This is a genomic window from Pseudomonas sp. BAV 4579 (genome assembly GCF_009765395.1).
Lineage (GTDB): Bacteria > Pseudomonadota > Gammaproteobacteria > Pseudomonadales > Pseudomonadaceae > Chryseomonas > Chryseomonas aestiva.
Window position 1 is genome coordinate 1 of sequence record NZ_WHOV01000005.1, and the last position, 114,683, is coordinate 114,683.

General features: G+C 65.7%; 100 protein-coding genes and 1 pseudogene (1 of these 101 running past the window's edge). 58 read left to right on the top strand and 43 right to left on the bottom strand.

Annotation, left to right across the window (positions count from 1 at the left end):
- Positions 1–637 precede the first annotated feature (637 nt).
- Positions 638–2,866, bottom strand: a complete 2,229-nt coding sequence (ppk1, locus tag GSQ95_RS02040; protein ID WP_158889774.1) for a polyphosphate kinase 1 — start codon at positions 2,864–2,866, stop codon at positions 638–640.
- Between the two features lie 9 nt (positions 2,867–2,875).
- Entirely contained in the window at positions 2,876–3,898 is a 1,023-nt protein-coding gene (hemB, locus tag GSQ95_RS02045) for a porphobilinogen synthase (protein ID WP_158889772.1), read from the bottom strand.
- 263 nt (positions 3,899–4,161) lie between these two features.
- On the opposite strand from hemB, the gene GSQ95_RS02050 reads away from it, so the two are divergent.
- Both GSQ95_RS02050 and GSQ95_RS02055 read left to right on the top strand, forming a co-directional pair.
- Positions 4,162–4,716, top strand: coding sequence for a DedA family protein (locus tag GSQ95_RS02050; protein ID WP_027598182.1), 555 nt, complete (start codon positions 4,162–4,164; stop codon positions 4,714–4,716).
- Positions 4,717–4,832: 116 nt separating this feature from the next.
- The gene (locus GSQ95_RS02055) at positions 4,833–6,953 is read left to right on the top strand and encodes a bifunctional diguanylate cyclase/phosphodiesterase (RefSeq protein ID WP_158889770.1); all 2,121 of its coding nucleotides are present in this window, start codon (positions 4,833–4,835) and stop codon (positions 6,951–6,953) included.
- Here the strand turns inward: GSQ95_RS02055 and GSQ95_RS02060 are convergent.
- The gene (locus tag GSQ95_RS02060) at positions 6,950–7,411 is read right to left on the bottom strand and encodes a YaiI/YqxD family protein (RefSeq protein ID WP_158889768.1); all 462 of its coding nucleotides are present in this window, start codon (positions 7,409–7,411) and stop codon (positions 6,950–6,952) included. The two genes, GSQ95_RS02055 and GSQ95_RS02060, sit on opposite strands and share 4 nt — an antisense overlap.
- A 100-nt stretch (positions 7,412–7,511) precedes the next feature.
- Between GSQ95_RS02060 and GSQ95_RS02065 the strand changes: the two genes are divergently transcribed.
- The gene (locus GSQ95_RS02065; RefSeq protein ID WP_158889766.1) at positions 7,512–8,276 is read left to right on the top strand and encodes an SDR family NAD(P)-dependent oxidoreductase; all 765 of its coding nucleotides are present in this window, start codon (positions 7,512–7,514) and stop codon (positions 8,274–8,276) included.
- Between the two features lie 9 nt (positions 8,277–8,285).
- On the opposite strand, the gene GSQ95_RS02070 is transcribed toward GSQ95_RS02065, so the two are convergent.
- The 3 genes from GSQ95_RS02070 to GSQ95_RS02080 are packed head-to-tail and all read right to left on the bottom strand — an operon-like array spanning position 8,286 to position 11,411.
- Positions 8,286–8,921 carry a LysE family transporter gene (locus GSQ95_RS02070; RefSeq protein ID WP_158889764.1) on the bottom strand — a complete coding sequence of 212 codons (636 nt, stop codon included), beginning with the start codon at positions 8,919–8,921 and terminating at the stop codon, positions 8,286–8,288.
- A 4-nt stretch (positions 8,922–8,925) separates the two neighbouring features.
- Positions 8,926–9,504, bottom strand: coding sequence for a mechanosensitive ion channel family protein (locus GSQ95_RS02075; protein WP_133860455.1), 579 nt, complete (start codon positions 9,502–9,504; stop codon positions 8,926–8,928).
- A complete protein-coding gene (locus GSQ95_RS02080; RefSeq protein ID WP_158889762.1) occupies positions 9,504–11,411 on the bottom strand; it encodes an ATP-binding cassette domain-containing protein in 1,908 nt (635 codons plus the stop codon). Before GSQ95_RS02080 ends, GSQ95_RS02075 begins: the two co-directional genes overlap by 1 nt.
- 47 nt (positions 11,412–11,458) lie before the next feature.
- Here GSQ95_RS02080 and GSQ95_RS02085 point away from each other — a divergent pair, with 47 nt between their 5' ends.
- Positions 11,459–11,923: a TIGR02444 family protein gene (locus GSQ95_RS02085; RefSeq protein WP_158889760.1), complete on the top strand. Its 465-nt coding sequence runs from the start codon at positions 11,459–11,461 to the stop codon at positions 11,921–11,923.
- Here the strand turns inward: GSQ95_RS02085 and rsd are convergent.
- The 8 genes from rsd to GSQ95_RS02125 all read right to left on the bottom strand — a co-directional run bounded on the left by rsd (position 11,920) and on the right by GSQ95_RS02125 (position 19,091).
- Positions 11,920–12,396: a sigma D regulator gene (rsd, locus tag GSQ95_RS02090; RefSeq protein WP_133860452.1), complete on the bottom strand. Its 477-nt coding sequence runs from the start codon at positions 12,394–12,396 to the stop codon at positions 11,920–11,922. The genes GSQ95_RS02085 and rsd overlap by 4 nt on opposite strands.
- Positions 12,397–12,505: 109 nt before the next feature.
- Positions 12,506–12,991: a disulfide bond formation protein B gene (locus GSQ95_RS02095; protein ID WP_133860451.1), complete on the bottom strand. Its 486-nt coding sequence runs from the start codon at positions 12,989–12,991 to the stop codon at positions 12,506–12,508.
- Between the two features lie 88 nt (positions 12,992–13,079).
- Complete coding sequence (locus tag GSQ95_RS02100; RefSeq protein WP_158889758.1) at positions 13,080–14,288, bottom strand: heme biosynthesis HemY N-terminal domain-containing protein; 1,209 nt, start codon at positions 14,286–14,288, stop codon at positions 13,080–13,082.
- The gene (locus GSQ95_RS02105) at positions 14,285–15,358 is read right to left on the bottom strand and encodes a uroporphyrinogen-III C-methyltransferase (RefSeq protein WP_158889806.1); all 1,074 of its coding nucleotides are present in this window, start codon (positions 15,356–15,358) and stop codon (positions 14,285–14,287) included. The genes GSQ95_RS02100 and GSQ95_RS02105 overlap by 4 nt, the downstream gene beginning before the upstream one ends.
- A gap of 110 nt (positions 15,359–15,468) precedes the next feature.
- A complete protein-coding gene (locus GSQ95_RS02110) occupies positions 15,469–16,227 on the bottom strand; it encodes a uroporphyrinogen-III synthase (RefSeq protein ID WP_158889756.1) in 759 nt (252 codons plus the stop codon).
- Positions 16,224–17,162 carry a hydroxymethylbilane synthase gene (hemC, locus tag GSQ95_RS02115; RefSeq protein ID WP_158889754.1) on the bottom strand — a complete coding sequence of 313 codons (939 nt, stop codon included), beginning with the start codon at positions 17,160–17,162 and terminating at the stop codon, positions 16,224–16,226. Before hemC ends, GSQ95_RS02110 begins: the two co-directional genes overlap by 4 nt.
- 101 nt (positions 17,163–17,263) lie before the next feature.
- Entirely contained in the window at positions 17,264–18,010 is a 747-nt protein-coding gene (locus tag GSQ95_RS02120; protein ID WP_007161369.1) for a LytTR family DNA-binding domain-containing protein, read from the bottom strand.
- Positions 18,011–18,014: 4 nt separating this feature from the next.
- Positions 18,015–19,091 carry a sensor histidine kinase gene (locus tag GSQ95_RS02125; protein ID WP_133860446.1) on the bottom strand — a complete coding sequence of 359 codons (1,077 nt, stop codon included), beginning with the start codon at positions 19,089–19,091 and terminating at the stop codon, positions 18,015–18,017.
- A gap of 128 nt (positions 19,092–19,219) precedes the next feature.
- Here GSQ95_RS02125 and argH point away from each other — a divergent pair, with 128 nt between their 5' ends.
- Together argH and GSQ95_RS02135 are read left to right on the top strand one after the other, a co-directional pair.
- Complete coding sequence (gene argH / locus GSQ95_RS02130; RefSeq protein WP_158889752.1) at positions 19,220–20,614, top strand: argininosuccinate lyase; 1,395 nt, start codon at positions 19,220–19,222, stop codon at positions 20,612–20,614.
- 292 nt (positions 20,615–20,906) lie between these two features.
- Positions 20,907–21,671 (top strand): endo alpha-1,4 polygalactosaminidase, encoded by a 765-nt coding sequence (locus GSQ95_RS02135; RefSeq protein WP_256664451.1) that lies wholly within the window; start codon positions 20,907–20,909, stop codon positions 21,669–21,671.
- Between the two features lie 8 nt (positions 21,672–21,679).
- On the opposite strand, the gene GSQ95_RS02140 is transcribed toward GSQ95_RS02135, so the two are convergent.
- Positions 21,680–22,555 carry an NAD(P)-dependent oxidoreductase gene (locus tag GSQ95_RS02140; RefSeq protein WP_158889750.1) on the bottom strand — a complete coding sequence of 292 codons (876 nt, stop codon included), beginning with the start codon at positions 22,553–22,555 and terminating at the stop codon, positions 21,680–21,682.
- Positions 22,556–22,591: 36 nt separating this feature from the next.
- On the bottom strand, positions 22,592–23,575 hold the full coding sequence (locus GSQ95_RS02145; RefSeq protein ID WP_158889748.1) for a magnesium transporter CorA family protein: 984 nt from the start codon (positions 23,573–23,575) through the stop codon (positions 22,592–22,594).
- Positions 23,576–23,630: 55 nt separating this feature from the next.
- On the opposite strand from GSQ95_RS02145, the gene GSQ95_RS02150 reads away from it, so the two are divergent.
- Entirely contained in the window at positions 23,631–23,909 is a 279-nt protein-coding gene (locus tag GSQ95_RS02150; RefSeq protein ID WP_158889746.1) for a hypothetical protein, read from the top strand.
- Here the strand turns inward: GSQ95_RS02150 and rnk are convergent.
- Together rnk and cyaY are read right to left on the bottom strand one after the other, a co-directional pair.
- Positions 23,906–24,289 carry a nucleoside diphosphate kinase regulator gene (gene rnk, locus GSQ95_RS02155; RefSeq protein WP_007161376.1) on the bottom strand — a complete coding sequence of 128 codons (384 nt, stop codon included), beginning with the start codon at positions 24,287–24,289 and terminating at the stop codon, positions 23,906–23,908. The genes GSQ95_RS02150 and rnk overlap by 4 nt on opposite strands.
- Positions 24,290–24,481: 192 nt before the next feature.
- Complete coding sequence (gene cyaY, locus GSQ95_RS02160; protein WP_158889744.1) at positions 24,482–24,811, bottom strand: iron donor protein CyaY; 330 nt, start codon at positions 24,809–24,811, stop codon at positions 24,482–24,484.
- A 169-nt stretch (positions 24,812–24,980) separates the two neighbouring features.
- On the opposite strand from cyaY, the gene GSQ95_RS02165 reads away from it, so the two are divergent.
- From GSQ95_RS02165 to GSQ95_RS02240, 16 genes are all read left to right on the top strand, one after another.
- The gene (locus GSQ95_RS02165) at positions 24,981–25,106 is read left to right on the top strand and encodes a lipoprotein (protein ID WP_007161378.1); all 126 of its coding nucleotides are present in this window, start codon (positions 24,981–24,983) and stop codon (positions 25,104–25,106) included.
- A gap of 9 nt (positions 25,107–25,115) precedes the next feature.
- The gene (lysA, locus tag GSQ95_RS02170) at positions 25,116–26,363 is read left to right on the top strand and encodes a diaminopimelate decarboxylase (RefSeq protein WP_158889742.1); all 1,248 of its coding nucleotides are present in this window, start codon (positions 25,116–25,118) and stop codon (positions 26,361–26,363) included.
- A gap of 10 nt (positions 26,364–26,373) precedes the next feature.
- Positions 26,374–27,204 (top strand): diaminopimelate epimerase, encoded by an 831-nt coding sequence (gene dapF / locus GSQ95_RS02175; protein ID WP_158889740.1) that lies wholly within the window; start codon positions 26,374–26,376, stop codon positions 27,202–27,204.
- Positions 27,201–27,887 (top strand): DUF484 family protein, encoded by a 687-nt coding sequence (locus tag GSQ95_RS02180; protein WP_017639383.1) that lies wholly within the window; start codon positions 27,201–27,203, stop codon positions 27,885–27,887. Before dapF ends, GSQ95_RS02180 begins: the two co-directional genes overlap by 4 nt.
- Positions 27,888–27,902: 15 nt before the next feature.
- A complete protein-coding gene (xerC, locus tag GSQ95_RS02185) occupies positions 27,903–28,796 on the top strand; it encodes a tyrosine recombinase XerC (protein ID WP_133860439.1) in 894 nt (297 codons plus the stop codon).
- Positions 28,793–29,497: an HAD family hydrolase gene (locus GSQ95_RS02190; protein ID WP_158889738.1), complete on the top strand. Its 705-nt coding sequence runs from the start codon at positions 28,793–28,795 to the stop codon at positions 29,495–29,497. Before xerC ends, GSQ95_RS02190 begins: the two co-directional genes overlap by 4 nt.
- A gap of 964 nt (positions 29,498–30,461) precedes the next feature.
- Positions 30,462–31,841, top strand: a complete 1,380-nt coding sequence (locus tag GSQ95_RS02195) for a pyridine nucleotide-disulfide oxidoreductase (protein ID WP_158889736.1) — start codon at positions 30,462–30,464, stop codon at positions 31,839–31,841.
- Between the two features lie 44 nt (positions 31,842–31,885).
- A complete protein-coding gene (locus GSQ95_RS02200) occupies positions 31,886–33,058 on the top strand; it encodes a DegT/DnrJ/EryC1/StrS aminotransferase family protein (protein ID WP_158889734.1) in 1,173 nt (390 codons plus the stop codon).
- Positions 33,059–33,077: 19 nt separating this feature from the next.
- A complete protein-coding gene (locus GSQ95_RS02205; RefSeq protein WP_158889732.1) occupies positions 33,078–34,613 on the top strand; it encodes a lipopolysaccharide biosynthesis protein in 1,536 nt (511 codons plus the stop codon).
- A 1-nt stretch (position 34,614) separates the two neighbouring features.
- Positions 34,615–35,550, top strand: a complete 936-nt coding sequence (locus tag GSQ95_RS02210) for a glycosyltransferase (protein WP_158889730.1) — start codon at positions 34,615–34,617, stop codon at positions 35,548–35,550.
- Positions 35,551–35,607: 57 nt separating this feature from the next.
- Positions 35,608–37,821 carry a polysaccharide biosynthesis tyrosine autokinase gene (locus GSQ95_RS02215; protein WP_158889728.1) on the top strand — a complete coding sequence of 738 codons (2,214 nt, stop codon included), beginning with the start codon at positions 35,608–35,610 and terminating at the stop codon, positions 37,819–37,821.
- 47 nt (positions 37,822–37,868) lie between these two features.
- A complete protein-coding gene (rfaH, locus tag GSQ95_RS02220) occupies positions 37,869–38,399 on the top strand; it encodes a transcription/translation regulatory transformer protein RfaH (RefSeq protein ID WP_158889726.1) in 531 nt (176 codons plus the stop codon).
- 35 nt (positions 38,400–38,434) lie between these two features.
- Entirely contained in the window at positions 38,435–39,433 is a 999-nt protein-coding gene (locus GSQ95_RS02225; RefSeq protein WP_158889724.1) for a glycosyltransferase, read from the top strand.
- Positions 39,430–40,677: a glycosyltransferase family 4 protein gene (locus GSQ95_RS02230; protein WP_158889722.1), complete on the top strand. Its 1,248-nt coding sequence runs from the start codon at positions 39,430–39,432 to the stop codon at positions 40,675–40,677. Before GSQ95_RS02225 ends, GSQ95_RS02230 begins: the two co-directional genes overlap by 4 nt.
- A gap of 31 nt (positions 40,678–40,708) precedes the next feature.
- Positions 40,709–41,797, top strand: a complete 1,089-nt coding sequence (locus GSQ95_RS02235) for a glycosyltransferase family 1 protein (protein ID WP_158889720.1) — start codon at positions 40,709–40,711, stop codon at positions 41,795–41,797.
- 400 nt (positions 41,798–42,197) lie between these two features.
- On the top strand, positions 42,198–43,397 hold the full coding sequence (locus tag GSQ95_RS02240; protein WP_158889718.1) for a glycosyltransferase family 4 protein: 1,200 nt from the start codon (positions 42,198–42,200) through the stop codon (positions 43,395–43,397).
- A gap of 3 nt (positions 43,398–43,400) precedes the next feature.
- Here GSQ95_RS02240 and GSQ95_RS02245 read toward each other — a convergent pair whose 3' ends face one another.
- Entirely contained in the window at positions 43,401–44,264 is an 864-nt protein-coding gene (locus tag GSQ95_RS02245; RefSeq protein WP_158889716.1) for an oxaloacetate decarboxylase, read from the bottom strand.
- Positions 44,265–44,543: 279 nt separating this feature from the next.
- Here GSQ95_RS02245 and GSQ95_RS02250 point away from each other — a divergent pair, with 279 nt between their 5' ends.
- From GSQ95_RS02250 to GSQ95_RS02345, 20 genes are all read left to right on the top strand, one after another.
- Positions 44,544–45,752 (top strand): methyltransferase, encoded by a 1,209-nt coding sequence (locus GSQ95_RS02250; protein WP_158889714.1) that lies wholly within the window; start codon positions 44,544–44,546, stop codon positions 45,750–45,752.
- 138 nt (positions 45,753–45,890) lie between these two features.
- The gene (locus GSQ95_RS02255) at positions 45,891–46,103 is read left to right on the top strand and encodes a hypothetical protein (protein ID WP_133860424.1); all 213 of its coding nucleotides are present in this window, start codon (positions 45,891–45,893) and stop codon (positions 46,101–46,103) included.
- A gap of 469 nt (positions 46,104–46,572) precedes the next feature.
- Positions 46,573–47,982, top strand: coding sequence for an undecaprenyl-phosphate glucose phosphotransferase (locus tag GSQ95_RS02260; RefSeq protein WP_133860423.1), 1,410 nt, complete (start codon positions 46,573–46,575; stop codon positions 47,980–47,982).
- A 154-nt stretch (positions 47,983–48,136) separates the two neighbouring features.
- Complete coding sequence (locus tag GSQ95_RS02265; protein ID WP_133860422.1) at positions 48,137–48,577, top strand: low molecular weight protein-tyrosine-phosphatase; 441 nt, start codon at positions 48,137–48,139, stop codon at positions 48,575–48,577.
- A 15-nt stretch (positions 48,578–48,592) separates the two neighbouring features.
- Positions 48,593–50,809, top strand: coding sequence for a polysaccharide biosynthesis tyrosine autokinase (locus GSQ95_RS02270; protein WP_158889712.1), 2,217 nt, complete (start codon positions 48,593–48,595; stop codon positions 50,807–50,809).
- 201 nt (positions 50,810–51,010) lie between these two features.
- Positions 51,011–51,886, top strand: a complete 876-nt coding sequence (locus GSQ95_RS02275; RefSeq protein ID WP_133860420.1) for a glycosyltransferase family 2 protein — start codon at positions 51,011–51,013, stop codon at positions 51,884–51,886.
- Complete coding sequence (locus tag GSQ95_RS02280) at positions 51,879–52,619, top strand: WecB/TagA/CpsF family glycosyltransferase (RefSeq protein WP_158889710.1); 741 nt, start codon at positions 51,879–51,881, stop codon at positions 52,617–52,619. The genes GSQ95_RS02275 and GSQ95_RS02280 overlap by 8 nt, the downstream gene beginning before the upstream one ends.
- 84 nt (positions 52,620–52,703) lie before the next feature.
- Positions 52,704–53,981, top strand: a complete 1,278-nt coding sequence (locus tag GSQ95_RS02285) for a hypothetical protein (RefSeq protein ID WP_158889708.1) — start codon at positions 52,704–52,706, stop codon at positions 53,979–53,981.
- A 55-nt stretch (positions 53,982–54,036) separates the two neighbouring features.
- Entirely contained in the window at positions 54,037–55,308 is a 1,272-nt protein-coding gene (locus GSQ95_RS02290; RefSeq protein WP_256664452.1) for a flippase, read from the top strand.
- A 57-nt stretch (positions 55,309–55,365) separates the two neighbouring features.
- Positions 55,366–56,400, top strand: a complete 1,035-nt coding sequence (locus tag GSQ95_RS02295) for a glycoside hydrolase family 5 protein (protein ID WP_158889800.1) — start codon at positions 55,366–55,368, stop codon at positions 56,398–56,400.
- Positions 56,401–56,685: 285 nt separating this feature from the next.
- Complete coding sequence (locus tag GSQ95_RS02300) at positions 56,686–57,798, top strand: polysaccharide biosynthesis/export family protein (RefSeq protein WP_133860417.1); 1,113 nt, start codon at positions 56,686–56,688, stop codon at positions 57,796–57,798.
- Positions 57,799–58,128: 330 nt separating this feature from the next.
- Positions 58,129–60,885 (top strand): bifunctional glycoside hydrolase 114/ polysaccharide deacetylase family protein, encoded by a 2,757-nt coding sequence (locus GSQ95_RS02305; protein ID WP_256664457.1) that lies wholly within the window; start codon positions 58,129–58,131, stop codon positions 60,883–60,885.
- Positions 60,866–64,468 carry a tetratricopeptide repeat protein gene (locus GSQ95_RS02310; protein WP_178118357.1) on the top strand — a complete coding sequence of 1,201 codons (3,603 nt, stop codon included), beginning with the start codon at positions 60,866–60,868 and terminating at the stop codon, positions 64,466–64,468. The genes GSQ95_RS02305 and GSQ95_RS02310 overlap by 20 nt, the downstream gene beginning before the upstream one ends.
- Before the next feature lie 22 nt (positions 64,469–64,490).
- Entirely contained in the window at positions 64,491–65,006 is a 516-nt protein-coding gene (locus GSQ95_RS02315; protein ID WP_158889706.1) for a penicillin-binding protein activator LpoB, read from the top strand.
- Entirely contained in the window at positions 65,006–66,379 is a 1,374-nt protein-coding gene (locus GSQ95_RS02320) for a PelD GGDEF domain-containing protein (RefSeq protein WP_158889704.1), read from the top strand. Before GSQ95_RS02315 ends, GSQ95_RS02320 begins: the two co-directional genes overlap by 1 nt.
- Positions 66,357–67,346, top strand: coding sequence for a HEAT repeat domain-containing protein (locus GSQ95_RS02325; RefSeq protein ID WP_158889702.1), 990 nt, complete (start codon positions 66,357–66,359; stop codon positions 67,344–67,346). Before GSQ95_RS02320 ends, GSQ95_RS02325 begins: the two co-directional genes overlap by 23 nt.
- Positions 67,343–68,866: a GT4 family glycosyltransferase PelF gene (pelF, locus tag GSQ95_RS02330; RefSeq protein WP_158889700.1), complete on the top strand. Its 1,524-nt coding sequence runs from the start codon at positions 67,343–67,345 to the stop codon at positions 68,864–68,866. The genes GSQ95_RS02325 and pelF overlap by 4 nt, the downstream gene beginning before the upstream one ends.
- A 1-nt stretch (position 68,867) precedes the next feature.
- Positions 68,868–70,238: an exopolysaccharide Pel transporter PelG gene (gene pelG / locus GSQ95_RS02335; RefSeq protein WP_158889698.1), complete on the top strand. Its 1,371-nt coding sequence runs from the start codon at positions 68,868–68,870 to the stop codon at positions 70,236–70,238.
- Positions 70,239–70,318: 80 nt separating this feature from the next.
- Positions 70,319–70,930, top strand: a complete 612-nt coding sequence (locus tag GSQ95_RS02340) for a hypothetical protein (RefSeq protein ID WP_133860411.1) — start codon at positions 70,319–70,321, stop codon at positions 70,928–70,930.
- Between the two features lie 103 nt (positions 70,931–71,033).
- A complete protein-coding gene (locus tag GSQ95_RS02345) occupies positions 71,034–72,527 on the top strand; it encodes an aldehyde dehydrogenase (RefSeq protein ID WP_158889696.1) in 1,494 nt (497 codons plus the stop codon).
- Between the two features lie 48 nt (positions 72,528–72,575).
- Here the strand turns inward: GSQ95_RS02345 and GSQ95_RS02350 are convergent, their stop codons facing one another.
- The 4 genes from GSQ95_RS02350 to GSQ95_RS02365 all read right to left on the bottom strand — a co-directional run bounded on the left by GSQ95_RS02350 (position 72,576) and on the right by GSQ95_RS02365 (position 75,778).
- Positions 72,576–73,181 (bottom strand): hypothetical protein, encoded by a 606-nt coding sequence (locus tag GSQ95_RS02350; protein ID WP_158889694.1) that lies wholly within the window; start codon positions 73,179–73,181, stop codon positions 72,576–72,578.
- Between the two features lie 12 nt (positions 73,182–73,193).
- The gene (locus GSQ95_RS02355; RefSeq protein ID WP_158889692.1) at positions 73,194–73,688 is read right to left on the bottom strand and encodes a hypothetical protein; all 495 of its coding nucleotides are present in this window, start codon (positions 73,686–73,688) and stop codon (positions 73,194–73,196) included.
- A 598-nt stretch (positions 73,689–74,286) separates the two neighbouring features.
- Complete coding sequence (gmk, locus tag GSQ95_RS02360) at positions 74,287–74,907, bottom strand: guanylate kinase (RefSeq protein ID WP_133860406.1); 621 nt, start codon at positions 74,905–74,907, stop codon at positions 74,287–74,289.
- A 10-nt stretch (positions 74,908–74,917) separates the two neighbouring features.
- Positions 74,918–75,778 carry a YicC/YloC family endoribonuclease gene (locus tag GSQ95_RS02365; RefSeq protein ID WP_158889690.1) on the bottom strand — a complete coding sequence of 287 codons (861 nt, stop codon included), beginning with the start codon at positions 75,776–75,778 and terminating at the stop codon, positions 74,918–74,920.
- A gap of 172 nt (positions 75,779–75,950) precedes the next feature.
- Between GSQ95_RS02365 and rph the strand changes: the two genes are divergently transcribed.
- The 3 genes from rph (at position 75,951) to GSQ95_RS02380 (ending at position 78,623) form a co-directional block, all read left to right on the top strand.
- Entirely contained in the window at positions 75,951–76,673 is a 723-nt protein-coding gene (rph, locus tag GSQ95_RS02370; RefSeq protein WP_158889688.1) for a ribonuclease PH, read from the top strand.
- A 10-nt stretch (positions 76,674–76,683) separates the two neighbouring features.
- Positions 76,684–77,046, top strand: coding sequence for a DUF4870 domain-containing protein (locus GSQ95_RS02375; protein ID WP_017639343.1), 363 nt, complete (start codon positions 76,684–76,686; stop codon positions 77,044–77,046).
- A 284-nt stretch (positions 77,047–77,330) separates the two neighbouring features.
- Complete coding sequence (locus GSQ95_RS02380) at positions 77,331–78,623, top strand: hypothetical protein (RefSeq protein WP_158889686.1); 1,293 nt, start codon at positions 77,331–77,333, stop codon at positions 78,621–78,623.
- Between the two features lie 68 nt (positions 78,624–78,691).
- Here GSQ95_RS02380 and garD read toward each other — a convergent pair whose 3' ends face one another.
- The 10 genes from garD to GSQ95_RS02425 all read right to left on the bottom strand — a co-directional run bounded on the left by garD (position 78,692) and on the right by GSQ95_RS02425 (position 92,923).
- On the bottom strand, positions 78,692–80,248 hold the full coding sequence (gene garD, locus GSQ95_RS02385; RefSeq protein ID WP_158889684.1) for a galactarate dehydratase: 1,557 nt from the start codon (positions 80,246–80,248) through the stop codon (positions 78,692–78,694).
- Positions 80,249–80,269: 21 nt separating this feature from the next.
- Entirely contained in the window at positions 80,270–81,628 is a 1,359-nt protein-coding gene (locus tag GSQ95_RS02390; protein ID WP_158889682.1) for an MFS transporter, read from the bottom strand.
- A gap of 166 nt (positions 81,629–81,794) precedes the next feature.
- The gene (locus GSQ95_RS02395; RefSeq protein WP_158889680.1) at positions 81,795–82,832 is read right to left on the bottom strand and encodes a LacI family DNA-binding transcriptional regulator; all 1,038 of its coding nucleotides are present in this window, start codon (positions 82,830–82,832) and stop codon (positions 81,795–81,797) included.
- Between the two features lie 451 nt (positions 82,833–83,283).
- Positions 83,284–84,324, bottom strand: coding sequence for a low specificity L-threonine aldolase (locus GSQ95_RS02400; protein WP_158889678.1), 1,041 nt, complete (start codon positions 84,322–84,324; stop codon positions 83,284–83,286).
- Complete coding sequence (locus GSQ95_RS02405) at positions 84,321–86,132, bottom strand: aminopeptidase P family protein (RefSeq protein ID WP_158889676.1); 1,812 nt, start codon at positions 86,130–86,132, stop codon at positions 84,321–84,323. Before GSQ95_RS02405 ends, GSQ95_RS02400 begins: the two co-directional genes overlap by 4 nt.
- Before the next feature lie 120 nt (positions 86,133–86,252).
- Entirely contained in the window at positions 86,253–86,423 is a 171-nt protein-coding gene (locus GSQ95_RS26085; RefSeq protein WP_178118356.1) for a hypothetical protein, read from the bottom strand.
- Positions 86,424–86,541: 118 nt separating this feature from the next.
- Positions 86,542–87,483 (bottom strand): LysR family transcriptional regulator, encoded by a 942-nt coding sequence (locus GSQ95_RS02410; protein ID WP_218580185.1) that lies wholly within the window; start codon positions 87,481–87,483, stop codon positions 86,542–86,544.
- Positions 87,484–87,702: 219 nt separating this feature from the next.
- Positions 87,703–90,756, bottom strand: coding sequence for an efflux RND transporter permease subunit (locus GSQ95_RS02415; RefSeq protein WP_158889674.1), 3,054 nt, complete (start codon positions 90,754–90,756; stop codon positions 87,703–87,705).
- Positions 90,753–91,823, bottom strand: a complete 1,071-nt coding sequence (locus GSQ95_RS02420) for an efflux RND transporter periplasmic adaptor subunit (protein WP_158889672.1) — start codon at positions 91,821–91,823, stop codon at positions 90,753–90,755. The genes GSQ95_RS02415 and GSQ95_RS02420 overlap by 4 nt, the downstream gene beginning before the upstream one ends.
- The gene (locus tag GSQ95_RS02425) at positions 91,820–92,923 is read right to left on the bottom strand and encodes an efflux RND transporter periplasmic adaptor subunit (protein ID WP_158889670.1); all 1,104 of its coding nucleotides are present in this window, start codon (positions 92,921–92,923) and stop codon (positions 91,820–91,822) included. The genes GSQ95_RS02420 and GSQ95_RS02425 overlap by 4 nt, the downstream gene beginning before the upstream one ends.
- Before the next feature lie 307 nt (positions 92,924–93,230).
- Between GSQ95_RS02425 and GSQ95_RS02430 the strand changes: the two genes are divergently transcribed.
- Positions 93,231–93,458, top strand: coding sequence for a hypothetical protein (locus GSQ95_RS02430; RefSeq protein ID WP_158889668.1), 228 nt, complete (start codon positions 93,231–93,233; stop codon positions 93,456–93,458).
- Between the two features lie 125 nt (positions 93,459–93,583).
- On the opposite strand, the gene GSQ95_RS02435 is transcribed toward GSQ95_RS02430, so the two are convergent.
- On the bottom strand, positions 93,584–93,793 hold the full coding sequence (locus GSQ95_RS02435; protein WP_133860393.1) for a DUF1127 domain-containing protein: 210 nt from the start codon (positions 93,791–93,793) through the stop codon (positions 93,584–93,586).
- Positions 93,794–94,147: 354 nt separating this feature from the next.
- Positions 94,148–95,536, bottom strand: coding sequence for a GABA permease (gene gabP, locus GSQ95_RS02440; protein WP_158889666.1), 1,389 nt, complete (start codon positions 95,534–95,536; stop codon positions 94,148–94,150).
- A gap of 563 nt (positions 95,537–96,099) precedes the next feature.
- On the opposite strand from gabP, the gene GSQ95_RS02445 reads away from it, so the two are divergent.
- From GSQ95_RS02445 to GSQ95_RS02455, 3 genes are read left to right on the top strand one after another with little or no spacing between them, the layout of a single operon-like run.
- Positions 96,100–96,831, top strand: coding sequence for a gluconate 2-dehydrogenase subunit 3 family protein (locus GSQ95_RS02445; protein ID WP_158889664.1), 732 nt, complete (start codon positions 96,100–96,102; stop codon positions 96,829–96,831).
- Positions 96,831–98,618, top strand: coding sequence for a GMC family oxidoreductase (locus GSQ95_RS02450; RefSeq protein ID WP_158889662.1), 1,788 nt, complete (start codon positions 96,831–96,833; stop codon positions 98,616–98,618). Before GSQ95_RS02445 ends, GSQ95_RS02450 begins: the two co-directional genes overlap by 1 nt.
- Positions 98,619–98,629: 11 nt before the next feature.
- On the top strand, positions 98,630–99,973 hold the full coding sequence (locus GSQ95_RS02455; RefSeq protein ID WP_158889660.1) for a cytochrome c: 1,344 nt from the start codon (positions 98,630–98,632) through the stop codon (positions 99,971–99,973).
- A gap of 8 nt (positions 99,974–99,981) precedes the next feature.
- Here the strand turns inward: GSQ95_RS02455 and GSQ95_RS02460 are convergent, their stop codons facing one another.
- Positions 99,982–100,896: a LysR family transcriptional regulator gene (locus GSQ95_RS02460; RefSeq protein ID WP_178118355.1), complete on the bottom strand. Its 915-nt coding sequence runs from the start codon at positions 100,894–100,896 to the stop codon at positions 99,982–99,984.
- Between the two features lie 102 nt (positions 100,897–100,998).
- Here GSQ95_RS02460 and GSQ95_RS02465 point away from each other — a divergent pair, with 102 nt between their 5' ends.
- From GSQ95_RS02465 to gpmA, 3 genes are all read left to right on the top strand, one after another.
- Positions 100,999–101,988, top strand: a complete 990-nt coding sequence (locus GSQ95_RS02465; protein ID WP_158889656.1) for an aldo/keto reductase — start codon at positions 100,999–101,001, stop codon at positions 101,986–101,988.
- Positions 101,989–102,349: 361 nt separating this feature from the next.
- Positions 102,350–102,577 carry a hypothetical protein gene (locus GSQ95_RS02470; protein ID WP_059316634.1) on the top strand — a complete coding sequence of 76 codons (228 nt, stop codon included), beginning with the start codon at positions 102,350–102,352 and terminating at the stop codon, positions 102,575–102,577.
- A gap of 128 nt (positions 102,578–102,705) precedes the next feature.
- Positions 102,706–103,452 (top strand): 2,3-diphosphoglycerate-dependent phosphoglycerate mutase, encoded by a 747-nt coding sequence (gene gpmA / locus GSQ95_RS02475; protein WP_158889655.1) that lies wholly within the window; start codon positions 102,706–102,708, stop codon positions 103,450–103,452.
- Between the two features lie 327 nt (positions 103,453–103,779).
- Here gpmA and GSQ95_RS02480 read toward each other — a convergent pair whose 3' ends face one another.
- From GSQ95_RS02480 to GSQ95_RS02495, 4 genes are all read right to left on the bottom strand, one after another.
- The gene (locus tag GSQ95_RS02480; RefSeq protein WP_158889654.1) at positions 103,780–104,754 is read right to left on the bottom strand and encodes a YihY/virulence factor BrkB family protein; all 975 of its coding nucleotides are present in this window, start codon (positions 104,752–104,754) and stop codon (positions 103,780–103,782) included.
- Between the two features lie 126 nt (positions 104,755–104,880).
- Positions 104,881–105,723 (bottom strand): glycosyltransferase family 2 protein, encoded by an 843-nt coding sequence (locus tag GSQ95_RS02485; protein WP_158889653.1) that lies wholly within the window; start codon positions 105,721–105,723, stop codon positions 104,881–104,883.
- The gene (locus tag GSQ95_RS02490) at positions 105,720–106,757 is read right to left on the bottom strand and encodes a hypothetical protein (protein ID WP_256664453.1); all 1,038 of its coding nucleotides are present in this window, start codon (positions 106,755–106,757) and stop codon (positions 105,720–105,722) included. Before GSQ95_RS02490 ends, GSQ95_RS02485 begins: the two co-directional genes overlap by 4 nt.
- Entirely contained in the window at positions 106,750–107,826 is a 1,077-nt protein-coding gene (locus GSQ95_RS02495; protein ID WP_158889651.1) for a glycosyltransferase, read from the bottom strand. The genes GSQ95_RS02490 and GSQ95_RS02495 overlap by 8 nt, the downstream gene beginning before the upstream one ends.
- Positions 107,827–108,013: 187 nt before the next feature.
- Between GSQ95_RS02495 and GSQ95_RS02500 the strand changes: the two genes are divergently transcribed.
- The gene (locus GSQ95_RS02500; protein WP_158889650.1) at positions 108,014–108,745 is read left to right on the top strand and encodes a glutathione S-transferase; all 732 of its coding nucleotides are present in this window, start codon (positions 108,014–108,016) and stop codon (positions 108,743–108,745) included.
- A 51-nt stretch (positions 108,746–108,796) separates the two neighbouring features.
- On the opposite strand, the gene GSQ95_RS02505 is transcribed toward GSQ95_RS02500, so the two are convergent.
- Positions 108,797–108,988 (bottom strand): CsbD family protein, encoded by a 192-nt coding sequence (locus GSQ95_RS02505; protein ID WP_007161448.1) that lies wholly within the window; start codon positions 108,986–108,988, stop codon positions 108,797–108,799.
- Positions 108,989–109,223: 235 nt separating this feature from the next.
- On the opposite strand from GSQ95_RS02505, the gene gloA reads away from it, so the two are divergent.
- The 3 genes from gloA to GSQ95_RS26375 all read left to right on the top strand — a co-directional run bounded on the left by gloA (position 109,224) and on the right by GSQ95_RS26375 (position 111,853).
- Positions 109,224–109,748: a lactoylglutathione lyase gene (gene gloA / locus GSQ95_RS02510; protein WP_158889649.1), complete on the top strand. Its 525-nt coding sequence runs from the start codon at positions 109,224–109,226 to the stop codon at positions 109,746–109,748.
- A 197-nt stretch (positions 109,749–109,945) separates the two neighbouring features.
- Positions 109,946–111,574, top strand: a complete 1,629-nt coding sequence (locus GSQ95_RS02515; RefSeq protein ID WP_158889648.1) for a methyl-accepting chemotaxis protein — start codon at positions 109,946–109,948, stop codon at positions 111,572–111,574.
- Positions 111,575–111,730: 156 nt separating this feature from the next.
- Positions 111,731–111,853, top strand: coding sequence for a hypothetical protein (locus GSQ95_RS26375; protein WP_256664454.1), 123 nt, complete (start codon positions 111,731–111,733; stop codon positions 111,851–111,853).
- Between the two features lie 42 nt (positions 111,854–111,895).
- On the opposite strand, the gene GSQ95_RS26985 is transcribed toward GSQ95_RS26375, so the two are convergent.
- Positions 111,896–112,768 (bottom strand): methyl-accepting chemotaxis protein, encoded by an 873-nt coding sequence (locus GSQ95_RS26985; RefSeq protein WP_372241629.1) that lies wholly within the window; start codon positions 112,766–112,768, stop codon positions 111,896–111,898.
- Positions 112,751–113,776: pseudogene (locus GSQ95_RS26990) on the bottom strand (MCP four helix bundle domain-containing protein); the annotation flags it as partial. The gene GSQ95_RS26985 and the pseudogene GSQ95_RS26990, both read right to left, overlap by 18 nt.
- Positions 113,777–114,180: 404 nt before the next feature.
- Between GSQ95_RS26990 and GSQ95_RS02525 the strand changes: the two are divergent.
- A protein-coding gene (locus GSQ95_RS02525) for a carbonic anhydrase (protein WP_133860378.1) crosses the window boundary here: on the top strand, positions 114,181–114,683 show its 5' portion. The gene runs 205 nt beyond the window's last position; only the first 503 of its 708 coding nucleotides appear in the window; its start codon is at positions 114,181–114,183; its stop codon lies beyond the right edge, outside the window.

Consider the following 114,683-nt stretch of genomic DNA (forward strand, 5'->3'; position numbering starts at 1 on the left):
CATGCGGCTCGACCCACTCCACGACACTGGCGTTCGCCCTCCTGAACGGGGCGACTCACTAGCCTGAAAGTGTCGGTTGAATAGCCACAAAAAGCCGTAGCCCGTAGCCCGTAGCCCGTAGCCCGTAGCCCGTAGCCCGTAGCCCGTAGCGTGGACAACGGCGAAGCCTTGTCCACAGAGATCTGCGTCGCACGCCAGTGGAAAACGCTACGCGGTTTTCCACGCTACACCTGTGAACACCCAAGCCTCAGGCTTGCGCCTCCGTCCCCGTCAGTGAGGCCGAGTTCCGGTGTCGTAACGGGGGTTGCGAGGCAGGACGCCGAGCAAGGCGCGAGGGGCAGGACGCCCCTTCGCGCCGTGCCCCTGCCAGGGCGCCGGGACGAGAATACCCGGAGCGTAGCGGAGGGCCGAAACGTTGGAGTGCGCTTTCTTTTGCTTACTTTTCCTTGCGCAAACAAAGAAAAGTGAGTCGCCCGGGTGGGCGAAACAAGAGGTACCGGCAAAGCGCGATAAGTAGCTAAGGCACCGCAATACGCAAAGCGCAGAATTAAGCACCCCGCACCTTGGGGCTTCGCTCCCGCTCAACCCAACCTACGAAACCGGCCAGGGCCCACGGCGGCATGGGCCCGAAACTTCCTCAGTGTGTATTCACCACCGGGCTGGCCAACCGCTCCAGCAGCGTCGCCTGCACACTGCGGGCATTCTGGTTGCCGGTCGGCGATTGCCGCACGTAGCTGCCGTTTTCCTGCAGCACCCAGGCCTGGGTGTTGTCGGTGAGATAGCCTTCCAGCTCCTTCTTGACCCGGGTGATGAGTTTCTTGCCTTCCACCGGGAAGCAGGTCTCGACGCGCATGTCGAGGTTGCGCTCCATCCAGTCGGCGCTGGAGAGATAGAGCTTCTCGTCGCCACCGTTGAGGAAGTAGTAGATCCGGCTGTGCTCCAGGAAGCGGCCGATGATGGAGCGCACCTGGATGTTGTGGGACACGCCCGGTACACCGGGACGCAGGCAGCACATGCCGCGCACCACCAGGTCGATCTTCACCCCGGCCTGGCTGGCCTTGTAGAGGGCGCGGATGACCTTGGCATCGGTGAGACCGTTGACCTTGGCCATGATCTGCGCCGGCCGGCCTTCGCTGGCCGCCAACGCTTCGCGGTTGATCATCTCCAGCAGGTTCTTCTTCAGGGTGAAGGGCGCGTGCAACAGCTTCTTCATGCGCAGGGTCTTGCCCATGCCGATCAGCTGGTTGAACAGCTTGTGCACGTCCTCGGTGAGGGCCACATCGGCGGTCAGCAGGCTGTAGTCGGTGTACAGCTTGGCATTGCCGGCGTGGTAGTTGCCGGTACCCAGGTGGGCATAGCGGCGCAGCTCGCCGTTCTCGCGGCGCAGGATCAGCATCATCTTGGCGTGGGTCTTGAAGCCCACCACGCCGTAGATGACCACGGCGCCGGCCTGCTGCAGGCGGCTGGCCAGCTGCAGGTTGGACTCCTCGTCGAAGCGCGCGCGCAACTCGATCACCGCGGTCACTTCCTTGCCGCTGCGCGCCGCATCCACCAGGGCGTCGACGATCTCCGAATTGGCGCCGCTGCGGTAGAGCGTCTGCTTGATCGCCAGGACGTTGGGGTCCTTGGCGGCCTGGCGCATCAGGTCGATCACCGGGGTGAAGGACTCAAAGGGGTGCAGCAGCAGCACATCGAGCTTGCCCAGCACATTGAAGAGGTTGTCCTTCTTCTGCAGCAGCTTGGGAATGGTCGGGGTGAAGGGAGCGCTCTGCAATTCCGGATGGCTGTCCAGCCCGGTGATGGAGAACAACCGGGTCAGGTTGACCGGACCGTTGACCTTGTACAGCTCGCTCTCGCCCAGATTGAACTGCTTGAGCAGGTAGTCGGTGAGGTGTTTCGGGCAGATGTCCACCACCTCGACCCGCACCGCATCGCCGTAGCGACGGGAGAACAGCTCGCCGCGCAGGGCACGCGCCAGGTCTTCGACATCCTCGGTGTCCACCGAGAGATCGGCGTTGCGGGTCAGGCGGAACTGGAAGCAGCCCTTGACCTTCATGCCGGGGAACAGATCGTCGGCGTGGGCATGGATCATCGAGGACAGGAAGACGTAGTTGTCTCCGGGGCCGGCGACCTCCTCCGGCACCCGGATGATCCGCGGCAGCAGGCGTGGCGCCGGGATGATGGCCAGACCCGAGTCACGACCAAAGGCGTCCATGCCCTCCAGCTCGACGATGAAGTTGAGGCTCTTGTTCACCAGCAGCGGGAAGGGATGGGTCGGGTCCAGGCCGATGGGGGTGATGATGGGCGCGATCTCGTCGCGGAAGAACTTGCGCACCCAGGCCTTGATCTTGACGTCCCAGTAACGACGGCGGATGAAGCGAATCCGCTGCTCGGCCAGCGCCGGCAAGAGGACATCGTTGAGAATGCCGTACTGCCGTTCCACCTGGCCGTGGACGATGTCGCTGATGCGCGCCAGCGCCTGGTGCGGCAGCAGGCCATCGGCCCCCGCCTGCTCGCGGGCGAAGGCGATCTGCTTCTTCAAGCCCGCCACGCGGATCTCGAAGAACTCGTCCAGGTTGCTGGAAAAGATCAGCAGGAACTTGAGGCGCTCGAGTAGCGGATAGGATTCGTCGAGAGCCTGCTCCAGCACGCGGATGTTGAACTGCAGCTGCGACAGCTCGCGATGGATGTAGAGGCTACTGTCGTCCACGTTGGCCGCCGGCACGCTGGGCGTGGCAGGCACCTCGAGCACGGGCGCGGACGGCTGCGCCTCGACGCCTGTCGCGATCGCTTCCTCCGGCGTCTCCAGAGACTCGGCGGTGACGGGCTGTTGCAGATCGGTTTCGACGAAACCCTGGCTACTCATTGAAGCTCCTTAGGAACGCGAAGGCCCCTGGCGAAGTTGTTGGGCGGCGCGCTTGGCGAAATAGGTGAGGATGCCGTTGGCCCCGGCCCGCTTGAAGGCCAGGAGCGATTCGAGGATCACGGCGTCGGACAGCCAGCCGTTCTGGATCGCGGCCATGTGCATGGCGTACTCGCCGCTCACCTGGTACACGAAGGTCGGCACGCGGAATTCCTCGCGGACCCGGCGGACGATGTCCAGATAGGGCATGCCCGGCTTGACCATCACCGAGTCGGCGCCCTCGGCCAGGTCGCCGGCGATCTCGTGCAGGGCCTCGTCGCTGTTGCCCGGATCCATCTGGTAGGTGGCCTTGTTGCCCTTGCCCAGGTTGGCGGCCGAGCCGACGGCGTCACGGAAAGGCCCATAGTAGGCGCTGGCGTACTTGGCCGAGTAGGCCATGATCTGCACGTTGTGATAGCCGGCGTCTTCCAGGGCGGCGCGGATGGCGCCGATGCGACCGTCCATCATGTCCGACGGGGCGATCACCTGGGCCCCGGCGGCGGCATGGGACAGCGCCTGCTTGACCAGCACCTCGACCGAGATGTCGTTGAGCACGTAACCGCGCTCGTCGAGGATGCCGTCCTGGCCGTGGGTGGTGAAGGGATCCAGGGCCACGTCGGTGATCACTCCCAGTTCCGGGAAATGCTCGCGCAGGGCGCGGGTGGCGCGCTGGGCGATGCCGTCGGGGTTGTAGGCCTCGGCGCCGTCCAGCGACTTGCGCTCGGTGGGCGTGACCGGGAACAGCGCGACCGCGGGAATCCCCAGCGCCACCAGTTCGGCGGCCTCTTCCAGCAGCAGGTCGATGGACAGCCGCTCGACGCCGGGCATCGAGGGAATGGCCTCGCGGCGGCCTTCGCCATCGAGCACGAAGACCGGCAGGATCAGGTCATCCACCGTCAGCACATGCTCGCGCATCAGGCGACGGGAAAACTCGTCGCGGCGCTGACGGCGCATGCGAGTGGCAGGGTAGCTACGGTTGATGGGGGTAAAACTCACGATCGACTCCCAGACCCGGATCACGGGTCAGTGTGATGGGTTATAGGCCACAATCATGACCGATTGGTAACAGCAGATGACAATATGGAGTGCCTATAGGTCCTATCCAAGGCAGACGCCGGCTGGACCCGGCGTGACACAGGGTCGCAGCGAAATCCCTGCCTGACCGTATGGCACCCGGCGGACGGAAGTCCGTCACACTTTCTTTCCAGACGCCAACCGGGGTAGGCTGCGCCATCTTTATTCACCTCGTGTAGCGCCGAATGCTCCAACAATTCCTCCACGATTTCGGCTATTTCGCCCTTTTTCTCGGCACCTTTTTCGAGGGCGAAACCATTCTGGTACTGGCCGGTTTCCTGGCCTTCCGCGACTACATGAACATCCAGACCGTCATCCTGGTCGCCTTCTGCGGCAGCTATGCCGGCGATCAGCTCTGGTACTTCCTCGGCCGGCGCCATGGGCGCAAGCTGCTGGCGCGCAAACCCAAGTGGGAAGCCGCCGGCGAAAAGGCGCTGGCGCACATCCGGCGCCATCCGGATCTCTGGGTGCTGAGCTTTCGCTTCGTCTACGGTCTGCGCACGGTGATGCCGGTGGCGATCGGCCTGTCGGGCTATCCGCCGGCGCGCTACCTGATCCTCAACGGCATCGGCGCCATCGTCTGGGCCACGGTGCTGGGTTATGCCGCCTATCACTTCGGCGCCGTCCTCGAAGGGGTGCTGGGCAATCTCAAGCGGTATGAATTGATGGTGCTGGGCGGTCTGGTGGTGATCGGCCTGCTGCTCTGGCTGTGGCGCCGCAGCCGCACGCCCAAGGCCTGACGACAGGCATCCCCTGACCGGTACGTCCATCGAACGAATTAAAGGCCCGGCTATCGCTGCCGATGCCCTGAGCATCAACCCCTTTCGAAACCTCGTGTGCACGCTGGCGATTGAGCATGCTGAACTTCTCCACCCTGCTGCCTCCCGGCCACCAGATCCTGGCCGCCAACGAGTACGAAAGCCTGCTCGTGGTCCTGGCGTACCTGATCGCCAGCGCCGCCGGCTACACCGCCCTGGCCATGGCCGACTGGGTGACCAACAGTCGCTCCCGCCGCGGCAGCGAGCTGGCCAAGCTGATCGGCGCCGTCGCCCTTGGCGGGGGCATCTGGTCGATGCACTTCCTGGCCATGCTGTCATTCAAGATCGGCATCCATGTGCACTACGCGCCCATACAGACCCTGGCCTCGCTGCTGATCGCCATCGTCGTGTCCTACACGGTCATGCACCTGATCGGGCGCGAGTCCCTGACCGCACCGCAGTACCTGCTCGCGGCCCTGGCCGCCGGCCTGGGCATCGCGACCATGCACTACACCGGCATGCTGGCCATGCAGTCGGTCGCCATACAGCTCTATGATCCGCTGCTGGTGGTGATCTCGGTGGTGGTCGCCAGTCTGGCTTCCCTGGGCGCCCTGCTGCTGGCCTTCCGCCTGCGCGGCAGGACCGGCCTCAGGACCCTCTGGCTGCGCCTGCTGGGCAGTCTGGTGCTGGGTTTCGCCATCGTCTCCATGCACTTCACCGGCATGGCCGCCCTCACCCTCGCGGTGCCCATCGGCTTCGAACCCGATGGCCTGGCGGAAGTGAATCAGCACCTGGAGCTGGGCATGGGCATCGCCCTCGGCACCCTGTTCATCATCATGGTCGGCCTGCTCGCCGCCTGGGCCGGCGAACGCTTCAATGCCCAGCGCCTGCGGCTGGAGCGGGTCTCGACCACCCTCGATCAGATCACCCTGCACGATCCCCTCACCCACCTGCTCAACGGCGGCAGTTTCATCCAGACCGTCGACCGCGCCATCGGCCAGGCGCGCACCGGCGAGCAGTTCGCCCTGATGATGCTGGACATCGATCACTTCAAGCGCATCAACGACAGCCTCGGCCACGCCCTCGGCGATGAATTGCTGATCCAGATGGCGCAGCGGATCCGTGCGGTGCTCGACAACGACCTGCCCCTGGCCCGCTATGCCGGCGACGAATTCAGCCTGTTGCTGCCGCTCGGCCAGCGCGGCGACAGCCAGCCCCTGGCCATGCGCCTGCTGGAGCAGTTGCGTCCGCCCTTCGAACTGGCTGGGCAGCGCATCGCCATGACCTTCAGCCTGGGCATCGCCCATTATCCCCAGGACGGCGCCAACGCCGGCCAGTTGCTGCGCAGTGCGGGCCTTGCGGTCGGCCACTGCAAGCGTAGCGGACGCAATCGCAGCCAGAGATTCACCACCGATCTCCAGCGCGATGCCGACGACCTGCTCAGCCTGGAGATGGACCTGCGCCATGCCCTGGCCCAGGGTGGCCTGCATGTCGCCTATCAGCCCATCGTCGATCCGGACGGTGCTGCGGTGGCCCTGGAAGCGCTGGTGCGCTGGCAGCATCCGGTCCTGGGCCCACTGAGCCCCGAACGCTTCGTCCGCGTCGCCGAGGAAACCGGACTGATCGCCGACCTGGATGGCTGGGTCATGCGCCAGGCCTGCGCCGATCTCGCTCAGCTGCACCTTGAGGGTCATGCGGAGCTGCGCGTTTCGGTGAATTGCTCGGCACTGAATCTGAGCGATCGTCTGCTGCCCCAGGCCATCGCCCGGACCCTGCAGGCCGAGGACCTGCCGGCGTCGGCGCTGATCCTCGAGGTGACCGAGAACGCCCTGATGCACAGTCTCAACGTGGCCGTCGAGGTGCTCGGCGAGATCCGTACCCTGGGCGTGCGGGTGTCCATCGACGACTTCGGCAGCGGCTATTCATCCCTGGCTTACCTGAGCCGGCTGCCGGTGGACTCGCTCAAGGTGGATCGCGCCTTCGTCCGCACCATCCCCAAGCAGAGCAACGACATGGCCATCGCCGCGGCGATCATCGCCATGGCGCACAAGCTGGGCCTCAACGTGGTCGCCGAAGGGGTGGAAACCTGCGAGCAACGCCAGTTCCTGCAGGCCAACGGTTGCAACTTCATGCAGGGCTATCTGTTCGGCCGGCCCATGCCGTTGCCGCAACTGCGCACCTGGCTGCAGCAACCTGCCATCGCGGCTGTCCCGGCCTAGCCAGCGGCGCTGCGCTGGAGGCGGGTGAGCAGCCGATCCAGGGCATTGGCGAAGGCCTGGCGATCACGTTCGCCATAGCCGGCCTGGCCGCCGCCCATCTGGCCCTGGTCGCGTAGATCAGTCATCAGATTGCGCATGGCCAGGCGCTGGCCCATGTTGCGCTCGTCGAATTCCTGGCCACGCGGATCGAGGGCGACCACGCCCTTCTTCACCAGCCGGTCGGCCAGGGGAATGTCGCTGCAGATCACCAGGTCACCGGGCTGCGCCTGCTCGACCAGATGGTCGTCGGCGGCGTCGGGGCCACTGGGCACCACCACCAGGCGCACACAGGCGAAGGGCGGCTTGATCTGCGGCTGGCCAGCCACCAGCACCACCTCCAGCTTGCGCTTGAGGGCGAACTTGCAGACCAGCTCCTTGGCGGCGCGCGGACAGGCATCGGCATCGATCCACAGGATCACGGGGATTTCTCCGGCAAAAGCCCAGGATACCGCGCCACGGCGGCGCACCCCAGCGCGGCGGCGCGGTCCGACAGGGATAGCGATCTGACTGGAGTCTCCCATGACCTTCTGGCAACGCCTGGAGCAGCCCGCCCAGGTCCTGGTGTATGGCGCCACCGGCGGCCTCGGTCTGGCCCTGAGCGAACGGCTGCTGGCCCGCGACGACGTCACGCGGGTCTGGGCCTGCGCCCGTCAGGCCGAAGGGCATGCCGGTCTGGCCGCGCTGGAGCGCCGCCATGGCCCGCGGCTGCGGCGCCTCGATGTCGATCCACTGGCCGAGCCCGAGCTGGCGGCGCGCCTGGCTGACGAGACGCCCCGCCTGGATCTGCTGCTGTGCGCCTCGGGGCTGTTGCAGGGCGCGCGGGCGCGCGCTGAGAAGAGTCTGGCGCAGGTGGACCAGGCCGGACTGCTGGAAAGCTATCTGGCCAATGCCGTGCTGCCGCTGCTGCTGATCCGCCAGCTGACGCCGCTGCTCAAGGGCCAGCATCCCTGCCAGATCGCCGCGCTCTCGGCGCGGGTCGGCTCCATCGGCGACAACCAGCTGGGCGGCTGGTACGGCTATCGGATGGCCAAGGCCGCGCTCAACCAGGGCCTGCGCTGCGCCAGCATCGAACTCGCCCGGCTCAATCCGCAGAGTTGCGTGCTGGCCCTGCACCCTGGCACCACCGACACGGCGCTGTCCCGGCCCTTCCAGGCCCGGGTACCGGCCGACAGGCTGTTCACCCCAGCCTATGCGGCAGCACGGCTGCTGGAGGTGCTGGCCGCACGAACGCCGGCCGAGACCGGCAGCTTCTGGGACTGGCAGGGCCAGTCGGTGGTCTGGTAGCGCCCGGCTTCAGACCGCGGCGCGGCGCACCGTGGACAGCAGTGCGGCCGCGGCGAGGAACAGGCTGGCGAACACCCGGTTGGTGATGCGCTGCTGCCGTGGCGTGCGCAGCAGGGTCAGCACCCGGGCGGCCAGACCGGTGTAGCCGGCCATCACGATCAGGTCGACGGTGACCATGGTCACCCCGATGAGCAGATACTGCGCGGTCAGGGGCGCGTGGGGATCGACGAATTGCGGCAACACCGCGAGCAGGAAGATCAGCGCCTTGGGGTTGCTCACGTTGACCAGGAAACCGCGCATGACCAGGGCGCCGATTCGCGGTGGCAGACGTTCGCCGACCAGTTGCTCACCCAGGTCCAGCGGCGCAGCGCGCCATTGGCGGATGGCCAGGTAGGCGAGATAGGCCACGCCGAACCACTTGATCAGGGTAAAGGCCAGCTGCGAGGTCGCCAGCAGGGCGCCGACGCCCACGGCGACCACGGCGATCTGCAGCGCCAGGCCCAGCTGCAGGCCCAGCGCCGTCCAGTAGCCACGCCGGAAACCGTGGTTGACGCCGGCACTCATGGAGGCAACGGCGCCCGCGCTCGGTGAGAGGCTGATCATCCAGCAGGCAATGAAGAAACCGGTCCAGACCTGCAGATTCATGAATTCACCTGTCGAGATGGAAATCGAAGGAGCCGTCGGCATCGCGCCAGCGCCGGACCGATTTCTGGAAGAATTGGGTATTGGGGATCTGCACCAGGGTGGCTTCCTGGTTGTCGTCCAGTTCCTGCAGGGTCACGAAGAGCATGTTGATAGCCACCACCCGACCCTTGATGCCCGGCTTGTCCGAGGCGTCCAGCACCTCGATGCGATCGCCCAGGCGAAAGGGGCCGACGGTAAAGATCAGTACCGCGCAGAACAGGTTGGAGAGCACGCTCCAGATGGCGAAGAAGGCCACCGCGGCCACCGCGACGAAACCGGAAATGGCCGTCCAGAGCACCGCTGCGGAGACCCCGAAGCGCTCCAGCGCCATCAGGATGGCACTGCCCATGATCAGCCAGCGCAGGACGCCGCGCAGCCCGAGGACGATCTGCGGCGGTAGCGGATAGCGTTCGCCCAGGCCGGTGACGGCGCGGGCAACGATGCGCTGCAGCACGTAGCCGAGCAGCAGCACCAGGGCCACCTGACCAGCCACCAGCAGGTAGTCGCCCCAACCCGGCAGCCAGGTGTACAGCCACTGCGTCATCAGGCCCCCTCGAGTTCGGCTTGCAGACCTTCCAGCCGCTCCAGGGCCTCCAGCCACTGCTCTTCCAGCTCGGCTTCGCGGGTCTTGGCCGTGGCCTGGTCGGCCAGGGCCTGGCGCAGCTCCTCCTTGCGGGAGGCGTCGTAGAGTCCGCTGTCACCCAGGCGGGCTTCCAGGGTGGCGAGCCTTTCCTGCAGCTTGCCCAATTCGGCTTCCAGCTTGTCGGCGGCTTTTTTCAGCGGTGCCAGCTGCTGGCGCAGGGCGGCAGCGGCCTGGCGCTGGGCCTTGCGATCGGTCTTGTCGACCGCCGCGTCGGCGTCCGCCACCGGCTCCTGCCGGGCGCGGAAATCCACCAGCCAGCGACTGTAGTCGCCCAGGTCGCCGTCGAAGGCCTCCACCTTGCCATCGGCCACCAGCAGGAATTCGTCGGTGGTGCTCTTGAGCAGATGACGATCGTGGGAGACCACCAGCACCGCCCCGGCGAACTCCTGCAGTGCCAGGGTCAGCGCCAGGCGCATGTCCAGGTCCAGGTGGTTGGTGGGTTCGTCCAGCAGCAGCAGGTTGGGCTTCTGCCAGGCGATCAGCGCCAGGGCCAGCCGGGCCTTCTCGCCACCGGAGAAATTCAGCACCACCTCGTCGCAGCGCGGACCGCGGAAGTCGAAGCCGCCAAGGAAGTCGCGCAGACCCTGCTCGCGCTCGCCGGGGGCGATGCGCTGCAGGTGCAGCAGCGGACTGGCCTTGGCGTCCAGGGAATCGAGCTGGTGCTGGGCGAAGTAGCCGATGGCCAGGTTCTCGCCGCGCTGCAGGCGGCCGCCGAGAGGTTCCAGCTCGGCAGCCAGGGTCTTGATCAGGGTCGACTTGCCGGCACCGTTGGGGCCGAGCAGACCGATGCGCGCGCCCGGCGTCAGCTGCAGCTTGACCGGATGCAGGACGGTGGTCTCGCCGTAGCCGAGCCGGCCCTCGGCCAGGTCGAGCAGCGGGCTGGACAGCTTGTCCGCCTCGCGGAAGACGAATTCGAAGGGCGAGTCGACATGGGCCGGCGCCAGCTCTTCCAGGCGTTCCAGGGCCTTGATCCGGCTCTGTGCCTGGCGCGCCTTGGTGGCTTGGGCCTTGAAGCGGGCGATGTACTTCTCCATGTGGGCGCGCTGGGCCTGCTGCTTGTCATAGGCCTGCTGCTGCTGCGCCAGGCGTTCGGCGCGGGTGCGCTCGAAGCTGGAATAGCCGCCGCGATAGAGCACCAGCTTCTGCTGGTCCAGGTGCACCACGTGATCGACCACGGCATCGAGGAAGTCGCGATCGTGGGAGATCAGGATCAGGGTGCCGGGATAGCCCTTGAGCCAGTCTTCCAGCCAGAGGATGGCGTCCAGATCCAGGTGGTTGGTGGGCTCGTCGAGCAGCAGCAGGTCCGAAGGGCACATCAGCGCCTGGGCCAGGTTCAGGCGCATCCGCCAGCCACCGGAGAAATCGCCGACCTGGCGTTCCATCTGCGCGGCGGTGAAGCCCAGACCGGCCAGCAGCTTGCGCGCCCGGGCATCGGCGGTATAGCCGTCGGCGGCCTCGAAGTCGGCGTGCAGCCGACCCAGGGCGTTGCCGTCCTGGGCCGCTTCGGCGGCTGCCAGCTCGCGCTGGATGCGGCGCAAGTCGATGTCGCCATCCAGCACATAGTCCACCGCCAGCCGCTCCAGGGTGTCCACTTCCTGGCGCATGTGGGCGATGCGCCAGGCCGCCGGGATATGGCAGTCGCCGGCGTCGGCACCGAGCTGGCCGCGCAGGAGGGCGAAGAGACTGGATTTGCCGGCACCATTGGCACCGATCAGACCGGCTTTCTGGCCGGGATGCAGGGTCAGTTCAGCGCTTTCGAGCAGGCGCTGGGGACCACGCTGTAGAGTAAGGTTCTGTAGTCGGATCATGGCGGCGGAGTGTAGCAGCTCCACCACCCACGAATGGGGAGGCGGACATGCAAGAGGACCTGTGGGAATTCGCGTTGGCAGTATACGCCCGGCCCGGCGTGGAAGGCGCCTGTTTGCGTCTGCAGGAGGCCGGTGCCGATGTCTGCCTGGTGCTGACGGCGCTCTGGCTGGATCGGCGTGCCTGCGCCCTCGACAGCGAAGGCCTGGCGCGGCTGCAGCGCGCCTCGCAGCACTGGCAGGGCACGGTGGTGCGTCCGCTGCGCCAGCTACGGCAGGCCTGGAAGACCGCGTCCAGCGCGGACGAAAGCCTGGCGGCACTGCGCGAGCAGCTCAAGGGACTGGAATTGGCAGCGGAACGCGAACAGCTCGCGCGTCTGGCGCGACTCGCGGGCCATTGGCCGTGCCGCGAGGCAAACGATCAGGGGGACTGGCTGCACGCGCTGGCACCGCGCGAGGCAGCCGCGGCGGACCTCGACCTGCTGGCCGAGGCGGCGCGGATGATCCGCGTCTAGACCGAAGCCAGACGCGGTTGCTGGTGCGAGGTGTGCAGTACCTCGATGAGGCAGTCTTCCAGCTCGAAGCGCTCGCGCAGGGTTTCGCCCAGCAGCTTGAGTTCGATGGTCAGCAGACCCGGGTCCCGGTAGGCCCCGCGCTCGAATCTGTCGTTGAAGTTCAGGGCAGCGTCGGTCAGCGCCTGCAGGCGCGGATAGACGCTGTCGGCGAACTCGATGGCGCGCTCGTCCTGGAATTCGCGGGCTTCGGCCACCAGTTGCTCGTAGATCTCGAAATGCGCGGTGGACATATAGTCGACCAGCATGTCGCAGAGTCGCTCCAGTTCACCGACCTCGCGCACCGGACCCAGCAGGGGCTCCATGTCCAGGGTTTCGTAGGCGGTCACCAGCTCGCGGCGGGCAATCAGCCAGCGGTCGATCAGCTGGTGGACCCCACCCCAGCGTTCCTGGGCATTGCGGCAGGTTTCTAGCATGACGGCAGCTCTCTATACGGGCGAGACGGTCCGGGCGCGGGCGCCCGGGTGTTATCAGGAACTATACCGACATCGTCTCGCCAGGCGAGTGCCGTTGCTCGGAGAAAGCTCAGCGACGGCGGAAGACCTTGACCAGGCTCAGGGCCATGAGCAGCACGAAGGCCAACAGGCTCCATTCCGGGATGCTCAGACCGAACAGCGTCCAGTTGACCTCGGCGCAGTCGGCGGTGCCGTGCAGGACCAGGCGGATGATCTCCTGGAAGGGCAGCGCCTGCATCATGTAGTCCAGGCTCGGCAGACAGGCCGCCAGCTCTTCCGCCGGGACCGTCTGCAGATAGACCTGGCGGCCGGCGGTGGCGGCACCGGCCGCGGCCAGCAGCAGCAGGACCACGCCATAGATGCGCCGCCCGCGCTTGCCCGGTGCCTGAATGCCGGCGATCAGCGCCACCACCCCGACCAGGATGAAGAAGATCCGTTGCATGACGCACAGCGGGCACGGCTCGAGGCCGACCACATGTTCGAGATAGAGACCGACGCCCATGAGCACTGCGCAGGTGGCGGCCATGAACAGGAAGATGAAGCGGGGACTAGTCACGGACGCGCCGTCTCCAACAGGGAATTGGGACGTTACGGTAGTGAAAGCCCGGGCACCTTTCAAGGACCCGGGCAGACGAGGCGTGCCGTCAGACCCTGGGCGTCGGCAGCGAAGAGGCGTCGGACTCGCGCCATTGGCTCTGCAGGAGCTGCTGGCTGCGGTTCACATCGCCCAGCTGGATGGCCACTCGGGCCAGTTCACCGGCGGTGACCGCGGACGGTCGCTGCGCCAGGCTGCGCTCCAGATATTCGCGCGCCTTGCCCCACAGCTGGTTGTTCATGCACAGCCGGCCCAGGGCCAGCAGCAGCCCCGCGTCCTGGGGTCGGTCCTTGAGCCAGCCCTCGGCATGGTGCAGCGGGCGACTGGCGTCACGCGGACGCAGCTGGCCATAGAGCTCCACCAGGCGCTCGTCCCACTGGCGATTGAGGGTGATGTGCAGCACCTCCTCGGCCAGATCGTCGCGGCCGATGGCACGCAGCTGACGGGCATAGGCCAGTACCACCGCGGCATCGCCCTTGAGCGCCGTGGGTACCTGTTGCCACTGGGCATCCACCGCCGATTCCGCGCCCTGGGCGGGAACCTCGTCGAGGGTGGCGATCCAGACCTTGCGTTCCAGGTCGTCCTGCTCCTGGGGCCGCAGCACCTGCTGCTTGCGCAGTTGCGGCAGCAGGGCGATCAGCGCCGGCCAGTCGCGCAGGGTCACCTGCAGGCGCTGCAGTTGCAGCAGCACCTCGCCATTCTTCGGATACTTGGCCTGCAACGGCGCCAGGCTGTCGCGGGCTTCCAGGTATTGGCCCCGGTCGATCTGCAGTCGCGCCTGTTGCAGGCCGATGGCCAGCTCGGCCTGGGGCTCGCGCTCGCGGGCCTGGCGCAGCAGGCGATCCCGTTCCTCCAGGTCACCCAGCTCGTTGGCGGCGCGGGCTGCGCCCAGCAGCACGAACAGCGGCTGGTCGGCGTGCTCGGCGGCGCCTTTCAAATGCTTGAGGGCACCGCTCCAGTTGCCTTCGGCCAGTTCCAGCTGTCCCTTGTGGCGAGCCTGCTCCAGGCGGCGCTGGCGATTGTGCCGCGACCAGGGATTGAGCACCTTGCCGGTCAGACCCAGGGCGCCCAGCACCAGCTTGAGGATGTAGAGCGCCAGCCAGGCGGCCACCAGCATGGCCAGGAAGGCCCAGAGACTCGATTCGTAGCGGAAGTTGCTGTAGGACAGCAGCACGTAGCCCGGCTCCTTGGCCAGCACCACGGCGACGCCCAGGCCGACAAGCAGGGCGAACAAGAACAGCAGGTACAGGCGCTTCATGGGCGATTCTCCTGAGCCGCGCCGGCGGCGGCATTGGTCGGCTGAATTTGCTGACGCTGGGCGATGTAGGCCTGCAGCGCGGTCAGGGCCGGGGTCAGGTCAGGCGCTTCGAAGGTGACCGGACGCTCGGCCAGCTCCTGCAGACGCAGCTTGACCGCACGGCTGTCGGGATTCTGGTTGTTGAAGTGCGCGGCGAGGACGTCTTCGGCCTGCTCGATGGAGAGTCGATAGACCTCCTGATTGCCGTTGAGCACGGCCCACTGCGCCTGCTCCAGTGCCAGGCTCATGGCCAGGCGCACCTGGGCGAGGGACTCCTCGGCCAGCAGCGGACGGATCGGCTGATCGGCGGAAAAGTCGATGCGGAAATAGCTGGAGATGCGCTGGCGGAAATCCTGCCACCATTGCTGCAACGCATTGCTCGGCGGGACCGCGGCCTTTTCCACGCCGGGCTGGTCGGCCACCGTGGTGGAAAAGCGTGGCGGCAGGGGCTCCAGGCTCTGCACCTGATTGCGCAGCGAAGCCAGCTGGACGAACTGCCCGGTACGATCCAGATCGGGCAACTGACGCAGGGTCTGCTGGGCATTGGCCACCTGCTGACGCGCGTTGAAGGCGGCCGGATCGTTTTGCGCCTTGAGTATGTCATCGACGCCCTGCAGCAGATTCTGGGCGCTGGGCACATCCTGTAGCGCGGTCATGCGCAGGGTCGCCATGCGCAGCAGGTGCTCGGCCTCGGTCAGGCGCCAGGCCTGGCGACTCTGGCCGACCACCTCCTTGAACTGCTCGGCGAGGTGCTGCTGGTCACCCTGCAGCTCGGCCAGCTGACGGCGGCGCTCTTCCAGCTCGTTGGCCGAGGGCAGGCGGCCCAGATCGGCACTCAACGCCTGGTTGCGGTTTTCCAACTGGCGCAGCTGGCTGCGCAGATCCTCGGCCTGGGCGGCCTGGCTCTGCTCGGCCTGACGCACCTGCTGCAGTTGCCAGATGCTCCAGCCGCCGACCCCCAGGCCACCGGCGGCTACCAGCAGGGCCAGCAGCGCCAGGCCGGACGCCTTGCCCGAGCCCTTGCGGCGCACGCCTGCCGGTGGCGGTAATGGCGGCGGCGAAACGGGAGTCACGACTGGATCGGGAGAGACGTCGTCGGCGCGGGGGGCTTGAGTTTCGCTCACGGGAATTCCTTGTAGGGTCAATCCGGATGGTGATGGGCAAGCGCGGCGATCAAGGCACTGGCGCTGGCGCCCTGGCACTCGATGATGAGTTCGCAGCCGCTGGCGCGAGCCAGTTCGGCCACGCGGGCGCTGGGTACCAGCAGGGGATAACGGCGCACCGCGGGCCAATCCGCACCCGCACAGGCCTGCAGATGCGCGAAACCCTGCCCACTGCTGACCATGATGGCATTCAGGCGTTCCGCTGCCAGGGTCTCTAGGACCTGCCCTGCGGGGTACTCCGGGCACTGGCGGCGATAGAGTTCGAGCACCTCGACGCGGGCGCCGCGGGCGGTGAGGGTTTCGACCAGCAGGTCGCGGCCGCCCTCCCCACGCAGAAGCAGCACCTCGGGCTCCGGGCGCTGCAAGGCTTCCTGCAAGGCCGGCAGGGCCAGCAGGCCTTCGCTGTCCTCACGCTGAGGGTAGTGCACCAGCAGCCCATAGTCTTCGAGCACGGCGGCGGTGGCCGCACCTACGGCGAACCAGGCCTGCAGCGGCGGTTGCGGCCAGTACTGATCGAGGGCGGCGAGACCCAGACGGGCCGCCGGCTTGCTCACCACCAGTACGGCGGCATAGCGATCGAGATCGAGCCAGAGCGAGCGCTGTGCAGGCGTTTCCGCCAGCGGCTGCAAGTCCAGCAAGGGCAGGCTGGCAGTGGCGATGCCCGCCTGATTCAGGGCCGCGGCCAGCGGTGGATTCTCTTCCGCCGGCCGGGTCAGCAGCAGCCGCCAGCCGCTCATGATGCGCCGCTGGTCCCGTAGACGGCGTCGAGGATGTCCTGGGCGCCCTGGGCGAGCAGGTCCTCGGCCACCGCCACGCCAAGGGTGGCGGGGTCGTTCAGCGGGCCGCGGGCCTCGGCGCGCAGCAGCAGGCCGCCATCGGGCTGGCCGACCAGGCCTCGCAGCCAGAGCAACTCGCCCTGCTGCACGGCATAGCAGGCGATGGGCACCTGGCAGCCGCCATTGAGACGGCGATTCAGGGCGCGCTCGGCAGCCACCCGGCGTTCGGTGTCGAAATGGTGCAGGGGTTCGAGCAGCGCATGGACCTCGGCATCGTCGGTCCGGCACTCGATGCCCACGGCGCCCTGGCCACCCGCCGGCAGGCTGTCTTCGACGGTCAGGCATTCGCGGATGCGCGCGGCGAAGCCCAGGCGGATCAGTCCGGCAGCGGCCAGGATGATGGCGTCGTAGTCGTCGGCATCGAGCTTGGCCAGCCGGGTGTTGACGTTGCCGCGCAGGAAGCGGATCTCGAGATCCGGGCGCAGGGCCAACAACTGGGCCTGGCGTCTCAGGCTGGACGTCCCCACCACGCTGCCCCGGGGCAACTCGGCAAGACCGCTGTAGCGGTTGGAGACGAAGGCGTCACGGGGGTCTTCCCGCTCGCAGATGGCGTACAGGCCGAGACCTGCGGGAAACTCCATGGGCACATCCTTCATGGAGTGCACGGCGATGTCGGCGCTGCCGTCGAGCAGGGCGTTTTCCAATTCCTTGACGAACAGGCCCTTGCCACCGATCTTGGCCAGCGGCGCATCGAGCAGCTTGTCTCCACGACTGATCATCGGCAGCAGGCTGACCCGCAGACCCGGATGCGCCGCTTCGAGGCGATCCTTGACAAAGTTGGCTTGCCAGAGCGCCAGGGCACTCTGGCGCGTGGCGATACGAATTTCGCGGGGCATGGGCATTACCGGCACGTCAGGACGTCAGATTGCCGGCCATGATAGCAGGTCGGCCGGCGCCCCTATCCCGCCAAGCGCCGGTCGTCGGCCCGGAAGCGCCGTCAGATGCTGTGCATCAGGCGACGCACACCGGCCACATGGCGGCGGCTGACAGTGAGGGCGTCGCCGTTCATGCCCTTGAGGAACAGCTGGAAGTGACCCAGGGGCGTCCGCTGCAACCGCTCGATGCGCTCGCGGGAAACCAGCGCATTGCGGTGGATACGCACGAAGCGCTCGCCGAATTCGTCTTCCAGCGCCTTGAGCGGCTCGTCCAGCAGCACCTCGCCGCCGGAATGCCTGAGGGTCACGTACTTGTGATCGGCAATGAAGTAGACCACGTCGTCCAGCGGGATCAGCTCGATGCCCTTGCGGGTCCGCGCGCTGATATGGCTGCGCGGACCCGGGCCACCACTGGCCGGCGGCTTGGTCAGGGCAGCCAACTGCATCCGGTTGGGACGCTGGGCCTTGCTCAGGGCCGCGGCCAGGTCTTCCTGTCGCACCGGCTTGACCAGATAGCCCACGGCGCTGACCTGGAAGGCGTCGAGCGCGTATTCGTCATGGGCGGTCACGAAGATCACCGCGGGCGGCGATTCGCGCTCGCAGAGTCGCGCGGCCACCTGCAGGCCGTCCAGACCCGGCATGCGGATGTCGAGCAGGACGATGTCAGGCTTGAGGTTTTCGACCAAAGCGAGGGCTTCCTCACCGTTGGTGGCTGTTGGCTCCAGGGCGGTATAACCGTCCAGTTGCCCCACCAGACGGGCCAGACGCTCGCGCGCCAAGGGTTCGTCATCGACGATCAGGACATTCATAAGCTCAGGCTTCCCGCATGAGTCGCTCGCATGGATAGCGAAGAGACGTTGTATGCCGCTGGTCGCGGCGTTCGATTTTGAGACTCGCAGCTGGTCCGAAAAGTGCCGTCAATCGCGCCTCGATATTGCTTAAAGCTTGACGGGTGCCCTTGGGTGGGCGTGGCTGCTGCTCCACCTCCGGGTCATAGGGATTGCTGATGACCAGTTCGAAGACCCCGTCCCGGTAGGTGGCGAAGATGGTTACCAGGCCGCCTTCGATGCGCGGCGCGACGCCATAGATCAGGGCGTTTTCCAGCAACGGCTGCAGCGTCAGCTGGGGAATCGGCAGGTCCGCCGGCACCCCGTCCACGTCCCACTGCAGCTGCAGGCGATCGCCCAGGCGCAGGCGCTCGATCTCCAGATAGCGCCGCGACAGTTCCAGCTCCTCGGACCAGCGTACCCGGCTGCCCGGCTGGGCCAGGCTGGCGCGAAACAGCGCCGACAGGTCCAGCACCGCGCGCTCGGCCTTGTCGGCGTCCAGGGCGACCAGGCTGGCGATGCTGTTCAGGCTGTTGAACAGGAAATGCGGGCGGATGCGCGCCTGCAGCGACTCGATGCGCGCCTGCAATTCGGCCTGCTGCTGGCGGCGCCACTGGCTCTGCAGCCAGAAGTAGCGCAGCAGCAGCATGGACATGATCAGGGCGATCAGCGCGTGCCTCATGTACAGCCGCACCTCGCCGACCCGCTGCAGGGGCCCGGCCAGCTGCAGCCAGTCGGCCACCAGGGTGCAGAGCAGCGTCAAGGCCACCACGATGGCGCAGCAGAAGCCGCCCGCCACCACCGGTCGATGGCGTGCCAGCCAGGGCCGCAGGCGACAGAGCAGCGCCGCCGACAGCAGCACGATCCATTGCACGAACAACGAGACCAGCGCCAGGCGGATCCAGTTGAACTGCAGGGTGAAGGGTTCTGCCAGCACCAGGACGAGCACCAGCAACTCGGCCAGCACCACCAGCACGAGCAGGGCTTCCGGTTCGCAGAGCGCCGGGACGAAGAAGTCGTCGACCTTGACAGGTCGGGGAGTTTTGCGGCGTTCGAGTATCATGGAGGCAGTGTGGGTCAGATACCACTCGTCGGCAAGTCGGCTCCGTTGAATCGGGCCGGCGCCCGCTCGGGACTGCTATCATCGGCCTCTTCTCACCCTTACCGACAAGCCCAGCAGCAGGCCGATCCATGAGCAGCGAAAAAACCAACCAGTCCTGGGGCGGACGCTTCAGCGAACCCGTCGACGCCTTCGTCGCCCGCTTCACCGCCTCGGTGGACTTCGACAAGCGCCTCTATCGCCACGATATCCTCGGCAGCCAGGCCCATGCCCGCATGCTGACCCAGGCCGGGGTGCTCAGCGAAGCCGAGCGCGACGCCATCGTCGCCGGGCTGGACGAGATCCGCGGCGAGATCGAGGCCGGTACCTTCGAGTGGCGCGTCGACCTGGAAGACGTGCACATGAACATCGAGGCACGCCTGACCGAGCGCCTGGGCGTGGTCGGCAAGAAGCTGCACACCGGACGCAGCCGCAACGACCAGGTGGCCACCGACATCCGCCTCTGGCTGCGTGACGAGATCGACGCCATCCTTGTCGAGCTCAACCGCCTGCAGGAAGGTCTGCTGCAACTGGCCGAGACCGAAGCCGACACCGTCATGCCCGGCTTCACCCACCTGCAGACCGCGCAACCCGTGACCTTCGGCCACCACCTGCTGGCCTGGTTCGAGATGCTTTCCCGCGACCACGAGCGCCTGGTCGACTGCCGCAAGCGCGTCAACCGCATGCCCCTGGGCAGCGCCGCGCTGGCCGGCACCACCTACCCCATCCAGCGCCAGGTCACCTGCGAACTGCTGGGCTTCGAGGCCATCGGCGGCAATTCCCTGGACGGCGTCTCGGATCGCGACTTCGCCATCGAATTCTGCGCCGCGGCCTCCCTGGCGATGATGCACCTGTCGCGCTGCTCCGAAGAGCTGGTGCTCTGGACCAGCGCCCAGTTCCAGTTCATCGACCTGCCCGACCGCTTCTGCACCGGCTCCTCGATCATGCCGCAAAAGAAGAATCCCGACGTCCCCGAACTGGTGCGCGGCAAGACCGGCCGGGTATTCGGCGCCCTCACCGGCCTGCTGACCCTGATGAAGGGCCAGCCGCTGGCCTACAACAAGGACAACCAGGAAGACAAGGAACCGCTGTTCGACGCCGCCGACACCCTGCGCGACTCCCTGCGGGCCTTCGCCGACATGGTCCCGGCCATCAAGCCCAGGCGCGAGATCATGCGCGAGGCGGCCCGCCGCGGCTTCTCCACCGCCACCGACCTCGCCGACTACCTGGTGCGCAAGGGCCTGCCCTTCCGTGACTGCCACGAGATCGTCGGCCATGCGGTCAAGTACGGCGTGGACAGCGGTAAGGACCTGGCCGAGATGAGCCTGGACGAACTGCGGCGCTTCAGCGACCAGATCGAGCAGGACGTCTTCGCCGTCCTGACCCTGGAAGGTTCGGTCAATGCCCGCGACCATATCGGCGGTACCGCCCCGGCCCAGGTCCGCGCCGCCGTGCAACGCGGTCGCGCGCTGCTGGCCCAGCGCTGATCCGGCCACTGCGCTGCTCGCTCGCAGCTCCGCGGGCGGGCGCGCAAGCCGCCGGCCGAAGACCCCGCCCCTGCCGCTCATCGGCAGGGCGAACGGGCGCAAGGGCACTCCACCGCCCCGCAGGCGCCTGAGCCGAAGACAAGGGCTCTAGGCCAGGGCTCTCTGCGCAAGGGGGCCGGAAAGCCGGTCAGACGACGGCCGACCAGCCGTTGATAGGTACGACGACTGGCGCTCAGGACTGCGACCCGGCAGCCGATACTGGAGACTTGACCAGCCGTTCGAGTCAAGTCTCATGCGCCTTTCAGCCTGTTCCATCCTGCTTTGCGGAATGTTCGCCGCGGCTTCCAGCCAGGCCGCCCTGCCGCCGCCGCTGCCACAGACGCTCACCTGGCATGTCCAGCTGAACGGCGTGCTGCAAAAGCCCAATCGCACCCTCTACGACATCGATCTCTATGACACCAGCAAGGCGGTGATCGCCAACCTGAAAGGCAATGGGAAGACGGTGATCTGCTATTTCAGCGCCGGCACCTGGGAAGACTGGCGGCCCGACGCCGCGCTCTATCCCAAGGCCGCCCTGGGCAAGGCGCTGGACGCCTGGCCGGGGGAACGCTGGCTGGACATCCGCCGTGCCGACGTCCGCGCCCTGCTGGCCAAGCGGCTGGACCTGGCGGTGCAGAAGGGTTGCCAGGGCGTGGACCCGGACAACGTCGACGGCTTCAGCAATCCCAACGGCCTCAAGCTGACCAAGGCCCAGCAGCTGGACTTCCTCAACTGGCTGGCCGACGAGGCGCACAGGCGCAGTCTGCTGGTGGGTCTGAAGAACGCCGTGGACCTGGTGCCGAGCCTGTACAGCAAGTTCGACTTCGCCCTCAACGAGAGCTGCTACGACTACGCCGAGTGCAACGCCTACAGCTACTTCCGCACCCAGAAGAAGCCGGTGATGATCATCGACTACGGCCTCTACAGCACCAAGCGCTGCAGCCAGGCCAAGACCTCGGGCTACAACCTGCAGTTCTACCCGCTGTCGCTGGCGGCGCTGGGCACCGCCTGCAAGTAGGCAGGCGCTCAGTCGAGGCCGGCCTTCTTGTGCGATCTCTGCCCCAGCGCGATCCAGTCCAGATCGCCCTCGCCCTGGGCGACGGCCTCCAGCAGGTTGTCTCTCAGGACACTGGCGAAGGGTAGCGGTACCGCCTTTTCCTGACCGGCCGCCAGGGCCAGGCCGACGTCCTTGAGTCCCAGGCTGAGCTTGAAGGCCGCCGGCGAGAACTTTCGCTCGGTCAGCAGGCGGCCATAGTTCTGGTACACCGGCGCGGCGAACAGGGTGCTGGTGAGGATCTCCAGCAGCGCTGCGGGCTCTACGCCGTAGCTGCGCGCCAGGGCGGTACTCTCGCCCATGGTCTCGATGGCGCTGGCGATCATGAAGTTGCCGGCGATCTTGACCACATTGGCCTGCCGCGGCTCCGTGCCCACCGGCCAGGTCTTGCGCCCCAGGACGTCGAGCAGCGGCTGGACGCGCTGGATCGCTTCGGCCTCGCCCGCCACCACGATGTTGAGCTGGCCACTGGCGGCCACGTCGGTGCGCCCGAACACCGGCGCCGCCACATAACCCACGCCCGCCTCGGCATGGCGGGCGACCAGTTCGTCGACCAGGGCCACCGACAGGGTGGCCATGCTGACGTGGACCAGCCCGGCCCGTGCCTGCTGCAGGGCGCCGCTGTCGAGGATCACTTCGCGGGTGGCCGCGTCATTGGCCAGGATGCTGAAGACCACCTCGGTCTCGAAGGCCTCCGCGGGCGACGCCGCCGCGCAGGCACCCTGCCCGACCAGGCCCTGCACCGGCTCCGGGGAGCGATTCCAGACCACCAGCTCATGGCCCGCCTTGAGCAGATTGGCGGCCATGCCCTGGCCCATGCCACCCAGACCGATGAATCCGATACGCATAGCTTTGCCCCCTCGAGGTGCGATGGATGCCGCCGGCTACAGCCAGCGGCGAAACTTGAACCAGGCATAGGGAATCAGCGCCGAGACCACCATGGCGCCCAGCGCCAGCGGATAGCCGAAATGCCAGTCCAGCTCCGGCATGACCTTGAAGTTCATGCCGTAGATGGTGCCCACCAGGGTCGGTGGCAGGAACAGCACCGAGGCGATGGTGAATACCTTGACGATGTTGTTCTGCTCCACGCTGATCAGGCCCAGGGTGGCGTCGAGCAGAAAGCCTATCTCGCCGTTCATCCTGGCCTGGTAGTCACTCAGCGAGCGGACGTCGCGTTCCAGCGTCTTGAACCAGGTCTTGGCCGTGCCGGAGATCCAGGTGGCACCCGCGCGCCGCAGGTAGGAGACGATGCGATTGATGCCCAGCAGACTCTCGCTGAGCTGGGCCAGCAGCTGGTTGCTGCGGCCGAGCTGCTTGACGATGGATTGCAGGTCGGTCTTCGGCTGCTTTTCCTGATGGGGATCCAGGGGTTCGCGAAACACCGCCTTGGCCAGGCGATTGAGATGCGCCTGTACCGATTCGAGGATGTCGGCCACGCGGTCCACCAGGCTGTCCAGCAGCGAGGCGAAGATGACATCGCTGCGGCAGTGCTGGCTCGCCTGCTGCTGGGCCTTGCCGAGAAAGGCCTTGAAGGCGGCCAGTTCGGCGTAGCGCACCGTCACCAGCCACTCGGGCGTCAGCACGAAATTGACCACCGAGGCCTGCGGCTGATGCTCGCTGAAGCCGCTGACCACGGTGGTGGTCAGGTGCAGGGCCTGGTCGGTCTGGTAGAGTCGCGAGGATTCCTCGATCTCGGCGATTTCTTCCCGGGTGGGGATGTCCATCGCCAGCGCCTGTTCGAGATAGCGTTCCTCTGCCTCGCTGGGGTCGAGCAGATCGACCCAGAGCAGATCCGCGGGCAGCGGGTCTCCCGGCGACAAGGGCTGCGCGACCAGCTCGTCGGCGGACAGGCGATAGCAGGTGATCATCGAGAAGACTCCAGGCCAGAATCAGGGGTCGCACTGTAACAAAAGGTATCCAGACATGATTGACCACGCCGATGACGAAGAATCCTTCGTGTCCGCCCATCTGATCGAAGCGGTGGAGAACCAGCTCGCCGCCGGCGAGCCGGATTATGTCCAGGCCGTACTCAACAAGCTGACCCTGGTCGGCTACGACCGCGAGGAAGCGGTGCTGCTGATGGCCCAGGCGCTGTCCTTTGAGATCGCCGCCATGCTCGACGTCGATCGCCCCTTCGACAGCGCCCACTACGAGCGCCTGCTGCGGGCTCTACCGGAACTGCCCGAGGTCGCGGACGATTAGGCCTCGGCCGGCTCCAATGCCAGCAGTTCCACCTGCTGCTCCTTGCCGCCGGGCACCGGCCAGCTCAGGTGCTCGCCAGGCGTCGCCCCGAGCAGCGCGCTGCCGGCCGGCGCCAGCACCGAGACCCGCCCCTCGCCACCGGCATCCTCCGGATAGACCAGCACCACCTGGTACTCCTTGCCGGTATCGGTCTCGCGGCAACGCACCCGTGAATTCATGGTGACCACCGCACCGATCTCCTCGGGCGCCACTACCCGCGCCTGGGCCAGTTCCTCGTCCAGGGCCTCGGCCACGGGCCCGAATTCGGGCAGGGCGTCGAGCAGGCGTTCGAGACGGGGCAGATCGACGGCGGAAACGGTGATGGGCGATGCATGGCGCATGGCGGACTCCTGGAGGACGAGACGACGTGGCCCCTGCCGCGAGCAGCGGCGGACCAGCGGGATGACGGGCAACGGACGCCCAGTGGGAAGCCGCGATACGAGCGGCAAAAGAAAACGGCGCTCGAAAGGCGCCGTCAGGTCACGCTAGCACAGGGGTCGCGGCAACGGTCAAGCCGCACCGACCGCAGGTCGTCATAGCCCGGGCAGGGCCAGGCTCTCGCCGGTCTGCTCCAGGGTCACCCGCACCAGCAGCGCGCCGAGGGTCTCGGACGAGGTGTCGCAGATCCAGCTCTGGCCATCCCAGTCGAAGTGATAGCCGCCCGACCGCGCCGCCACCCAGAGCTGCACCAGCGGGGGCTGGCGGCTGAGGATGACCTGGCTGCCGTTGTCGAACTTGATCGTCAGCACGCCACCGGCATTTTCCAGATCGAGGTCCAGCCCGCTGTCGTCATAGGCGTCTTCGACCTGGCGCTGGGTCTGGTCGACGAGGTGGTGGAATTGCGCTTCGCTGAGCCGGCTCATGACGATCCTCGAAAGAAGGGAAACAATCGCCGCACGGTAGCGGGCCGTCCGGATGGCGTCCAGTCGCGGCGGCTGCCGGCAGCTGCGCTTCAGCCATCCGGGCGTGTCAAAGAGTCGCTCAACCCCGTTATACTCCGGGCAATATTCGCCTGAATAAAGGTTTAGCGTCATGAAGCGCCTGTCTCTCCTCTTCATCGCCTGCGCCTGCCTGCTGGCCGGCTGCGGTCAGAAAGGCCCGCTGTACCTGCCCGACGACCAGAAAGCCGCCAAAGAACACCGCCACGACGTGTTCTAGGGAGCCACCATGGAAGTCTTCGCTGTCCGTGCAGGTGAACTGCATGCGGAAGGGGTAGCCTTGAGCGCCGTGGCGCAGGAATTCGGCACCCCCGCCTACGTCTACTCGCGAGCGCACATCGAGGGCCAGTACCGCGCCTATACCGATGCACTGGCCGGTCTGCCGCACCTGGTCTGCTTTGCCGTCAAGGCCAACTCCAATCTCGGCGTGCTCAATGTCCTGGCCCGTCTCGGCGCCGGCTTCGATATCGTTTCCCGCGGCGAACTGGAGCGCGTCCTGGCCGCCGGTGGCGATCCGCACCGGGTGGTGTTCTCCGGGGTCGGCAAGACCCGCGACGACATGCGCCGCGCCCTGGAAGTGGGCGTGCACTGCTTCAACGTCGAATCCACCGACGAGCTGGAACGGCTGCAGCAGGTGGCCGCGGAGCTGGGTGTGGTCGCGCCGATCTCGCTGCGGGTCAATCCCGACGTCGACGCCGGTACCCACCCCTACATCTCCACCGGTCTCAAGGAAAACAAGTTCGGCATCGACATCGCCGACGCCGAGGCGGTCTACGCCCGCGCCGCCGAGCTGCCGAATCTGCAGATTCTCGGGGTGGACTGCCATATCGGCTCCCAGCTCACCACCCTGCCGCCCTTCCTCGACGCCCTCGACCGCCTGCTGGCGCTGATCGATCGCCTCGCCGAGCGCGGTATCGTCCTGCGCCACCTGGACCTCGGTGGCGGCCTGGGCGTGCGCTATCGCGACGAGCAGCCGCCGCTGGCCGGCGACTACATCCTGGCCATCCGCGAACGCACCGCCGGGCGCAACCTGACCCTGGTGTTCGAACCCGGCCGCTTCATCGTCGCCAACGCCGGCATCCTGCTGACCCGCGTGGAATACCTCAAGCACACCGCTCACAAGGACTTCGCCATCGTCGACGCGGCGATGAACGATCTGATCCGTCCGGCGCTGTACCAGGCCTGGATGGCGGTGGAGCCGGTGACCGCGCGCCAGGGCCAAGCCCGCCGCTACGACCTGGTCGGCCCCATCTGCGAGACCGGCGACTTCCTCGCCAAGGACCGCGAGCTGGTGCTGGCCGAAGGCGATCTGCTGGCCATCCGCTCCGCCGGGGCCTATGGCTTCACCATGAGTTCCAACTACAACACCCGTGGCCGTGCGGCCGAGGTGATGGTGGATGGCGACCAGGCGCACCTGGTCCGTCGGCGCGAGACGCTGGAAGAACTCTTCGCAGGCGAGAGCCGGCTGCCGGCCTGAGGGGAGTTCCATGCAACTGCGCTTCACCAAGATGCACGGTCTGGGCAACGACTTCATGGTCCTCGACCTGATCAGCCAGCACGCGCACATCCAGCCCAAGCACGTCCGTCTGTGGGGTGACCGCAAGACCGGTGTCGGCTTCGACCAGCTGCTGATCGTCGAGACCCCCAGCACCCCGGACGTGGACTTTCGCTATCGCATCTTCAACGCCGATGGCTCCGAGGTCGAACAGTGCGGCAATGGCGCCCGCTGCTTCGCCCGCTTCGTCTTCGACAAGCGCCTGACGGTCAAGAAGCAGATCCGCGTCGAAACCAAGGGCGGCATCATCGAGTTGCACCTCAAGGGCGACGGCCAGGTCCGCGTCGACATGGGCGCACCGCGCCTGCAGCCGGCCGAGATCCCCTTCCTCGCCGAGGCGGAGACCCTGAGTCATCCCGTCCAGGTCGAGGGCGAGACGGTCGAACTGACGGTGGTTTCCATGGGCAATCCCCATGGCGTGCTGCGGGTCGCCGACGTCGACCAGGCACCGGTGCTCACCCTTGGTCCCCAGCTGGAGTGCCATCCGCGCTTTCCGCAAAAGGCCAACATCGGCTTCCTGCAGATCATCGACGCCCAGCGCGCCCGCCTGCGGGTCTGGGAGCGTGGCGTCGGCGAAACCCGCGCCTGCGGCACCGGCGCCTGCGCCGCCGCGGTCGCCGGGATCCGCCAGGGCTGGCTGAAATCGCCGGTCAGCATCGAATTGCCGGGCGGCCTGCTCAACATCGAGTGGGACGGCGTCGGTCAATCGGTGCTCATGACCGGTCCGGCCACCCGTGTCTACGAAGGCCAGGTAAGAGTATGAGCGACACCCCCGAACTGACCGCGGACCAGGTCGCCGACTGGCTTCTGGACCATCCGCACTTCTTCGCCGATCGTGAAGAGCTGCTGGCAGAGATGCGCGTGCCCCATCAGCGGGGCACCGCCATCTCCCTGGTCGAACGGCAACTGGGTCTCTTGCGCGATCGCAATGGCGAGATGCGCCATCGCCTCGCCCACCTGATGGACGTGGCGCGGGACAACGACCGGTTGTTCGACAAGACCCGGCGGCTGATCATCGGCCTGCTCGATGCCAACAGCCTCGAAGAGGTGATAGGCACCGTCGAGGACAGCCTGCGCCATGAATTCAAGGTGCCCTACGTCGGCCTCATCCTGTTCCACGAGCATCCCCTGCCGGTCGGCCGCAGCGTCACGCCCGCTGAAGCACAAAAGGTGATCGGCGGCCTGCTGGGCGGCGAGAAGACCACCAGCGGTGTCCTGCGCGCCCACGAACTGGCCTTTTTGTTCGGCGACTCGGCCAAGGAAGAGGTCGGCTCCGCGGCTGTCGCCGCCCTCTCCCATCAGGGTCTGCATGGCGTCCTGGCGATCGGCAGCCCCGATCCCCAGCACTATCGCAGCAGCCTGGGGACACTGTTCCTCAGCCACGTGGCGGAAGTCCTGGCGCGGGTCCTGCCGCGCTTTCCCGTCCCCTTGCGTACGGTGCGCTGAGCCCGGGAGCGGAGCATGCAGGTCCAGCTCGATGCCTATCTCGACCACCTGCGGCTGGAGCGCCAGGTTTCGCCCCACACGCTCGACGGCTACCGGCGTGACCTGCGCAAGCTGCTGACCTTCGTCGAAGCCGAAGGCCTGAGCGACTGGGGCGGCCTGGACAGTCGCCGCCTGCGCGCCCTGATCGCCCAGCTGCATCGGGCCGGCGCCTCCAGTCGCAGTCTGGCGCGGCTGCTGTCGGCCTGCCGCGGCTTCTATCTCTACCTGATCCGCGAAGGCCACTGCAGCCAGGATCCGGCCCATGGACTCACGCCCCCCAAGGCACAGAAGGCGCTGCCCAAGGTGCTCGATGTCGACCGCTCCATGCAGCTGCTCGATGGCGCCGTGGAGGACGACTTCCTCGGCCTGCGTGATCAGGCGCTGCTGGAGCTGTTCTACAGCTCTGGACTGCGACTCTCCGAGCTGGTCGGACTGGACCTCGCGGACGTGGATCTGGCCCAGGGGCTGGTCCAGGTGCGCGGCAAGGGCAACAAGGAGCGGGTGCTGCCCATCGGCAGCAAGGCCCGGGATGCCCTGGAGGCCTGGCTCAAGGTCCGGCTGCAGGCCGCTCCGCGCGACGACGCCCTGTTCATCGGCCAGCGCGGTCTGCGCCTGACGCCCCGCGCGGTACAGCTGCGGGTGCGCGAGGCTGGCGTCCGTGAACTGGGCCAGCACCTGCATCCGCACATGCTCAGGCACAGCTTCGCCAGCCACATGCTCAGCGCCTCCGGCGATCTGCGCGCGGTGCAGGAGTTGCTCGGCCACGCCGACATCGCCACCACCCAGATCTACACCCACCTGGACTTCGGCCAACTCGCCGAGGTCTATGACAAGGCGCACCCCCGCGCCAAGCGCAAGGCCAGCCGATGACGATTCGCCTCGTGACCTTCGACCTCGACGACACCCTCTGGGAAATCGCGCCGGTCATTCATTCCGCCGAAGCCCTGCTGCGTGACTGGTTCGCCACCTCCGCACCGCGGCTGGGCAGCGTTCCGGTCGAGCATCTCTGGGCGATCCGCGATCGCCTGCTGCAAGAGGACGCCGGTCTCAAGCACCGGGTCAGCGAGATGCGCCGCCGGGTCATCCATCAGGCGCTGCTCGATGCCGGCTATGGCGAACCCGAGGCTGCCCAGCTGGCCGAGGCGGGCTTCGCGGTCTATCTGGCCGCCCGCCAGCAGGTCACCCTGTTCGACGATGTCCACCCCACCCTGGAACGCCTCGCCGATCGCTATACCCTGGGGGTGCTGACCAATGGCAATGCGGACGTCCAGACCATCGGCCTGGCCGACTACTTCCGCTTCGCCCTGAATGCCGAGCAGCTGGGCGTCGGCAAACCCGACCCCACGCCTTTCCGCGAGGCCCTGCGTCTCACCGGCATCGCCGCCGACGCCACCGTGCACGTGGGCGACAATCCCGTGGACGATGTCGCCGGCGCCCAGCGCGCCGGCATCCGCGCCGTCTGGTTCAACCCCTTGCAGAACTCCTGGCAGGGTCCTGGCAAGCCGGATGCGGAGATCCGCAGTCTGAGCGAACTTCCCTCGCTGCTGGAAGGCTGGTCAGGCAAGCCGTGAAGTCAGTAATACCAAATGCTGAAGGGCTGATTTTTTCGTGCTCGCCGGTCGTCTACCAGGCACCCGGGTTCTGTTAACCAATCGCCAAAATATTCGTCACACTTATCAACCTCGACAGTAGGCGCTTTGCGACCCCCTTCACCAAAAGCCGCGGAGCTGGACGATTTTTTGCCAAGCACACCTCATTTGGCCGGCGATTCCTCGATAACAACAGCGCCGATAGCCGTCTCGCTGGCCGGATTTCCCCTCCGGACCTCGCGTTGACAGTGCTAACCCTTTTGACAATCATTGCGACAAGTTCGAAGTAGCGCTGGCATTGCGCGCTGAACCAGCCGCCGTTCAGGTCAGGGAAGACAGCATTACCTCCCCCCTCCTCTGCGTCTCGCCGATGGCTTCTCAAGTTCCTGCTCAAACATCGTCAGGTCTTGATATCGGTAAATAACCCTCTGTTCATCCCGTCCAGGTGCAAACCCGTGCGGTAGCCATGTCCCAACCGGACTGGTTACCACCCAAGTCACGGCAAACCTGTGCGGTAGCCATGCCCGGTGCTGGACAGAAGGGGACGATCACCGTGCCAGCGAGCACCTGCAGGACTACAGGGATGTCACCCGAGCGGGACTTAATTCTTTTCACCCAGGCAACTTCAACCCTGCCTACAGCAGGCCGGCAAGTGGCTCAGCCAGGCCTACTTCGGCCTGCCGCCGTCACCGGCGACCTGGCCCGGTTTAGTTTAGAAAGTGCCTGGCAGACAGCTTCGAGCAAGTTCTCTTACTTCTGCTGCCGACACTGGCGGATTAATTATTGGCAAGGGTTAAAACAGGTACTGACCGACGTTCATCAGACGGTCATTAAGTCAATAAAGATTAAAACGATCCGCTGCATTTTTTGCTGACTGCCGGGCACTGTGAAAGCCAGTTTCAATCACGTTAATTGCGCCCTGAAGGCGCACAGAGAGGATGCCCCGATGGCAAGGAATGATCTATCGGAATCGACATTAGGATGTCTAATAGGCGGCGCCGGTCCGGCAGGCCTGGGATTCCTGTTCAATGCCATCAAGCGCGGTGCTCTGGAGCAACTCGCCCAGGCCGGCACCATCATCGTCGATGCCGGGACCGAACTCGGTGCCGGCAAGCTGGGTGACTATCAGATCATCGCCAACTCGGTGAGCGACGTCTTTCTGGACTGCCTGCGCGATCCGCTGCTGGCGCCCATTCTGGCCCCGCTGCAAGCGTCCCCGACCTTTCGCCACCTCAAGCTGAATTCCCAGGAAGCACCGGCGCTGCCCATCGTCGGCCAGCTCTTCCAGCAGGCCGCCGGCCTGGTCCTGCCATGGCTCGAACGCCAGTACGGCATCCCTACCTGGCGCCAGACCCGCATCACCGAAGTGACCTGCGAAGGTTCGAGCTATGTCGTCTGGCTGGAACAGGCCGGCGCCATCCGCCGCGTCCGCACCTCCAGCCTGGTGCTGAACCTGGGCGGCAAGCAGACCCGCCACAGCTTCGAAGAAAGCATCCAGGCCATGGGCCTGCAACTGCCCCAGAGTGCCTCGATCGACAGCTCCGACAATCTGCTGCGCCTGCAACCCGAAGCCCTGCGCCAGCGCTATCGGGCCCGCCTCAAGGATGGCGGTCCGATCTGCGTGGTCGGGGGTTCTCACAGCGCCTTCTCCGCCCTCGACAACCTGGCCAGCGCCCTGCACCACGATGGTCTGCGCGAACTGACCCTGGTCCATCGCTCACCGATCCGGCTGTTCTACGAGACCGCCGCCGAAGCTCTGGCCGCCGGCTACCCCTTCGACCCGCTGCAGGACATCTGCCCCATCTCCAAGCGGGTCAACCGCTCCGGCGGACTGCGCTACCGTGCCCACGAGATCGGCCGCCAGGTCCTTGCCGGTCAGGGCATCGGCGGTACCCCGGTCAAGGTCAAGACGCTGCAACTGGATGGCAGCGCCGAACAACTCGCCAGCGCCCAGACGCTGTTCGACAGCGCCGCCCTGCTGGTGCAGGGCATGGGTTACCAGCCCGTCGTGCCCGAACTGCGCTGCCAGGACGGCCGTCCGCTGACCCTGCGCACCCTGCGCGGCGGGCTGGACTCCGATGCCGCCGGCAGCCCGCTGGACCAGCATGGCCAGCGCCTCAAGGGCCTGCACCTGTTCGGCCTGGGCTCGGGATTGGCAGTGGATCCCCGCCTGGGGAGCGAGGCGTCCTTTTCCGGACGCATCTACGGGGTCTGGCAGTTCCACAACGATGCCAGTCGCGAGGCCCTGGAGTCGGTTCTGGAACGTCTGGACAAGCCCGGCGCCGCCTTCCGGCAACCGGCCAGTCCGGTCGCCGAACACGCTTGACCGAACCGACACGTATCAAGGACTCGATAAGCAGGTACCGGATCATGATCAATGTGACCAAGCCCTACCTTGGCGATAAGGAACGCTTCAAGGCGTATATCGACAAGATCTACGCCAACAACTGGATCACCAACCAGGGCCCTCTGCACGCTCAGCTCGAAGAGCGTCTGCGCGACTACCTGGGCGTCAGAAACATCATCCTGGTCAACAACGGTACCCTGGCCCTGCAGGTCGCCTACCGCGCCCTGGGCCTGACCGGCAGCGCCATCACCACGCCGTTCAGCTTCGTCGCCACCACCAGCACCCTGCACTGGGAAGGGATTCGGCCGGTGTTCGCCGACATCCATCCGGAAACCTGGAACCTGGATCCGGCCAACGTCGAAGCCGCCATCGAGCATGACACCTCGGCCATCGTCGCCACCCACGTGTTCGGCAATCCCTGCGATGTCCGCGGCCTGCAGCAGGTCGCCAACCGCCACGGCCTGAAGGTCGTCTACGACGGCGCCCATGCCTTCGGCACCCTGTTCGAAGGCCGCTCGGTCCTGCAGTGGGGCGACATCACCACCGTCAGCTTCCACGCCACCAAGCTGTTCCACACCATCGAAGGCGGCGCGATCATCACCGAGGATGACGAACTCGCCGAGCGCGTCCGCCGCATGATCAACTTCGGCATCGTCGATGCCGAGCGCATCGAAGGCGTGGGCATCAACGCCAAGCTCAACGAGGTCTCCGCGGCCATGGGGCTGTGCATCCTCGACGAGCTGGAAGACATCCTGGCCCGCCGCGCCGTCATCGGTCAGCACTATGAGAGACGCCTGCAGGGCACCTTCGACCTGCAGCGGCCCACCTACGGCACCCAGCTGAACTACAGCTACTTCCCGGTGGCCCTGCGCGACGAGCCGAGTCTGCTGGACACCAAGAAGGCGCTGAACGCCGTCGGCATCAATCCGCGCCGCTACTTCTATCCGTCGCTGGAAACCCTGGATTACCTGCAGCCCCAGGCGATCAAGCCGGTCTCACGCAAGCTGAGCCACCGCATCCTCTGCGTGCCGCTCTATCCGGACCTGCCGCAGGCGACCCAGGACCTGCTGATCGACACCCTGCTCCTCGCGCAGCAGAAAAAGACCAGCATAGAATCCCTGCGGGCACTCATCACTCCGGCACAGCTGCTGCCGAGCTGGGATTTTCCCGGCGACTCCTCTCCTGCTCTAATTTGACCCTGGCCCGCTATCTCCCATGACCAGTCCCGCGAAAGTGTCGGTGTTGCGCAACACCCTGATCAACTATGCCGGCCAAGCCTATGCGCTGCTGATCGGCATCTTGATCCAGCCGATGTATCTCGGTCATCTGGGTGCCGAAACCTATGGTCTGATCGGCTTCTTCGCCGTGCTGCAGACCTGGCTGCAACTCCTCGACGTCGGCATTTCCGCGTCCCTGGTGCGCGATGTCGCCCATGGCCGTGGCCAGACCGGTGCCGGGCGCACCCGCGGCCAGCTGCTGCGCTCGCTGGAATTCATCTTCATCCCCCTGGCGACCCTGGCCTTTGTCGCCATCGAGCTGAACTCGGAGTGGATGGCGGGTCACTGGCTCAATGTCCAGGGGCTGCCCACCGAGACCGTGGCCCACTGCATCGGACTGATGGGGCTGATGATCGCCTTCCGCCTGCTGTCGACGCTGTACAAGAGCGGCGTCCAGGGGGTCGAGCTGCACGGCTGGCTGAATCTGGTCAATGTGCTGATCGCCACCGTCCGCTACTTCGGCGGCCTGATCCTGGTGATGTGGATTTCCCAGGAGCCGCTGGACTTCTTTGTGTTCCAGGCCTTCGTCGCCGTGTTCGAGATGCTGGTCTATGCGCTCAAGGCCTATCGGCTGCTGCCCAACCCCACCTGGTGGAGCGGCTTCGACTGGCAGCGGGTCAAGCCCATCGTGCCCTTCGCCCTGAGCATGTCCTTTACCTCGATCCTGTGGATCGCCCTGACCCAGCTCGACAAGCTGGTGCTGTCCAAGGCGCTGCCCCTGGCCGAGTACGGCTACTTCAGCCTGGTGGCGCTGATCTCCACCGGTATCGTCACCCTGACCAATCCGCTGGTGCAGGCGCTGCTGCCGCGCATGACGGTGCTGGTGTCCCAGGACAAACCGCTCGAACTGGAACGGCTCTATCGCAACGCGGCGCGCTTCGCCTTCGCCATCCTGCTGCCGCTGGCGGCCATGGTGGCCTTCCATGGCGAGGCGCTGGTCTTTGCCTGGACCGGCGACAAGGTCTCCGCCCACTGGAGCGAGCCGATCCTGTTCTGGTACGCCCTGGGCTCGGCGCTGCTCGCCCTGAGCCAGTTCCAGTTCTATCTGCAGTACGCCTACGGCAAGTTGCGCCTGCACGTCTGGTACAGCCTGGTATCCGCGGCCATCTCGGTGCCCATCGTGATCCTGGTGGTCCTGCACTACGGCGTCTATGGCGCAGCGCTGGCCTGGTTCTTCATGCGCCTGATCCCCTTCGTGATCTGGCCGATGATCGTCCACGGCCGCTTCGCGCCGAATCTGCAGCGCTACTGGAACCAGGACCTGCTGGTGGCCGTGGTGGTGACCGCCATCGGCGTGGGCCTGAGCAAGCTGCTGTACCAAGAGATTCAACCGCAGGAGCGGTTCTCGATCCTGGCCACCCTCGCCTTGGGCGGTGGCCTGACCCTGGTGCTGATGGCGCTGAGCTACGTGCTCTGTTCTCCGAAACAGACCCGCTCGCGCCTGTTTTCCCAACTCTACAAAGCAGGTATCTGACATGGACGCTCGGACCGAAGCAGAGATCATGAAGAACTGGCCGACGGATTGCAGTCGGCCGGTCGCCAGCATCGTCTGCCTGACCTTCAACCATCGCGAGTACATCGGCCAGGCCATCGACGGCTTCCTGCGCCAGCAGACCGATTTCCCCTTCGAGATCATCGTCAACGACGACGCCTCGACCGATGGCACCCGGGAAATTCTCAAGGACTACGAGAGTCGCTATCCCCGGCTGATCCGCCTGATCCTGCAAAAGGAAAACCAGTACAGCCAGGGCAAGCCCTATGGCATGCCGGTGTTCCAGCACGCCCGCGGCGACTACATCGCCTACTGCGAAGGCGACGACTACTGGAACGATCCGCGCAAGCTGCAGCTGCAGGTGGACTTCCTGGAGAACAACCGGGACTACGCCCTGACCTTCCACGCCTCCTATGCCTTCAACAGCAAGGGGATCGTCAATCCGCAGCGGTTCGGTGGCCAGGATCACTACGACCGCAGCGAAACTGAGCTGAAGAAGGCGCTGCCGCTGTCCACCCTGACCGCCTGCTTCCGCAACGTCCTGCGCGAATTGCCGCCGGAGCTGGAAACCGCTGCGCTCATGGACATCGTCTGGTGGTCGCTGCTGGGTGCCCACGGCAAGGGCAAGTTCATGGAGGAGATCCGCCCCGCCGCCTACCGCGTGCACGAGGGCGGGATCTTTTCCATGCGTGCCAGCCAGAAGCGCCTGCAGATGGATCTCCACACCCAGTACTGCCTGGCCAACTACTACTACCGGCTGGGCGAGCGCGACCTGCATGTCTTCTTCCTGCGCCAGGTCCTGAGTCTTTCGCTGTCCTCGATTCCACCGACGCAGAAGGTCAAGGCGCTTCTGCGGGCGGTAAGCAACATCACCCTCAACATCGGCCGACGCTTCGCCCCCAAACGCGTCACCTACTGAACTTACACAGCGCAGCTTTACGGCTGCCAGGTATCCAGCTAAAAGGAAGGGACCCCAATGACCGTCATGCAGCGCTCTTCGTTCGAACAACACGAAGAACAACATCTGGATCTCAAGACGATGGCCCTCACGCTTCTTGACCACAAGAAGCTGATCGCAGGCATCACTGCGGGCTTTCTGGCCGTGGGCATCGCCTACGCCGTGCTGTCCACCCCGCAGTACGTCGCCGGCGCGATGATCCAGATCGAACCCAAGAAGAATGCGCTCACGGCGGTCGCCGAGACCGTGGTGCGACCCAATTCGGCCTCGCCGGCCGTGGCCGAGATCGAGCTGCTGAAGTCGCGCGCGGTGCTGACCAAGACCGTGGAGAATCTGCGCCTGGACATCGAAGCCAAGCCGCGCTTCTTCCCGCTGATCGGCCACTACCTGTGGCGCCACTACGAAGCCGAGAAGCCAGGTCAGCTGGCGGACAGCTGGCCGCAACTGCGCGGCTTCGCCTGGGGCGGCGAGCAGATCGACGTCTTCCAGTTCGACGTCCCGGACGACATGTATGGCGAGACCCTGACGGTGGTCGCCGGCAGCAACGGCCGCTATCGCCTGCTGGACAAGGACAAGCAGCCCCTGCTCGACGGCCAGGTCGGCCAGATGGCCGCCGGTAACGGCTATCGCATGCAGATCAAGACCCTGACCGCGCGCCCCGGCACCGAATTCAAGGTGACCCGCAATCGCGTCATCACCACCGCACAGCTCTATCAGAATCGCATCAAGACCAGCGAAGCCGGCAAGGAATCGGGGATCATCTACCTGTCCCTGGCGGACGAGAATCCCGACCTGGCCAAGAGCGTCCTGTCCGAGATCAGCCGCCTGTACGTCATGCAGAACGTCGAGCGCAGCTCGGCGGAAGCCGCCCAGCGCCTGGACTTCCTGCGCGGCCAGCTGCCGGCGGTGCGCAAGGATCTGGAAAGCGCCGAAGCGGCCCTGAACAGCTATCAGACCAACAGCCGCTCCGTGGACATCAGCCTGGAAACCAAGGCCGTCCTGGACAAGATCGTCACCCTCGACACCTCCATCTCCCAGCTCAAGCTCAAGCAGGCCGAATACGATCGCCTCTATACCCGCGATCACCCCAGCTACAAGACCTTGCTGAACCAGCTCGCCCAGCTGGAAGTGGAAAAACGCAGTCTGCAGCGCAAGGTGGAAGCCCTGCCCAGCACCCAGCAGGAGCTGCTGCGCCTGAACCGCGACATGAAGGTCACCAACCAGACCTATCAGCTGCTGCTGAACCAGGCCCAGGAACAGGACATCATCCGCGCCGGCACCATCGGCAACGTGCGCCTGGTCGACAATGCCGACGTCAACCTCGACGAGCCGGCCACCAATCGCAAGATCGCGCTGATCCTGTCGCTGCTGCTGGGTCTGGTGACCTCGGTGGTGGTGGTGTTCGTCCGCCAGGCCTTCCAGAAGGGCATCGAGAATCCCGACACCGTCGAACAGATCGGCCTGCCGGTCTATTCCACCCTGCCCTTCACCAAGGACCAGGAGCGTCTGAATCGTCGCCTGAAGAAGAAGACCCGTACCGGCGAACCCAACCTGCTGAGCGTGGTGCAACCGGCCAACCTGGCGGTGGAATCCCTGCGCAGCCTGAGATCCAGCCTGCACTTCGCCATGCTGGAAGCCAAGAACCGGGTGATTATGATTTCCAGCCCGACCCCGGGCGTCGGCAAATCCTTCGTTTCCAGCAACCTCGCCACCGTGGTCGCCCAGTCGGGTCAGCGCGTGCTGCTGATCGACGCCGACATGCGCAAGGGCTATCTGCATCGCGTGTTCGGCCTGCAACCGCAAGCCGGCCTGTCCGAGCTGCTGACCGGTCGCAGCAAGCTGCGTGAAACCATCGTGCCGAGCGGCATCGCCCAACTGGACATCATCAGCTGTGGCCAGGCCGCGCCGAACCCCTCGGAGCTGCTGATGCACGCCAACTTCTCCCGTCTGCTGGACGAAGTGGGCAGCCTCTACGACCTGGTCATCATCGATACCCCGCCGATCCTGGCGGTGACCGATGCCGCCCTGGTGGGTCGCCTCGCCGGCACCACCCTGCTGGTCACCCGTTTCGGTCAGAGCACCCTCAAGGCGGTGGAGAACTCCCGTCGGCGCTTCGCCCAGAACGGCATCACCATCAAGGGCGCCATCCTCAACGGTGTGCAGCGCAAGGCCTCGACGTCCATGGAAGACGATGGCGTCTACGGCTACTACGAATACGGCCCCCGTACCTGATACGCCGCTCCGCCGCACCTGACTGCTCCTAGAGAAGGAACTCGCCCATGACGCTCGCCCATCCCGCCGGTCACTGGTATCTGGTGCAGACCAAGCCCAACCAGGAAGTCCGCGCCGAAGAAAACCTGAGCAGACAGGGTTATGTCTGCTTCCGGCCCCAGCGCGAGCGCCAGGCCTCCGGCAGAAGTCGCGCGAGCGGCAGCGAGTCGCTGTTCCCGGGGTATCTGTTCATTCAGCTCAACGACGTGAACGACAACTGGTACCCCATCCGCTCGACGCGCGGCGTCAATCGGATCGTCAGTTTCGGCACCCAGCCGACGGCCGTGAGCGAAGGCATCATCGACGATATCCGCCAGCGCCTCACCGCGCTGGCGGAGCCTGCACCCAGCCATCAGCCCGGTGAGACCGTGCGGGTGCAGTACAGCCAGGAGCTGGAAATGGACGCCGTGTTCCTGGGTGCCGATGGCAACGAACGGGCCATCATCCTGCTGCGCATCCTGCAACGCGAACAACGGGTCAGCGTCGCTCTTGATCAACTGTCGGCAGTCGCCACCGTCAACCAGCGGCTGCGCGCCTGACCAAGAACTGTAAGGCCCTTTGGAGGAATCTGTTCATGCAATGCAAGACCACGGTCGTTACCGTCACCTACGGCAATCGCCTCGGCTATCTGGAGCAGCTGGTCACCCGCGCCCTGGCCGAACGCACCATTCACCAGGTCGTCGTGGTGAGCAATGCGGCCACGGTGTCGCTGGATAGCCTCGAAACCCGCTGGCCCGGTCAGGTCAAGGTGATCAACCTGAGCGAGAACACCGGTTCCGCCAACGGTTACGCCGTGGCCCTGGAAGCCGCCCTGGCCACCGATACCACCCATATCTGGATGATGGACGACGACAACGCGCCCCTGGGCGATGCCCTCGACGTGCTGCACCGTCGCCTCGACGAACTCGGCGCCGTCCACGGTCGCGACAAGGTCGCCGTGCTCGGCTATCGGCCGACCCAACAGGCCGATATCGCCCAGTGCATCCCGATCCGGATGATCACCCAGCCGCGTTCGAGCTACTTCGGCTTCCACGTGGCCCGCATCCCCTACAAGATCTGGCGCCGCCTGCCCTGGGGCCGTCCGCGCGGTGGTCAGCCGGAAGCCCTGGTCGAGCTGCCCTTCGCCCCCTATGGCGGCATGCTCGCCCACCGCAGCCTCTACGAGCGCATCGGCCTGCCCCTGCGCGAGCTGGTGCTCTACTCCGACGACACCGAGTACACCTATCGCATCACCCAGGCCGGCGGAAAGCTGTTCATGGTCACCGAGGCGGAACTCGAAGAACTGGAGCACTCCTGGAACATCAAGGAAGGCACCAGCAACGTCTATCAGAACTACCTGCAGGCCGGCTCGGACTTCCGTGCCTACTACGCCGCGCGCAACCAGGCCTGGTTCGACAAGAACGTCTGGGCCAGCTCCCGGCCGATGTACAGCCTCAACCGCTACGTCTTCCACACCCTGCTCAAGTGGTTCGCCCGTGACGACAAGAGCCGTCAGCGCCTGGCGCTGATCCGGCAGGCGGTCCAGGACGGCGAAACCGGCGCGCTGGGGATAAACCGCAGCTATCCGCTATGAAACTGCTCTTTCTCAACAGCTTCTATCCGCCCCATGTGGGCGGTGGCGCGGAGCTCATCCTGCAACGCAGCGTGGAAGGCTTCCAGCAGCGCGGTCACGACGTGGCCGTGCTGGTGACCGGTCCCGAGCAGGGTGTGCGGCAGGAGACGGTGAACGACGTTCGCGTCTATCGCGCCGGGCTGAAGAATTTCTACTGGCCCCTGACCCAGCAGCGCCCCGGTCCGCTGGCGCGCTTCGGCTGGCACTTTCGCGACCAGTACAACAGCGCGATGCGGGCGCCCCTGCGCCAGGTGCTGCAACAGGAAAAGCCGGACCTGGTGGTGTGCCACAACCTGTCCGGCTGGTCGGTCGCGGCCTGGGACGAGATCCGTGCCAGCGGCGTCCCCATCGTGCAGGTGCTGCACGACATGTACCTGCTGTGCCCGAAGAACACCCTGTTCAAGAAGGGCCAGAGCTGCCAGAAACTCTGTGGCAGCTGCGCGGCCCTGCGCCGGCCCCACGCCGAGCAGTCCGCCAAGGTGGATGCCGTCGTCGGCGTCAGTCGCTACCTGCTGGATACCATCGTCAACAAGGGCTACTTCGGCGGCGTTCCGCGCCAGGTCATCCATAACGCCAGCCTGATCGCCGGCAGCAATGCCGAGACCGCGACCCCCAGTCCGGACGGCGTCGTCCGCTTCGGCTACATGGGCACCCTGTCGGAGAACAAGGGCGTGGGCTGGCTGATCGAGCAGTTCCAGCGGCTGTCGCTCAACGCGACCCTGACCATCGCCGGCAAGGGCCAGCTGGATTACGAAACCCAGCTCAAGGCCATGGCCGATCCGCAAAAGGTCAGCTTCGTCGGCTATCAGAAGCCCGAGGCCTTCTACCAGAACATCGACGTCTTCGTCGCGCCGTCGCTGTGGGCCGAGCCCTTCGGCATGGTCGCCGTCGAGGCCTGCGCCTTCCAGAAGCCGGTCATCGCCAGCCGCATGGGCGGCCTGCCGGAGATCGTCCGCGATGGCGTCAACGGCCTGCTCTGCAACCCTGACGACCGCGACTCCCTGGGCCGCGCCCTGCAGTGCCTGCATGACGATGCCGAGCTGCGCAAGCGCCTGAGTCTGCTGAGTCGCACCGCGGTGGCCGACCTGCTGAGCATGGACACCATGCTCGACCAGTACCTGGCGCTCTTCGAGGACGTCCTGGGCAAGGCGCAACACGGCTCCGCTAGGCAGCTTCACGTACCTCACACACAGCTTTCCAACTGATCCACCTCAGGTCACGGCAACGGGCAGAATCATGATCATCGTCAATTCCCGCTTCATCACCCAGGATCTTCGCGGCGTCCAGCGCTTCGCGGAATGCATCTCGCTGGAGCTGGCGAAGCTGCGATCCGACCTGCGCTTCGTCGCGCCGCCCGGCGTCGTCAGGCCCGACGTGGCCAAGCGGCTGAACATCGAGATCATCGGCACCCGCCAGGGCCAGCGCTGGGAGCAATGGGACCTGCCGAACTGGCTGAAGAGCCAGGGCAGCCCCCTGCTGCTGTCGCTGTGCAGCACGGCGCCACTGCTCTACACCAACCAGATCGCCACCCACCACGACATCAACTACGTGCGCTTTCCCGAGAGTTATTCGTGGAAATTCCGCACCTCGTACCGCTGCCTGATCCCCATGCTGCTCAAGCGTTCGAATGCCCTGATCACCGTGAGTGAATTCTCCCGGGACGAGATCTCGCGCTTCTATCGCTACCCGAGCGACTCGATCACGGTCGTGCCCAATGCCGTCGCCGATGCCTTCACCCTGGCGCCGCGGCTCGACAGCGCCGACACCCCCTATCTGCTGGCGGTGTCCTCGCCCAGCTACCACAAGAACTTCTCGCGGATGCTGGAAGCCTTCGCCGCCCTGCCGCGGGACCTCAAGGTCGAATTGCGCATCGTCGGCGACAGCCACGCCGTGTTCGGCCAGAGCGATCTGGCGACCCTGGCCGCCAGGGATCCGCGGGTCAAGCTGCTCGGCCGCATCGACGATGCCGAACTGGCGCGCCAGTATCGCCAGGCCACCGCCTTCGTCTTTCCGTCGCTCTACGAGGGATTCGGCATCCCGCCCCTCGAAGCCCAGGCCTGCGGCTGCCCGGTGATCTCGGCCAATACCGCCTCCATGCCGGAAGTCCTGCAGGACAGCGTCCTCTATTTCGACCCCTACGAGACGGCCAGCATCACCCAGGCGATGCGCACCATCCTGCAGGACGCACCGCTCAGGGAGGCGCTCCGCGCCAAGGGCCTGGCCAACATCCAGCGCTTCAACTGGCAGACCTCGGCAAGCAAGGTCTCCGACCTGCTGGACAGCGCCCTGGCGAGCTCCTCGAAGGCCACGGCCAGGGCCGCCTGAAACGACCACAGAACAATAATTCAGCGATCAAGAACTCATGGAAGAGACAAGCAACGCCATGGCAGGCCAGAGCCGTTCCCCGGTACCCCTGACGCTCGACAACGACACGAGAACGTCCGGGCGCGTCCTTCAGGTCGCTGAATGCCACCTCCTGCAAGGCGGCTCGGACGACACCGCGGCAGCGACCGCGGAATGTCCGGATAACGCCGCTGCTTGCGAAACGCCTGCAACAGACACCGTCTTTGCACCAAGCCCAACCATCAAGTTGCACGAGCTCGACAGCCCTTCGGACAGCATCGAGATCACCCGGCTGCCCTGGGGATATGCAGTGACCAGAAAGACCCGCACTCCCTGAATCAGCACCAGCACTTGATTTCATTTCACGCTTAAGGAAGACGACATGAAAATCGCCATCGTTCACGATTGGTTGGTAACCTTTGCTGGCGCCGAACGCGTGCTTGCCGAACTGCTCGACATCTGGCCGGAGGCGGACCTGTTCAGCGTGATCGACTTCCTCTCGGACGAGGATCGGGCGCTATTGCAGGGCAAGCAGGCGACCACCACCTTCATTCAGCGCCTGCCCCAGGCCAAGAAGCGCTATCAGACCTACCTGCCGCTGATGCCGCACGCCATCGAGCAACTCGACCTGTCCGGCTACGACCTGATCATCTCCAGCAGCCATGCGGTGGCCAAGGGCGTCCTGACCGGTCCGGACCAGCTGCACATCAGCTACGTCCACTCGCCCATCCGCTACGCCTGGGACCTGCAGCACCAGTACCTCAAGGAAGCCGGTCTCGACCGCGGCCTCAAGGGCAAGCTGGCGCGGGTCATCCTGCACTACGTCCGCATCTGGGATCAGCGCACCGCCGCGGGCGTGGACGCCTTCGTCGCCAACTCCCACTTCATCGCCCGGCGCATAAGCAAGGCCTATCGCCGCGAAGCCAAGGTCATCTATCCGCCGGTCGACATCAGTCGCTTCACCCCCAGCGGCGGCAAGGAGGACTTCTATCTCACGGCGTCGCGCATGGTGCCCTACAAGCGCATGCCGATGATCGTCGAAGCCTTCAGCTCGATGCCCGACAAGAAGCTGGTGGTGATCGGCGCCGGCCCCGAATTCGAGAAGGCCAAGGAAGTCGCCGGCCCCAACGTCACCATGCTGGGCTACCAGGACTTCGACTGCCTGCTGGACCACATGCGCCGGGCGCGGGCCTTCGTCTTTGCCGCCGAGGAAGATTTCGGCATCACCCCCATCGAAGCCCAGGCCTGCGGTACCCCCGTCATCGCCTATGGCCGGGGTGGCGTCCTGGAAACCGTGCGCGGCCTGGACACGCAACAGCCGACCGGCGTCTTCTATCCGGAGCAGACCACCGCCTCGCTATGCGCCGCCGTGCGCCAGTTCGAGGCCCTGGAAACGCCGATCAGCCAGCAGGCGTGCCGGCAGAATGCCGAGCGCTTCGCCACCAAGCGCTTCCGTCAGGAAATGCGCGCCTTCGTCGAAGCCCGGGTCGCCGCCCTGCACCTGCCCGCCGACCTGGATCTGGACATCGTGACGCCCTTTCCCAGCAAGGGCCTGCAGCCGAGTTCGCTGAGCACGGCCTGAGGGTTATTCCTTCACGTCCATGAATTCCCGCGCCCAGACTCGATACTCCTGCAGTGTCGAGTACTTGGTGGAGAGTTCCGACGCGGACAGGTCCGACGCGGTGATGTTGCGCTGCTCCCTGAGGCAGTCGTAGGTCGCCTTGATCGCCGCGAAGTAGGCGGCATGTCCGTTCACCACGACCCGCACCCCGGCCTTGGCCAGGCGGGCGTTGTCACGCAACTCGGGATTGCCGTAGGTCACCAGCATCACCGGCACGCTCAGGTGCTGGGTGATCTCTTCCAGGTGCGCGAAATCGCGGATGCCGACCATGCAGATACCGTCCGCGCCGGCGGCCTCGTAGGCCTTGGTGCGGGAGATGACTTCCGCGGTGCTCAGTTCGGTGGCATTGGTCCGGGCAAAGATGCTCAGGGCTTCGTCGATACGGGCTTCCAGCGCGCCCTTGATCTTGCCGATGCCTTCCTCGACGCTCACCAGGTCGGTGGACTTGCGGCCATAGCCGGCCGGCAGCACGGTGTCCTCGATGGTCAGGGCAGCCACCCCGGCGCGTTCGAGCTCGGTGATGGTGCGCATCACGTTCAGCGCATTGCCGTAGCCATGATCGGCGTCGGCGATGATGGGCAGCCGGGCGACCCGACCGATGCGCGTGGCCTGCTCGACGAACTCGCTCAGGGTGATCAGGGCGAAGTCCGGTGCGGCCAGCACCTGCAGGGAAGCCACCGACCCGCCGAGGATGCCCATTTCGAAACCGAGATCATTGGCGATGCGCGCCGACATGGGATCGAAGACGGACGCCGTGTGGTAGCAGCTGTCCGATTTCAGCAGGGATCTGAACGCTAGACGCAGCTTGTGCGGGGAGGTTGGCTTCATAGGATTTTCCTTCTGGGATATACCGAACAGACAATGTTAGCGCGACAAGTAGTGGTGACACGACCAGATGTCCGGCTTTGAGATAAATCGATTCATCAAGCTGACTCCCGGTCACCGCTCGGCCTCGCGCGCTTCAGCTACCGGAAGCCAGGGTCCGAACGCCGTCGAGCAAGGCGCAGCCAGGCGCCGGAAATTTCGATACCCAAGCCTGCCTGGGCGAAGTGACAATAGTGGCCAGGCCCTGCCTTCCTGCCAATCCCGTCATTGCCTAATGCCATCATGCTTGCCGCCGACTTGCTAGACCGCTTCACCGCCCTGGATCTCTTTCTGACCCGGCATCAGCACCTGTGGCGGCCCAGACCCTTCGTCGAACGCGAACTGGCCTGGGAATCGCGCCATCCGGAGCTGGCCCGCTGGCTGCGGGCCCGCAGTCTGGAAGCGGCCGAGGCAGCCCATAATACCCCCCAGCTGCTGGAAGCACCTGAACCCTTCCGCGCGCTGGCCGCCACCTCGCTGGCGCTGAGCCAGGTCGAGGAACACCAGGCGCAACCCGGCTGCGATCGGCCCGGCAGGCAGGCAGTCGACGTGCCCGGCCGCAAATGGCTGCAGATAGAAGCCTTCGCCCGCACGCTGGATTTCCAGCACCCCGTGCAGCGCTGGGTCGACTGGTGCGCCGGCAAGGGCCACCTCGCCAGGCACCTGACCCATCAGGGTGCACCGGCCGTCTGCCTGGAGGTCGATGCGGCTCTCGTCGAGGAAGGCGCAAGGCTTAGCCACCGGGCGCGAACCCCGGTGCACCATTATCAGGCCGATGTGCTCCAGCCGCTGGCAGGAGCACGGCTCGGCAGTCGCGACACCCCCGTCGCCCTGCACGCCTGCGGCGACCTGCACGTCCAGCTGCTCAGGGTGGCCGCGGAACGTGGCTGTCAGCAGCTGGCCCTGGCGCCCTGCTGCTATGACCGCATCGCCGCCGCGGCCTATGGTCCGCTGTCGCTGCCAGCCAAGGCCTCGGCGCTGCGGCTGGACCGCGAAGCCCTGCGCCTGGCCCTCTGCGAAACCGTCACCGGCGGGCAGCGGGTGCGGCGGGACAGAGACCTGTCCATGGCCCGCCGGCTGGGATTCGATCTCCTGCAGCGCGAGATCAGGGGCTGCGACACCTATCTGAATACGCCGCCGCTACCCAGCCACTGGCTGCGCCAGCCCTTCTCGGCCTTTGGTGCGGAACTGGCGCGGCGCAAGGGATTGCAGCTGCCCACCGGGATCGACTGGCCCCTCTGGGAACAACGGGGCTTCCAGCGGCTGGCAGAAGTTCGTAATCTCGAACTGCTGCCCGGTCTGTTCCGACGACCGCTGGAGCTCTGGCTGCTGCTGGACCAGGCGCTGTTCCTACAGGAGCAAGGTTACAGTGTGAGGGTGGGGACCTTCTGTCCCGCCAGCCTGACACCGCGAAACCTGCTGCTGACGGCGGAAAAACGCCGCTCGGTATAGGCCCACAGCCGCTCTACCCTGCACGTTTGTCGGAATTTGAGCGGAGGAGTGTAAAAAATACCTTTTGGTGATGGACTTCTCACAAAGTCTGCACAATAGTTAGGTTGCAATCTCGCAAAAAAAGCAGGAATAACAAAAATGCGCTACTACCTGCCCGTTTGGACCGGCGTTGCCGGTTGCCTCGTCTTCGCCCAAGCCCAGCTGCCCTGGCTTGCGGTGGCCTCCCTCCTTGTCAGCTGGTCGTTCCTGCTGTTCTCGCACGACAACACGAGAAACTCAGCCTGGCATTCCAAGATCTCCAGCCTCCCCGTCAATTCCCCCCTGAGTTTTCAGTCCCACCATCGCCATTGAGGCGTGTTTCAGGCCAGGGACTGGCCTACACCCGACCTGACCGTCTGGCTGTCTCATTGTTTGGCGAACCAGCTCACAACTTCCGCATCCCGCGTTAAAGTCCGATGGAACGTTTTACCCCCTCCCGCTGCCCGGGCAAGCCACTCATCGCACCCTGATGCGAGAGAAGTGTGCCAGCCGTCCGCCCGTGTTGTGACGCACTCCGCCCTTCTTCACTTCCCTCCCCCCGTCGCAGACCGACTGGCGTGCTATTTGCCCTGATTTGGGGCAACTCGACAGCGTCGTCCGGCCTTTCTACCGTGTGAACCTCTTAATCAGTGCCGAGTCCTAACGTCGCTACAGCCATCATGGCATTTAGCGATCGGTGGTCAGTCATCGGTCCTAGAGCGCCATAGTGAACATTTCATACGCTGGTAGCTGCCTCGCCCAGTTGAAAGTTCGTGCACGGTATACGCACAAGGATGGAACCATGAATTTGAAAGAACGCGGCATTTTGCATACGAATTCCTCGGCAATCTCGCTCGCACACCGCCTGCTCGATCTCGCCGTGATCACGCTGAGCGCCTACGTGGCAGGCACCTGGGCGTCGGACACCGGCATGCGTCCCGAGCATTGGGTCGTCATCTTCCTGTCCTTGCTGATCTTCCACTTCCTCACCGAGCTGAACCACGTCTATGGTTCCTGGCGCGGCGAGCGCATCACCGATGAACTGCTCAAGATCGCCACCTACTGGGTGCTGACCTTCGCGACCGTGTTCATGGTGGACTACTTCTTCTTCGATCAGTCCTATCTGACGCCTGGCGTGATGCAGGGCTGGCTGGGTCTGACGCTGGGCACCCTGTGCGGCTATCGCGTGCTGCTGCGCTCGATCATGCACTCCCTGCGCAAGGCCGGCATCAATACCCGCAACGTCGCCATCGCCGGCAACGGCATGGTCGCCCAGCGCCTGGCGCACACCATCAGCACGGCGCCCTGGATGGGCCTGCGCATTGCCGGCTTCTATAGCGACAACCAGGATACCGGTGAAGAAGGCGTGCCCAGCCCGGCGCTGAATGGCGGTCTCGACCAGCTCATGCAGGACGTCCGCTCCGGCCTGGTCGACAAGGTCTACATCACCCTGGGCATGGCCGATCAGAGCAAGATCAACTGGCTGGTCCAGGAGCTGAGCGACACCACGGCTTCGGTGTACATCATCCCGGACATCTTCATGTTCCACCTGCTGCACGCCCGCAGCGAAAGCCTGGACGGCCTGCCCAGCATCAGCATCTTCGATACCCCGATGGATGGCGCCAGCCATATCGTCAAGCGTATCGAGGACATCGTGCTGGCTTCGATCATCCTCGCCATGATCTCCCTGCCCATGCTGGCCATCGCCATCGGCATCAAGATCACCTCGCCCGGTCCGATCTTCTTCAAGCAGAAGCGCTACGGCATGGACGGCAAGCCGATCGAGGTGTGGAAATTCCGCAGCATGAAGGTCATGGAAAACGGCGCCAAGGTCACCCAGGCCACCAAGAATGACTCCCGCATCACCCCGTTTGGTGCATTTTTACGACGTACGTCTCTCGATGAATTGCCTCAATTCATTAATGTACTCCGCGGCGAAATGTCCATCGTCGGTCCCCGCCCCCACGCCGTCGCTCACAACGAGCAGTACCGCAAGCTGGTGCAGGGCTACATGCTCCGCCACAAGATGAAGCCCGGCATTACCGGCTGGGCTCAGGTCAACGGCTGGCGCGGCGAGACCGACACCCTGGACAAGATGCAGAAACGCGTCGAGTTCGATCTGGACTACATCCACCACTGGTCCTTCTGGTGGGACGTCAAGATCATCTTCCTCACGCTGTTCAAAGGCTTCATCAATAAGAACGCATACTGAGTCTGGCCGGGGCCGCTGGCCCCACCGCTCAGCACGACGATCTGGAGCCTGGACTCCTGACTCTAATTACATCGGCAGCGAGCAACTCCCAAGGGGATTGCTGGGCTATCTGCCGTCGATACCTGTTGTCCGGACAACAGGAAGGTTTTGAAGAATGATCAAGTCGATATTGGTTGTATGCGAAGGGAACATCTGCCGTAGCCCGGTCGCAGAAGCACTACTGGCCAAGGCCCTGGAAGGCCGTGACGTCCAGGTCGGCTCGGCCGGCATCAGGGCGCTGGTCGGCCACGGCATCGAGAAGACCGCTCAGGAGGTACTACTACGGGAGAACGGCATCGATTTCACGACCCACAAAGCTCGCCAGGCGGATGCCGAGATGCTGCGCAAGGCGGATTTGATTTTGACCATGGAAGAGTTCCACTCACGCTCCGTCGAAAGTATTGCTCCTGAAGTCAGGGGTAAGGTTTTTCTGATCGGGAAATGGTTGAGCAATCAAGAAGTACCAGACCCTTATCGCCTTTCTAAAGAGATGTTTCAAAATGTCCAAATACTTTTGACGCGCTGTGTAGACAGTTGGCTTCCATACATCAAATAGGGAAGAAGGAATTTCATGACCACGATGCCTCGCTTTACTCCCGAAGTTAAGAATGAGTCGGATATTAACTTTTCCGCACTCTTCGGTATGTTGATCGATTACAAATGGCAACTCCTGTCGGTAATCGGCATTTTCGCTGCGCTCGGTATTGGCTATGCCATCCTGGCCACGCCGATGTATTCGTCCAACGCCATGATCCAGATCGAAATGGAGAAGAAGGGCGTTACCCGACTGACCGATCAGTCCACCGGCATGCCGCCGCCCATGCCCGAGGCGGTGACCGAGATCGAGCTGCTCAAGTCGCGCTCCGTGATCGGCAAGGCGATCGAGAACCTCAAGCTGGATATCGAGGTCAAGCCGCGCTACTTCCCGCTGATCGGCAACTTTGTCGCGCGTCGTTTCGAGCCGCAGAATGAAACCGACGTCGCCTCTCCCCTGCTCGGCCTGAACAGCTTTGCCTGGGGCGGCGAGAAGCTGGTCATCGATCAGCTGGAAGTGCCGGACAGCAACCTCGACAAGCCGATGAAGCTGAAGGTCGAGGACAACCAGAACTTCACCGTCTTCAATGCCGACGACGAAGTTGTGCTGCACGGTGGCCTCGGCCAGCCGGTGAGCAATGCCGGCTACCAGATCAAGGTGACTACGCTGCAGGCTCGTCCTGGCACCGAATTCACCATCATGAAGAAGCGTTTCTCCAAGACCATCCAGGAATACCAGGGTCGCATCGTCGCCGGTGAGCGCGGCAAGATGTCGGGCATCATCGGTGTCGGTCTGCAGGACGCGGATCCGCTGAAGGCCCAAGCCATCGTCCAGGAAGTCGCGGACATCTACGTTCAGCAGAACATCGATCGCAACGCCGCCGAGTCCACCCAGAGTCTGGAATTCCTACGTGCCCAGATCCCGGTCGTGAAATCCGACCTGGAAAAGGCCCAGTCCGCGCTGAACTACTACCAGACCAACAAGAAGTCGGTCGATATCGACAGCGAGACCAAGGGTGTCCTGGAACAGACCGTTGCCCTGGACAACCAGATCTCCGAGCTGAACCTGAAGCGCACCGAGATGGATCGCAAGTTCACTCGCCAGCACCCGGCCTACCAGGCGCTGATGAGCCAGCTGGGCCAACTCCAGGCCGAGCGCGCCAAGCTGCAGAAGCGCGTCGAAGTGCTGCCGGAAACCCAGCAGGAACTGCTGCGTCTGAACCGCGACATCGAGGTGACCGGCCAGACCTATGCGCTGATGCTGAACAAGGCTCAGGAACTGGAAGTCATTCGCGCCGGTACCGTGGGTAGCGTCCGCATCATCGACAACGCCAACGCCAACGTCGACGATCCGTCCGCGCCCAACAAGCCGCTGATCATCGCCGTCGCCATCATCCTCGGCGCCATCGTTGGCCTGGCCATCGTCTACACCCGTCATACCCTGCGTCGCGGTGTCGAGACCCCGGAAGCCATCGAGCAGATCGGTCTGCCGGTCTACGCCTCGATTCCCTACAGCAAGAACCAGGCGGACACCACCAAGGTACTGGGCACCAAGCAGCCGGGCGAATCCTCGCTGACCGCCATCACCCATCCGACCGATCTGAGCACCGAGGCGCTGCGCAGCCTGCGTACCAGCCTGCACTTCGCCATGATCGAGGCCAAGAACAACATCCTGATGATCTCCGGTCCCAGCCCGGGCGTCGGCAAGTCCTTCGTGTCCTCGAACCTGGCCGCGGTGATCGCCGAGTCCGGCCAGCGCGTCCTGCTGATCGACGGCGACATGCGCAAGGGCTATCTGCACAAGCTGATGAACACCAAGCAGCAGGACGGCCTGTCCGATCTGCTGAGTGGCCGCATCGCCCTGAACGACGCCATCAAGAAGACCGAAGTCGGCAGCCTGGATTTCGTCTCCTGCGGCCAGTTCCCGCCGAATCCGTCGGAACTGCTGATGAGCCTCCGCTTCACCACCGTGCTGAAGAAATTCAGCGAGCTGTACGACATCGTGATCATCGATACCCCGCCGATCCTGGCGGTGACCGAGGCCGGCATCATCGGCAGTCATGCCGGTACCAGCCTGATCGTCGCACGTTTCGGCGTGAACAGTGTCAAGGAGCTTGAGGCGACCAAGCGCCGCTTCGACCTCAACGGTATTCCGCTCAAGGGCGTGATCTTCAACGCCGTCGAACGCAAGGCCAGTAACTACGGCTCCTATGGCAACTACCACTACTCCTACGAGCAGGACGCCAAGAGCTGATGCACGACCCCGGCTGGACGGCCTGAGCGCCGTCCAGCCAATCCCTTCAGGGATCGCGGCAGTATTCGTACAGGCGCATCGAACAAGAAACTACCTCACACAGCGATTTCGAAGGGTTCGCTCCTGAACCCGGCCACGCTTGGCAGCCTTGGATCTCGACGCTGTACCGGATTGATGATTCTGAAGAATAGGAACACGCCAATGAACGTAGTCATGGTGCTCAACTACAAGGCCCCCAACGAAACCATCAGTTGTGTGGAGAGCATCCTCAAGCACTGCCCGTCCATCGATCACACGGTGGTGGTGGACAATGACTCCCAGGACGGCTCCATCGACGTCCTGCAACGCTGGCAGGCCGAAAACGGCCTGAGCCAGGTCACCGTGCTCGCCAGTCCGCGCAACGACGGCTATGCCGGTGGCAACAACTACGGCATGCGCTGGGCGCTGGACAATCTGGCGGTCAAGCATTTCTGGGTCGTCAACAACGACGCCTACGTCAAGGACGATGCCTTCGCACCATTGCTGGCCGAACTGCAGCGCGCGCCCAAGACCATCGTCGGTTCGGTGATCCTGAGCTCCCAGACCGGTCGCCTGGAGTGCTACGGCGGCGGCATCCTCTATCCGCTGCTGGGCAAGTCCAAGCTGCTGGGCAAGGACATCGAGGTCAGCGAGATCTCCAAGCTGGACCGTGAACCCGACTACATCATGGGGTGCAGCATGGCCTTTTGCGCCAGCCTGCTGACCGAGATCGGATTCATGGACGAAGCCTACTTCATGTACTCCGAAGAGGTGGACTGGCAGCACCAGGCCAAGCGCAAGGGCGTCGCCCTTAAGGTTTCGCCCGAGAGCCAGCTCTATCATTACGGCTCCATGAGCTCGGGCGGACGTAGCGCCTTCTATCACTACTTCCGCAACCGCGCGGCGACCCGTTTCAATCGCAAGTTCCACGGTACCCCCTACGCACTGGTCTCCGCCGTGTTGCTGTCCGGCATCACCGTGCTCAAGGAATTCAAGAATCCGAAACTGGCCTGGTCCGGCGTCAAGGGCGCCTTCAAGGGAGCGACGATGCATGTCTAACCTACGCACCCAAGCCTTTGGTATTGACTTCTTCACCGGTACCAAGGACGAGTTGCTGAACTCGATCAGCCAGGACATCCATCGGCCCTACAGCTACATCGTCACGCCGAACATCGACCATGTCGTGCAGCTGCAGAGCAATGCCGACATGCGCGAGTCCTATCAGCGCGCCGGCAAGCGCATCTGCGACAGCCGGATCCTGATGCCCATCCTCAAGTCGCTCGGCGTCGCCGTGCCCGAGGTCATCACCGGCAGCGATCTGACCCTGAGCATCCTGCGCAAGGCCAACGACGAGCGCCTGTCGGTGGTGCTGATCGGTTCCAGCGAGAATGACGTCGGCAAGCTGCGCCGGATGTATCCGCATATTCAGCTGGCGCACTACAACCCGCCGATGGGCTTCATCAACGATCCGCTGGAGACGCAGAAATGCGTCGACTTCGTGATGCAGAATCCGTCGGAATTCATCCTCTATGCCGTAGGGGCGCCGCGTCAGGAAAAGCTCGCGCGGCAGATCGACAGCAGCAAGCGTACCGGTGTCGGCCTGTGCATCGGCGCGTCCATCCTGTTCGCCGTGGGCACCGTCAAGCGCGCACCGCGCTGGATGCAGAAAGCCAGGCTGGAATGGCTGCACCGGCTATGCTCGGAGCCCAAGCGGCTGGCCAAGCGTTACGTGCACGATGCGCTGAGCATCCTGCCCATCTATCTCAAGGAACGCAGCAGTCGACGCACCTGAGTGGCTGCCCCGCAGCGTTCTCAGCCGCAAGGAAGATGACCACCGGACAAGCCGTCCGGTGGTCCCGTCTGGATGGGTAGGTCTATGAGCATTCTCCGTAAAAGTACCGTTTCCTTCGTTCTCCTGATCCCGTTGCTGATCCTGCACCTGGACGTGTTCGGCGAAAGCCCGCACAACCCGGTCGGCATCCTCTATCTGAACGAGCTGTATCTGGCCATCTGCATGGCCTTCACCTTCTTCTACCTGCTGACCAGCATTGGCACCCAGCAGCGCGAATTCAAGATCCTGATGACCTACGCCGTCTATTCGTCGGTGGTCTTCATCGGGTTGCCGGCGATCTTTTCCTTCCTGTTCTACGGTCAGCCGCTGATCTATGGCCTGATCGAGGAGCGGCGGATCCTGTTCTGCTTCGGCTTCGCCACCCTGATGTTCCTCGGTCGCAACATGACCGCCTCGCAATTCGAGAAGGCCCTGCTGATCACTGCGCTGCTGGCCGCCGTCATGGCCTGGATGTTCAAGTTCGGCGTGCTGCCGGACCTGCGTGACAAGCAGTCCTCCTTCGACCGTCCGGATCGCTCCTCCATCGGTGCGCCGGCGCTGTGCCTGGCCTACTTCTACTGCATCCAGACCTGGAACAAGGGCATCTCGCCGATCGATGGCTCGGCGCGCAGCAAGACCATCCACATCGTGCTGGCCATGGTCTTCCTGCTGACCCTGGTGTTCGGCACCCAGACCCGACAGCTGATCGTGCTGGCGCTGGTCTTCACCGTGTTCTGCCTGAAGAGCAAGTCGATCGTCTGGATCTGCGTCTCTACGCTGCTGCTGTCGCCCTTCTTCATCTTCCCGGACCTGATGAAGGTGCTGGGGCTGAATCTGGACTTCTATGCCCAGTCGGTGGAGGACGGTCCCACCGATGGCGTGCGTGAGCAGACCATCGGCTACATCTTCTCCCACCTCAGCCAGAACCACTGGCTGCCGAGCGGCTCGCTGTCGCTGATGTGGAACAACGGCTTCATCCCCTATTTCGGCGAGTACTTCTTCCTCTCCGACGTCGGGGTGTTCGGCACCCTGTTCCGCTTCGGCTTCCTGGCCTTCATCATCATCCCGGTATCGCTGTTCCTCTACTATCGCTGGGCCAAGATGCTGCACCCCGATACCGGCTTCGTGGTGACCGCCACCCTGGCCCAGCTGGTGATCTGGCCGCTGGCCGGCTTCTTCGAGTACCTCCAGGCCACCATCTGTTACCTGATGGTGATCCAGGCGCTGCGCACGCTGCACCATTACAGCTCCGCGCCCACCCCGGAGACCTACGTCAGCAGTCCCTACCCGCGCCCGAGCAGCCAGCTGGCTCGCCCGGTCTGATCCCTCGTGCCGCCCGGCGTCCGCCGGGCGGCCCCAAGGAGTTTTCACCCCCACGATGTCGATGATCAAAAACAGCACCTGGAACATCCTGGGTGTCGTCATTCCCAGTGCCATCGCGCTGCCCACCATGGGTGTTCTGTCGCGCCTGCTCGGTGTCGAGCAATTCGGCCTGTTCACCCTGGCCTTCGCCATTGTCGGCTACGCCACCCTGTTCGATGCCGGTCTGTCGCGTGCGGTGATCCGTGCCGTCGCCATGCACCACGGCGACAAGGAGCGCAACCGGCTGGTCATGGGCACGGCCACCGGCGCCGTCATCGGCCTGAGTCTGCTGGCGACGCTGCTGCTGTGGTTCGGCGCGGGCAAGGTGGTGAGTCTGCTGCACGTCTCGCCCGAGCATTTCGACAATGCCGTGGCCGGCTTTCGCTGGCTGAGCCTGTGCGTCCCGCCCTTCCTGCTGGCGACGGTCTGGTTCGCCTACCTGGAAGGCAACGAGCGCTTCGGCGAATTCAATATCCTGCGGACCTTCTCCAACAGTCTGCTGGCGATCGCGCCGCTGATCGCGGTACTGATCGAACCGAGCTTTTCCGCCACCGTGATCGGCCTGGTGCTGGCCCGGGTGGTCTCCATGGCGCTGGCCTACTGGCCGTTGCACAAGGATTTCCCGGAAGGCATCCGGACCTTCAAGGCCGAGGTGTTCAAGGAGCTGTTGAAATTCGGTAGCTGGATGACGGTGAGCAACATCATCAGTCCGCTGATGGTCTATTTCGACCGCTTCGTGCTGTCGCACATGGTCGGTGCCAGCCGCGTGTCCTTCTACACCGCCCCGGCCGAGGCGGTCTCGCGGATGCTGATCATCCCCAATGCCGTGGCCCGGGTGGTGTTCCCGCTGCTGAGCAAGAGCGGCGAAGACGCCGCGCGCCAGGCCAACAAGGCCTTCTGGGGCCTGCTGCTGATCAGTCTGGCGATGGTACTGCCGATCCTGGCGCTGGCGCCCTGGATCATGACCGTTTGGATGGGCCCGGAGTACGGCGGCGATGCCGCGCAGATCCTGCGCATCCTGGTGGTGGGCTTCATCTTCAACGCCCTGGCGCAGATTCCCTTCGCCAAGATCCAGGCCCGCGGTCATTCGCGGACCACCGCGATGATCCATCTCGCCGAACTGCTGCCCTACCTGGGTCTGCTGGTGGTCTGCATCCAGCATTTCTCCATCATGGGCGCCGCCATCGCCTGGACCATCCGGGTGACCGTGGACTATCTGGCGCTGGAATACTTCGCCCGACGCACACCGCCGCTGCAACCCGCGCCGGTCTATCAGCAGAGCTCCTGAGGGAGCCCTGCCCAGACGAATTTCCGCAATACACGAGAGGTGCTGTCCGTGTCACGAGTGAAACGTCGTATCGGTGGTGGCCTGCTGGCCACCGTCTTGTTGTCCGCGGCGCTTTATGGCCAGGCTCAGCCCGAGTCGGCGACGGCCAAGGTGGACCTCATCGGCATCAACATGTCGGCCGCCGGCTTCGCCGGCCAGGTCCTGCCGGGCGTGGAAGGCACCAACTACTTCTATCCCACCGAAGATTACTTCCGCCGCTATGCGGACAAGGGCATCCGCTTCATCCGCTTCCCCTTCCTCTGGGAGCGGGTACAGCCCCAGCTCGGTGGTGAACTGGACCAGGCCCAGGTCGCGCTGCTGCAGCGCACCCTGGATTTCGCCGACAAGTACGGGATCCGCGTGATCCTGGACATGCACAACTACGCGCGCTATCGCGGTCAGCTGATCGGCTCTTCCCAGGTGCCCTACGCCAGCTACGCCGATGCCTGGAAACGCCTGGCCCTGACCTTCCAGAAGCATCCGGCGCTGTACGGCTACGATGTCATGAACGAGCCCCATGACACCCAGGGTCTCTGGCCCCGCGCGGCGCAGACGGCCGTGGACAGCATCCGCAGCGTCGACATGAAGACGCCGATCTTCATCGCCGGCGACAGCTGGTCCAGTGCCCAGCGCTGGCCCCAGGTGAATGGCGAGCTGCTGATCAAGGATCCGGCGGACAACCTGATCTACGAGGCCCACATCTATTTCGACGACGATTCCAGCGGCAATTACGCCTCGGGCATGAAGGGCGTCCACCCCATGATCGGCGTGGAAAGAACCCGCCCCTTCATCGACTGGCTGAAACAGCACAATTTGCGCGGCTTCGTTGGCGAATATGGGATACCTGCACACCCGCAGTGGCTGGAAGCTATGGACAATCTGCTGAGCTATCTGGGCGAGCAGTGCGTACCCAGCGCCTATTGGGCCGCCGGTCCGGGCTGGGGCGACTATCCTCTGGCCATCGAACCCAAGAACGGCGCGGAGAAGCCACAGACCGCCCTGCTGCAAAAACACCTGAACAAACATGACTGCCAAGTCATAGGACCTCGTTAGCGGAGATGTGACAGATTTCGAACGGCGTCACCTTTTTCCGCTCCCGGGGCGCTGAACTCGATGGCTAAAGGCCAGTCCTAGACCAGCAGACTCAGGTGCTCATACAACTAAAAGCTGAGACCTCGAGTTCTCTCGTACGCTGGACAGACGGTTCACCTGGAACCGGGTCCAGTGTCGAGGCTCGCCGCGTCTCGCGAAGGAACACCATGAATAACCGGCTCGTTGCTTCTACCTTCCGATTTATTCCTCTTGCTCACACTCAATCAGCAATCAAGGACGAATGACATGAAAACCAAATTTACCGCTCTGGCCTTGCTGTCCGGCATCGTCCTGCAGGGTTGTGCCTACTCCCCGGGTCAGTACCTGGACCAGGACGACCTGAAGAGCGATCCGAGCATCCAGGGCACCAAGGTCCAGCTGATCCCGATCACCAGCTCGCTGCTGATGAGTCAGGATTCCGCGGCCCTGTCCAAGGCTCCCGACCTCAAGCCCCTGCTGGACTACAAGCCGCAGGCTTACCGCGTCGGTGCGAGCGACCTGCTCTACATCACCGTCTGGGATCACCCCGAACTGACCGCTCCGTCCGGCGCCCAGCAGCAGCTGGAAGCCAACGGTCGCCTGGTACGTCCGGATGGCACCCTGTTCTACCCCTACGTCGGCACCGTGCGCGCCGCCGGCAAGACCCTGGAAGAGATCCGCACCGATATCTCCCGCCGTCTGGCCACCTTCATCGACAATCCCCAGATCGACGTCAGCGTGCTGAAGTTCGGCAGCCAGAAGGTCACCGTCTCCGGTGCCGTGAACAAGGGCGATGCCATTCCTCTGACCACCAAGCCCATCACCCTGGTGGAAGCCCTGGGCCAGGTTGGCGTGGCCAACACCGGTGGTGCCGATCTGACCGGCGTGACCCTGGTCCGCGACGGCAAGGAATACCGCCTGGATACCGACAGCCTGAACCGCAAGGATTCCAAGCTGTACGGCATCTACCTGAAGGACGGTGACAGCATCCACCTGCCCTACAACGATGCCCGCAAGGTCTATGTGGTCGGTGAAGTCCGCTCGCCCGCAGCGGTCAGCTACAAGATCACCAACCTGAACCTGATGGAAGCCCTGAGCCAGGCCGGCGGCATCCAGCAGGAAACCGCCAACGCCGATGCCGTCTACGTCATCCGTGGCCCGGAAGATCTGAAGGCGCCGGGTGCCACTGCCCAGGTCTTCCACCTGGCGGCCAAGAACCCCACCGCCTATGTGCTGGCGCAGAACTTCCATCTGCAGCCGCAGGACGTGGTCTTCGTTGGCCCGGCCGGTATAACCCGCTGGAACCGCTTCGTCAGCCAACTGCTGGGTTCCACCAACATCCTGTCCTCCAGCGCCAGCCTGAACAGCAGCTTCAAGTAATAGCGCTCGCTTGCCGTCATGCCGGTTACCGCCGCGCATGACGGCAATTCCCCTGACGTTTCGCCACATCCCCCGCCGGTATTCCCCGCTTCACCTCCCCCTTCAAAACGCCTGAAATCCGCTGCCTAGACGGCCTCGCCCTTCAGCCATTGGTTACTTCGATACCTGTTAGCACCCTTATTGCTGCCACTCGGCTCGGCGCAGGCAGTTTTTCGTCACGCTTTTGCGTAATGTAGCTAACCTGATACCGAAGTTGGGCACGTTTAAGGACTGGGTGTGGCGTCAGGCAAGGCAACAAGAGCAAGGTCCCGCTTCGGTTGGTGGCGCAGGCTGACGGTAGGGCTGCTGGGCTATCTGTCGCTCCTGGGGACGGCCCTGGCGGCGCCCGCCAGCGTGGCGTTCTGGTACGCGGAAAAACCGCCGGTAGCCGAACTCGCGCAATTCGACTGGGTGGTGCTCGAACCCGGTCATGCCAGCGCCGCCGATGTCCGCGCCCTTCACGAAGCCGGAGCCCAACCCTTCGCCTATCTGTCCATTGGCGAATTCGCCGGCGATGCGGCGGCCCTGGAAAAGGCCGGCCTCAGTGCCGGTGCCAGCCCGGTGGCCAACAAGGCCTGGGGCAGCCAGGTGATGAACCTGGCGTCGCCGGTCTGGCGAGCCCATCTGCTCGAACGCGCCGCCCAACTGGCCAAGGCCGGTTACACCGGGCTGTTCCTCGATACCCTCGACAGTTTCCAGCTGGTGGCCGCAGACCAGCGGGAAAGCCAGCGCCTGGCGCTCAAGAGCCTGCTGGCCGATCTGCACCGCCGCCAGCCGTCGCTCAAGCTGTTCTTCAATCGCGGCTTCGAGGTGCAACCCGAATTGCCCGGGGTCGCCGCCGCCATGGCGGTCGAATCCATCTATGCCGGCTGGGATGCCGGCAAGAAGACCTATCGCCCGGTCAGCGAGCAGGACCGCGCCTGGCTGAAGCCGCGGATCGAGGCGGCGCGCAGTGCCGACATCCCGGTCATCGCCATCGAGTACCTGCCGCCGGAGCAGCGCGACGAAGCCCGGCGCCTGGCCAAGCGGCTGCGCGACGAAGGCTACGTGCCCTATATCACCACCCCGGATCTCAACACCCTGGGCATCAGCTCGGTGGCCCTGCAGCCACGTCGGTTGGCGCTGCTCTACGATGGTCGCGAAGGCGCCCTGCGCCAGTCGGCGGTGCACCGTTTCCTGGGCAGCGCCCTGGAGTACCAGGGCTATCGCCTGGACTATTTCGATGCCTCCAAGCCGCTGCCCGCGGCCTGGCCCAGCGCCCTCTATGCCGGGGTGGTGGTCTGGATGACCAGTGGCCCGCCACCCGATTCGCGGGACTTCAGCGACTGGATCGGCCAGCGCCTGGACGAAAGGACGCCATTGCTGATCCTCGGCGGTCTGCCGCTGGACAACGAAGCCCTGCTCAAGCGGCTGGGTCTGGGCGTCAGTCGCAAACCGCTGCCCGACAACCTGACCCTCAAGGTGCTGGACCCTGCCCTCGCCGGCAACTTCGAGGCACCGGTCAAGTTGCGGACGCGTGACCTGCCCGCCGTGCAGACGCTACCCGGCGGGCCGACACCGGTGGTCAGCCTGAGCGGTCCGGACGGGACCTTCGTGCCCATGGGCGTAGCCTCCTGGGGCGGCTTCGCCTTCGGCCCCTATGTCATGGAAGACGGTCCCGAAGCCAGTCGCTGGATCATCGACCCCTTCACCTTCACCGCGAAGACGCTGCAATTGCCGCCCCTGCCGGTGCCCGATCCGACCACGGAGAACGGCCGGCGCATCGCCACCGTGCACATCGACGGCGACGCCTTCGCGTCCAAGGCGGAGATCCCGGGCGCGCCCTTTTCCGGCCAGGTGGTGCTGGAGCGGTTCATCCAGCCGCACCCCTTTCTGACCTCGGCCTCGATCATCGAAGGCGAGGTCGGTTCCAAGGGCCGCTATCCGGAGCTGACCGCGCAACTGGAGCCCATCGCCCGCCGCCTGTTCGCCGATCCCAAGGTGGAGGTGGCCACCCACACCTTCAGCCATCCGTTCTTCTGGCAGCCGGCGGTGGCCGAGCAGAGCGAGAACTTCGAAGCCCAGTACGGCTACATGATGCAGATTCCCGGCTATGACAAGGTGGATTTCACCCGGGAGATCGTGGGCTCGACGCGCTATATCAATGAACGCCTGACCACCCCGCAGAAACCGGTGAAGATGGTGTTCTGGTCCGGTGACGCTCAACCCGATGCGGCGACCCTCAAGCTCGCCTACGACAACGGCCTGCTCAACGTGAACGGCGGCAACTCGCACATCACCCGCTCGCAGCCCTCGGTGAGCGGTCTGTATCCCTTCATCCGCCCCACCCCGGGCGGTCTGCAGTTCTATGCGCCCATCATCAACGAGAACGTCTACACCAATCTCTGGCGCGGTCCCTATTACGGCTTTCGCGATCTGCTCTATACCTTCGAGCGCACCGAGCATCCCCGCCGGCTGCGCGGGCTGAATCTCTACTACCACTTCTACTCGGGCACCAAGCAGGCTTCGCTCAAGGTCATGGAAGAGATCTACCAGGGCATGGCCGCCGAGCATCCGCTGTCGCTGTGGATGAGCGACTACCTGAGTCGCCTGCGGGGCTTTTATACCGCCAGTCTGGCCCGGGAAGACGACGGCAGCTGGTCGATCAAGGCCCTCGCCGGTCTGCGCACCCTGCGCCTGGATCCGCGCCTGGGCTGGCCGGATCTGCAGCGCTCGAAGGGCATCGCCGGGGTCCGCGACCTGCCGCAGGGACGCTATGTCCACCTGGCCGGCGATCAGGCGCGGCTGGTCCTGCGCGACAGCCGCGATCCCACCCCCGCCCTCGAAGAGGCCAACATCCCGCTGCAGCAATGGGACTACCTGTCGCCGACGCGGATCCGCTTCGCCTTCGCCGGGCAATTTCCGCTGGAGCTGACGCTGCGCGCGCCTTCGGCCTGCGAGGTGCGGGTCGGTCGCGAGCGCTACAAGGGCCAGTCAGGACAGGCCGGACTGCTGACGTTCAAACTTCCGCTAACACGAGTGAGTGACGGTGAGATCGTCTGCGGCTAAGAAAACCCGGCTCCTGAGCGGTTGGACACTGCTGGGGGTCGCGCTCCTCACCGCGCTGGTGCTGGTGCTGGTACTGACCTTTCACGGCAAGCAGGTCTTCCTGCCCGGCGAGGAGCCGGCCGACCAGGTCTCCATCAGCTACGCCCAGGTGCTGCTCAAGGCGACGCCGGACGATACCGGGCTGCGCATGAAGCTGATCGACCAGCTGATCGCCCTGGGGCGCATCGACGAGGCGCGGCGGCAGTTGCAACTGCTGCCCGAGCCCCTGGCCTCGACGCCCTTCTACGCCCTGGAAATGGACATCCTGCAGGCGGAAGCCCAGCCGCAAGGCCTGGCCGACGCCGATCGCGAACGCCTGGCGCAACGGCTGAGCGCCCTGGACGTGGCGACCCTGAGCACGCCCCAGCTGCAACGGGTGGCCGAGCGCGCCCTGCAACTGGCGGATCCGGCCACGGCGGCGCAGCGTTACGTCGAATTGGCCCGGCGTGATCCGCCGCGGCGCCAGCAGTGGCTGGAACAGGCGGCGCGCTGGAGTCTGGCCGGTGGCCGTCAACAGGAGGCCGCGCGTCTCTATCTGCGCCTGGCCGATCTCGCCGATTCCGCCGAACAGCGCCAGGGCTACCGGCACCAGGCCTTTGATGCCTGGCTCGCCGCCGGCCAGGGCGCCGAAGCCGCCGCCCTGGTGGAGCAGGAATTGCCGCGGCTGCAAGCCGATGTCAGCGGTCTGGCCTGGCTGCAGGCCGGGGTGGCCGCCGCCCAGGGCAGCGGGCGCCTGGATCTGGCCCAGCGGCTGATCGATCGCTGGCGCGAGTGGCAACCGGACGATCCCGCCGCCCTGGAGGCTGCCTACCGACTGGCCCTGGGCCGCGGCGACACCGCACGGGCCTGGGAGGAAGGTCATCAGCTGCTGGCCCTGCGCCCGGACGATGAGAAATTGCTCGCGGAACTGGCCCAGCTGGGCGAATGGACCGGGCATATGGACGAAGCCCTCGACCTCTGGTTGCGCCTGCTGGCCCGCCAGGACGATCCGGCCCGCCGCGATCACGCCTGGAAGCTGGCCGCCCGGGCATTTCGCTTCGATGCCGTGGTCGAGTTGCTGGCTGAGGCGTCGCGGCAGCGTCAGCTGGACAAGACCGAACTGGATGCGCTGATCTTCGCCTACGAGTCCCTGGGCGATCCCGCCGCCGAGGAGCGCTGGCTGCGCGACTACCTCAGGCGTCAGCCCAGGCAGCGCCTAGCCTGGGAGCGGCTGCAGCAACTGCTGGCCCGTACCGAGCAGGGCGATGCCGAAGCCGCCGGCTGGGCAGCGTTCGGCAAGAGATTCCCGCTGACCAACGCCGAGTATCTGAGCTGGGCCGGCACCCTCTGGGAGCTGTTCAAGCCCGAAGAGGCCTGGAAGGTGCTCGAGGGTATGCCGGCCAAGCAGCGGCAGGGCGACGACTACTGGCGCCTGCGGGCGGAGCTGGCCTGGGAACTGGAGCGCGATGGCGAGGCCCAGCTGGCCTTCGAACGCCTGGCCGCGAGCGACAAGGGCCTGGCCGCCAACGACGAGGACCGGCTGCTGGCGATCTATCTGCGCACCGCGCCGCGCAAGGCCCTGGCCCTGCTGGAAAAGAGCTGGGAAAAGCATCAGGACCAGAACCATCTGACCCAGGCCCTGCAATGGGCCGAGCAACTCAAGGACACGGCGGCGCTGGAGCGGCTGCTGGCCAGTGCCGCGCGCGTGCCGGCCTCGGCCGACAATCCCACGGTCTGGCTGGCGCGCTCGGGGCTGGACTTCCAGCGTGGCCGCGTCGCCCAGGCCGAAGCAGGCTATCGCCAGGCCTTGCAGCGCTTCCCGGACGACGACCGCTTCCGCGAGCGACTGCTGTGGCTGCTCATCGATCAGAATCGCCAGACCGAGCTGGCGACGCTGCTGCGCGACTGGAAGGGCCGGGCCCGCGACAGCGACGTGCTCTGGCTACCCTTCGGCAGCGGCCTGGTGCTGCTGGGCCAGGCGGAAGAGGCGCTCGGCTGGTATCGCCGCTACCTGGACGCCCACCCCCAGGACTGGCTGGTGCAGGCCGCCTACGCCGATGCCCTGGACGCCGCCGGTCACCAGGACGCGGCGCTGCGACTGCGCAAGGCGGTCACGCCGCACCTGGCCAACGACGAGGTGCCCGCCACCCCCGAGCGCTATGCCACCTACCTGCGCCTGCTCGCCAGCCTGCGCGGCCCCCAGGCGGCGCTGGCCCAGGCGCGCGCCTGGCAGGATGGCTCGCCGAGCATGCTGCAACTCTGGTTCGACCAGTGGCTCGACGCCCTCAGCCAGAACAACGACGACGGCCTCAAGAGCGAATGGCTGGCCTGGGCCAAGAGTCGTGGCCTGAAGGTGCGCCAGTACGAGCAGTTGCAGGAGGTCCTGCGCCGGCAGAATCGCGGCGAGCTGGAGAAGTTGCTGGCGGCCGGCGATCTGGATCCGGCGCAGCGCGTCGAGGTGCTGCAGCGCCTCGGCCATGCCGGCGACGCCCAGGCCGCGGCCCTGACGGCGGCGGGCGACGAGCCACCGGAGGTCATCCAGCGCCAGCTGCTGCGCCAGGCCACCGAGCAGGCCGAGCGCACGCCCAATGGCGTCCAGGCCGGCTGGGAGCGCCGCGACTATGGCGGCCTGGTCGAACAGGGCAGCGAGGTGCGCGCCGCCCGGCGACTCAGCGATGACGTCTATGCCGATGTCCAGCTCAAGCAGAATCGCGTGGAGAGCAGCGGCCTCAAGTCCGATGCCCTGGGCAACGAACACCAGATGCTGCTCAAGGTGCTGAAGAACCTGGCCGACGGCGGTCTGGAAACCACCGTCGACGCCAGCCAGCGGTCGGACAGCAATCGCCTGGGCCTGGGCGTCGCCCGCACCTGGCGCCTCGATGGCAACACCGAGATCGAGGCGGCCCTGGACTGGCACCGGCAACCCGACGAGAGCGGCTATCTGCGCGCCCTGGGCCGCCGCGACAGCGTCAGCCTGGCCGGTCGCCACAACCTCACGCCACGCGACCAGCTGAGCTGGCGGGCGGCGCACAATCGCTATTCCAGTCGGGACGGCGATGCCCTGGGCAGCGGCTTCGCCTTCAACCTGGAGCTGAGCCACATGATCTTCTTCGAAGGTCCCACCTGGCAGGTGCGCAGCGGCATCACCTACCAGCAGAACAGTGCGCGCAGCACCCTGCCCGCCAGCGTCACCCGCTACCTGCAGCCGCTGGCCGGCAGTGGCGAGAACGGCGAGGTCACCGTGGCCGACCTGGAGGCCCTGGGCGGCACCCAGCTGTTGCAGGATCGCTATGGCCAGCTCTATGTCGGCAGCAGCTGGCGCCGCGGCATTCCCGGTTCGCTCAACCGCACCCACCCCCAGTACAGCTGGCTGGTGGACACCCTGGTCGGCTGGCAGTGGACCGAGCGCGAATTCAACTACGGTTTGAATGTCGGCCTGGGCATGGTAGTGCTCGGCGACGACGAACTGGCGTTCACCGCCGGCTACCAGTCCGCGCCCCAGGGCAGTGGCGGTCAGGCCGGCAGCACCCTGGGCATTCAATACAGCAATCGAATCGGTCGCTAGGCCGCTTCAAGGGAGAGACCTCATGAACATCACGCGTCTGCTCGTCGCCAGTGTCGCCACCGTGCTCCTGGCCGGCTGCTCGAGCTTTACCCGTCCCAGCGGCGAGGCCCTGCCCAAGGATGCACGCTGGGGCCTGGTGCCCCTGGCCAACTATGCCCAGGCGCCCATGGCCGGCGACCGCGCCGCGCAGATCCTGGTCAGCGTGCTCGGCGAGCGCGGCATCCGTCCGCAGGTCTACGACGACAGCCAGGGCAGCAATCCCAGCGACGACGAGAAGGCCCGCCAGCGCGCGGCCCTGGACTGGGCGCGGCAGCAGAATCTGCAGTACGTGCTCACCGGTAGCGTCGACGAGTGGCAGTACAAGAACGGCCTGGACGGCGAACCGGCGGTGGGCGTGACCCTGCAGGTGATCGACCCGGCCAGCGGCCGGGTGGTCTGGAGCAACAGCGGCGCCCGCTCCGGCTGGTCCCGCGAGAGCCTGGCGGCCACCGCGCAGAAGGTCCTGCGCGGTACCGCGCAAGAACTGCAGTTGCGCTGATGGCCCTGCAATCCGTCCACAAGGACTACACCCTGGCGCCCCGCGCCAGTGGCCGCCTGTCCTGGCTGGAAACCCTGCTGGTCACGGCGGCCGCCCTGGGACTGGGATTCTGGCTGGTGCCGGAAGACCCGCTGATGGTCGGCCTGGCCTTTCCCTGGGTGGTCTTCGCGCCCATCCTGATGGGCGTGCGCTATGGCTTCATGCGCGGCCTGGTGAGCGCCAGCCTGCTGGTGGTGGCGCTGCTCTATCTACACCGCCAGGGCTATCCGGCCTACGAGGAGATCCCGCCGTCCTTTATCGTCGGCGTGCTGCTCAGCGCCATGCTGGTGGGTGAATTCCGCGATCTCTGGAATCGCCGCCTGGAACGCCTGGACCTGGCCAACGACTATCGCCAGCTGCGCCTGGACGAATTCACCCGCGCCCACCACCTGCTGCGCATCTCCCACGACCGTCTGGAACAGCGCGTCGCCGGCAACGACCTCAGCCTGCGCAGCTCCCTGCTGGATCTGCGCCGCCAGCTGCGCGAGGTGCCCCGCGAGCAGGATGCCCTGCAGGCCCTGGCCGAATCCATCGTCGGCCTGCTAACCCAGTACGGCTCGCTGCGGGTGGCGGGGCTGTACCGGGTCGACGGCAATGGCCGGGTGGATCGTCGTGCCCTCGCCAGCCAGGGCGAGATGCCCGGCATCGATCCCGACGACCTGCTGGTGCGCCTGACCCTGGAGCGCGGCGAGACCCTGAGCATCCGCCAGGCGCTGCTGGAGCGCGGCGAGACCCAGCATTCGGCATTGCAGGCCTGCGTGCCCCTGCTGGACACCGAGGAGCGGCTGCTGGCGGTGCTGGCCATCGAACAGATGCCGTTCTTTTCCTTCAACGAACGCACCCTCCATCTGCTGACCATCCTCGCCGGCCACATCGCCGATCTGCTCGGCAGCGATCACCAGGCGCTGACCCTGGCCGACGACGACGCCCAGCAATTCTCCCAGCACCTCAAGCGTTCGCTGCGCGATGCCCAGCAGCACGCCCTGCCCGCCTGTCTGTTCTGCTTCGAGATGACCGAGGCCGACGGTGGCGAGCGCGCCCTGGCGCTGCTGGAAGGCAGTCGCCGCGGCCTCGACCTGCAACTGCGCCTGACCAACCAGGCGGGCCACCCCTGCCTGCTGGTGCTCCTGCCGCTGACCTCTTCCGATGGCCTGGAAGGCTACCGCCGCCGGCTGCGCCAGCTGCTGGCCGAGCGCCATGGCCAGGACAGCACCCTGGAAAGCCTGGGCGTGCGCAGTCATGAACACGAGCTGCTGCCCAAGACCCGCGCCCAGGAGCTGCGCGTCTTCCTGTTCAACGAGTGTGGTCTGCATGAACAGCAAGTGGCTGTTTAGCGGCGCCTTCGCCTTCGAGGCCAGCAGCTGGGCGCTGCTGTTCGCCAACCTGCCGGTGGCGGCGGCGGCCCTGGCCTTCGTCACCGCCCATGCCGCCGGCAGTGCCCTGCTGGCGGGTGGCGTCTGGCTGTTGCTGCCCAGGCGCTATCAGCGCCCGCTGCCCTGGAGTCCGCTGTTTCTCTTTGCCCTGGCCTTCTTCATTCCGCTGGTGGGCGCGGCCGGGGTGATCGCCGCGGTCTTTCCGGCGCTCTGTCTGCCGCGCAAGCGCCGCGAGATCGCCTGGGAAGCGCGCAGCGTGCCCAATCTGCCGTTCCGCCCGCTGGAGCGTCGCGAGGAGATGCTGTTCAGCGATGGCGGCCTGCAGGACGTGCTGCGCCATGCACCCAGCACCGACAAGCGCCTGACCGCCCTCTTCGCCACCCGCCGCATGCCCGGGCGCGACGCCATTCCCATCCTCAAGCTGGCCCTGCGCGATCCGGCCGACGACGTGCGCCTGCTCGCCTATTCGATGCTCGACCAGCAGGAAAGCCAGATCAACCAGCGCATCGAGACCCAGCTCGGCGAACTGGCCAGCACGCCCGCGGAACGCCAGCCGGCGCTGCACGGTACCCTGGCCCGCGGCTACTGGGAGCTGGCCTATCTGGGCCTGGCCCAGGGCAGTGTCCTGCGCCACGTGCTCGGCCAGGCGCGGGAACATATCGAACTGGCCCTGGCCGGTGAAGAAAACGAAGAGCTGCGCATCCTCGCCGGGCGCATCGCCCTGGAGCAGGGCGAGCCGGAGCGGGCCCTGGAGTTCTTCCAGGCCGCCGAGGCGGCGGGCGTGCCCCTGGCCCAGCTGGCGCCCTTCCGCGCCGAAATCGCCTTTCTGCGCCGCGATTACGCGGTCATCCCGGCGCTGCTCAACAGCCTGCCGGCGGATCTGAAGAAGCGGCCGCCGTTTGCCGCCCTGGTGAAGTACTGGTTATGAAAGACGCCCCCGCCGCGACCGTGACGCCCGATGTCTGCCTGCTTCTGGAGGGCACCTGGCCCTATGTGCGCGGCGGGGTGTCGAGCTGGGTCAACCAGCTGATCCTCGGCCTGCCGGAGCTGACCTTCTCGGTATTCTTCATCGGGGGTCAGCGCGAGAACTACGAGAAGCGCCACTACGCCATCCCGCCCAACGTGGTGCACATCGAGGAGCACTTTCTCGCCGGCTCCTGGGTGCCCAAGGGCGCGCCCATCAGTCCGCGGCGCCAGGCGCCGGTGCAGCTGCTGCGCGATCTGCACGCCTTCCTGCACCACCCCGACGAACCCAGCGCCGCCCAGGGCGACGCCCTGGTGGACGCCTTCGCCCAGGGCAGCGTGACCCTGGACGACTTCATGTACAGCCGCGCCAGCTGGGAAGCCATCACCGAGGGCTACGAGCGCTATTGCACCGATCCATCCTTCGTCGACTACCTCTGGACCCTGCGCGCCATGCAGGCGCCGCTGCTGATGCTGGCCGAGGCCGCGCGGCGGCTGCCACGGCCGCGGATGATCCATTCCATCTCCACCGGCTATGCCGGCATGCTCGGCGCCATCCTGCAACGGCGCTGGGGCTGCAACTTCCTGCTCAGCGAACACGGCATCTACACCAAGGAGCGCAAGATCGACCTGGCCCAGGCCAAGTGGATCGCCGAAGGCCCGGACGAGGCCCTGCGCACCGGGCTGGACGTGGACGTCAGCTACATCCGCCGGCTGTGGATCCGCTTCTTCGAGCGCATCGGCCTGCTCACCTACAAGGCCGCCGATCCGATCATCTCGCTCTATGACGGCAACCGCCGCCGGCAGATCCAGGACGGCGCCGATCCCACACGCTGCCGGGTGATTCCCAACGGCATCAGTCTCACCCAGTGGCAGGACGCCCTGGAGCGTCGCCCCGAGGGCGTGCCGCCGGTGGTCGGGCTGCTCGGCCGGGTGGTGCCGATCAAGGACGTCAAGACCTTTATCCGCGCCATGCGCGGGGTGATCAGCGCCATGCCCGAGGCCGAGGCCTGGGTGGTCGGTCCGGAAGACGAAGACGAGGAATACGCCGCCGAATGCCACAGCCTGGTCACCAGCCTGGGCCTGGAGGGCAAGGTGAAATTCCTCGGTTTCCAGAAGATCGGCGACATCCTGCCCAAGCTCGGCCTCATGGTGCTGACCTCCATCAGCGAGGCCCAGCCGCTGGTGATCCTCGAAGGCTGGGCCGCCGGCGTGCCGGTGGTGAGCAGCGACGTCGGCTCCTGCCGCGAGCTGATCGAGGGCTCCACCCCCGAGGACCGCGCCCTGGGCACCGGTGGCAGCGTGGTCGCCATCGCCGATCCCCAGGCCACCGCCCGCGCCATCCTCGCCCTGCTGCGCAATCCGGGGCGCTGGCAGGCCGCGCAGCGCACTGGCCTCGCCCGGGTCAATCGCTACTACACCGAGCCGCTGATGCTGGAACGCTATCGCGAGCTCTACCAGGACGCCATCGGGAGGAGTCTCTGACATGGCCGGCATCGGCTTCGAACTGCGCAAGATCCTCGCGCGCGACTCCTACACCGCCACCCTGCGCGCCTATGTCTACGCCGGCCTGATCAGTTCGGGCCCCTGGGTGCTGTCGATCATCAGCGTCATGCTGATCGGCGTGCTGGCCACCGGCATCGTCACCCCCAACGTGCTGATCCGGCAATTCCTGGTCACGGTGACCTACCTCATGGCCAGCTCGCTGATCCTCACCGGCGGTCTGCAGCTGTATTTCACCCGCTTCGTCTCGGACCGGCTGTTCGAGGAGAAGCAGACCTGCATCCTGCCCAATCTGGTGGGCATCCTGCTGCTGGTGACCCTGGTCGCCGGTGGCCTGGGCTTCCTGTTGCTGGCGACCCTGTTCGACCAGCCCTTCGCCTACCGGCTGCTGGTACTGGCCAACTTCGTCACCCTCTGCGACCTCTGGCTGGTGATCATCTTCCTGTCGGGGATGAAGGCCTACAACCGCATCCTGGTGGTGATGACCCTGGGCTACGCCATCATGATCGCCGCCGCCTTCATGCTGCGCTTTCTCGGCATGAACGGCCTGCTGATGGCGCTGCTGCTGGGCCACGCCGCGCTGCTGTTCATGTTTCTCTACGACATCATCCGCGAGTACCCGGCCGATCGCCTGGTGGCCTTCGACTTCCTCGACCGCAAGCAGATCTTCCTCAGCCTGCTGGTCACCGGGCTGTTCTACAACCTGGGCATCTGGGTCGACAAATTCGTCTTCTGGTTCAATCCGCTGACCTCCGACGCCGTCATCGGTCCCCTGCGCGCCTCCATCCTCTATGACCTGCCGATCTTTCTCGCCTACCTCGCCATCATCCCCGGCATGGCGGTGTTCCTGGTGCGCATCGAGACCGACTTCGCCGAATGGTACGAGCGGGTGTTCAACGCCGTGCGCGGCGGCGAGACCCTGCAGCACATCAGCCAGCTCAAGGAACAGATGATCCTGGCCATCCGCCAGGGCCTGCTGGAGATCTGCAAGGTCCAGGGCCTGACCCTGGTGCTGGTGTTCCTGCTGGCGCCGCAGCTGCTGGCCTGGCTCGGCATGTCGCACTACTACCTGCCGCTGTTCTACATCGACGTGGTGGGCGTGAGCATCCAGGTGGTGTTCATGGCCCTGCTCAACGTCTTCTTCTACCTGGACCGGCGCGACACCGTGCTGATGCTCTGCACCCTGTTTCTAGGCCTCAACCTGGCGCTGACCCTGCTCAGCATCGAACTGGGTCCGAGTTTCTTCGGCTACGGCTTCACCGTCTCCCTGGCCTGCTGCGTGCTGCTCGGCCTGCACCGCCTGGACCGGGTGCTGGACGACCTGGAATACGACACCTTCATGCTCCGGCACTGACGGCCGCCGGCACCGGACGAACGGTGTGACCCGCCCACCCGGGAGGCGTCCAACACAGCTCAGCCCTGCAGGACCCTGCCATGAATACCGCCGCCTTGCGCCTCGTGATCCAGACCACCCAGGTGCGCGCTCGGGACAGTGGCGAGGCCAGCCGCACCTTTGCCGACCAGGCGGCGCGTACGACCAGCGCCGATGCCACCCGCGGCGCGGCCCTGGAGCGCTTCGCCAGCGCCTATGTCGACAAGGTGCCCGATGCCCTCGAAGCCCTGCTGCTGCAGGCGCGGGCGGTGGCCTTCGAGGCGCCCCTGGCCGGAGTCCTCGAACGCGCCCTGGCCGGTTTCGCTCCGGCCGCCCTGGCCCAGGCGCCTTCCGCCAGTCTGGCGCTGCTGGCCGCGGCCTATCGTCTCCACCGTCTGCTCGAAGGCCTCCAGCAGCGCCTGGCCGCCTGGTGGGGCGCCACTGGCGAATCGACGGCGCCCAGCCTGGGCAATCTCATCGCCCACCAGGTGCTGGGGCAGCTCACCGTGGCGGCCCTGGAAGATGCCGTGGAAGGCTGGCTCGATGACCTGGACGCCAGCGTCGAGGCGCCGTTCACCCAGCAGTGCTTCCAGCCGCGGCAACGGCGCGGCGCCCTGGCCACGGCCCGCCCGGCCCTGACCTTGAGTCGCCAACGCCAGCGCAGCGTTCGATAAAACGCACGTTTCGACGCCCTTGGCGGCTAACTGTCAAATATATTGATAACCCTCCCGGGCCGGTTTAGGGTGGCTGCTCACCGCCATTAGCGAGGAGTCACCCATGAGCTTGCCCAGCCGCGCCGAGTGGGAGCAGCGCTTCCAAGGTCTCACCCTGGAAGGTCGCGCCTTCATCGACGGCGCCTATGTCGACGCCGCCGCCGGCGCCACCTTCGATTGCCTGAGTCCGGTGGACGGACGCTTCCTCGCCAAGGTCGCCAGCTGTGACGCCGCCGACGCCGACCTGGCCGTCGCCGCCGCCCGCGCCGCCTTCCAGAAGGGCACCTGGGCGCACCTGGCGCCGGCCCAGCGCAAGCGCGTGCTGATCCGCTTCGCCGACCTGCTGCTGGCCAATGCCGAAGAGCTGGCGCTGCTGGAAACCCTGGACATGGGCAAGCCCATCGGCGATTCCCTGAAGATCGACGTACCGGCATCGGCCAATGCCATCCGCTGGAGCGCCGAGGCCATCGACAAGCTCTACGACGAGGTCGCCCCCACGCCCCATGACCAGCTCGGCCTGGTCACCCGCGAGCCGGTCGGCGTGGTCGCCGCCGTGGTGCCCTGGAATTTCCCGCTGATGATGGCCTGCTGGAAACTCGGCCCGGCGCTGGCCACCGGCAATTCGGTGGTGCTCAAGCCCTCGGAGAAATCGCCGCTGACCGCCATCCGCGTCGCCCAGCTGGCCCAGCAGGCGGGCATCCCGGCCGGGGTGTTCAATGTGCTGCCGGGTTACGGCCACAGCGTCGGCAAGGCCCTGGGCCTGCATGCGGACGTCGACACCATCGTCTTCACCGGTTCCACCCGGGTCGCCAAGCAGCTGCTGGCCTACTCCGGCGAATCCAACATGAAGCGCGTCTGGCTGGAAGCCGGCGGCAAGAGTCCCAACATCGTCTTCGCCGATGCCCCCGATCTCAAGGACGCCGCCGCGGCGGCCGCCAGCGGCATCGCCTTCAACCAGGGCGAGGTCTGCACCGCCGGTTCGCGCCTGCTGGTGGAGCGCTCCATCAAGGAGGAATTCCTGCCGCTGGTGGTCGAGGCCCTCAAGGGCTGGAAGCCCGGCCATGCGCTGGACCCCGAGACCAACGTCGGCGCCCTGGTGGACACCACCCAGCTGGAAACCGTGCTGCGCTACATCGAGGCCGGCCATGCCGAAGGCGCCACCCTGGTGGCCGGTGGCAAGCGCACCCTGGAAGAGACCGGCGGGGTCTATGTCGAGCCGACCATCTTCGACGGTGTGAGCAACGCCATGCAGATCGCCCGGGAGGAGATCTTCGGCCCGGTGCTTTCGGTGATCACCTTCGACACCGCCGAGGAAGCCGTGCAGATCGCCAACGACACCCCATACGGCCTGGCCGCCGCGGTCTGGACCCGCGACATCTCCAAGGCCCACAAGACCGCCCGCGCCCTGCGCGCCGGCAGCGTCTGGGTCAACCAGTACGACGGCGGCGACATGACCGCGCCCTTCGGCGGCTTCAAGCAGTCCGGCAACGGTCGCGACAAGTCCCTGCACGCCTTCGACAAGTACACCGAGCTCAAGGCGACCTGGATCAAGCTCTGATCCCTGACCAGCCGGGCCGGCACGATCCGGCTGGTCGCGGACGCGGATCTAGCGATAGACGTGGTAGGTGGCGTATTTGCTCACCTCCACGCTGCCGCTCCAGCTGCTGACCACCCGCTTGGAATCCCAGTCGTACCAGTGCATCCCGGGTGGATTGGAGATGCCTCGTGAACAACTGCCGGTCCGTACCCAGGCACCGCGGAACTTGCCGCTCTTCCAGCGTCGCTCCACCACCTGAATGGGTTGCGCCTTGTAGCCCGGCTCTATCCTCACGCCCCAGGTGAAGGCGGTACTCATCGAGCGATCCTGCTTGTAGCTGCCATCGACGCCGAGGATGCTCAGGTATTTGCCGATGAAGGGCAGCTTCTCCCCGTTGAGCTTGACCCCTACCGACCAGCCGTAGCTGGAGGTCTTGGTCTCGCCCCAGGTATAGGTACAGTCGATGGTCCCGGTGCTCGAGCAGCGGAAGATCGGTCCACGCCAGATCCAGTCCTCCCAGGTCTTGGCCGCCTGCTGGGTGGAAAAGGCCCGGGAACCGTCACCCAGGATGACGGGCTCGGTGTGGTCGGTGAAACACTCGCCAGCCTGCACCAGACCGGTCGAAAGCATGAAGCCGAGCGTCCCGACCAGGGTGGATTTCACGAAGGTGTTCATGGCTTTGGTCCCTCAAAGTCCGAAGACGTTTTCGATGGTGTTGCTTGCCTGGTCCTGCTTGTTGCTCTGGGCCTTGCTCGCGGACTGGGCATCGGCGCGCGCGGGCCGATCGACGGGGGTTATCAGCAGGCCAGTGTCCTTCTCCGGCTTCTTCACCATCAGGGCATCCGCCTCGACGGTCATGCCCAGCGCCAGGGCCGCGTTCTCACTGGCCAGGTGCTGACCGGGCTGATTGTCGAAGATCACGCGCTTGCCTTGATCGAGGGCGTTGTTGATCTCCTTCTTGACGTTGCCGTCGACCTGCACGTTGGGCCCGACCACCAGATAGTCGTATTCACCACCCGTGACGATCTTGGTGTCTTCCGCCTTCAATCTATTGAGGACGAATCCGGTATTGCCCAGCACTTTGAGCCGCAAGTAAGGGCCCGTACTCAAAGACTCTGCTGCCTGGGCGGTAGTACCCAACAGCGTTGCCAACATCAGCGTGGCCACAGGTTTAAAGTTCATGTCGAACGCTCCTATTACGACAGTCTTGTCACAACTGAAAGTCCTATTGAAATATCGAAAGCTCCCGCGAAACTCTCAACCACGCGGCTCCGGCGGCTTGCGCGGACAGCAGGAAGCCTTTTACCGAAGTCAGCTCCGATAATTGTTTTCCTGACAGAGCTCAGGCAGCCAGACAACCGCTAGCAGCAACGACCTTGATATCCAGGTGCCCGCCATCGGCACACGGGCAACTTCGCTAGCCGTCCAGAAAAAGCCTAGCCAAAGTTTCTTTAAACAAATAGCAACGATTGGCGATCCAGCGAAAGAGATCAGCCACAAGTAGCAGGCTGTTGTTTTAATCTTTTTATATAGGCATATAAAAAGCGGCCTTACATTCAAGTAGAGCCAGTGATCGTTAAAGAGTGGCCACTTTTGTTTGTGTAAAACCAGATAAATAACGCGACTGCCAAAACATCGACAGCCATCGCCGGCCCGAGACGGCGCCCAGGAAAAGTGTAACCAGATATTTCATTGCTGGAGGACCAGTCGAATGCCCGGTCCGGAAGCCACCCGGTGCAGCCAGGCCCACGCCCTGAGAGCGCGAGCCGTAATGCGGATATCAGCCCAGCAGATCCACCAGCAGGTCATCGTGGCGGCGCTGCTGGCGATCCAGGCGCAGCTGGCGGGTGCGGAAGATCGACTTGAGGTCTTCCAGGGCGCTGGCGAAATCGTCGTTGATGATCAGGTAGTCGTACTCGACATAGTGGCTCATCTCGCTCACCGCCTCGCGCATGCGGCGTTCGATGATTTCGGCGCTGTCCTGGCCGCGATTGTCCAGGCGCTGGCGCAGGGCGGCCTGGCTCGGCGGCAGGATGAAGATCGACTGGGCGTGGGGCAGCTTGCGGCGGACCTGCTGGGCGCCCTGCCAGTCGATTTCCAGGATCAGGTCGTGACCTTCGGCGAGATCGCGTTCCAGGGCAGCCTGGGAGGTACCGTAATAGTTGCCGAACACCTCGGCGTGTTCGAGGAAGTCGCCGTGCTCGAGCAGGTTGGTAAAGGTCGCGCAATCGACGAAGTGGTAGTTCACCCCGTCGGTTTCACCCGGGCGCATGGCGCGGGTGGTGTGGGAGACCGACAAGCGGATGTCGGGCAGGGCGTCCAGCAAGGCCTTGACCAGGCTGGTCTTGCCGGCGCCGGAGGGCGCGGAAACGATGTAGAGGGTGCCGGGAAGGGCTGTCATGAAGGTCCGCCTATTCGATGTTCTGCACTTGCTCACGCATCTGTTCGATGAGCACCTTGAGATTGATGGCCGCCTGGGAGGCACGGGCGTCGATGGCCTTGGAACCCAGGGTATTGGCCTCGCGATTGAGCTCCTGCATGAGGAAATCCAGCCGCCGTCCGGCCGCGCCGCTGCCCGCCAGGACCCGCCGCACCTCGGTCACATGGGTTTCCAGCCGATCCAGCTCCTCGGCCACGTCGCTCTTCTGCGCCAGCAGTACCAGCTCCTGCTCCAGCCTAGACGGTTCGAACTCGACGCCTGCCTCGGCGCAGCGTTCGAGGATACGGCGCCGCTGCAGGGCCAGCAGCTCGGGCAGCAGCGCGCGCAGCGTCGCCACCTCCGCCAGCACCTGGGCCAGGCGCTCCTCGATCAGGCGCGCCAGTTCGCGCCCCTCGCGCTGCCGGCCGTCGAGCAATTCATCCAGCGCCGCCTCGAACAGCGCCAGGGTCTGGGCCTTGAGTTCGGCGCCATCCACCTCGGCGCCCGCCAGCACCCCGGGCCAGGCCAGCACGGCCAGGGGGTCGAGCTTGGCCGGACGCGCGATCAGCGCGGCGATGTCTTCGGCAGCGGCCACCAGTTGCGCGGCCCGGCGGGCATCGATGCGCAGGGCCACACTCTCGTCGCGTTCTTCGCGCAGCACGCACTCCAGCTTGCCCCGCGACAGGCGTCGGCGCAGCGCCTCGCGCACGCCGGACTCCAGATCGCGAAAGGTCTCCGGCAGCCGCAGGTGGGGCTCCAGGTAGCGGTGATTGACCGAGCGCAACTCCCAGCTCAGGGTGCCCTGTGGCCCCGGCCGCTCGACCCGGGCGAACGCCGTCATGCTGTGCACCATGGCAGGATCCTCGTCTGACGATGCGCGGATCTGGGGCGATCCCGAGCGACCACGCATGTAAAACGCACGATTCTAGCGCACCTGATCGGAGCGACCCAATGCATCCGTGTCGCATGAGCCGGACGCTCTCTATACTATGGGTCTGATATCTACGCCTTACAGGAAGCCCGCAATGAAGCGTCCCAGTGGCCGCGCCGCCGATCAGCTGCGCCCCATCCGCATCACCCGTCAGTACACCAAGCACGCCGAAGGTTCGGTTCTGGTGGAGTTCGGCGATACCAAGGTGATCTGCACCGCCAGCGTCGAGGCCGGGGTGCCGCGCTTTCTCAAGGGCAAGGGCCAGGGCTGGCTCACCGCCGAATACGGCATGCTGCCGCGCGCGACCGGCGAGCGGAATCAGCGTGAAGCCGCCAAGGGCAAGCAGGGCGGTCGGACCCTGGAGATCCAGCGGCTGATCGGTCGGTCGCTGCGCGCTGCCGTCGACCTGTCCAAGCTGGGCGAGAACACCATCTACATCGACTGCGACGTCATCCAGGCCGACGGCGGTACCCGCACCGCCTCGGTGACCGGTGCCTGCGTGGCCCTGGTCGACGCCCTGGGCGCACTCAAGCGCCGTGGCAGCCTCAAGGGCAATCCACTCAAGCAGATGGTGGCCGCCATCTCCGTGGGCATCTACCAGGGCACCCCGGTGCTCGACCTGGATTATCTGGAAGACTCCGCCGCCGAGACCGATCTCAACGTGATCATGACCGATGCCGGTGGCTTCATCGAGGTTCAGGGCACCGCCGAAGGCGCGCCCTTCCAGCCGGCCGAACTCAACGCCATGCTCGAACTGGCCCAGGGTGGCCTGCGTGACCTGTTCGAGCTCCAGCAAGCCGCCCTGCGCGGCGAGTAAGGAAGTCCTCATGCACGATCTCGTCCCCGCCCCCAGCGCCGAAGCCCGGCGCTGGGCCATGCTCTGCCACTACGCCGCCTTCCTGGGTTTCGTGGTGCCCTTCATCGGTAACGTGATAGGTCCGCTGGTGGTTTGGCAGTTCAAGCGCGAGGACGACCCCTTCATCGACCGTCAGGGCAAGGAGGCGCTGAACTTCCAGCTCACCGTCACCCTGCTGCACATGATCTGCTGGCTGCTGGTGTGGGTGCTGATCGGTTTTCCGCTGATGCTGCTGGTGGCCTGCGTGGCCTTCGTGCTGACGGTGATCGCCGGCATCAAGGCCAATCAGGGCCGCGACTACCGCTACCCCCTGACCTGGCGGATGGTCAATTAGCGGGCTTTTTGTGGCCTGCTTCTGATATCCGCGTTGAGGATTTCCAGTCGGCCCGGCGTCGTTTGACAGGCGCCGGAAGCCCTCCGCTATCATCCCTTCGGCTTACTTCTCACGCCCTCGCCGCGACCGGTTTCGGTAGTCGCTGGCGGTAGCGTGCCCGCCTATGCGCTTTTGCGTCAGCAGTCCGTCGATAACGCCAAGGTGGCGTGCCCCGACGGTCCTCGCTTCTTACGTCAGGACTGGTGGCCTCCGGCGCCATCGGCATCAAGACAGGGATGATCATCATGTCGGTTGCAACCGCCACCCCCTCCCCCTTCCAGCGTGTGCTCGAATGGCGCTACTCCACCCTCATGGTGTGGACGGCCATCGGCCTGCTGGTGGTCGAGACCTTTTCCGGCTTTCTGCGCTATGCCCTGGACATGGTCGGCGCCTCGGCGCTGGTCTATCTGCCCAAGATCGCCTGTCTGGCGCTGTTCGCCCTGCAGGTGGCGACGGTCAAGCTGCCCCGGGTGATCTGGGTCGGCCTGTTCGCCGGGCTGGCCTATGCCGCCCTGGCCCTGCTGCATGGCGGGACCTTCAACAACGTGCTGTTCTCGCTGTTCGTCTACAGCCCGCTGCTGTTCGGCCTGGTCTGCGGCCGCGAATTGCTCAAGCAGCGCCGTTTGCTGGGCCGCGCCATGTTCCTGCTGCTGCTCGCCAGCCTGGTCGGCATCGCCCTGGACAAGTACACCTCGGTGCCCTGGAAAGGCTACAGCTACAACCTCGGCGGCAACGACATCGCCGGCAATACCCAGTGGGTCGCCGGTGAAGAGGACCGGATCGCCGGCTTCGCCCGGGTCTCCAACGTGCTGGCGGCGCTGATCGCGGTCTACTGCTTGTTCCTCGCGCAATTCGCCCGCTCCAGGACGCTCTGGCTGGTGGTCGCCCTGGTCGGCTTCTTCGGCATCCTGCTCACCACCAGCAAGGCGCCGGCAGCGGCCTTCGCCTTTACCCTGGCACTGATGATGACCCGCCGCTTCCAGTGGCCGACCTATGCGCTGATCCTGCTGGCGGTGGTGGGTGGCATGCTGCTGCCGGTGCTGAGTCTGATCCGCGACTTCGATCCCCTGGTGGTGATGAGCGACAGCGGCCTGGCTTCCTTCTACGATCGCCTGGTCAACACCTGGCCGAATGTCGTGGCGGAAATGAGCCGCCATGGCTGGACCGTGGAAGGCGCCGGCTTCGGCCTGTTCGGCAGCTCCATGGCCGCCTTCCCCGTGCCGGGGATCGACCTCTTCGTCACCAGCGACAGCAGCCTGGTCTATCTCTGGTGCGTGTTCGGCGTGGTCGGCATCCTCGGCTATGCCATGCAGCTGCCGGTGTTCATCCGCCTGCACACCGCCCCCGACCGCCTCAGCCACACCCTGCTGGCCATCGCCTTCTGCCTCTGCCTGATCGGCTGGACCACCGACCTCTTCGATATCGGCGTCGGCAATCTCTTCGTCGGCATCATCCTCGGCTACGTGCTGATGCGTGATCCGGAAGACGACAACCAGCCAAACCTGCGACCGATCAGCGGCAGCGCCCTGACCGATTGAGCCGCGCCGCGCGGCAATGAAAAAGGGCCGACCCCGCGAGGGATCGGCCCTTTTTCATTGCGTGCGTATCAGGTCACCGGAGCCGGATTGAACAGCGCCAGGTCGTTGTGCAGGCGATGACGTTCGGCCCAGGTCTGGCGGCGGCCGCTGGCCACGTCCAGATAGCACTGGAAGATCTCCCAGCCCATCTCCTCCAGCGACAGCCGCCCGCTCACCACCCGACCGGCATCGATGTCGATCAGGTCCGGCCAGCGCTCGGCCAGCTGGGTGCGGGTCGAGACCTTGATCACCGGCACCATGGACAACCCGTAGGGGGTGCCGCGGCCGGTGGTGAAGATGTGCAGGTTCATGCCCGCGGCCAGTTGCAGGGTGCCGCAGATGAAGTCACTGGCCGGGGTGGCGGCGAAGTACAGGCCCTTGCCGCGGATCTTCTCACCGGGTGCGATGACCCCGGCGATGGGGCTGGTGCCCGACTTGGCGATCGACCCCATGGCCTTTTCGACAATGTTGTTCAGCCCGCCCTTCTTGTTGCCAGGGGTGGTATTAGCGCTGCGATCGGCCATGCCCCGTTCCAGGTAGCGGTCGTACCAGTCCATCTCGCGGATCAGGGCATCGGCCACCTCGGGGGTGGCGGCGCGCGGGGTCAGCAGGTGGATGCCGTCGCGCACCTCGGTGTTCTCGGAAAACATCACGGTGGCGCCGGCCCGCACCAGCAGATCGGCGGCCACGCCCAGGGCCGGGTTGGCGGTGATGCCGGAGAAGGCGTCGCTGCCGCCGCACTGCATACCCACCACCAGCTCGGAAGCCGGCACCGTCTCGCGGCGGCGCCCATTGAGCACCTCCAGACGCACCTCGATCAGCCCCAGGATCTGCTCGACCATGCCGGCGAAGCCGTTGGCCGAATCCTGCAGGCGGAACAGCCACTCCTCTTCGTTCTGCCCGGCGGTGAGGTCGTCGCCCGGCATCAGCTGGCTGGCCTGCAGCTTCTCGCAACCCAGGCCGATGACCAGGGCCTGGCCGCCGAAGTTGGGGTTGCGGCTGATGTTGTGCAGGGTGCGGATGGGGATCACCGCATCCGGGGCGTTGATGGCCACCCCGCAGCCATAGCTGTGGGACAGCGGCACCACGTCGTCGACGTTGGGGTAGCGCGGCAGGAGCTCCTTGCGTACCCGCTCCACGCAGTGGTCCAGCACCCCCACCACACACTGCACGGTGGTGGTCACCGCCAGGATGTTGCGGGTGCCGACGCTGCCGTCCGGATTGCGGAAGCCCTCGAAGGTGTAGCCTTCCAGGGGTTCGCCGACCTGGCCGGGCGCGGTGGCCTTGGGCAGGTTGTCCAGCGCCGGTGGCTCCGGCATGCGCAGCAGGGCCTCGGTGATCCAGCTGCCGGCGGGCACGTCCTGCAGGGCGTAGCCGATGACCTCGCCGTAGCGCACCACCTCGGCGCCCTCCGCGAGATCCACCAGGGAGACCTTGTGGCTCTGGGGAATGGCCTCGACCGTGGTCAGGCCATCGGCGAAGGCGGTGCCGGCGGCCACGCCGGGTTCGTTGACCACCACCCCGACGTTGTCCTGGGGGTGGAGCTTGATGTAGCGCGGCGAATCACGGTGATCGATCAGGTTCATATTCTTATCCTCTGCCGGGGCTCAGGCCCGGGCCGGGTCAGGCTGGGTCGCGCCCAGGATCTCGCCGTCGGCGGTCCGCAGCTCGACACGCTGGATGCGACCGACGATGAACAGGTAGCTGAACACGGCCACCAGGGCATTGGCGCCGACATAGACCAGCGCCCACTTGAAGGAGCCGGTGGCGGCGATGAGGTAGCCGATGACGATGGGGGTGGTGATGGAAGCCAGGTTGCCGAAGGTGTTAAACAGGCCACCGGAGAGCCCGGCGATCTGCTTGGGCGAGGTGTCCGCCACCACCGCCCAGCCCAGGGCGCCGATGCCCTTGCCGAAGAAGGCCAGGGTCATGAAGCCCACCACCATCCAGTCGGCATCGACATAGTTGCAGAAGATCATGCTGGTGGAGAGCAGCAGGCCGCAGACGATGGGCAGCTTGCGGGCGAAGGTCAGGGAGTGGCCGCGGCGCAGCAGGTAGTCGGAGATCACCCCGCCGAGCACCCCGCCGATGAAGCCACAGATCGCCGGCAGCGAGGCGATGAAGCCGGCCTTGAGGATGGTCATGCCGCGCTCCTGCACCAGGTACACCGGGAACCAGGTCAGGAAGAAATAGGTGATGGCGTTGATGCAGTACTGGCCGAGGTAGACGCCGAGCATCATGCGGTTGGTCAGCAACTGGGTGATGTAGTGCCACTTGGGCCCGCCATCGCGCTGGCGGGCGCTGTTGTCCATGTCCACCAGGCCGCCATTGTTGCGGATGTGCGCCAGCTCCGCGGCGTTGATGCGCGGATGCTCCTTGGGATTGTGGATGTACTTCAGCCAGACCCCGGAGAAAAGGATGCCCAGGACGCCCATGATGACGAAGACGTGCTCCCAGCCGAAGTGGAAGACGATGCCGCCCATGATCGGCGCGAACAGCGCGGTGGCGATATACTGCGCCGAGTTGAAGATCGCCGAGGCGGTACCGCGTTCGGCGGTGGGGAACCAGGCGGCGACGATGCGCGCATTGCCCGGGAAGGACGGCGCCTCGGCCAGGCCGACCAGGAATCTCAGCATGAACAGGGTGGTCACCGCCCAGGCCACCGGCAGGCCGCCGACCAGCCCCTGCAGCAGGGTGAAGAACGACCAGAAGAAGATGCTGCCGGCATAGACCTTCTTCGAACCGAAGCGATCCAGCAGCCAGCCGCCGGGAATCTGCCCGGCCACATAGGCCCAGCCGAAGGCGGAGAAGATATAGCCGAGGGTCACGGCACTGATGCCGAGGTCTTTCTGCAGGCTGGAGCCGGCGATGGCGATGGTGGCGCGATCGGCGTAGTTGATGGTGGTCACGACGAACAGCATCAACAGGATCAGGTAGCGCACCCGGGTCGGTCTTGTGGCATCCATGGGGATCCCTCTTGCGTGATTGTTTTTATTGAAGGCGCGGACCCTTGGATGATTGCGCAATCATATTCTGGTGCGACAATCGGCCTCAGCCCTTGCGTTTGCCCAAGACTAAGCCATGATTGCGCAACCATACAAGTATGACGTCTAACAAGATCTGGACCGGCGGTCAGGTCGTGGCGCGGTCGATGATATGGAAACCGGTGTCGATGCGCACTGCTTCCCGGCCCTGGTCATCCTCGTTGAAACGCTGCAGCAGTGCCTCGGCCGCCAGGGTGCCCATGCGATCGCCCTCGACACTCACCGACGACAGCGCCGGGTGCATCTGGGCGGCGCTGGAAAGATTGCCGAAGCCCAGCACCGCCAGATCCTCGGGCAGGCGCAGCCCGCGACTGGCGGCTTCCGCCATGACGCCCTGGGCGACGGTATCCGAACTGCAAACCACCACGTCGAAGGCCTCGTCACGGGCCAGCAGCTGGCGCAGGCCAGCCCGCCCGGACTTCACCAGCGCGGGGGCTGGCAGGATCTCCAGCGGCGGTTCCGCCACGCCCAGCTCGGCCAGCCGCGCGACCAGGCTGCGACAGCGGCGCAGGGCGCGGGGGTCATCCACCGAGACCACGGCGAAGCGCCGATAGCCGCGGGCGTGCAGATGCTCGGCCTGGGCCCGGCCCACGGCTTCATGGGAAAAGCCCACCTGCATGTCCAGCGGGTCCTCGCCCAGGTCCCAGGACTCCACCACCGGAATGCCGGCCTGGGCCAGACGCTGGCGACTGGCGGCGGTATGCAGGGTACCGGTCAAGACGATGCCATCGGGCTTGCGCCCCAGCACCGCGGCCAGCAGCTGCTCTTCCTGTTCGGCGCTGTAGCCGGTCAGGCCCAGCAGGGTCTGGTAACCGGCCCGGGACAGGCGCGCCATCAGCGCCTGGACGGTCTCGGCGAAAATGGAGTGGACGATGGTCGGCACGAACAGCGCCACCAGGCGACTGCGATTGGAGGCCAGACCGCCGGCCAGCAGATTGGGCACGTAACCGGTGGCCTGCACCGCCGCCAGCACCTTCTCCCGCGCCGCCTCGCTGACGATCTCCGGTCGATTCAGCGCCCGCGAGACGGTGATCGGCGACACCCCGGCGACCCGGGCCACGTCGATCAGCGTGGGGGCAACGGGATTGACCGCGGTAGTGAGGACTTTGCTGGACTTCTTGGCCATGGATCGCTGGAGACGGGGAAGAGATCGGCCATGGTACCGGTTGGGGCGGACGGCGTCCCCGGTGAACACCGTAGCGTGGAAAACCGCGCAGCGTTTTCCACCCGGGAATGGGCACCGTTGGATGAGAGAGCATCGAATCCCGTAGGAGCGGCCCATGGCCGCGATAGTCCAGCAAGTAGCGTGGAAAACGGCGTAGCCTTTTCCACTGGAACAGAGTGGCAAGAGATACCCTCACCCCAGCCCTCTCCCAGGGGGAGAGGGGGTCAGCCGAGCAAGCATTCAGCGCCATCCGCCCTGGCCAGAGCGCGATCAATCGTCGGGGCCCGTCCCATCGGCGCACCGCCCCGGCTGCGATAATCCCCGTGCCAGATCTGATCGCGGCCGTGGCGGTCCGCCGATGCGGCCGCTCCTACAGGCTATCTAGCTGCTGTAGGAGCGGCCGCGATACGCCCTACCCGCCCATCGCCGTCCGAATATCCGCCGCCAGCTCCAGTACCCGAGCTTCCTCGGTGTCCCAGGAGCACATGAAGCGCGCCCCGCCGCTGCCGATGAAGGTGTAGAAGCGCCAGCCGCGGTTGCGCAGGAATTCCAGCGCCGGTTCCGAGAGCTGCAGGAATACCGAGTTGGCTTCCACCGGGAACATGAAGTCCACCCCGGGCACCCCGCGCACCCGCTCGGCGAGCAGTTGGGCCATGGCGTTGGCATGGCGGGCGTGGCGCAACCAGGTGTCGTTTTCCAACACGCCGAGCCAGGGCGCGGAGAGGAATCTCATCTTGGACGCCAGCTGGCCGGCCTGCTTGCAGCGGTATTCGAAGTCCTCGGCCAGGTCGCGGTTGAAGAAGAGGATGGCCTCCCCCACCGCCATGCCGCTCTTGGTACCGCCAAAGCAGAGCACGTCGACGCCGGCCTTCCAGGTCACCTCGGCCGGCGTACAGCCCAGGCCGACCACGGCGTTGGAAAAGCGTGAGCCGTCCATGTGCAGGTGCAGGCCGAGGTCGCGGCAGGTGGCGCTGATGGCCTGCAGTTCGTTGAGGCCATAGAGGGTGCCCACCTCGGTGGCCTGGGTGACGGTCACCGCGCGCGGCTTGGGAAAGTGGATGTCGGCGCGCTTGGTGGCGATCTGCTGGATGGCGCCCGGGGTCAGCTTGCCCTGGTGCGCCGGCGCCAGCAGCAGCTTGGAGCCGTTGGAAAAGAACTCCGGCGCGCCGCATTCGTCGGTCTCGACGTGGGCGGTGTCGGAGCAGATCACGCTGTGGTAGCTCTGGCACAGCGCCGCCAGGGCCAGGGAGTTGGCGGCGGTGCCGTTGAAGGCGAAGAACACCTCGCAGTCGGTCTCGAACAGCTGGCGAAAGCGATCGGCGGCGCGCGCCGTCCAGGTGTCGTTGCCGTAGGCGGTCTCGTGGCCGACGTTGGCCGCGGCCATGGCGGCCCAGGCTTCCGGGCAGATGCCGGAATAGTTGTCACTGGCGAATTGCTGGGCGTTGCTGCTCATCGGGCAGTCCTCGCGACGGGTTCGGTACGGGCCAGCAGCCAGTCGCGCGCAGCGCCCTCGACCAGCGGCAGCACGCGGCGGCGGACCTCGGCGTGATAGCCATCCAGCCAGTCCAGCTCGTCGCTGCGCAGCAGCGCCAGATCCAGGCAGCGGGTGTCCAGCGGACAGAGGGTCAGGGTCTCGAAAGCCAGGAAATCGCCGAATTCGGTGGTTTCCGCGCGGGTGCACAGCAGCAGGTTTTCCAGCCGCACGCCCCACTGGCCGGGCCGATAGATGCCCGGTTCGTTGGAGGTGATCATGCCCTCGCGCAGGACATGGTGCGGGGTGACCGTGGCATAGAAGGAAATCGACTGCGGTCCCTCGTGCACATTGAGGAAATAGCCCACGCCATGCCCGGTGCCGTGGCCATAGTCGATGCCGGCGGCCCAGATCGGCTCGCGCGCCAGGGCATCGAGCATGGGCGCGGCGACGCCGGCCGGGAAGCGCGCTCGCGACAGCGCCAGCATGCCCTTGAGCACCAGGGTGAAGTCGCGGCGCTGGGCGGCGCTGGGGGTGCCGATGGGCACCACCCGGGTGATGTCGGTGGTGCCGCCCAGGTACTGGCCGCCGCTGTCGATCAGCAGCAGGCCGTCGCCCTGGAGCTCGGCATGGGCCTCCTCGGTGGCGCGGTAATGCGGCAGGGCACCGCCGGCATTGAAGCCGGCGATGGTGGCGAAGCTCAGGGAGACGAAATTCGGCCGGGCGGCGCGGGCTTCGCTCAGCCAGTCGTCCACGGTCAGCTCGGTGAGGCGCTCGCCGCGGGCCAGGGCCGCCTCGAAGCGGGCAAAGAAGACGCACAGGGCGGCGCCATCTTCTTCCATGGCCAGGCGCACCTGGGCCACCTCTTCGGCGGTCTTGCAGGCCTTGAGCAGGGTCGAGGGATTGATCTGCTCGTGCCGCTCGACACCCTGGGGTGCGGCCTCGGCCAGCCCCAGGGTGACCCGTGCCGGGTCCACCAGCAGGCGACTACCAGCCGGCAGGCTGGCCAGTTCGGTGGCGGCCTGGTGGTAGTCGGCCAGGGTCACGCCGTCCGCTTCCAGGGCCGTGCGGAGCTCGGCCGGCACCTTGGCCGGATCGATGAACAGCTGGCAGCTGTCCCGACCCAGCAGCAGATGGGCGAGGAACACCGGGTTGTAGGGCACATCCGCGCCGCGCAGGTTGAGCAGCCAGGCGATGTCGTCCAGCGAAGAGATGAAATGCCAGGCGCTGTCGGCCTCGACCATTGCCTGGCGCACCTGGGCGAGCTTGGCGCTGCGCGGCTGGGGCGCATGGGGCGCCGCATGGGCGTAGACCGGCGCGGCCGGTAGCGCGGGGCGCCCGGTCCAGATCGTCGCCAGCGGATCGAGGTCGGTCCGCAGCTGGATACCCTTGGGTTCCAGGGCCCGGCGCAGGGCCGCCGCGGCGCCGAGCGACAGCACCTGGCCGTCCACCAGTACCGTGCCGCCCGCGGGCACCTGCTCGGCCAGCCACTGCAGATGGGCCTGGGGCTGGCTGGCGACCTGCTTCATCAGGTCGATGCCACTGCCCGCCAACTCCTGGGTGGCCTGCTCCCAGTAGCGGCTGTCGGTCCAGACGCCAGCGGCCTGGCGCGTCACCAGCAGCAGCCCGGCGGAGCCGGTGAAACCAGACAGCCAGGCACGGCCCTGCCAGTGTTCCGGCAGGTATTCGGACAGATGGGGATCGGCGCTGGGGATCAGGCAGGCATCGGCGCCCTGCTCGGCCAGGAAGGCCCGCAGGTCGGCAAGTCGTTGAGCGGAAATGGCGGTCATGAGCACCTCGACAAGGTCAGGGGCTCAGTGTGCCGCAGATATAAAAAAGCCGCACCCGAAGGGTGCGGCGGAGAAAGACCAAAGGAGCAAGGAGGGGTGGTCTTTCGAAAGCGGAGCGGCTCAGCGACGCGCGTTGGCAGCGGGAGCGGCTTGATCGCCGTAATGCTGCATGGCGGCATGATTCTGATCGACCAGCTTGTATCTCAGGCTGGGATTGTCGTCGGCAGCGGCGAACTGGGCGGCGGTCAGGGTGGCAAGGGTCAGCACCAGGGCGGACAGAGAACGTTTCATGGCGAACTCCTAAAAGGTCGTGTTCATCGGGGTACGGGACCATTCTAGGTAAAGAACGCAGCCTAATAAATAGCATGCTAACTAAATCACTGTTACAGAACCTGCAACAAGCTCGACCCTAGTCCTTGGCCCAGTAGCGCTGGTCTTCCAGCACCCGGTTCTCCAGCTGCAGGCGCTCGGGCAATTCCTCCTTGAGGAAGTCGATCCAGGTCTTGATCTTGGCGTCGAGAAAGCGCCGCGAGGGATAGAGCGCATGGATATTGCGCTCGCGCAGGCGGAAGTTGGGCAGCAGCCGTACCAGACTGCCATCGCGCAGGTAGTTGACCGCGATGTAGCTGGGCAGCAGGCAGATGCCCATGCCCTGGCGGGCCACGCTGGCCAGGGCCTCGGCGACGTTGACCTGGAAGACGTAGCGCGGCGCGACCTGCTGCTCGCCGTCTTCGCCGGCGAAGACCCAGCGTTCGGAGAAATTCGGATCCAGCAGGCGCAGGCAGTCGTGCTCGGCGAGATCGGCGGGCACCTTGGGCGCCGGATGCTGCGCCAGGTAGCTGGGCGCCGCGCAGACCACGCTGTAGACGCCGCCGAGGCGCTGGGCGACGAAATCCGAATCGGCCAGTTCGGTGTCCAGGGTGATGGCGATGTCATGCCCATCCTCCAGCAGCGCCGGATGGTTCTGCGAGAGCGTCATGACGATCTCGACATGGGGATAGCGCGCGCAGAAGCGTGACACCAGGGGCGCCAGCAACTGGGTGCCCAGGCCGGTCATGGAATGCAGGCGCAGATGCCCATGGGGCTTGAGATGGGCACCGCTGGCTTCGGCTTCGGCCTCGCCAACGTCCTGCAGGATACGGCGGCAGCGTTCGAGGTAGCGCTCGCCCGCCTCGGTCAGCGCCAGGCGCCGGGTGGTGCGGTGCAGCAGACGGGTCTGCAGATGGCTTTCCAGTTCCGCCAGCAGGCGCGACACCTGGGCGGTAGACAGGGCGAGGGTGTGGGCGGCAGCCGTGAGACTGCCCAGATCCACCACCCGGACGAAGATGCGCATGCCTTGGAAGATATCCATTATTGCCTTTTTCGCAATGGAGTTTCGTCAAGCCGTCACTTTATTGAAAAAGTCGCACGCACGATAGTGGTGCGGTGAGCTGCTGTGGATTCGACATTCTGACCGCGCGAATCCTTCCCTCCGGCAGTGGCTCCTTGGATAGCTCCTTGCGGCCTTCTGGCAGATGTCTCCTCTGGAGACCTCCGCCAGAGGGCCGTTTTTTTTGCCCGACCGTTTCGCTCATCGCCCCTCACGCCCCGGCTCGCGAATGCGGTAGCTGGCGACGTACAGCGCCGGCAGGAACAGCAGGGTCAACAGGGTGGCCGCGACGATACCGCCGATCATGGCGTAGGCCATGGGCCCCCAGAACACCTCGCGGGCGATGGGAATCATGCCCAGGCTGGCTGCCGCGGCGGTCAGCAGGATCGGCCGGCGGCGGTGTCGGGTGGCTTCCACCACGGCGTCCCAGGGCGAGCGACCGTCACGCTCGAAGGCGTCGATCTGGGTCACCAGGATCACCGAGTTGCGGATGATGATGCCGATCAGCGCCAGCACCCCGAGGATGGCGACGAAGCCCAGCGGCTGGCCGAAGGGGATCAAGCCCAGCACCACGCCGATCAGCCCGAGGGGCGCCACGCTCGCCACCAGGAACAGCTTGCGGATGCTGTGCAGCTGGATCATCAGGAAGGTGGCCATGAGGAACAGCATCAGCGGCACCACTTCGGCGATCGGGCCCTGGGCCTTGCTGCTCTCCTCCACCGTGCCGCCCACCGCCACCTGATAGCGCGGCGGCAGCTTGGCGATGAAGGCATCCACCTCCGGCTGCAGCTGCTTGACCAGATCCGGCGCCTGGATCTCGCTGAGAATCGAGGCCTTGAGGGTGATGGTGGGCAGTCGATCGCGGCGCCACACCAGCGGCTGCTCCAGGGCATAGTCGATACGGGCGAAGGCCTTGAGCGGCACCGCGACGCCCTGGGGCGTCATGATCTGCAGATTCTCCAGGGTTTCCACCGAGCGCCGTTCGGCCTCGCTGGCCCGCGCCACCACGTTGACCAGGTAGATGTCGTCGCGTACCTGGGTCACCGGGGTACCGGTCACCACGCCATTGAGGATCTGCGCCACGTCCTGGGACGAGAAGCCCAGCTGCCGCGCCTTGTCCTGGTTGACCTCGACCTTGAGCATCCGCGCCGGCTCGTTCCAGTCGTAGAGGAAGTCTCCCAGCTGGGGACTCTTGCCCAGCACGCTGGCCAGCGCCAGGGCCTGGCGGCGTACCTCGGCGACGTCCGGACCACTGATGCGGTACTGGATCGGCCGGCCCACCGGCGGACCCATCTCCAGGGGCTGGACGTAGCCGGACAGGCCGACGAAGTCCTGGCGCAGCCGTTGCTTGAGCTTGGGCAGCAGGCGATTGCGCGCCTCAAGGTCCTTGGCCACCAGGATGACCTGCCCATAGAAGGGATTCTCCAGCTGCTGGTCCAGCGGCAGATAGAAGCGCACCGCGCCCTGGCCGACATAGGAACTCCAGTGGGCCACGTCCGGATCGTCGGCCAGGGTCTTCTCGAATCTGTCCATCTGCGCGCGGGTGGCGTCGAGGGAGGCGTTCTGCGGCAGGTTGAAGTCGATCAGCAGTTCGGGTCGATCCGAGGACGGGAAGAACTGGTTCTGCACGAACTTCATCGAGAACAGCGCCGCAGCGAACAGCAGCACCGTGAGGAGGATGGTCAGCCAGCGGTGGCGCATGGCGCCCAGCAACAGGCCGTCGGACCAGCGTGCCAGGCGGCCGGGCTGGTCGTGGTCCTTCTGCTTCACCTTCTTCGGCAGGATGTGCACGCCGATCACCGGCGAAAAGAACACCGCGACGATCCAGGACAGGAGCAGCGCCACGGCGATCACCGCGAACAGGGTGAAGGTGTACTGGCCGGCGCTGCTGGAGTTGAGCCCGATGGGCACGAAGCCGGCCACCGTCACCAGGGTGCCGGTGAGCATGGGAAAGGCGGTCGACTCGTAGGCGAAGGTCGCCGAGCGGTGCAGCGACTCGCCCTCCTCGCGCTTGGTCACCATCATCTCCACGGTGATCATGGCGTCGTCCACCAGCAGGCCGAGGGCAATGATCAGGGCGCCCAGGGAAATCCGCTGCATGGTGATGCCGCTGTATTCCATGAAGACGAACACCAGCGCCAGGGTCAGGGGGATCGACAGCGCCACCACCAGGCCGGCGCGCACGCCGAGACTGATGAAGCTCACCACCAGCACGATGATGACCGCCTCGAACAGCGCCCGGGTAAAGCCGCCGACGGCCTTTTCCACCACCTGCGCCTGGTTGGAGACCACGTGCACGCCGATGCCCACCGGCAGGTCGGCCGTCAGCTCCTGCATCTTCTCGGTAAGCGCCTTGCCAAAGGTCTGGATATTGCCGCCGCTGCTCATGGCGATGGCCAGGCCGATGGCCGGCTGGCCGTTGTAGCGAAACAGCGAACTGGGCGGATCGGCGTAGCCGCTGCGGATGTCGGCCAGATCGGTGAGCCGATAGAAGCGATCATCAATGCGCAGATTGACCGCCGCCAGATCGGCGGTGGAGCGGAATTCGCCGCTGGTGCGCACGCTGATGCGCTCGGCGCCGGATTCGATGGTGCCCGAGGGGGTCACGGCATTCTGCTGTTGCAGACTCTGCATCACCTGGCGCTGGTCGATGCCCAGGGCCGCCAGCTTGCGGGTGGAGAAGTCCAGGTAGATGACCTCGTTCTCCGCGCCGATCAGCTGCACCTTGCCGATGCCCGGCACGCTGCGGATCTCGCGGCGCACCTGCTCCACCTGGTCGCGCAGCTGGCGCATGCTGAAGCCGTCGCCGGTGAAGGCGTAGATGCTGCCGAAGACATCGCCGAATTCGTCGTTGAAGGCCGGTCCCTGGATACCCTGGGGGAATTCGCCCTGGATGTCCGAGACCTTCTTGCGCACCTGGTACCAGATGTCGGGAATCGCCTTGGCCGGCGTGGTGTCACGCAGATAGACGAACACCGTGGACTGCCCCGGCCGGGTGAAGCTCTTGGTGTAGTCGAGGGAATCCAGTTCTTCGAGCTTCTTTTCCACCCGCTCGGTGACCTGCCGCAGCGTCTCCTCGGTGGTCGCCCCCGGCCAGCGGGTCTGGATGACCATGGTCTTGATGGCAAAGGACGGATCTTCCTCGCGCCCCAGCTTCATGTAGGAGAAGACGCCCATCAGCAGGGCGACGAACATCAGGTACCAGACAAAGGATTGGTGGCGCAGCGCCCAGTCCGACAGGTTGAAGCCTTTCATGGCCGAGCGCCCTCCTGATCCTTCACCCGCTGTCCCTCCTCGAGACTGTTCACCCCTGCTGTCACCACCCGCTCACCCACCTTCAGGCCCTTGCCGATCCACACCAGGCCAGCGGCCTCGCGCAGCACCTCGACCGGACGCTGGCGTACCCGCGCCTGCTCGCCCTGGCCTGCCACCACCCACACCGAGGTCCGGCCATCCTGACGCCGCAGCGCCTGGGTCGGCAGCGGCAGGCCCGCGGCCGGAGGCGACTCCAGCTCGCCCTGCACCAGGCTGCCGATGCGCAGCGCGGCCGGCGGCTCGTCCAGGGTCAGGCGTACCCGCCGGGTGCGGGTGCTGGCATCGGCCTGGGGCTCGATCTCGCGCACCCGGCCCTGCACCGCCACCTCGGGATCCAGGGCCAGGCGCACGGTCAGGACGCGTCCCGGGGTCAGCTGGCCAATGGCCTGGGCCGGCAGATCCAGGACCGCCTCGCGAACATCCGGCCGGGCGACCCGCACCACCGGCTGACCGGCGGACACCACCTGGCCGACCTCGGCCTGCCAGGCGGTGATCACCCCGTCGAAATCACTCTGGAGTTCGGCATAGTTGCGCTGGTCGCGGGCCTGGCGCTCGGCACTCTGGGCCTGCTCGCGGGAGGCTTCCAGGGTGTGCAGCCGGGTCAGCGCCTGGTCCAGCTGGGAGCGCGAGCCGACCCCCTGGTCGAACAGCTGCTGCTGGCGCCGCGCATCGCTGCGCGCATCACGCCACTGGGCGTCGGCATCGGCGGTCTGGCCCTGGCGACTGCGCAGGGCGTTGTCCTGATCGGTGGGATCCAGCGCCGCCAGCAACTGGCCACGCCGCACCGGCTGACCCACGTCCAGTAGCCGGCGGGTCATGCGGCCGCCGACGCGAAAACCCAGCACGCTCTCGTAGCGCGCCTGGATGCTGCCGGCGAAGACCTCGCGCCCGGGCGGCGGGGCACTGAGGGTCAGGGTCGCCACCGGCCGGATCGGCGGCGGCGGGGCCTCGTCGTCGGAACAGCCGGCGAGGGCCAGCAGCAGGCAGAGCGGCAGCAGCGGCTTCATGGCCGCACCTCGTTGAAGGCGGAGCGCTCGGCGAGCTCGACCTTCTGCCCGGGACTGAGCGCCTGGCCGCCGGCGACCACGATGCGGTCACCGGCCTTGAGCCCATCGCTGACGATGATGCTGTCACGGGTGTAGCGCTCGATGCGCAGCGGCTGCAGGCTGACGCGGCCATCGTCATTGAGGCGCCAGGCGGCGGGTTGATCGGTGGTGCCATTCAGCGCCGTCCAGGGCAGGGCGAAGCCCTGCTCGGCCACGCCCTCCAGCTGGGCGTTGACCACCGCGCCCAGGGTCATGGCCGCTGGCGGTCGATCGAGTTGCACCTTGATGCGCACCGTGCCGCTGCTGGCCACCGTCGGCGCGATCTCGCGCAGGGTGCCCTGGGTCGCGATCGCCGGTTGCGCCTGCAGGACGACGGGCAGGGTCTGGCCGACCTTGAGTTCGCGGGCCAGGGATTCGTAGAGATCGAAGACGGCGTCGAGGTCGCCACTCACCGCCAGGTCGAAGATCGCCGCCCCGGCCTGGACCACCTGCCCGGCTTCGGCGTGACGGGCGGTCAGCACCCCGGCGGCACTGGCGCGCAGCTCGGTATAGCCAAGCTGCTTGCGCGCATCGTCGCGCTGGGCCATGGCGGTCTGCAGGGCGCTGCGCGCACCGTCGAGGGTGGCCTGGGCCTGGTCGTACTGGCTGCGACTGGTGTAGCCCTTGGGCAGCAGCGCGGCCTGGCGCTCGAAATCGACGCGGGCCAGGCGCGTGCGGGCTTCCTGGGCCTCCACCTGGGCCTGGGCGGCGGCCAGGTTGTTGCGCAGATCCTGGGGGTCCAGCCGGGCCAGCACCTGGCCCTCGCGCACGCGATCACCGACGTCCGCCAGCCGCTCGCTGATCTTGCCACTCACCCGAAAGCCGAGTGGCGCCTGGACGCGTGCCTGGATATCTCCGGTGAAGGGGATGCGCTGGCTGTCCTGTATGGGACTCAGCTGCGCCACCACCACCCGTGCCCGTTCCTCGGTGGGAGGTTGCTCCTGGGAGCAGCCCGGTAACAGCGTTACCAGGGTCAGAGCAGCCGTTACCTGGCAGAGGCGAGCAAGGCGGAGAGCCCTCATGATTGTCCTTGTTGGTGGAAGAGGCGCGATCTGCGAACTGACCACGCGCGTCGCAGGGGGTTCGTCTGACGAATTGTCAGGTGCCTGAGGCCACTTGGGAAGCGTTACGCCGAGGGCCAGGTGCAAACGCCCGCTGCCGGAGCGGCCACTCGCCCACAAATGTTCACAAATGCCCTGGAACCCGGCATTCCGGGCGGCAGTCAACTGAGACGTGCGCTGTGGACCTGTCCGTCTGCAGCTGATGCCCGCCGCCCTTCCGCTGCGGGCCCCATCGGATACACAGGTTCATTTCGACGAGGCCGAACTCATGAAAAAGCTGCTGATCACCTCTACCGCTGCTGTGATGCTGTCGATGGCCACGGGTGTCTTCGCGGCTGATCCCTCCAAGAGCGCCACGGCCGTCAATGGCTCCGCCACCACCGAGGTGCCGGGCAAGACTACCGTCAAAGGGGGGGCCGACGGCGGTGCCGAGGTGCCCTTCAAGAGCGACAAGCCCAACAAGGTCGACGCCCGCAACCAGAACAACATGCAGTAACCGCCTACCCCTGGCGGTAACGAAAAGCCCCGGCATGCCGGGGCTTTTTGCTGTCTGCCGTCCAGACGGCGGACAAAACAAACCCCGCCGAAGCGGGGTCTGTGGAAACTGTGCAGCGGCCGGGCTTAGCGCCAGAACGGCTTGTGCATTTCCTGGTAGCGCTGGGCCTCGGTGATACCGGCGTCAGCCAGCATACGGGTATCCAGGCGGGCCAGTTCATTGCGGCTGGCGATGCGACGCTGCCAGGTGGACAGGGTGGAGATAACGCGCAGGGCAGCGGGAACACGGGTGCTGGGCTTGGCGTTGTACAGCGAGGAACTGAAGGTGCGTTCCATGGTGGCTTTCCTTCCCGCTTGTGACGGGTACTGGTCATCGAATGGCGCCATTGTCTCGCCGGACGAGTGCTACCACCAGTAACAGTACAGGGAAAGGTTCACGGATCACCTCGCACACAATTGCAACTGTACTGCTGCAATTTGGGTCACTCTGTAACGTATTGCACCATTGCAGTGCAAAATTTAGTTACTAGAGGGAACATCGCGGAAATTTGAACTGTACAGTTGGCCTTCAGCCAACAAAACAGGAGTGCTGTTCTACCTGTTACCGCACCCGCTGTCCAGCCTGGAAAGTTCTCAGTGCTCCAGAAAGGAGCGCTCCCGACGCCTGGCGACGTCGGAAGCCTCTCGCGGTCAACGTGCGGCAGCAGCCAGGCTCGGTGCGGCGGGCTGGCGACGGCCGACCCAGGTACCGATGGCCACGACCACCAGTGCCAGCAGACCGGTCGCCAGGATCTCGAAGCGATGGGCTTCGCTGAACAGCATCACGGTCAGGGCGCCGACGATGAAGACGATCACCGCCCAGGTCAGCCAGGGGAACAGCCACATGCGGAATTCCAGCTGCTCGCCGCGGGCCATCAGCTTGCGTCTCAGACGCAGCTGGGTCACGGCGATCACCAGGTAGACCAGCAGGGCCACGGCACCGGAGGTGGACAGCAGGAAGCTGAACACCGCATCGGGCATGGTGTAGTTGGCGATGGTGGTGAGGAAGCCCACGGCGGTACTGGCCAGCACCGCAGCCCGCGGCACACCGCTGCTGGAGGCCCGACCCAGCTTGGCCGGGGCATCGCCACGGCGAGCCAGCGAATAGAGCATGCGCGACGCGGTATAGAGCGCCGAGTTCAGGCAGCTGGCCACGGCGACCAGCACCACGCAGTCGACGATCAGCTTGGCGTTGGGGATCGACAGGATCTCCAGGGCTCGCTGATAGGAACCCACCAGTGGCAGCTGGGCATCGTTCCAGGGCACCATGGACACCACCAGGAAGATTGAGACCAGATAGAACAGCGCGATCCGCCAGATCACCGAGTTGGTGGCCCTGCTGATCTGCCGCGACGGGTCCTTGGACTCGGCGGCGGCGATGGTGACGATCTCGGTCCCCATGAAGCTGAACATGGTGGTCAGCAGGGCGCCCAGCACCGCGCCGAAGCCATTGGGCATGAAGCCGCCGGTATGGGCCATCAGGTTGCTCAGGCCACTGACCTCGCGACCCGGCAAGGCCCCGACCAGGGCCGCCGCGCCCAGGGCGATGAAGGCGACGATGGCGATGACCTTGAGCAGGGCGAACCAGAATTCGAACTCGCCGTACTTGCCGACGCTGAACAGGTTGGTCACGGTCAGGATGCCGGTGATGATCAGGGCGAACTGCCAGGTGGCGATCGCCGGGAACCAGGCACTGAGGATGGCCGCGGCGGCCACCGCCTCCAGCGGAATCACCAGCACCCAGAACCACCAGTACAGCCAGCCGATGGTGAAGCCGGCCCAGCGGCCGATGCCCTGCTGTGCATAAGAGGAAAAGGAACCGGTATCGGGCGAGGCGACGGCCATTTCACCCAGCATGCGCATGACCAGCACCACCAGGGTACCGGCCAGGGCATAGGCCAGCAGTACGGCCGGACCGGCCGCGGCGATGGCATGACCGGAGCCGACGAACAGACCGGCGCCGATCACCCCGGCGATGGACAACATGGTCACATGGCGCGGTTTGAGCGCCGGAGAGAGGCTGCATTCTACGTTGGACATAAGGTGTTACCTGACAACGGAAAGCCTCCCAAGTGCAACTTGCGCGCCATCCTCGCTGAAATCGGCACAAATTGAACTCAAAGGGTGCAATGCCTCGCGGAGAGCGGCGAAAAAGCGGCGCTCCAGCGAGCTATCGCGCTAACCATCTGATGTGCAAAGTGATTTCTTTTGAGTGCACAAGACCGTTTGGCTTGCTTCGTTAGGTATCACCTTGTGCAACTTGCACCCTTATGGTGCTTGCAAAGGTGGAACCTTAGGTAACTCTGGCCGAACGTGAGTGCCGGCACCCTGCCCCACGCGGTCGATGATGCCGCTCGCGGCGGCAAGATCGCCGTGCCTGGAGCGTCGCAACCGGTTGGCGCCGCATCAAGCTCACCCGAGGCGGCGTCCCAGGCGCTTGTCCCTTCGCCACGGGAGCGGGGGAACTTGCCGAGCCGCGTGGCCTCTGCACAGCTGCGACAAAATGTAACCGCAGCCAGTGGATATTGGTAATATTCCAACATATTAGCTAGCTAACCATGAGTCCCGAGGTTCATGTCGGGCACCTGATGAGACCCCTGACCATGTCCGCAGACGACTCCGTCCCGGCCCGCCGCGACTTCCTGCGCAAGTCCCTGAGCCTGATTCCCGTGGTTGCCCTGGCGGGCGGTGCCCCCTCGGGCCTGGCCCTTGCCGCGTCCACCCCGGAAAGCAAGCCGGGCAGCAGTCCGCACGTCGCCCCCTATCAACCGGTGTTCTTCACCGCCGAGGAATGGGCCTTCGTGCAGGCCGCGGTGGCCCGGCTGATTCCTGCGGATGAACTCGGCCCGGGCGCGCTGGAAGCCGGCGCGCCGGAATTCATCGACCGGCAGATGCAGACCGCCTATGCCCGCGGCGGCCTCTGGTACATGCAGGGTCCCTTCGCCGTCGATGCCGCACCGGAGATGGGCTACCAGAGTCGCCTGGTACCCCAGGACCTCTATCGCCTGGGCATCGCTGCGGTGGATCGCTGGACCCGTCAGCAGCACGGCAAGGTCTTCGCCGAGCTGGCACCCGCCGACCAGGACGTGGCCCTCGAGGCCCTGGAAAGCGGTGACGCCGCGCTCGAGGGCGTGCCGGCCAAGCTGTTCTTCGCCCAGCTGCTGCAGAACGCCAAGGAAGGCTTCTATTGCGATCCGCTGCATGGCGGCAACAAGCAGCTGGTCGGCTGGAAGCTGGTGAATTTCCCCGGCGCCCGCGCCGACTTCATGGACTGGGTGGAGCGCGACGAGCGCTATCCGCTGCCGCCGGTCTCCATTCGCGGGGAGCGCGGTTGATGGCCAAGGTATTGCCCAGCAAGCAGGTAGTGATCGTCGGCTTCGGCTGGACCGGCGCCATCATGGCCAAGGAGCTGACCGAGGCCGGTCTGGACGTGGTAGCCCTGGAGCGCGGCAGCTACCGCGACACCTATCCCGATGGCTCCTACCCCCAGGTGATCGACGAACTCACCTACAGCATCCGCAAGAAGCTGTTCGTCGATGTCTCCAAGGAAACCGTCACCATCCGCCACAGCGTCAACGATGTCGCCCTGCCCAACCGCCAGCTCGGTGTCTTCCTGCCCGGCGATGGGGTGGGCGGCGCCGGCCTGCACTGGTCGGGGGTGCACTTCCGCGTCGATCCGGTGGAACTGCGCCTGCGCAGTCACTATGAAGAGCGCTACGGCAAGACATTCATCCCCGACGGCATGACCATCCAGGACTTCGGCGTCAGCTACGGCGAGCTGGAGCCCTACTTCGATTTCGCCGAAAAGGTCTTTGGCACCTCGGGCACCGCCTGGAGCGTCAAGGGCCAGGTGGTGGGCGACGGCAAGGGCGGCAATCCCTATGCCGCGGATCGCTCCAGCGACTTCCCGCTGCCGGCGCAAAAGAACACCGTCTCGGCGCAGCTGTTCGAGAAGGCCGCGCGGGACGTGGGCTATCACCCCTACAACCTGCCCTCGGCCAACACCTCGGGGCCCTACACCAACCCCTATGGGTGCCAGATGGGTCCCTGCAACTTCTGCGGCTACTGCAGCGGCTACGTCTGCTACATGTATTCCAAGGCCTCGCCGAATCTCAACATCCTGCCGGCGCTCAAGCAGGAGCCGCGCTTCGAGTTGCGCAGCCAGGCCCATGTGCTGCGGGTGAACCTGGACAGCACCGGCAAGAAAGCCACGGGGGTGACCTACCTGGACGCCCAGGGCCAGGAGCTGGAACAGCCGGCCGACATCGTCATCCTCGCCGCCTTCCAGTTCAACAACGTGCGCCTCATGCTGCTGTCGGGCATTGGCCAGCCCTATGATCCCAAGACCGGCGAGGGCGTGGTCGGGCGCAACTTCGCCTACCAGAACATGGCCACCATCAAGGCCTTCTTCCGCCAGGATCAGCACCACACCAATCCCTTCATCGGCGCCGGTGGCAATGGCGTGGCGGTGGACGACTTCAACGCCGACAACTTCGACCACGGCCCCCACGGCTTCGTCGGCGGCTCGCCCATGTGGGTCAACCAGGCCGGCACTCGGCCCATCGCCGGGGCGGCCAATCCGCCCGGCACGCCGCAGTGGGGCAGCGCCTGGAAAAAGGCCCAGGCCGGCTACTACAACCACCAGCTGTCGATGGACGCCCACGGTGCCCACCAGTCCTATCGCGACAACTACCTGGACCTGGACCCTACCTACCGTGACGCCTATGGCCAGCCGCTGCTGCGCATGACCTTCGACTGGAAGGACAACGACATCCGCATGACCCGCTTCATGGCGGCCAAGATGAAGAAGATCGCCGAGGCCATGAGTCCCGAGCACATCAGCGTCTCGGTCAAGGCGTTCGGCGGTCACTTCAACACCGCCAGCTACCAGACCACCCACCTCAACGGTGGCGCCATCATGGGTACCGATCCCAAGACCAGCGCGGTCAATCGCTACCTGCAGAGCTGGGACGTGCACAACGTCTTCGTGCCGGGCGCCTCGGCCTTTCCCCAGGGTCTGGGCTACAACCCCACCGGCCTGGTGGCGGCCCTGACCTACTGGTCGGCGCGGGCCATCCGCGAGCAATACCTGAAGAATCCCGGCCCGCTGGTGCAGGCATGAGAGGCACGCCCATGATCCTCCGTACCCTCGCGACCCTGCTGCTGGGCGCCGGCCTGGCGCTGACGGCCCAGGCCGCCGACGACACTGACCCGGCGCTGGTCAGGAAAGGCGAATACCTGGCCCGGGCCGGCGACTGCGTGGCCTGCCACACGGCGCCGGGCGGCCAGCCCTTCGCCGGCGGCCTGCCCATGCAGACGCCCATCGGCACCCTCTATTCCACCAACATCACCCCGGATCGGCAGACCGGCATCGGCGCCTACAGCTATGCCGACTTCGATGCCGCCATCCGCCAGGGTATCGCCAAGGAGGGTCATACCCTCTATCCGGCCATGCCCTACCCCTCCTATGCCCGGGTCAGCGAGGGCGACATGCGCGCCCTCTATGCCTACTTCATGCACGGCGTGACACCGGTCGAGCAGGCCAATCGCGATAGCGACATCCCCTGGCCGCTGTCCATGCGCTGGCCCCTGGCGATCTGGCGCCAGCTGTTCGCGCCCGAGGTGGTGCAATTCCAGCCCGCGCCGGACCAGGATCCGGTGGTGGCTCGCGGTGCCTATCTGGTGGAAGGCCTCGGCCACTGCGGTGCCTGCCACACGCCACGCGCCTTCACCATGCAGGAAAAGGCGCTCTCGCCTGCCGATGGCAAGGATTTCCTGGCCGGCAGCGCCCCCCTGGAAGGCTGGATCGCCAAGAATCTGCGTGGCGACCAGCGCCACGGCCTGGGTCGCTGGAGCGAAGCGCAGCTGGTGCAATTCCTCAAGACCGGGCGCTCCGCCGACAGCGCCGTGTTCGGCGGCATGACCGAGGTGGTGCAGCACAGCCTGCAGTACCTGAGCGACGCCGATCTGCAGGCCATCGCCCGTTACCTCAAGACCTTGCCGCCCAGGGACCCGCACGATGCGCCCTTCCAGGCCGACGGGCGTGCCGCCGCGGCGCTCTGGCGCGGCGATGACAGTGCCCGGGGCGCCCAGGTCTATGTGGACAACTGCGCCGCCTGCCACCGCACCGATGGCCAGGGTTACGACCGGGTATTCCCGGCGCTGGCCGGCAATCCGGTACTGCGTACGGCGGATGCCAGTTCGCTGATCAACATCGTGCTCAAGGGCGGCACCCTGCCCGGCCTGCACACCGCGCCGTCGATGATCGTCATGCCGCCCTTCGGCTGGCGCCTGAACGACGCCCAGGTGGCCGACGTGGTCAGCTTCATCCGCGCCAGCTGGGGCAACGACGCCGCCCCGGTCAGCGCCGCCGAGGTCGCCAAGTGGCGTACCGACGATACGCGCACCACCTCCGGGGACGATCTCGGCCAGGCCTTCGGTCATGGTCAGCCAGAGCCGCGCGAAGCGGGTAAATAGCGTTCGCTTCAGCGGCGCAGCCAGGCCGGATCCACGGCGGCGAACACCTCCTGCAGCCACTCGACCCAGGCGCGTACCCGCGGCGAGGTCTGGCTGGCCAGGGGGTAGACCGCCGCCAGCGGCAAGTCCGGCGGTGGCTGGTCGGGCAGCACCTCGCACAGGCGCCCTGCCGCCAGGTGCGCGGCGAGATGATACAGCGGTGCCTGGATCAGCCCGAGTCCGGCCAAGGCCGCGCCAACATAGAGATCGGCGCCGCTGACCGCCATGCGTCCGCCTGACTCCAGCCTCCGAATCTCGCCCGTCTGGCAGAATTCGAAGGGCAGCCGGCGGCCACTGCGCAGCGAGCGGTAGTGCACCAACTGGTGCCCGCTGAGGTCGTCCAGGTCTTCGGGCATGCCCTGTCGCTCGAGATAGTCCGGACTAGCGCAGGTGATCTGCACCAGCGCGCCCAGCGCCTGCACCGCCAAACCCTCGTCGTGCACCGGGCCACCGCGCAGCACGCAATCGATGCCCTCGCCGATCACGTCTACCGGCCGATCGTCGGCGCTGATCACCAATTCCAGGTCTGGATAGCGCTGACAGAAATTCGGCAGAGAAGGCATCACCAGTACCCGCCCCAGACTGCTCGGCAGGTCGATGCGCAGCCGACCGCGCGGTTGACGCCGCCGCTGGCTGAAGGCGCCCTCGATATCGTCCAGTTCGGCCAGCCAGCCGACGCAGCGCTCGTAGTAGGCGGCGCCGTCCAGGGTCGGGCTGACCCTGCGGGTGGTGCGATGCAGCAGCGTCACGCCCAGGTGGGCTTCCAGCTGCTGCACCAGCAGGGTCGCCATTGCGGGTGACAGACCAAGATCGGCGGCGGCACGGCTGAAGGAGCGGCGCTCGACGATCCGTACGAAGCCGCGCATGGCTGCCAATCGGTCCAAGATTCTTCAACCCCATCGAATACTGCCTGTCTTGATAGCAGCTTTGTTCACCTCCCCTCAATAGCGAGACTGGCCTGGTCTTTCACGAAAGGAGCGAACGTCATGCTGCAACGACAACTGGGCCGCAATGGCCCGCAGGTATCCGCTATGGGGCTGGGCTGCATGGGCATGAGCGAGTTCTATGGCGCCACCGACGAGAGCGAGGCCCTGGCGACCCTGGACCTGGCCCTGGAACGTGGCGTGACCCTGCTGGATACCGCCGATGCCTATGGTCCCCACCACAACGAGGAACTGCTGGGCCGAGTACTGCGCGGACGCCGCGAGCAGGTATTCCTGGCCAGCAAGTTCGGCCTGGTGCGCAGCGAAGATCCCAATACCCGTGGGGTGAATGGCCGGCCCGACTACGTGCGTCAGGCGGTGGAGGGGAGCCTGCGGCGGCTGGGCGTCGAGCATCTCGACCTCTACTACCAGCACCGGGTCGATCCCGAGGTGCCGATCGAAGAGACGGTAGGCGCCATGGCCGAGCTGGTGCAGGCCGGCAAGGTGCGCTACCTGGGGCTCAGCGAGGCCTCCAGCGCGACCCTGATCCGCGCCCAGCGGGTCCATCCCATCGCGGCCCTGCAGAGCGAGTTTTCGCTCTGGTCACGCGATCCCCAGGAACACGGCGTGCTCGCCACCTGCCGCGAACTGGGAGTCGCCCTGGTGGCCTACAGCCCGCTCGGCCGCGGTTTTCTCACCGGCGCCCTGAAATCACCGGAGGATTTCGCCGTGGATGACTATCGCCGCCTGAGTCCGCGCTTCCAGGGCGAGAATTTCCAGCGCAATCTGGCACTGGTGGAGCGGGTACGGGCGCTGGCCGAGGCCAAGGGCGTGACTGCGGGCCAGGTGGCCCTGGCCTGGGTGCTGGCCCAGGGCGAGGACATCGTGCCCATCCCGGGCACCCGGCGACGCGGTTATCTACTGGAAAATCTCGCGGCGCTCGAGGTGCAGTTGAGCGCAGCCGAAAGCGCCGAACTTGACCGACTGTTCACCCCGGAACAGGTGGCCGGTACGCGCTATCCCGCCGCCTGGATGCAGCTCGTCGAGCGCTAGTGACCATCAAGCCCGTCGCCGACCGACGGGCTTGCACGGTTGGCATCGATCCTGCTAGCTTGATCGGGTTAGTACCAAGCTGACCCCAATCGCTGGACGCCTTTCCGCTCGATGTAGCAGCGCGAAACAAGCGTCACCCAGATCAAACCGATCCCTCGATTGCTCAGGATCTGCCGCCCTGGCCTCTGAATCTCGTGCCCGGCCGGTTGCCTGCCTTCCCAAGTACTTACCTGCATGCCTGGGCATCTTACCCACACGCTGCCTTCCTCCAGCCAGAGATTCAGCCGTCGGCCGTTATGGGTACGAGGTTGCTGGAGTTATTTCACCGCGCCGACTGAGCGTGGGTCCCAAGGATAGACAGATGAACATTCAAAATCAGGCCATCGCGGCCATGCAACACCTTCAAGCGGCCTTTGCACCGTTTCAATGCATCACCACCCCGGCTTCGCGCAAGGGCGGTTTCAGCTTCACCGTGGTCGACGAGCGCGGTGTCGCCTGTCGCAGCGAGCGCCTCTATCCCGAGCAGTACAACGCTGCGGCCGGGCTGGAACGCGTCATCGAACGTACCCGTCGCGCCCTGGTGGCCTGAAGCGCCACACGAGTGCCGGACGCATCACGGTTTCCGTGATGCCCATGCCGGCAGCCTCCATCTGCGGTATGTTTGGCACAGCTTCGCGTAGGCGTGAGCCAAACAATGAATCCCAAGATGGAGGTCGCATGTCGCAAGTCGTATTCATCCGCCATGGCCAGTCGGCGTGGAACCTGGAAAACCGCTTCAGTGGCTGGGCGGATGTGGATCTGACCGAACAGGGGGTCCGCGAGGCCCACGAGGGCGGTCAGGCACTCAAGGACGCTGGCTTCCTCTTCGACGTGGCCCATGTCTCGGTGCTCAAGCGCGCCGTGCGGACCCTCTGGCACGTGCAGGAAGGCATGGACCAGATGTGGCTGCCGGTGGTGAGCGACTGGCGCCTCAATGAGCGTCACTATGGTGGCCTGACCGGCCTCAACAAGTCCGAGACCGCGGCCAAGTACGGCGAAGAGCAGGTACTGGTCTGGCGCCGCAGCTACGACGTGCCGCCGCCCGAGCAGAGCGTCGAGGAGCAACAGGCGCTGGCCGCCGACCCGCGCTATGCCGGTCTGTCGCTGGACCAGGTGCCGCGCACCGAATGCCTCAAGGATTGCGTCGAGCGCGTCCTGCCCTACTGGAACGAAGTCCTGGCTCCGGCCATCCGCAGTGGCCAGCGCGTGCTGGTGGTCGCCCATGGCAACTCCATGCGTGCCCTGATCAAGTACCTGGACAACATCTCCGACAGCGACATCGTCAGCCTCAACATCCCCAACGGCGTACCGCTGGTGTACGAGTTCGACGAGAATCTCAAGCCCACAAAGCACTACTACCTGGCCGATCCGGACGAGGTCGCCGCCAAGATGGCCGCGGTGGCCAATCAGGGCAAGGCGAAGTAAGGCATTTCGTCCTGCTTCGATCGCAGCCATGAGACGCCGTAGGTTGGGTTGAGCGTAGCGAAGCCCAACAGGCCTGACCGCGGAGTGGCGGCACTGTTGGGCTTCGATGATGAAGCCGTCTCAGCCCAACCTACGGTCCATGGCTGCGATAAGACCGTTGCTCCTACAGGCTCGATGTAGCCGTAGGAGCGGCCGCATCGGCGGACCGCCACGGCCGCGATAGTCCGAAAGCCCAGACCCCGAGCGTGGAAAACCGCTTGGCGTTTTCCACAACCAAGGTCGCTGGTGAGCGGTGGATAAGGCAGTGCCGTTATCCACCCTACACCTTCAAGCCCGACCGTTCGGTCGTTGCACCACCCGCGCTTCTCCCAGCACACCTTCTTCCTGGGCCGCCTGAAGCTCTTCGTCGGCTTCCACGCCCCCGTCGCCTGGCGTCTTCTCGCCCTTCTCCTTGCCGTCTTCGCTGTGGTGCTCGATCACCGCATTGATCTCCGCGCCGAACAGCAGCACCGCTGAAGACAGATAGAAGTACAGCAACAGCACGATGATGGCGCCGATGCTGCCGTAGGTGGCGTTGTAGTTGGCGAAGTTCTGCACATAGTAGCCAAAGCCCAGGGACGCCAGGATCCAGACCACCACCGCCAGTACCGAGCCAGGGGTGATGAAGCGGAAGCTCTGCTTCACGTCCGGGGTGACGTAGTAGAGCACCGCCACGGCGATCATCAGCAGGAACACCGCCAGCGGCCAGCGGATCAGCGCCCAGAGGGTCACCATGTAGTCTTCCAGCCCTACATAGGCGGCCAGCCAGTTCATTACCTGAGGGCCCAGCACCATGAGCGCGGCGGCGCTGAGCAGCAGCCCGGCGAGACCGATGGTGTGCAGCACCGACAGCGGAATGCGCTTCCAGGCCGGACGACTTTCCACCACGTCATAGGCGCTGTTCATGGCGGTCATCAGCGAGCGGAAGCCACCGGACGCGGACCAGAGGGCGATGATGATACTGAAGGACAGCAGCCCGCCCTTCTGCGTCTGCAACTGGTCGATGATGGGATTGACCGTATCCAGGGCGGTGGGCGGCAGCAGATAGGCGGCCTGTTCGCGCAGGAAGGTGAAGAAGTCCGGCAGATGCAGGAAGCCGATCAGGGCGATCAGGAACAGCAGAAAGGGAAACAGCGAAAACAGCATCTGGTAGGCCAGAGCCGCTGCATAGGTGGGCATGTCGTCGGCCACGAATTCCTGGACGGCACGCTTGATGAGGGTGAACGGCGAAACGCCGCGCAGGCTGAAGGCAAACAAGGACATGACGGCTCCTGACGAACGTTCCTCACGAAGGATTCCTGGGGCGGACCTGCCCGGCCCGCGCCCGGCGGCTTTGCAGGTCCGCCCTACCTTCAGAGTGGCAGCAGCCGGGTTGGTTGCGCCCTGACGTCAGAAGCCGGAACCCGAGGCATCCCGGCAGGCGGCGATCTCGGCGGCCGTGGGGGTCCTGAGTTCCTCTATCCCGCGGCTTTCATCGAAACGGATGAAGCCGGCAGCGGCGAATTTGCGCAGCCAGCCATCCATGGGCCAGAGCCCCCAGCGGGCCTGGAAGCGCCGGGCGTTCTCCAGGATGCTGGCGAAATGATTGAGCGGTGGGTGATAGGTCGGATGGTACTGATGGAAGGCGCGCGCCTCGGTCTGGTAGACGGATACCCCCGCCTCGCGGGCGCGAAAGGCGAAATCGGTGTCCTCGCCGCCATAGCCGCGATACCCCTCGTCGAAGCCACCGATGCGACCGAAGGTGGCGCGGGTACAGGCGAAGTTGAGCGACCAGAACAGCGGATGGGGAATCGCCTCGCCCGGCGGACGCTCCCGGTGCAGGGGATGGACGACACCGCTGGCGAGCAGCGCCTCCGGCGTCCAGTCGCCTTCCGCGATGCCGGCCGGCAGGTAGTGGACGAAGCCTTGGTGCAGGGCTTCGGGGCGCGCGGTCAGCGCCTGGCGATAGGCATCGAGCAAGCCGGGCGCGGGTATGCAGTCCACGTCGAGAAACACCAGGTCCTCGCCTGGTGCGGCGGCTACGGCGGCATTGCGCGCGGCGGCCAGGGGCAGGATGCCATCGCCTGCCACGCCAAGCACCTGAATCGGAAAGCCTGGGCTGTGCAGGGCACGCGGCGGCTCGTTCATCTGCACCACCACCAGGGCCGCCGGAGGCGTCGGTGCCAATTCCAGCCCACGGATGAGATTGGCCAGTTGCCGCTCGCGGCCATGGACCAGGGTCAGGACGATCAAGCCAGCACCTCCTGGGCGACCTGCCGGATACAGGCGGCGGCGCGCCGGGCACCCGCGCCGTCGCTTACTGCCATCCAGACCTCGGGATCGAGCTTGCGGGTCCTGACCAGCAATTCCGGCCAGGCGTCGTCGGCGGGCCAGCTTTCGCTGGTGATCGCCAGGCCCTGGGCGGCCAGCAGGCGCCCGGTGGACAGTTGTTCGTCGAAGGGCCGGGCATCCGGCAGGCAGAGGAAGCGGCAGCGCAGATCGGCCAGTTCCGCCACCAGGCTGTCACCCGCCGAGCCGACCACCAGTTCGGCGCGAGTCAGCCAGGGTGCGGGATCGGCGACGCTGCCCAGGAAGCTCAGATTGGCCGGCACCTCGGTGGCGTCGTCCAGCACCGGACCCAGCACCGTCCAGTGCCAGTCGGGACAGGCCCGAGCCGCCGCGACCAGCCGCGCGCGACCGAAGGCGGTGCCGCCATGGCCGGCGATGACGGTGACCGTGCCGGGCTCGCGGAGGCGGTCGGGTAGCGGCCCGGCATAGCGCGACAGGCTGCCGGCATAGCAGGTCTTGGCCCGCCAGGAAGCCGGGGTGGCGGGCTCTTCCAGGCATTGCGGATAGGGCGCCAGCAGGCGACTGGCACTGGCGTAGGCCAGCTCGTGGGCGGCATCGAAGCGACTGCCGCGCTGGCGCAGGTAGATCGTCGGCACGCCGCACAGCCGGGCCAGCAGCGCCACCTCCACCGAGACGTCGACCACCAGCAGGCAGGGCCAGGCGCGGCGGAACCAGTCCACCAGCAGGCCCATGCGCTCGCGCAACCCTGCCACGCCCAGCGGCGCATAGTGCAGGCAGGCGAAGGCTGCGCCTTCGACGCCAGGAGCCACGTCGGGCGGCAGCGGGCAGAGCCGGACGTGGGGCAGCGCCACCTGCTCGGGCAGGCGACTGCCGAACAGGGTCAAAGGGCCTTCGAAAGCAGCGGCGATGGCCAGGGCGCGGGTCACGTGGCCAGCGCCATGATGGTGGGCGTAATAGCCAATATTCAGCTCAGCCACGGGCCACCCGGCCGGCGGCGATATCGGCGAGCAGGCGCTCATAGCGGTCGATCATCAGCCGATGGCTCCACTGCGCCTCGGCCCGCGCCCGGCAGGCGTCGCGGGATAGCGACAGGGCTTCGCGCAGGGCCGCCGCCAGCGCCGGCACATCGCCCGGCGGGGCCAGGGCGCCGGTCTCGGCAGTGAGCAGTTCCGGCAGGGCACCGCGGGCAAAGGCCGCGACCGGCGTGCCGCAGGCCAGGGCCTCGGCGACGATCAGGCCGAAGGGTTCGTCCCAGCAGGGCGTGACCATGCAGGCGCGGGCCTGGGCGACTTCGGCGACCAGGGCGGTACGGTCCAGGTGGCCCAGATAAACGACCCCGTCACCCAGGCGCGGCGCGATCTCCTGGCGGAAATAGCGCTCGTCGGTGGCCTGGCCGGCCAGGCGCAGGGGTACGCCAGCCTCGCGCGCGGCATCCAGCGCCAGGTGCGGCCCCTTGTCCGGCACCAGGCGGCCGAACCAGAGGGCATGGTCGCCGATCGGCGTAGCGCGCGGGCGCCAGGCGTCGAGGTCGATGCCATTGGGAATCACGTGGCAGGCCGGCGCCAGGTGCGCCCAGTTGTCGGCATTGGCCTGGGAGACGGTGCAGTAATGGCCGCCACCGCGCCTGTGCAATTCGCCGATGGCGTTGATCAGCTCGAAGAACGGCGGGGTGTGCAACACCGTGAGCATGGGCGTGCGGATCAGCCCGGACATGGTCACCGGCACATAGTGCAGGGCGTTGTTGAAGATGACGTCGAAGCCATGGCCATCGATGCGCTGCATGCAGTCGAGATAGCCGTGGTGCTCGTCGAGGTACTCGGAGCTGAGCACGTTGCGCTTGCGCCGACAGCCGTCCGCGCCGTAGTTGCCGTCGTCGAGGATGGGCACCACCTCCAGCTCCGGCGCCGAGGCCGAACTGGCGAACAGCGTCACCGCGTGGCCACGTTCGCGCAGTTGCAGGGTGATGTCGTAGGTGAAGGCTTCGAGACCACCGGCGAAGGGCTGGCGTACCGGGTGTTTCACGTGGGTGAGAATGCCTATGCGCATGGAACCGTCCGCCTGCTGTTGCCTGTCATCCCACTGTCCTTATCGCGAGCCGCTGGTTGATAGGAGTCTCAGCGACGGGAATTGGTTGTGCGCTTCGTCGTGAAAGCCGCGCGGTGGGCAAACCTCCGCGGCGGACCAGGGGTCAGCTTTCCTGGACCCGTATTCCCAGCAGACGACGGAGGTTTCCATGCGTTATGAACTGCACTACTGGCCCAGCATCCAGGGCCGCGGCGAATTCGTCCGCCTGGCGCTCGAAGAGGCCGGTGCACGCTATCTCGATGTCGGCAATGCCCCGGAAAACGAAGGCCTGGGCGTACCCGCCATGGAGGACTACCTGCAAGGCCAGAAGACCCGTCGGCCGCCCTTCGCCCCGCCCTTTCTCAAGGCCGGCGACGAGGTCGTCTCCCATGTCGCTAACATCCTCCAGTTCCTCGGGCCACGGCTGGACCTGGTACCGGCCGATGAAGAATCCCGCTTCTGGGTCCACGGCCTGCAGCTGACCATCACCGACCTCACCGCCGAGGCCCACGATGTCCATCATCCGGTGGCCATCGCCCTGACCTACGAAGAGCAGCAGGACGAAGCCCGGCGCCGGGCCAAGGCCTTTGCCGGGGAACGGATCCGTACCTATTTGAGCTACTTCGAGCGGGTACTGGGCTTCAACCCGGCAGGCGACAGCTGGCTGGTGGGCGAGCGTCGCTCCTATGTCGACCTGTCACTGTGCCAGGTGGTGGCCGGCCTGACCTATGCCTTCCCCAACGCCATGCGGCGCCTGGCGCCGGAGATCCCCCGGGTACTGGCCGTGGCCGAGCGGGTGGCCGCGCTACCCAACATCGCCGCCTACCTGGCCTCGCCGCGCCGCCTGGCCTTCAGCGAGAACGGCATCTTCCGCCATTATCCGGAGCTGGATCCGGCCTGACGGGCAAAAGAAAAGGCCGCCCTGAGGCGGCCTTTTCCATACAGCCTGGACTCAGGCGCGGTCGATGGTGTTCTTGACCGCTTCCTTGCCCTTGCCGACGTTCTTTTGCAGTTTGCCTTCGGCTTCCTGGGCACGACCCTCGCCTTTCATGCGCGAGTTGTCGGTGGCTTCGCCGACGCCTTGCTTGACCTTGCCGGCCACTTCTTTGGCGGTACCCTTGATCTTGTCGCTGGTGCTGCTCATATCAGTCTCCTTGGGATCGCACAGGCAGTGCGCTTGTAAAATCCGACTACGGCTCTAGCCGGGTGGTTTCGACCATTCGTCGCACGGCGTAGCGTCCGGACGCCTTGGGCAGTGGCGCTGGAAGCCTTTAGACTTCCCGCCCTTTTCGTGAGCGACCGCCCAGGTGCCCTTCCCCACGGGAACGTTGCGCGGGGCCGCCTCTCCAACTTCCACACCCCTTCACCGGAGACTTCTGATGTCGCTGAGCCAATTCGACAACCTGCCGGGCGTGACCGCCCAGCCCGACGCCGCCACCCGCGAATTCGTCTTCAACCACACCATGCTGCGGGTCAAGAACCTGGAAACTTCGCTGGACTTCTACACCCGCGTGCTGGGTTTCACCGTGGTCGATCACAAGGACTTCCCGGACGCCAAGTTCAGCCTGACCTTCCTTGCCCTGGTCGATCGCAACCAAGTGCCGGAAGATCCGCAGGCCCGCCAGCGCTGGCGCAAGTCCACCCCGGGCATTCTCGAACTGACCCACAACCACGGTACCGAAGACGATGCCGGCTTCAGCTACCACAATGGCAACAGCGATCCGCGCGGCTTCGGCCACACCTGCGTGGCGGTCCCGGACATCCGCGCCGCCTGCGAGCGCTTCGAGCAGCTGGGCGTAGCCTTCCAGAAGCGCCTGACCGACGGCAGCATGAAGGAAATCGCCTTCATCAAGGACCCCGATGGCTACTGGGTCGAGGTCATCCAGTTCACCCCGCTGTCCTGATCCCTCCGGGCCCGGCATTCGCTGGGCCCGCCCCTGCCTGCCCCTCCGAAGACATCCGACGACTCTTCGGCGCTTAACTGATACCGACTGGCTCCAGGCCATCGACGCCTACTCGCGCCTTTGGCGTACTGCTGACGAAAAGCCTTACCAAAGTCGTATTGCGCACCCCTGCCAGCGACGTCGTCAGAGAGTCCATCATGAAAAAAACAACAAAAATCCGTACCGGTATGTACAGCGTGCTCAGCCTGTTCGTCGCCTGCCTGCTGCTGGCGTGCCTCTATGGGTGGCTCAACGCCCGGACCAGCGCCCAGCAGATCCGCGACCTGGATAGTCTGACCATGGACCAGTTGGACAAGGTCAACAACGCCGCCACCTGGATCAGCCGCGCCAGCGCCAACTCCCATACCGCCATGCTCGACCGGGTCAACGGCGATGCGGCCAAGGCCGAGAAAGGCGTGAAGCTGGCGCTGGAGCGGTTGGACATCGCCCGCAAACTGATCACCGACATGCAGGCCAACGTCAGCGATCCCAAGCTGAGTGGCCAGATCGAGGCCATGCTCAAGGCCTTCGACGCCTACAAGGTCATCGTCGAGGGACAGATCGCCGCCTGCCGCGCCGGCGACCTGCCCGGCTACATCCGTATCAGCGACGGGGCCAAGGGGGCCAGCACGGCCTTCGCCGACACCCGCCAGGCCTTCACCGACGAGATCACCAGCCGCATCGACGCCACCCTGGCCGCCTCTGAGAGTCGCGTCTTGCAAGCCGAGATACGCACCCTGTTACTGGTCGGCCTGACCCTGCTGCTGGCGGTGCTCTCCGGCTGGTTCATCGCCCGCCGGGTGCTGGCCCCGCTCAACGAAGCCGGCGAGCACTTCGCCGCCATGAGCGAAGGCGATCTGACCCGCCGTATCGAGGTGCGCAGCCATGACGAGATCGGCCAGCTGTTCGCCGGCCTCGCCACCCTGCAGAGCCGCCAGCGCGACACCCTGGCCCAGCTCAATCGCACCGCCGAGCAACTCGACAGCGCCGCCCAGGAACTGGGCGAGGTGACGGCCCAGAGCAACCGCACCCTGAATCAGCAACAACAGGAACTGGAACAGGCCGTGACGGCGGTGACCGAGATGACCACCGCCGTGGAAGAGGTGGCCCGCAATGCCGCCTCCACCTCGGATACCGCCCGCGAATCCGATCGCCTGGCCACGGGCAGTCGCGGCCAGGTGGCCCAGGTGCTCAGCGAATTGCAGAGCATGCAGACCACGGTCAACGAAAGCGAAGCCGTGATCGCCAACCTGGCGCAGCAGGCCAACCAGATCGGCAAGGTGCTGGACGTGATCCGCGCGGTCTCCGAGCAGACCAACCTGCTGGCGCTCAACGCCGCCATCGAAGCGGCGCGTGCCGGCGACGCCGGCCGTGGCTTCGCCGTGGTGGCCGACGAGGTGCGCAGCCTGGCCCAGCGCACCCGCCAGTCGACCCTGGAGATCGAGCAGATGATCGGCAACATCCAGACCGGCACCGGTCAGGCGGTGACCGCCATCCAGCGCAGCAACACCCTGGCTGGCACCACCCTGGAAACCACCGAGCGGACCGGCCAGAGCCTGGAGCACATCTTCGTCGCCATCGGCGACATCAACGAGCGCAACCTGGTCATCGCCAGCGCCGCCGAGGAACAGGCCCAGGTGGCGCGGGAGGTGGATCGCAACCTGATCAACATCCGCGAACTGGCGAGCGTGTCCAAGCGCGGCGCCGACCAGATCGAGACCTCCAGTCGCCAGCTGGTCGCACTGACCCGCGAGATCCACGGCCTGGCGGCACGCTTCCGCGTCTGACCCGCCAGGCGGCTACCCGGGAACAGGCGTCCCGGGGTAGCCGCGGCTTTACCCAACTTTACGTTTTCTTGGCACGACGTCGCCGCCGCTACAGGGGAAAATTCGCCCCGGGCGCCAGGCGTGGCGCCCGTTCTCGCCACGGAGCTGCCTGACGTCATGACGACCTGCCCTACCCCGCGCGGCCCTCGCCTGAGGTGCCTGCTGCTGTCCCTTCTCGCCTCGCCCCTGGGTCTGCTGGTGCTGCTGACCGGCGTGCTGCAACTGCTCGGCCCCGGCTAGGGCCGCAGCGTCCGGCCACCGCAGCGGCCGGACCCGCCTGGCTCACAGGCGGAAGCGCGTGACCAGGCCATTGAGGTCCACGGCCAGGCGCGACAGCTCGGCGCTGGCGGCGCTGGACTGCTCGGCACCCGCGGCGGTCTGGACCGACAACTCGCGGATGTTCACCAGGTTGCGATCCACTTCGCGGGCCACCTGGGCCTGCTCTTCCGCCGCGCTGGCGATCACCAGATTGCGCTCGTTGATGCCGCCGATGGCGCCATGGATGCGCTCCAGGGCATGGCCGGCGCCGCGCGCCACTTCCAGGGTCGACTGGGCCCGCACGGTGCTGCTGCGCATGGCCGCGACCGCCTGCTCGGTGCCCTGCTGGATGGTGCCGATGGAGGTCTCGATCTCGCGGGTCGACTCCTGGGTGCGATGGGCCAGAGCCCGCACCTCGTCGGCCACCACGGCGAAGCCGCGACCCGCTTCACCGGCGCGCGCCGCCTCGATGGCGGCATTGAGCGCCAGCAGATTGGTCTGCTCGGCGACGCTGCGGATCACGTCGAGCACCTTGCCGATGTCGTTGACCTGGACCGCCAGATCGCCCACCAGGGTGGCGCCATGCTGGACGTCGTCGCTCATGGTGGCGATGGCGCCCACGGTTTCCTGCACCAGGTCGCGGCCGTCACGGGCCACGCCGGCCGACTCCTGGGAGGCCTGGGAGGTATTGACGGCATTGCGCGCCACCTCGTCCACCGCCGACGACATCTGGTTCACCGCGGTGGCGGCCTGTTCGATCTCGGCGTTCTGGCGTTGCAGGCCGCGACTGGATTCATCGGTCACGGCATTGAGTTCTTCCGCCGCCGAAGCGAGCTGGGTGGCCGAGCCGAGGATGCCCTGCAGGGTCTGACGCAGCTGGCCCTGCATGGTTTTCATGGCCTGCAGCAGGCGCGCGGCCTCGTCGCGGCCTTCGCTATGGATCTCCTGGCTGAGGTCGCCGGTGGCGATCACCTCGGCGGCCTGCACGGCGCGGGCGATGGGCTGGGTGATGCTGCGGATCAGCAGCCAGGCGAAGACCACGGTCAGCAGCGCGGTGGCCGCCAGCAGCAGCACCAGCCACTGGATGGCATGGCTATAGTCGGCAGCGGACTGGGCGTTGGCCGCGGCGGTCTGCTGATCCACCAGGTCGGTGAGTTGCTTGAGCACGCCATTGACCGCATCGGAGTTGGCCAGCAGGTCTTCGTTGAGCAGGCGACGCAGGGGCTCCAGCTGATCGGCGGCGGAAAACGCCAGCATGCGCTGTTGCAGACCGTCGTACTGGGCGATCAACTGACCGTAGCGGCTGTAGGCGGTGCGTTCTTCGTCGGACTGGATCAGCGCCTCGTAGCGCTGCTGGGCGGCGCGCATCTGGCCGTTGCGCTGCTGGAACAGCGCCTGGGTCTTGGCGATGATCTCCGGCTCGCGATTGAGCAGCAGGCGATAGGACAGCACCCGCAGGCGCAGGGTCAGGGCGGTCAGTTCGTCGAGCGCGGCCACGCGCGGCATGGCGCGGTCTTCGATGGCCAGGCCGGAGGCGCGGATGTCGTTCATCTTGACCAGGGCGGTGCCGCCGAGCAGCAGCAGGAGCAGACCGATAAAGGCGAAACCAAGGGTGGCACGCCGCGCGATGGAGAGATTGCGAAAGGACATGGAGAGTTTCCGTTGAGCCTGGAAAGCACCCGCTATCGACCGCACCGTGCAAATCCTGAGGTCCGTTGTCGGACCGGATTTCTCCACCCCTGTCGAGCAAAGGCCGCAAACCCTTGTCCTATAGGGCATCGGAGCTATTGAAAGGCTGGCGAAAGGTCTAGGCCGCGGCACTGTGCCGCAGATCACAGGCCGGAGGTAAAGTGGGCGAAAGACGCTCGGTTTCCCCAGCGGCATTGCGTTCACATTTTTGCACATCTCTCGCAAGCCACTGATCGCCAAGAAAATCTTCTCGGCTATCGCAATTCACGTTTTCTTCACGGGGAAAACCGCGATTCGGCGCCTATATTCCGGCTTCGTGTCGATAAAAGGGGTAAAAGCGCTGATCGTGCAGCGATAATGGCTGGATGATCTCAGTATAAGTTTGAAATATCTTCTGCGTTGTCTGTCACGAGCTATTGTTTCAGCGTGGATTAAGGTTGTGGTCACCACACTGAGTGACCGGGTACCAGGACGCCGCCCGAATACGCGATGGACCGCCAGACAATGAAGCCACCAGCACCCTAGAGGGCCGGGGCGTATCGAGGCGATGCCAGGGGGCGTCTAGCCACTAACCAGCGCTTGCCGCTGCCATTGCGTACTTGAGAAGAGGTCAGAAACAGATGAGCGACAATACGGATACCTTCGGCGCACCCGACGAGGCCCTCCTGCAGCTGGTCGATGGTTTCAAGCGTTTCCGCCAGGATGTCTTCCCCGAACAGGAAGCGCTGTTCAAGAAGCTCGCCAGTGCGCAGTCGCCCAAGGCCATGTTCATCACCTGCGCCGACTCGCGCATCGTCCCGGAACTGATCACCCAGAGTTCGCCAGGCGATCTGTTCGTGACCCGTAACGTCGGCAACGTGGTGCCCCCCTATGGCCAGATGAACGGCGGCGTCTCCACCGCCATCGAGTACGCGGTCGTGGCGCTGGGCGTGAAGCACATCATCATCTGCGGCCACTCCGACTGCGGCGCCATGAAAGCCGTACTCAATCCCGATCCGCTGGAAAAGATGCCGACGGTAAAGGTCTGGCTGCGCCATGCCGAGGTCGCCCGTACCGTGGTCGAAGACCATGGCCATTGCGACTGCGGCCACGGCGGCACCCTGGGCTTCCTCACCGAGGAAAA

Excerpts from the sequence above, each read along its gene's own strand:
- ppk1 (WP_158889774.1), bottom strand. The coding sequence starts at position 2,866 with ATGAGTAGCCAGGGTTTCGTCGAAACCGATCTGCAACAGCCCGTCACC.
- GSQ95_RS02050 (WP_027598182.1), top strand. The coding sequence starts at position 4,162 with ATGCTCCAACAATTCCTCCACGATTTCGGCTATTTCGCCCTTTTTCTC.
- GSQ95_RS02055 (WP_158889770.1), top strand. The coding sequence starts at position 4,833 with ATGCTGAACTTCTCCACCCTGCTGCCTCCCGGCCACCAGATCCTGGCC.
- GSQ95_RS02065 (WP_158889766.1), top strand. The coding sequence starts at position 7,512 with ATGACCTTCTGGCAACGCCTGGAGCAGCCCGCCCAGGTCCTGGTGTAT.
- GSQ95_RS02070 (WP_158889764.1), bottom strand. The coding sequence starts at position 8,921 with ATGAATCTGCAGGTCTGGACCGGTTTCTTCATTGCCTGCTGGATGATC.
- GSQ95_RS02075 (WP_133860455.1), bottom strand. The coding sequence starts at position 9,504 with ATGACGCAGTGGCTGTACACCTGGCTGCCGGGTTGGGGCGACTACCTG.
- GSQ95_RS02080 (WP_158889762.1), bottom strand. The coding sequence starts at position 11,411 with ATGATCCGACTACAGAACCTTACTCTACAGCGTGGTCCCCAGCGCCTG.
- GSQ95_RS02085 (WP_158889760.1), top strand. The coding sequence starts at position 11,459 with ATGCAAGAGGACCTGTGGGAATTCGCGTTGGCAGTATACGCCCGGCCC.
- rsd (WP_133860452.1), bottom strand. The coding sequence starts at position 12,396 with ATGCTAGAAACCTGCCGCAATGCCCAGGAACGCTGGGGTGGGGTCCAC.
- GSQ95_RS02100 (WP_158889758.1), bottom strand. The coding sequence starts at position 14,288 with ATGAAGCGCCTGTACCTGCTGTTCTTGTTCGCCCTGCTTGTCGGCCTG.
- GSQ95_RS02110 (WP_158889756.1), bottom strand. The coding sequence starts at position 16,227 with ATGAGCGGCTGGCGGCTGCTGCTGACCCGGCCGGCGGAAGAGAATCCA.
- hemC (WP_158889754.1), bottom strand. The coding sequence starts at position 17,162 with ATGCCCCGCGAAATTCGTATCGCCACGCGCCAGAGTGCCCTGGCGCTC.
- GSQ95_RS02120 (WP_007161369.1), bottom strand. The coding sequence starts at position 18,010 with ATGAATGTCCTGATCGTCGATGACGAACCCTTGGCGCGCGAGCGTCTG.
- GSQ95_RS02125 (WP_133860446.1), bottom strand. The coding sequence starts at position 19,091 with ATGATACTCGAACGCCGCAAAACTCCCCGACCTGTCAAGGTCGACGAC.
- argH (WP_158889752.1), top strand. The coding sequence starts at position 19,220 with ATGAGCAGCGAAAAAACCAACCAGTCCTGGGGCGGACGCTTCAGCGAA.
- GSQ95_RS02135 (WP_256664451.1), top strand. The coding sequence starts at position 20,907 with ATGCGCCTTTCAGCCTGTTCCATCCTGCTTTGCGGAATGTTCGCCGCG.
- GSQ95_RS02140 (WP_158889750.1), bottom strand. The coding sequence starts at position 22,555 with ATGCGTATCGGATTCATCGGTCTGGGTGGCATGGGCCAGGGCATGGCC.
- GSQ95_RS02145 (WP_158889748.1), bottom strand. The coding sequence starts at position 23,575 with ATGATCACCTGCTATCGCCTGTCCGCCGACGAGCTGGTCGCGCAGCCC.
- GSQ95_RS02150 (WP_158889746.1), top strand. The coding sequence starts at position 23,631 with ATGATTGACCACGCCGATGACGAAGAATCCTTCGTGTCCGCCCATCTG.
- rnk (WP_007161376.1), bottom strand. The coding sequence starts at position 24,289 with ATGCGCCATGCATCGCCCATCACCGTTTCCGCCGTCGATCTGCCCCGT.
- cyaY (WP_158889744.1), bottom strand. The coding sequence starts at position 24,811 with ATGAGCCGGCTCAGCGAAGCGCAATTCCACCACCTCGTCGACCAGACC.
- GSQ95_RS02165 (WP_007161378.1), top strand. The coding sequence starts at position 24,981 with ATGAAGCGCCTGTCTCTCCTCTTCATCGCCTGCGCCTGCCTGCTGGCC.
- lysA (WP_158889742.1), top strand. The coding sequence starts at position 25,116 with ATGGAAGTCTTCGCTGTCCGTGCAGGTGAACTGCATGCGGAAGGGGTA.
- dapF (WP_158889740.1), top strand. The coding sequence starts at position 26,374 with ATGCAACTGCGCTTCACCAAGATGCACGGTCTGGGCAACGACTTCATG.
- GSQ95_RS02180 (WP_017639383.1), top strand. The coding sequence starts at position 27,201 with ATGAGCGACACCCCCGAACTGACCGCGGACCAGGTCGCCGACTGGCTT.
- xerC (WP_133860439.1), top strand. The coding sequence starts at position 27,903 with ATGCAGGTCCAGCTCGATGCCTATCTCGACCACCTGCGGCTGGAGCGC.
- GSQ95_RS02190 (WP_158889738.1), top strand. The coding sequence starts at position 28,793 with ATGACGATTCGCCTCGTGACCTTCGACCTCGACGACACCCTCTGGGAA.
- GSQ95_RS02195 (WP_158889736.1), top strand. The coding sequence starts at position 30,462 with ATGGCAAGGAATGATCTATCGGAATCGACATTAGGATGTCTAATAGGC.
- GSQ95_RS02200 (WP_158889734.1), top strand. The coding sequence starts at position 31,886 with ATGATCAATGTGACCAAGCCCTACCTTGGCGATAAGGAACGCTTCAAG.
- GSQ95_RS02205 (WP_158889732.1), top strand. The coding sequence starts at position 33,078 with ATGACCAGTCCCGCGAAAGTGTCGGTGTTGCGCAACACCCTGATCAAC.
- GSQ95_RS02210 (WP_158889730.1), top strand. The coding sequence starts at position 34,615 with ATGGACGCTCGGACCGAAGCAGAGATCATGAAGAACTGGCCGACGGAT.
- GSQ95_RS02215 (WP_158889728.1), top strand. The coding sequence starts at position 35,608 with ATGACCGTCATGCAGCGCTCTTCGTTCGAACAACACGAAGAACAACAT.
- rfaH (WP_158889726.1), top strand. The coding sequence starts at position 37,869 with ATGACGCTCGCCCATCCCGCCGGTCACTGGTATCTGGTGCAGACCAAG.
- GSQ95_RS02225 (WP_158889724.1), top strand. The coding sequence starts at position 38,435 with ATGCAATGCAAGACCACGGTCGTTACCGTCACCTACGGCAATCGCCTC.
- GSQ95_RS02230 (WP_158889722.1), top strand. The coding sequence starts at position 39,430 with ATGAAACTGCTCTTTCTCAACAGCTTCTATCCGCCCCATGTGGGCGGT.
- GSQ95_RS02235 (WP_158889720.1), top strand. The coding sequence starts at position 40,709 with ATGATCATCGTCAATTCCCGCTTCATCACCCAGGATCTTCGCGGCGTC.
- GSQ95_RS02240 (WP_158889718.1), top strand. The coding sequence starts at position 42,198 with ATGAAAATCGCCATCGTTCACGATTGGTTGGTAACCTTTGCTGGCGCC.
- GSQ95_RS02245 (WP_158889716.1), bottom strand. The coding sequence starts at position 44,264 with ATGAAGCCAACCTCCCCGCACAAGCTGCGTCTAGCGTTCAGATCCCTG.
- GSQ95_RS02250 (WP_158889714.1), top strand. The coding sequence starts at position 44,544 with ATGCTTGCCGCCGACTTGCTAGACCGCTTCACCGCCCTGGATCTCTTT.
- GSQ95_RS02255 (WP_133860424.1), top strand. The coding sequence starts at position 45,891 with ATGCGCTACTACCTGCCCGTTTGGACCGGCGTTGCCGGTTGCCTCGTC.
- GSQ95_RS02260 (WP_133860423.1), top strand. The coding sequence starts at position 46,573 with ATGAATTTGAAAGAACGCGGCATTTTGCATACGAATTCCTCGGCAATC.
- GSQ95_RS02265 (WP_133860422.1), top strand. The coding sequence starts at position 48,137 with ATGATCAAGTCGATATTGGTTGTATGCGAAGGGAACATCTGCCGTAGC.
- GSQ95_RS02270 (WP_158889712.1), top strand. The coding sequence starts at position 48,593 with ATGACCACGATGCCTCGCTTTACTCCCGAAGTTAAGAATGAGTCGGAT.
- GSQ95_RS02275 (WP_133860420.1), top strand. The coding sequence starts at position 51,011 with ATGAACGTAGTCATGGTGCTCAACTACAAGGCCCCCAACGAAACCATC.
- GSQ95_RS02280 (WP_158889710.1), top strand. The coding sequence starts at position 51,879 with ATGTCTAACCTACGCACCCAAGCCTTTGGTATTGACTTCTTCACCGGT.
- GSQ95_RS02285 (WP_158889708.1), top strand. The coding sequence starts at position 52,704 with ATGAGCATTCTCCGTAAAAGTACCGTTTCCTTCGTTCTCCTGATCCCG.
- GSQ95_RS02290 (WP_256664452.1), top strand. The coding sequence starts at position 54,037 with ATGTCGATGATCAAAAACAGCACCTGGAACATCCTGGGTGTCGTCATT.
- GSQ95_RS02300 (WP_133860417.1), top strand. The coding sequence starts at position 56,686 with ATGAAAACCAAATTTACCGCTCTGGCCTTGCTGTCCGGCATCGTCCTG.
- GSQ95_RS02315 (WP_158889706.1), top strand. The coding sequence starts at position 64,491 with ATGAACATCACGCGTCTGCTCGTCGCCAGTGTCGCCACCGTGCTCCTG.
- GSQ95_RS02320 (WP_158889704.1), top strand. The coding sequence starts at position 65,006 with ATGGCCCTGCAATCCGTCCACAAGGACTACACCCTGGCGCCCCGCGCC.
- GSQ95_RS02325 (WP_158889702.1), top strand. The coding sequence starts at position 66,357 with ATGAACAGCAAGTGGCTGTTTAGCGGCGCCTTCGCCTTCGAGGCCAGC.
- pelF (WP_158889700.1), top strand. The coding sequence starts at position 67,343 with ATGAAAGACGCCCCCGCCGCGACCGTGACGCCCGATGTCTGCCTGCTT.
- pelG (WP_158889698.1), top strand. The coding sequence starts at position 68,868 with ATGGCCGGCATCGGCTTCGAACTGCGCAAGATCCTCGCGCGCGACTCC.
- GSQ95_RS02340 (WP_133860411.1), top strand. The coding sequence starts at position 70,319 with ATGAATACCGCCGCCTTGCGCCTCGTGATCCAGACCACCCAGGTGCGC.
- GSQ95_RS02345 (WP_158889696.1), top strand. The coding sequence starts at position 71,034 with ATGAGCTTGCCCAGCCGCGCCGAGTGGGAGCAGCGCTTCCAAGGTCTC.
- GSQ95_RS02350 (WP_158889694.1), bottom strand. The coding sequence starts at position 73,181 with ATGAACACCTTCGTGAAATCCACCCTGGTCGGGACGCTCGGCTTCATG.
- GSQ95_RS02355 (WP_158889692.1), bottom strand. The coding sequence starts at position 73,688 with ATGAACTTTAAACCTGTGGCCACGCTGATGTTGGCAACGCTGTTGGGT.
- gmk (WP_133860406.1), bottom strand. The coding sequence starts at position 74,907 with ATGACAGCCCTTCCCGGCACCCTCTACATCGTTTCCGCGCCCTCCGGC.
- GSQ95_RS02365 (WP_158889690.1), bottom strand. The coding sequence starts at position 75,778 with ATGGTGCACAGCATGACGGCGTTCGCCCGGGTCGAGCGGCCGGGGCCA.
- rph (WP_158889688.1), top strand. The coding sequence starts at position 75,951 with ATGAAGCGTCCCAGTGGCCGCGCCGCCGATCAGCTGCGCCCCATCCGC.
- GSQ95_RS02375 (WP_017639343.1), top strand. The coding sequence starts at position 76,684 with ATGCACGATCTCGTCCCCGCCCCCAGCGCCGAAGCCCGGCGCTGGGCC.
- GSQ95_RS02380 (WP_158889686.1), top strand. The coding sequence starts at position 77,331 with ATGTCGGTTGCAACCGCCACCCCCTCCCCCTTCCAGCGTGTGCTCGAA.
- garD (WP_158889684.1), bottom strand. The coding sequence starts at position 80,248 with ATGAACCTGATCGATCACCGTGATTCGCCGCGCTACATCAAGCTCCAC.
- GSQ95_RS02390 (WP_158889682.1), bottom strand. The coding sequence starts at position 81,628 with ATGGATGCCACAAGACCGACCCGGGTGCGCTACCTGATCCTGTTGATG.
- GSQ95_RS02395 (WP_158889680.1), bottom strand. The coding sequence starts at position 82,832 with ATGGCCAAGAAGTCCAGCAAAGTCCTCACTACCGCGGTCAATCCCGTT.
- GSQ95_RS02400 (WP_158889678.1), bottom strand. The coding sequence starts at position 84,324 with ATGAGCAGCAACGCCCAGCAATTCGCCAGTGACAACTATTCCGGCATC.
- GSQ95_RS02405 (WP_158889676.1), bottom strand. The coding sequence starts at position 86,132 with ATGACCGCCATTTCCGCTCAACGACTTGCCGACCTGCGGGCCTTCCTG.
- GSQ95_RS26085 (WP_178118356.1), bottom strand. The coding sequence starts at position 86,423 with ATGAAACGTTCTCTGTCCGCCCTGGTGCTGACCCTTGCCACCCTGACC.
- GSQ95_RS02410 (WP_218580185.1), bottom strand. The coding sequence starts at position 87,483 with ATGGATATCTTCCAAGGCATGCGCATCTTCGTCCGGGTGGTGGATCTG.
- GSQ95_RS02415 (WP_158889674.1), bottom strand. The coding sequence starts at position 90,756 with ATGAAAGGCTTCAACCTGTCGGACTGGGCGCTGCGCCACCAATCCTTT.
- GSQ95_RS02420 (WP_158889672.1), bottom strand. The coding sequence starts at position 91,823 with ATGAAGCCGCTGCTGCCGCTCTGCCTGCTGCTGGCCCTCGCCGGCTGT.
- GSQ95_RS02425 (WP_158889670.1), bottom strand. The coding sequence starts at position 92,923 with ATGAGGGCTCTCCGCCTTGCTCGCCTCTGCCAGGTAACGGCTGCTCTG.
- GSQ95_RS02430 (WP_158889668.1), top strand. The coding sequence starts at position 93,231 with ATGAAAAAGCTGCTGATCACCTCTACCGCTGCTGTGATGCTGTCGATG.
- GSQ95_RS02435 (WP_133860393.1), bottom strand. The coding sequence starts at position 93,793 with ATGGAACGCACCTTCAGTTCCTCGCTGTACAACGCCAAGCCCAGCACC.
- gabP (WP_158889666.1), bottom strand. The coding sequence starts at position 95,536 with ATGTCCAACGTAGAATGCAGCCTCTCTCCGGCGCTCAAACCGCGCCAT.
- GSQ95_RS02445 (WP_158889664.1), top strand. The coding sequence starts at position 96,100 with ATGTCCGCAGACGACTCCGTCCCGGCCCGCCGCGACTTCCTGCGCAAG.
- GSQ95_RS02450 (WP_158889662.1), top strand. The coding sequence starts at position 96,831 with ATGGCCAAGGTATTGCCCAGCAAGCAGGTAGTGATCGTCGGCTTCGGC.
- GSQ95_RS02455 (WP_158889660.1), top strand. The coding sequence starts at position 98,630 with ATGATCCTCCGTACCCTCGCGACCCTGCTGCTGGGCGCCGGCCTGGCG.
- GSQ95_RS02465 (WP_158889656.1), top strand. The coding sequence starts at position 100,999 with ATGCTGCAACGACAACTGGGCCGCAATGGCCCGCAGGTATCCGCTATG.
- GSQ95_RS02470 (WP_059316634.1), top strand. The coding sequence starts at position 102,350 with ATGAACATTCAAAATCAGGCCATCGCGGCCATGCAACACCTTCAAGCG.
- gpmA (WP_158889655.1), top strand. The coding sequence starts at position 102,706 with ATGTCGCAAGTCGTATTCATCCGCCATGGCCAGTCGGCGTGGAACCTG.
- GSQ95_RS02480 (WP_158889654.1), bottom strand. The coding sequence starts at position 104,754 with ATGTCCTTGTTTGCCTTCAGCCTGCGCGGCGTTTCGCCGTTCACCCTC.
- GSQ95_RS02495 (WP_158889651.1), bottom strand. The coding sequence starts at position 107,826 with ATGCGCATAGGCATTCTCACCCACGTGAAACACCCGGTACGCCAGCCC.
- GSQ95_RS02500 (WP_158889650.1), top strand. The coding sequence starts at position 108,014 with ATGCGTTATGAACTGCACTACTGGCCCAGCATCCAGGGCCGCGGCGAA.
- GSQ95_RS02505 (WP_007161448.1), bottom strand. The coding sequence starts at position 108,988 with ATGAGCAGCACCAGCGACAAGATCAAGGGTACCGCCAAAGAAGTGGCC.
- gloA (WP_158889649.1), top strand. The coding sequence starts at position 109,224 with ATGTCGCTGAGCCAATTCGACAACCTGCCGGGCGTGACCGCCCAGCCC.
- GSQ95_RS02515 (WP_158889648.1), top strand. The coding sequence starts at position 109,946 with ATGAAAAAAACAACAAAAATCCGTACCGGTATGTACAGCGTGCTCAGC.
- GSQ95_RS26375 (WP_256664454.1), top strand. The coding sequence starts at position 111,731 with ATGACGACCTGCCCTACCCCGCGCGGCCCTCGCCTGAGGTGCCTGCTG.
- GSQ95_RS26985 (WP_372241629.1), bottom strand. The coding sequence starts at position 112,768 with ATGAAAACCATGCAGGGCCAGCTGCGTCAGACCCTGCAGGGCATCCTC.